This window comes from uncultured Aquimarina sp. (assembly GCF_947492405.1).
Classification (GTDB): domain Bacteria; phylum Bacteroidota; class Bacteroidia; order Flavobacteriales; family Flavobacteriaceae; genus Aquimarina.
Window position 1 is genome coordinate 634388 of sequence record NZ_CANLMP010000002.1, and the last position, 115343, is coordinate 749730.

Below are 115343 nucleotides of genomic sequence, written 5' to 3' on the forward strand. Positions count from 1 at the left end.
CACTATATCTAAAAGTTCAAAAAAGGGTATACTTATGTACTAAACGCTGATTATTAACAGATAAAAAGAGATATTCCTATTAAAACCATCTTGTTTTTAAGAAAAGAATTTTGATGCGTATTCTGAAGGTGTTTGATCAAAATGTTTTTTGAAGCATTTTGTGAAATATTTTGGGTTTCGAAAGCCAACTTTGTAACAAACTTCCGAAATATTTATCTGACCTAATTCTAATAATTGAGATGCTCTTTTCATTCTTATAGAGTGGATAAATTCATTAGGTGTTAAATTTGTCCATCCTTTAATCTTAGAAAACAACATAGTTCTACTTACTCCTAGTTCCGAGCTGAAGTATGGAATATCAAAAGACGTGTTACTGATATTATCTTCTACAATTTTTACTGCTTTTTTTAATAACTCTTCGTCAACAGAAGTTACTGTTATATCTGATGATTTAAAGTCATTAGATGAGAACTTTTCCTTTTGTTTTTGTATTGAAGAAAGTAAGTTTTTTATGGTCAATAAAAATTCTTTTACATTAAATGGTTTATTAATATAGGCATCTGCTCCTGACTCCAAACCATCAAACTTATATATTAATGAAGTTCTAGAAGTCAACAAAATAAAAGGAATATGACTTGTCCTTATATCATTCTTAATTTTAGCGCATAGTTCGGTACCTTCCATTTTTGGCATAATCACATCGCTTATAATTAGATCCGGTATCTTCTGCAATGCCTTTTTGAAAGCAACCTGTCCGTTCTCTGCTTTAATAACCTGATAATAATCCTTAAGCATGTCACTAATAAAGTTCCTTAACTCATCATTATCCTCAGCGATTAGAATTAATGGTTTCTGATCCTCCTTGTCAACCATTTCTACATCTAGATTTTTACTTTTTCTAACTGCAGAAATTTGGTTTTTATACTGACTGATATCATCACTTATTTTAAAATCCTTTATGATATCGGACTCATTAAGATGTTCCTTTCCTGTTTTCAATTTTACTCTAAAAATTGTTCCTTTATCTATATTAGTATCGACAACTTCAATAACACCTTTATGCAGATCAACAGCCTTCTTTGCTATAGATAAACCAATACCACTTGCTTGATTAAACTGTTTTTGATAGTCTTTATCTCCAGCTACTTCATAAAAACGATCAAACACTTTATCTACAAACTCTTTATCAATACCTTTTCCATTATCCTGTATTTCTACTATTGCATCTTTTCCTTTCTGAAAAATTCTAATATTAATTTCCCCTCCTTCCGAAGTATATTTAAATGCATTAGAAATTAGGTTGTAGAATACTCTTTCTAATTTATATCTGTCAAAATATACTTCAATAATTTCCGAAGAAGCTTCGAATGTATAGGTGTAAGATCCTGCTTTGGCAAATTCGTTAAAGGACAGATAAATTTCCTTTAAATATTTAACCAAATTACCTTCTGCAACTTCCAGCTTGGAATGCTTATTTTCAAACTTTCTAAAATCCAGCAATTGATTAATCAATTTCAGTAATTGATCGGCATTACGTTCTATAACAAGTAAACGCTTATACATCTTATTACTTCCCTGATAATTTTCTATCAGTTGTTGTAAAGGTGCTATGATTAAAGCGAGTGGTGTTCTAAACTCGTGGGAAATATTAGTAAAAAATTCTAACTTAGAACGATTCATTTCTTCTTTCCTAATATTTTCCAGATGCTCTAAATCTAATTCATGCTTCAGTTTCGTTTTTGCTTTATTAATTTGGTTTAATCCAAACAATGCTAAAACTATGATTAACACGTATCCAGCAAAGGCTATTGGACTTTTCCAAGGAGCTGGCTTCAATGATATTTTTAGTTGTGTTGGTTCATCATTCCAAATATTATCGTTATTTGCTCCTTTTACTTCAAAAGTATAATTCCCTGGTTTTTGTATGGCATAATTGACTTCTGTATTTTTTGTATACTGCCATTGATCATCTAACCCAACTAATCGATATGCATATTGATTGTTTGATGGGTTTATAAAATTAGGCATAGCAAAACTAATCCCAAAAGAAGCCTGATCATGCAACAAGGTTAATTTATTAGTATATGAAATGCTCTTTTTTAATACTTTCTCATTTCCATATGTATCAATTTTCTTTCCCTGAACATTAAAATCTGTTAAAACTACCGGTGGTACAAAAGTGTTCTTTTTTATCTGATTAGGATTCAAAAAAGAGACACCAGATGGACCACCAAAATAGAGATCTCCATTCTTAGCTTTTAAGCACGAATTATTATTAAATTCATTACTTATCAGTCCATCTGTTTGATTATAAAGAATTGAAGTTTTTTTATCAGGGTTATATGCCACAATACCCTTGTTCGAACTTATCCATATAACATCGTCATCATATTCTACAATACTAAAAACTGTACTAATTTTTGTACCTACTACATTAAGTTCTAATTTATTAAACTTATTATCATCAAACTTATACATCCCATTTGCTTTGGTCCCAACGTAGAGCTTTCCTCTTTTGTCTTCGTATATGCTTAAAATATCATCTCCTGACAATTGTTCTTCATTGAAAAAGAAACGTTTTACTGTAATTATTTCTTCATTATTTAACTTATCCTTTTCTATATAATTAAGACCATTTTGAGTACCAATCCATACATTAGAATTTTTATCAACAAGTAAAACTCTAATTCGATCATTAGAAAGTGATTTTTTATTTATATCATTATGATCTATAAACCTGAAATTCTTATTTATTAGGTTATATTGAATAAGGCCTTTCCCAAAAGTGCCCAAATACATAAAATGTCCGGATTTTTTAATCGTATATACTCCGATATCTTTAAGAAGTACTCTTAAATCCTTACTTAACAAATTAGTTACAAACTTCTTAGAATTTATATCATACAAAGCTACTCCAGCATTATACGTTCCTATCCAAAGTTTGTGGTCATCAAGAAATAATGATTTTATGCTAAGACTAGGAAGTTTATCATCTGCAATTTTTTGAATATCAACAGATTGGTTTTTCTTTAAATCTAATATACTAATCCCTTTGCCTTCGGTACCAAAATAGATTTTGCCAGAATCATCCTGTAAAATACTACTAACTACTCCATATTCAATATCTTCATTATTATTCTTTCTAAGAGATATAAAGTTCGAATTAGATTCATCCCAAATATTGATTCCTCCGTAATAGGTTCCGAGCCAAGTTGACCCTTTCTTATCAATAAAAATTGTTTTGATCGAATTCCGGCTAAGACTTTTTAAGTTATTTTGTTGATGTTTAATAGAAATAATAGAGTCATCATTATTTTTTATACAAAGTCCATCATAGGTTGCAATCCATAACACTCCCCTATTATCTATTGATAAACTTCTAACATCTTTATTGATTGTTTGATTTTTACTAGTCCTTTTTACATTCTTAAAAGAACCAGAGGTTAGATCGTAATAATTAAGACCTCCATATTTAGTTCCAATCCATAATCTATTTTCATCATCCTCAACAATAGCCTGGATATAGGAATCACTTAAGTTATTTGATCTTTGGCCACTATAAAATCTTGCAAAACTAAAATTGTTTTCACTCCTTTTTTTTAGCTTATTCAAACCGTTTGCAGTTCCTATCCAAACATCGTTTCTCTTGTCTTCATATATACTTAAAATATAGTTATTAGAGAGGCTTGAAGCATCAGTAGGGTCATTTTTAATAGTAATAAACGAATCGGATTCTCTATCATATATCATAAGACCATTAGAAGAACCGAACCAAAGCTCTCCATTATCTAGCATTTTAATTGACCAGATTGTATTATCTGAAATACTTCCTTTTTTACTAGAATGAAAATATGATTTAAACACATTGAGCTTAGGGTCATACCTGTTTAAACCATTATATGTACCGATCCAAATAAAACCTTCTTGATCTTCCTGTATGGATAAAATATCATTGTTACTGATTGAAGTAGAATCATTAAGCACGGTTCTATATACCGTAAAATTATCTCCGTCATATTTATTTAATCCATCTCTAGTTCCAATCCACATGCGTCCTAATCGATCCTGATGAATAGCAATTACGGAACTTTGGGATAATCCATCTGAGGTAAACAGATGTAAAAATTTATTGTAAAAATTATCTTGAGCGATAGATATGACAGAAATAAAAAATAAAAGTAACGCGTATATATATTTCATCAATTCCCTTAAAATTTTTCCTTAATAACGTTAAGCTCTCCAAAATATTAAAAAAATGTTAATAACTTAACATTATCTCAATTCTTTAATCAACTAGTTTTTCTAATCATCCAGTCTTTTCGAAAGTTGATAATTGTACAATGAAGGTATAAATTCCATTGCTACATTAGTAAAACTAGTATAGACCTTAGGGTTATAATCAATTTCTATTTTTTTGTTACCCCAAACTCCAATTACCCTAGCATTTGGACCATTATTCATTCCATCTAATTTTATAAGTCCTTCTGACTCAAGCTTGCTTAGAAAATTCACTTTTATATTCCAAAAAGTACTATATGATCCATGAGAAGGTTTCCAATATCCAGCTCCTCCTCCAGCAAAAAGAGGATATGACTTATTTTTTTGAGGATCCAAATGCACTGTTATTCTTTCAAACAGATTTTGATGATTAACTCCAGAATGTTGATCAAGAATAGGGTTTTTAAAAACTTCACAATTGCTATAGACATTTTTTGTAGAAAATGTATTAAAACTTAATGGATGCATGGTGTCATTATAAACAGATAAGTTTTTTACTAAAACATTATGAACACCTCCAACTTGCACTGTATAATGTCCTTTTTTATCACCTTTAGTTACAATATTCTCAATAGTAACGTTTGCTATTGCCTCTGTTAATATTCCGCTATCAGCATTTTCTACAACTATATTTTGAACCCAACTGTTAAAGATTCTTGTCAAGTAAATACCATTATATCCTTGTTCTACATGGTGAGCAATCCGATTAGAAAAAGGAAATGTTATTTTGAAATTTTGAATCCCGACTTCTTCCAGATGATCCCATTTTATAATTCTTACATTATATTCAGGAATGACATTTAACAATAGAGGGGATTTAATTGTAACTGAATTTTTAGAAACTTTTTCAATTTTGATCTGCTGTCGAACTAGTGGTAGATCAGGATAATTCCAATGATGAGATCCAATTTTTAAATCTGTATCTCCGTACAATTCATTAAGTATTGTTCCCTCTTCTCCTTTTTTATTAAACCATTGCATTTCTACAACATCACCAGACTTAAGGTCTACATTTTTATCAATTTCAAAAGTAAGCGCTCCACGATTTGCAGTATCAACAGTTGCCAAAACCTCTGGTAAAACATCATATTTTTTAAGATAAGATTTTACTCTAGCACCTGGAGTTCTTGTCCATAACATACCACCAGACCACGAATACTGAGAAAAAGGAAGAAAAATGTTATTTTCTTTCTCTTTTTGAATTTTATCAAGTTTTACCAAATACTCTCTAAGCTCTTTTAAATCTTCAGGATCTCTTAAGTACATCATAGGTCTAGGACAAAAAATCTCTGTCCCTTTCTTTCCTACTCCACAACCATTAAGAATGATATTACTCCGTTCGAAATACAATATTTCGCTTAAAATTATCCTCCCAGGTGGCAATTGAATCAATACTGCTTCCTTTAATTCGTGTGCTTTTTTAAAGATTTTCAATAATGCTTTAGAGTCGTCTTTTCCATCATTTGCTTCTACTCCAAAATCCGTAGCGTATAGTGTCGTTATATTTTTAGGCACTTTGATCTCTTTTTCTCCAAATTGATAACCTGCATAACTATAATCCGGAATAAAAACATCTTTATTATTTACTAAGTCCAGTAGTTCCTGTTCATCCTGAGCAGAAATTTTAGCAAATAATAATAGGGATAGTAACCAAAAAACCAAATTCAGATTATTCGTATTACTTTCCTGCATTATAAATTATTGTTTGATAATCTGATAAACAGATGAGTTATATGAACCAGAAGTTGTCAGAATATATAAGGTTCTATCGAGATAGCTAATGTCAATTTCTTTATCATTATTAGATATTAATAATTCATCCTGAAGATCACACGGTGTAGCGCCGTAAGATTCTTCAATAAGTTGATATGTATTATCCGTTCGATCAGCCGTAAACAATGTAACCACATCTTGTGTGCTAATGCTAAATGGTAATAGTATATTAGGTAAAAATATTCTTAGGGGTATATTACCAATCATTACAATAAATTTTGAAATAGACTACTTCAAAACTATTAAAACTTCTACTATCAGTAGTTCAGTTTAAGGGTGTCAATTGTTCAAATAATTAAAAAAACTCTTAAAATTTCATCTTTATCTTATTATTCTTTCCTAATACTAATCATATAATCAAACTTTTAATAAAAATCGTTTTTCGCTAACAAAAACCATAAAAAACTAATAATCAGATTCTTGTACTTTTTTATCCTATTTTCTGTATGATCCTTTTACAAAAATTGATTTGTAATTGTCATAAAAGCTTCAAATTTGAGATAGTTGAATATTTTTCTCTTTTCTATATGAATAATAAAGTAATAGTACTTACAGGTGGCGGTGGTGTTTTAGGTAAAACGATGGCATTGGCCTTAGCTAAAAAAGGCGCTAAACTAGCGATTCTAGACTTGAGAAAAGATGCTGCTGAAGAAGTGGTAAAAGAAATTAAAGTACAAGGAGGAGTTGCAATTGGTGTTGCTGCAGATGTACTTAGTAAGACATCCTTATTAAAAGCGCGAACTGAAATCAACGCCAAACTAGGTAGTTGTGATATTTTAATTAATGGCGCCGGAGGTAATCATCCTAAAGGAACTACATCCAATACTCACTTAGTTTTAGAAGATCTTGAAAATAAACAAAATGACTTTAAAACATTCTTTGATTTAGATTCAGAAGGAATTCAATTTGTTTTCAACCTTAATTTTATTGGAACATTATTACCTACCCAGGTATTTGCTAAAGACATGGTCGGTAAAAACGGTTGTTGCATTCTTAATATTTCTTCGATGAATGCTTTTACACCTTTGACCAAAATACCAGCTTATAGTGGCGCAAAAGCGGCTATATCAAACTTTACGCAATGGCTTGCCGTACATTTTGCAAAAGTAGGTATTAGAGTAAACGCATTAGCACCCGGTTTTTTTCTAACAGACCAAAACAGATCGCTACTAACAGACTCCGAAGGAAATCCAACACAGAGAGGAAAAACAATTATAGAGCAAACACCAATGGGTAGATATGGAGAACCCGAAGATCTTATTGGAACAACAGAGTGGCTGTGCGGAGAAGGTTCCAAATTTGTAACAGGCATTGTGGTGCCAATTGATGGAGGTTTTAGCGCATTTAGTGGTGTTTAAAATACATAAATATGAATTTAGAACAAACATGGCGATGGTATGGACCCAATGATCCGGTTTCATTATCAGATATAAAACAAGCCGGAGCGACTGGTATTGTATCCGCATTACATCATATTCCTAATGGAGAAATCTGGACTATTGAAGAAATATTAAAAAGAAAGAACCTCATAGAAGCATCTGGACTCAATTGGTCGGTTGTAGAAAGTGTACCCATACACGAGAATATCAAAACCAAGTCTGGAAAATATCAAGAGTACATAGAAAACTATAAAACTACTATCAAAAACTTAAGCGCTTGTAAAATCCATATCATCTGCTATAATTTCATGCCCGTTTTAGATTGGACCAGAACCAATTTGGAATACGAAGTATCTGACGGATCAACCGCATTACGATTTGATGCTACAGAATTTGCCGTTTTTGATTTATTACTACTTAAAAGACCAGGAGCAGAAAAAGAATATACAGATACACAAATAAAGGCAGCAAAGACTTTAGAAAAACAAATGTCTGACGCTCAAAAGAAGCTACTGGTTAACAATATCATCGCAGGCTTACCTGGCGCAGAAGAAGGTTATTCTTTAGAAGACTTTAATGCTATTTTGGATACATATAAAAATATTGGAGCTAAAGAACTAAAGGAGAATTTATATTCATTTTTAAAAGAAATCATTCCAATTGCCGAAGAATCAGGAGTACTCATGTGTATCCATCCTGATGATCCACCATATCCAATTCTAGGTTTACCAAGAGTAGTAAGTACCGAACAAGATATTATGGATTTATATAACGCAGTGGACTCTCCTAATAATGGACTTACGTTTTGTACAGGATCTTTTGGATTACGTAAGGACAATAATTTACCTGCAATGATCGAACGCCTGGGAAGTCGAATACATTTCATACATCTAAGAAGTACGAAGAGAGATGACAAAGGTAATTTTTATGAAGCTAATCATTTGGAAGGAGATGTTGATATGTATGAAGTGATGAAAGCTTTAATCAATGAACAAAACAAAAGACATAAAGCGGATAGATCTGACTTAAATATCCCAATGCGACCAGATCATGGTCACAAAATGTTAGACGATCAACTTAAAAAAACAAATCCAGGATATTCAGCTATCGGAAGGCTTCGAGGTTTAGCTGAACTTAGAGGTTTAGAATTAGGAATTAGAAAATCAATAAGATAAAGAAATTAAAATATAAAATTATGGCTACTGCTTACGAATCCAGATATGCATCCCATCCTAAAGCTGTTAAAGCTATGGATACGACAGAATTAAGAGATGAATTTTTAATTGAAAACATCATGCAATTGGGGCAAATCAATCTAACATATTCTCATTATGACAGATATATTGCGGGGTCTGCAGTACCGAAAGACACCTTAAAACTAGAACCGATTGACCCTTTAAAAGCAGAATATTTTTTGGAACGAAGAGAGCTTGGAATCATTAATGTTGGTGGGAAAGGAGAAGTTGTCGTGGACGGAACTTCTTATGACCTGGAATATAAAGAAGCCTTATACGTAGGAAAAGGAAATAAAGATGTATTGTTTAAAAGTCAGAGCGAATCCAACCCTGCTAAATTTTATATCAACTCCGCACCAGCGCACCATAGCTATCCAACAGTAAAAGTAACAAAAGAAAAAGCTAATAAAATAGAGTTAGGATCCTTAGAAACGTCCAATCATAGAACCGTATTACAATTGATTGTTGGTGGCATTGTAGAAACCTGTCAATTACAAATGGGGATGACTGAATTAAAAAAAGGCAGCGTTTGGAACACAATGCCTGCGCATTCTCACGATAGAAGGATGGAGGTGTATTTCTATTTTGAAGTTCCTAACGAGCAATCTGTTTGCCATTTTATGGGACAAACTCACGAAACCAGACATATCTGGATGCAAAATGAACAAGCAGTAATTTCTCCACCATGGTCTATTCATTCAGGCTCAGGAACTTCTAATTATACCTTTATCTGGGGAATGGCAGGAGAAAATCTGGATTATGGAGATATGGATACATGTGAAATAACGGCTCTTAAATAAATACACCTATGTCATCATTATCTTTATTTGATTTAAAAGGTAAAAACGCACTAATAACGGGTGCAACTCACGGTTTAGGAATGGCCATGGCGAAAGGATTAGGACTTGCTGGGGCTACTATCATTGTAAATGGTAATTCTTCTCAAGAAAAAATCGACAGTGCGGTTGAGACTTATAAAAATCTTGGAATACAAGCCAAAGGCTATAAATTCGACGTAACCAATGAAACAGAAGTAATACAAGCTGTAAAGCAAATTGAGGAGGAACTTGGAGCCATCGACATCTTAATTAATAATGCTGGAATTATCAAACGTGTTCCGCTAGAAGAAATGGAAGTCACTGACTTCAAAAAAGTGATTGATGTAGATCTGGTAAGCCCTTTTATAGTTTCCAAACATGTGGTAAAAGGAATGATCAAACGAAAATCAGGAAAGATTATAAACATCTGTTCTATGATGAGTGAACTGGGTCGAAATACAGTCGGTGCCTATGCTGCTGCCAAAGGAGGACTAAAAATGCTTACTCAGAATATGGCAACCGAGTGGGCAAAGCATCATATACAAGTCAATGGTATTGGTCCTGGATATTTTGCAACAGAACAAACTGCTCCCATCCGTGTGGATGGACATCCTTTTAATGATTTTATCATTAATCGCACACCTGCCGCAAAGTGGGGAGATCCCAATGACCTGGCCGGTGCAGCTATATTTTTAGCATCCAAAGCCAGTGACTTTGTAAATGGTCATATTCTCTATGTGGATGGAGGTATTCTAGCTACTATCGGTAAACCCGCAAATGAAACGTAATGAAACATTTATTTATTCTTATCTCCGCATTTATCTTGATTGCTTCAAGTTGTAAAAAAACTGAAAAACATACCGTAGAAACAAAATACATCAGCTTTAAAAACACTTTAGATATTAACCGGGTAGATGAAAGCATTATACTAACCAGAGATAAAATAATATCTATACTTGATAGCATTCCTAATAATAGAGTTCCTATACTAAAGGATTCATCAGGAAAAATAATTCCTTTTCAACTTGATGATCTAGAAAAAAATGGTAGTTGGGATGAGTTTAGCCTGGTTCTTGACTTTACACCAAATCAAACACTCAAGTTAGAATTAACCACTATTCCTACAGAAAGCATTCCCTCTTTTACACCAAGAACAAATATTAGATTCGGAATTGGAACAAATAAATCAAATGTAAAAGAAGTATTAGAACAAAAGCGTATAGGAGATCCCAGAGCTAATGACAGTATTTTCTACCAAATGGAAGGACCTGCATGGGAGAATGATAAAGTAGGTTTTAGATTTTATTTTGATCCACGTAATGGTATAGATATTTTTGGTAAAACTACTTCAGAACTAATCCTTGACAGAGTTGGTCTGGGAGAAGCAAATTATCATGAATTAGATGATTGGGGGATGGATATTCTAAAAGTAGGAAATTCATTAGGTGCAGGAGCATTAGCTATAAAATATAAAGATTCGCTTATAAGAATCACAGGAAAAGATCAAGCTGAATTCAAAGTCATTACTGAAGGACCAATACGATCCGTTTTTGAAATAATGTATAAGAATTCGAAAATTGGAGATCAAACAATAGATATTGTTCATAGAATTACAATCTGCAAAGGGCAATGGGGATATCAAAGTGACGTTTTTTTTAGCGGTGTTACGGATGACATGAAATTAGTAAGTGGTATTGTCAATCTCAAACCTAACAAACCGTATTCAAAAACTTTAAAAAACTATTACACCTTAGAAACCTTTGGTCCTCAATCAGAGAATAATGATGCGCTAGGAATGGCAATCATTGTCTCAAAAGAAAATTTTATAAATAAAGGCGAAGCTCCACAGGAAAAAGAAGATATCATACAAACGTATTACACGGTTATGAATGCTTCAAATAAAAAACCTACCACCTTTTATTTTCTTTCGGGATGGGAACAATCTGATGAGCAGTTTAAAACGTATACCGGGTTTGAAAAAATGATTAACAATATGACCGAAAGACTATCAAATCCAATACTGATTCAATAACATGAAGAAAAGAGTTGTCACTTTAGGCGAAGTACTAATGCGTCTCACTACTGCATCTAATGAGCGTTTCGAGCAATCGGATTCGTATGCTGTGCATTTTGGTGGAGCAGAAGCCAATGTTGCCATCTCTTTAGCACAGTGGAACATTTCTGCTGCTCATATCACTTCATTTCCTTACAATCCTATCGGAAAAGCAGCATTTAATTATTTAAAAAAAAATGGCGTAGACACTAAGTATACCAAGTTTGATGATGGAAGAATGGGACTTTATTTTCTAGAAAATGGAGTGATGCAACGATCTTCAAAAATAATTTATGATCGTTATGATTCTTCTTTTTCTAAATTAGATCCTACTCTTTTTAACTGGGACAACATTCTAAAAAATGCAGATTGGTTTCATTGGACTGGCATTACTCCTGCAATTTCAGAATCTGCTGCTCAAATATGTTTGGAAGCTCTAACCGTAGCTCAAAAGCTGGGAATTACCGTAAGCGGTGATATTAACTACCGAAGAAACCTCTGGCAGTATGGGAAATCACCTTTAGAAATAATGCCCAATCTTATAAATAAAAGTAATGTTATTGTAGGTGGATTAACGGATTTCGAAAATTGTTTAGGTATTTCAGCTAATAATTTTGAAGAAGGATGTAAAAAAGTACAACAAAGATATCCTACGGTACATACTATATCCAATACGCATAGAGAAATTATATCTGCCACTTATAATAAACTGTCCGGAGTATTATGGACTAATGAAGAACTCAAAGTGTCGAAAGTCTATGATATGGAAAATATAGTGGATCGAATCGGTGGTGGCGATGCTTTTATGGCAGGGTTAATTTATGGACTACTGCATAAAAATGATCAAGATGTAATAGAGTTTGCTGTCGCTTCATCCGTCCTGAAACATAGCATTCTTGGTGATGCAAATTTGGTTTCTTTAGAAGAAGTAGCGCAGTTGTTACAAGGTGATAACATAGGAAGATTATTGCGATAAATGAAATACTCAAAAGAACATATAATTGGAGTGATGGAAAATACAGGGCTGATTCCTGTTTTTAACCATTCAGATATTAGCATAGCAAAAGAAGTATTAGATGCTTCCTATCAAGCAGGTATTCGAGTATTTGAATTTACCAATAGAGGTGAAAAAGCATTGGACGTATTTACCGAATTATATAAATATGCTTCTACATATGATGATTTGATTCTGGGTATCGGAACTATTTTTACTGAAACTCAGGTCCAACAATTTCTTGATGCTGGAGCAGGTTTTATAGTTTCTCCCGCCTTGATTCCTGAAGTTGCTGATTATTGTAACAAAAAAGAAATACTATGGATTCCTGGCTGTGCTACTATCACTGAAGTATATACCGCTCATCAACTAGGAGCACAACTTATTAAAGCTTTTCCTGGTAATGTTCTTGGACCCAATTTTATAAAAGCTGTCAAAACCGTGTTGCCACAGATAAAAATAATGCCTACAGGAGGTGTAGAACCAACTTTAGAAAATCTTAAACTTTGGTTTAATTCGGGTGTTAGTTGTGTTGGAATGGGATCACAGCTTTTTAATAAAAATGACATTAAAAATAAAAACTTTTTAAAACTAACAGAAGATATCAAAGAGTCCCTACAACATATTCAAAAAGTGAAAAACACATAAAACTATGAGGATCAGGATACTATTATTACTTTTTATAGGATTACTTGTATTAGGATCTTGTTCTACAGAAAAGGAAACTAAAATACTCAGACTTGCACATACCTTGGACACTAAACATCCAGTGCATAAGGCGATGATCATTTTAGGAGAAAAACTTGAAAAAAAATCTAATGGTACCCTAAAAGTGAAATTGTATCCAAGTGGTCAATTAGGCGCAGAGCGCGAATGTCTGGAATTACTGCAAATAGGAAGTCTTGACATCACCAAAGTTTCTGCTGCCGTATTAGAAAATTTTATTACTGAATACAAAGTTTTCAGTATCCCATATTTATTTAGAGACAGACAACATGCATTTCAAGTATTTGATGGTACTATCGGAGATGATATGCTTACCAAGGGGGACAAGTATCGATTAAGAGGGCTTACTTTTTATGACGCGGGAAGCCGTAGTTTTTATACTAAAGAAAAATCAATAAATACTCCTGAAGATCTGAAGGGCCTTAAAATTAGAGTCCAAAAGAGTAATATGGCGGTAGCTATGGTCAATTCTTTAGGAGGTTCCCCTACTCCAATTTCATGGGGTGAATTGTATACCGCGCTGCAACAAGGTGTTGTAGATGGGGCAGAAAACAATCTTCCCAGCTTTTATACTTCCAAACATTATGAAATATGTAAATATTTTAGTTTGGATCAACACACTTCTGTGCCAGATGTTCTATTAATTGGTTTAGACACTTGGGAACGGTTATCTAAACAAGAGCAGATTTGGTTAAAAGAAGCTGCTAAAGAATCTACTATCGAGCAACGCAGATTATGGGCTGATTCTGAAAAAGAATCTTTGGATGCTATAACTGCATCAGGAGTTGAAATTATAACACCTGATAAAGTTTTGTTTGAAAAACAAACGGAAAGCATTAAAACGATGTTCCGAGATCAACCAGAAATGCTATCACTGATTAAGAATATCAAAAACACGAATCAATGAGAAAAATAATTGATACATTTTTAGAAAAAGTGCTGATTCTGATATTTTCTATAATGTTGTTTAGTGTCATATGGCAAGTGTTTTCGAGATTTTTATTAAAATCTCCAAGCACAATTACAGATGAAGTTTCTAGCTTTTCTCTAATATGGTTAGGTCTTCTGGGAGCAGCATATGCAACTGGAAAACACTTACATCTCGCAATAGATTTAATTCCAAGTCATATTGTAGCAAAAAAGCAACAACTATATGATGGAATTGTTCACGGGGCTGTATTGATTTTCGGTTTTTTAGTAATGGTAATTGGTGGTACGAGACTTTGTTGGCTTACGTTTGTATTTCAACAAAAATCGGCAACACTAGAGATTCCTTTAGGATTTATTTATTTGGTAATACCTATCAGTGGGCTATTGGTTTGTTACTACTCCATCGAAATTCTAATTCGAAAAAAAAGATTTTAAAATATGTTTTATGAATTATACTGAAGTTTTAATCCTGACCCTTAGTTTTTTGGTATTACTTTCCATACGTGTTCCTGTTGCTTACGCTATTGGACTTTCCGGATTGTTTACACTCATGGTAGCTATGCCATTTATGCCTTCAGTAACGACATTGGCACAGCGTATGGCAACATCTTTAGATAGTTTTACACTTTCTGCTATTCCCTTTTTTATTCTGGCCGGTCAGATTATGAATAAAGGAGGGATTGCTGTACGACTCATAAATTTTGCAAAAGCTATCGTAGGACCTCTTCCTGGTGGTTTAGCTTTTGTAAACATATTTGCTTGCATGCTTTTTGGTGCGATATCCGGTTCTGCAGTTGCTGCAGCCTCAGCAATTGGAGGGTTTATGAATCCAATGATGGAAAAAGAAGGATACGACAAATCTTTTAGTGCTGCCGTGAATATTACCAGCTCTACAACTGGATTATTAATTCCTCCGAGCAATGTCTTGATTATATATTCTCTAGCAAGTGGTGGGGTTTCTATTGCAGCTCTATTTGTAGCAGGATATATCCCTGGATTACTTATTGGACTTGCTTTAATGCTGGTTGCGGGTGTTTATTCAATAATAAAAAAGTATTCTACAGAAAAACTTGTGAGCTTTAAGGAGTTTTTTAAAAGGTTTTTAGACGCATTACCTAGCTTATTATTATTAGTTGTAGTTATTGGAGGAATCGTAGCGGGAATTTTCACAGCCACCGAAGCTTCTGCTATTGCCGTAATCTACACTTTTGTATTAGCAATGGTGTATAAAGAAATTTCTTTTAAAAATATTGCATCCATACTTTTGGAAACGGTAAAAACATCATCAATTGTACTACTATTAATTGCTACCTCTATTGCTATGTCTTGGGTGATGTCTTATGAAAACATTCCTCAAGAAATTAGCAATGCTCTACTTTCTGTAAGCGAAAATCCAATAGTAATCCTGATTCTTATCAATCTGATTTTATTATTTGTTGGCGTCTTTATGGATATGACTCCTGCGATATTGATCTTTACACCCATATTTTTACCTATAGTTACGGATTTAGGAATGAACCCTATTCATTTTGGTATTGTAATGATCCTGAATCTTTGTATAGGATTGTGTACGCCTCCCGTAGGTTCTGTGCTTTTTGTAGGATGTAGTGTTGCAGAATTAAGTATTCAAAAAGTAATCAGACCCTTAATGCCATTATTTTTAATTATGATTCTGGTGCTGGTTTTAATTACGTATATCCCAGAACTAAGTTTATCGCTACCTAAATTGTTTGATCTATAATAAACATTAGATAATAAAAGTACATTTTCATATTAAGAGATTTTCTATTTACAATTATTGCTGTTAAGTTTTAAGATACAATCAAAGTATAAAAATGATGACACTATTGTCAATATGAGCTTGTCAAATACACTTTGATTATTCAAAAATGTAAACTTTGACAAGCTCAATTGGACAACTTATACTTTTAGTGGACTTATGTTATTACATTAATTAGTCTTGACTATTTTATAGATCATTGGTTCTAAACGACGATTATTAATATCAATAATTCGCACCATATAGATTCCATTAGATAATTCACTAAAATCAATTTCGGTTTCATTCTCGCCCAATGATTTGCTAATTTTTATAGCACCCAAAAGGTCATACACCTTTACAATTTTAGGAAAATCACCTGATACAATGCGCACTATATCTTTTACCGGGTTAGGATACAATTTCGGTCTATTTAACTTATTGTCTGGCTTCTTATTTTCAAGATAATCTATGATCAACTTTGGAGCTCCCGTAGTTTGGTTTTCTTTGGATCCGAAAGCAAAATCATTCCCTCCGCTCATTTCCAAAATAAGGCTTAGCTTATTACTAGAGGCTTTAGATAGATCCACAGGAATCCGTATCGTTGCACCTATAAAATAATCACCTGACATAGATCCGATTATCTGTGATTTTGCAGCAGGTCTGTTTTGAGTAGAAAGATTAGTCTCTGTCCAACCATTATGTGTTGCTTCGCTTACAAGTACTTCTCCATTTCCGGCATCTCCAAATACTTGAAATTCTAAGGTAGCATTAGTGATCTCTCCATTAATGTCCGAAGTATCAAACATTAAATATCCGGTACGTCTTCCACTTTCTAAACGTACCATAGCGTTATTAAATCGTGTACTATTATCCAGATAAGCATCGTGAATAGCAGAAAGGGATGTCGTTCTTTCTATACGCGCAGGTTTTGTAATTTCCATTCTATCAAAATTGAATAAATATGTAGCTCCTCCGCTATATACTAATCGCAATGTTTGATTTCCTTCAGAAAGTGATATAGAAGTTGAATATGGTTGATACGAATGCCAATTCCCGTTACCTGGTATTTGTATCGATCCTTTCAATGAGTTATTAGCATAAATCTCTATTGTACCTCCACTTGTATTACTTGAAGCATATGCAGTAACATCATATGTGCTTGTTTCCTCAACATCAATCTGATACTCTGTGTAATTGCTATTAAGAATGAATCCTAAGTTTTGACCTCCTCCAGGTGTATTTTCAGTTCGCACACTTCCTGATATATCAGTAAATGCTTCTGCTTCAAAATTTCCTGGAATAGTAATACCGTTAGCTACTGCACTAATATTTAGCGTAAAACTTTTTGAGGCTTCACAACCGTTAACATCTATATTGGTTGCTGTATAAGTCCCTGCTTGATTTAATTGTAGGTTGGACAACAACAACCCTCTTTCGTTATACGTAAAATTATTAGGTCCCGTCCATGACCATCCATTTGAAGTAGAGCCAAACTCTTCGGATTGTGGTCCAAACCAAACCGTATCGCCTTCATTGGCATTCGCTACATCTGTAGATTGCCAACCGGCATTGTTTATATTTATATATGGAATAACATTACACGTCAAATTAATTACTGTAATTATTTTTGTTTCGGTAGTACTGGTTCCATTTGAAGATGTTGCCACTGCCTTTAATTCATAGGTTCCAGCTGCTAAATTTAATAAGTCGGTATCATTAGCACCAGGGTTTGCGGTTCCCCATTCGTAAGGCGCTGCATTTTCTTGTCGTACCAATGCATTATTAAGATATAGTCTAATGTTAGCAACACTTCCACTGGTAACGGAAACTACTACACCTACATTGTCACCCGCTTCTAACTGTGTATTAGTAGGACTCGTAAATGCAATATCTGGCGTATTATCACAAGGATCATCGGATGCATTCGGACCATGAATATAATCTATCCAAGTATGCCTTGGGGCAGATGCATCCGGTGGGAAATCCAATCGAATTTTAGTAATTGTTTTTCCCATCCAGGTATTGAGATTACTCATGTCAAATACAAGTTCTTCGAAGACGTTTGTGGTCTGTGGAGCAACAGTTACGGATCGATTCGCCGCAAAACCAGGTTGGTCTGTAGTTGCCCAGAACAGTTGGAAAGTACCAGCAGCTTCTGATTTTGTTCTAATCCTTAATTGTGGCACTTGACTACCATTAAACTTTAATCCACTTCTTATCACATATGGATCATTAGAGTTATCCGCTCTTAACAGCCAGTGTTGATCACTGCTGGTGTTATCTGCCGCAATATTGACTTTCTGAAAACTTTCTGAGGTTCTATTAAACCCAAAATTTAAATCAGAGGCGTTGTTAGGATTACCACAATTATCTGTTTCGACTATATCTGGCCTTCCATCTCCGTCGCTATCAAGAGCAGTGACACCATCAAGATCATTGGTAGTACAAGGAAGAGAAGTGGGCTGAAAGCTCCCATTATTATCCCAATTAAAGAAAATATTAGATCTATCATCTCCTCCTAAATTTCTTAATTTAAGATATACATCACCGTTCCCAGCAATGAAATAGGCATTATCAGTTGCATTTTCTACCGCCGCAATAGAATTTAGACGTGGTAAATTAAAATTATGACCTCTTGCTCTAAAATTACCTAGTTTTCCTAAACCTTTAAAAACTACAAATCCTAAATCACCCGCATCTCCTCTATTCCATATCAGATGGATACTTTTGTTAGATGGAGCTCGGTCTAGATAATATGTATATCTAAAACCTTCATTAACAATAGTAGGGAATTTATATGTTCCTGAAGAGGCACTTCCTGATTCGTAGAAACAAACGTCTTCTGTTCCAGGTTTAGAGCGAACAACAGATATTCGAGTTCCACTAGAATTAATCCCTGCAAGCCATAATCCTGCAAAGTAATAATCAGATCGTGCAGCATTTCTCCATGAAGGATGTCTGTATTCGTGTCCATCTCTAAGAAATGCAATATCTCTAATTAGTGTGGTATGTGCTTTACCAGTTAATCCTCCATCATAGTCTTTGAAGAACTGTCCCACTTTTCTAGCACGAGTATTATCTGTATTTGGTAACGGGAAAAATCTAAATGGAAATGATTCAGAAAATCCTTTTGTGGTTCCACGAAATGTAGGATTAAAATTCTCTGTGGCTCCTCCTCCAGTAATTTGTTTAATCATTTCTGCATTAGATCGGTTCCATCCCTCGAAATGACAATCAATATGTCTTCCTGGCCCATCATAAAACCTAAAGAATTCTCTTACTCCATTAAACACTCCTAAATCAGTATCAACATTAAACAGGCTATTTTCTATAGTTAGATCTCCAGCGAGCATAGAAACTGTTTTATTATCACTAAAAGCACAATTATAAAAAACAGTGTTTTCATTAGTACCACCAACTCCTAATCCACTATATAATGCTTGATCATTTCCATACAACAGACCATCTTTAATCAATTGTCTTGTATTTACATCCCATCCAAAGTTCTTTTTTAAAGAATGATTAGGATTTAACCTGTCAAAAACGTCCCAACCTGTCATACAGGTATGAGCCACAAAACCATCAAACCTTCCTAAAGGTTCCTTTGAAGGATTCAAACCTTGATAATATGCTAGGTTGCCAGAATCGAACATAGGTCTTTCAGGAAATGCGAACCAAAATCCTGTTCCTTCAGTACCAGCAGCTATATTGTTTTCAAAGTAATTATTCGGATTCGTAATCCAATAAGAAGCAGGAGTTCTGTTTTGAGGTTCATTGGCTTCGTTATCTGATGGTGTTAGTTGTTCTCCTGGTTTCGGTCTTCTTGTTACAAAAACTACATTATTCTTAATGGTATTAAATCTTTCTGCACCATCCTCTAAAAAGATTCCGTGACCTATTTGATCATAAGCAAATATACCATCTACAGTTACATAATCCGTACCGTGAATAGTAACAGCTCTATTAAATGATTTATGTACACTACTATTTTTAAAATAACTTCCTTGCGCTTTATCTTCGTTTAAATGCCAATGAAACGGGTATCTTCCTAAAACTCCTTTCTGTCCCATTTTATATAATTCTACATTTTCCGCATGAGCGATAGAATTCTTCATAAGCATAATATGGCCTCCAAATCCAGTTTGTTCGTTATTACCGTCCATTTTACCCTGAATTTTAATATAGTGTGATAACAACCCAACTTCGCCTTGGATATTTACATTCCAGGTTTTTCCATCTCTGTCTCTGGTATATGTTTTAGATCCTCCGATATGTTTAAATTTAAGAGGCGAAGCTAACGTGAGTGTCCTTCTATTTCCACTAATAGCAGTTATTTCTGCTTCATCTACATCGTTCCAAGCTTTTGATTGAGAACTTGCCAATCCTGTCGCAGTTAACGCAATCTTATCTCCTACTTCCCAATCTACTGCTTCTTTTAGAGTGATCTGTGTAGCACCCGCATTTGCTGTTGTCACAAGATTGGTCCAGCTCATTCTTTTCTTTCCGTGCATTTCTAAACGTCCGCCACCCATAACCATAATGGCTTTATAAGATGCAGGTGCGTTATTAATTTTAGCACCTGTTAGTGTGATCTGACAGCTAATACCATTCGCATTTTTCTCTGCGTGATACGGTTGGTTTTCGGTTCCTATTTCCATATAACCACCATTGGCTATCATAATACTTCGAGCTTCTAAATCGATCCAAGCTCCTCCAGGTTGCCAATTTACAGCACTTAGTTTTCCTTGTACCGTTATATTTCTTGCTCTACAGGTTCCCACCATTTTTAGGTCTATTCCGGGCGGAACGACCACATCATCATTTGTTTTTGGTAAGATACCATTGGGCCAAGTCGATGGGCTATTCCATAAACCAGAACTAACAGGCCTAATCGTAGCCAAGCTAGCAGGAGGTGCACAATCATAGGAAGAAGTCACTTTGATAGGTGGAACTTTATTATTAGCAAAAAGACTACTAATAAAAAAAGTGAAAAATATAAGCACTACCATAGTTGCAAAAGTGTTTCGTTTTGCTATGCGCTTCATTAAAATTATTGGAATTGTTAGTTTTTTCATGATTTGTTGAGTTTACGTTGGTTTGATTTTAAGGTTTATAGTAATACCATTTCTAAAATGAAATAATGGTATGAAATTGTCTATTTTGGACTCTGATATTTATTCATCTTTAAATTACACAACAGGTCGATTCGTTCTACGAAAAATTCATAAAAGGAATACACTGCGCACTAAAGCACATTAAATATTAAAGATCTAAGGGAAGAAATATTTTTTCTATATTAAGCGAATACTATTGCTTAATTATCTAATACAATGTTTTAAAACAAATCTTATTTTACCATGTACAATAAGCCATACATATTGTCTCAATAATATTTGTTTAACACATTATAATCTTCATAAAAGAAATGTCTGGATCTTCTTATTATGATGACTTAACAATATTAACGAAATTATCAATTTAGTTTATATTAAATCAATCTATAAAAAACATAAAATATTGATTATCAAATTTTTAAATTTATTTTTTCAATATTTTTTATAGATCTATATAGAATACTTCTGTGATGTTTTGATTGAAAAGCAATATTATTTTCATCAAAATTGAATAAAATTTAATACTACATTTAAAATGGTACATTCCCTCTTTTAAAATTTAAAAACCAGGACACTCAATTCATTAAAATATCCTGGTTATTATTAAGTCAGTTTATTTTTTAACAAACAACAGTGATTCTTTAAATCTGACTGCTTTTATTAACAATATGTATGATCCGGATGGCAATTCTGAAACATCCATAATTTCTGTTTCATTTTTGGTACTCATTTCTTTTACAACTCGTCCATCAAGACTCACTATTTGCAGCGTTTTTGGTTCCGAAGACATCTTTGAAACCGTCAATAAAGATCCAAAAACTGGATTAGGATATGCTTTGATCTGTACCAAATCGCTTTCTGGTCTTTGACGATTACAATTCGGTGCTGTAGCAGAGTTACTAAAGTAAATTGTAGCATCTTTTGTCTTAGAAACCAACACTAAATTATCACCATCTCTTGCTATCCAATATGATCCATCTAGTCCTTCAAATCCTGTATTATTAAGCGTAACTTCTGGTCGTGTATTCTGCAATTGAAAGCTCATCGTATCCTTGAAATCTACATACCAATCAGGTGATCCATTATTCGTGTTAATAGCAAATTGATATAATCCATTACTCTGAGGAACCCAATTGATGGTAAATTTTCTGAAATTCCCTAATTTAGGTCCATCATTTCCCAAAATGTGTACATTATTATAAACAAGCTTATCCATAGCGCCTAGACCACTATTTATTGGTGTTCCAAACCCACAATTATTACCACCTCCGGTATCTTGATTTCTAACGGTTAATACAAAGATTGTTTGCTTTGTAGCTCCGTCATTATCTGTCGCTACTGCCTTAAATGTGTACGTTCCAGCAGAACGTCCATTTACCTCTTGTGGGTTGGGAGAAGTATCATGACCCCATTCGTACGGGGTTCTGTTCTCTTGGCGAATTAAAGTATTATTTATATATAGTTTTACATTAGCAATACTTCCATCTGGGTCTGAAGCGTTTACCAACACTGTAAGGTCATATCCTTCATTGACCGTTAAATTATTTGAAGGTGATGAAAATGAAACATTAGGAGCTTGATTACTGCTTGTACCATTAACTGTTACAATAATAGACGTACTCGATTTTGCTCCGTCATTATCGGTTGCCTCAGCCTTTAGTGTATGCTGACCAACAGATAATCCTAAAAGCTCAGCAGAATTATTTCCTTGTCCCCAAGTATAGGGGACATTCACTTCTTTGCGAAGTAAATTACCATCTACATATAATTTTACATCGCTTATTGATCCATCACTATCAGATGCGTTTACAGTTACTTCAAAACTCTCATATCCCTGTTGAACAGAAGTATTTCCAGAAGGAGAGGCAAAAGAAACTGAAGGACGTACATTTTCGCTAGAACCTCCACCTAATCTATCTGCTAATTGTTTTTCATATAGACTTCTGGGGTTTAATTGAGTCCCTCTAGACTCTACATATGCTAAAGGCTCTGTAGCAAATGAACCATCATTGGTAATCTGTCCTTTACACCCAATGGCCCAGTTTCTATGATCTCCTGGAGGATCGTGCATAACAAATCTTGTGGTAGTAGTACAATTCCAAAACATTGTTTGCGCACCTGCCCATCCATGACCTGAACCAGAATTTCTTCGGTTTTCCGCTGCAAAAGCTTTAGTTCCTTTTACTTGATCAAATAAAATACCTGTTGCCCATCTATGATGAGGTCCCGTAGTACTCTTTTGATTCTCAGACGTACAATTAACAAATGCATTTGGTCCAGCCACTTTAGAACCAGTTACAAAATCATGACGACCTCTTCTAGCCAGACAATTTTTAAATAATATTTGTTCACCATCGCAGTTAAAAGAATATTTTCTTCCTCCACTAGTTCTAGATTTGGGGTCAATCATTTTACTATTTAGCACAGAAATTTTACTACTTGACTTCTCTACATTCACACAAGAATATGCGAAATAAAATGAATTAATATTTCTTGCCCAAGCGTTTTCTGTATTTCTAAAAGTGATAGCATCCCACGCGTGATTTTCATCTTCATTAGAAGAAAAAACAGATTCTAGACGCATTTTTTCAATTCCTACATTTTCAATTCTTCCATTCCAGTTATATTCATATATAAATCCTTCAGCATGTCTTGGGTCAATAGGATCCACAACTGGAGCATCAAATGTAATTTTATTACCGTTAACCGAAGTTACTTCTCGCTTATATTTAATTGTATAATCTCCGGGTGTCCAGTTAGTATCTCCATTACCAGTACTGCTCAGATTATGCATTTTTAATAATCTAATCCAATCTTGATTTGGTTTTCGCTCAAGAAAAATACGATCTCCTCTTCTAAAACTATGTCCCGATTGAACAGTAACCGTTCTCGCACCGATTGGTACGTATCCAGATGTAATTCTTTTCTTTGTACTAGATATAGCACTCGCTCTTCCTGAACCTTGAAAAACAATAAAATCTGCTTTATTATTTCTTGTGGTAGCGATTAGTTTAGTTCCGTCTCCTTCTCCTCTAAGTACCACACCACTTTTGGTTATTTTCAGTTCTTTACTAATTCGATATGTTCCTGTTTTTAAAAGTAAAGCTCCTCTAAAACCATTTTCTAATGATTTTGCTTCTACCTCTTTAATAGCATTCTGAATATGATTCCAATTGTCTCCACTTCTTGGTGAAATCGTTTTTACGACTCTGACATTGGGAATTGATTTCTCACCGTGATAGTATCCCACATAACTAAAATCCGGAATTCGATTTCCTTTATTATCTTTTTGGTAGGTTAATTTTCCTTCAGCGTCGTATCCAAGAAGATTGGATGTTTGCGCGAATGTCATCGATGAACCTAAAAGAAAAAGACAGAAAAGATAAGGGGTTATAAGTGACTTTAAATGTTTCATTGTGTGTAGATTTATATAAAGTTTTATGCAAGCTTATTATTAAAACCAGGATGTTTTGGATTCATAAAACATCCTGGTCCAAGTTGAGTCAATGTTAATTTTTAACAAACAACAGTGATTCTTTAAATCTGACTGCTTTTATTAACAATATGTATGATCCGGATGGCAATTCTGAAACATCCATAATTTCTGTTTCATTTTTGGTACTCATTTCTTTTACAACTCGTCCATCAAGACTCACTATTTGCAGCGTTTTTGGTTCCGAAGACATCTTTGAAACTGTCAATGAAGATCCAAAAACTGGATTAGGATATGCTTTGATCTGTACCAAATCGTTTTCTGGTCTTTGACGATTACAATTCGGTACTGTAGCAGAATTACTAAAGTAAATTGTAGCATCTTTTGTCTTAGAAACCAACACTAAATTATCACCATCTCTTGCTATCCAATATGATCCATCTAATCCTTCAAAGCCTGTACTATTTAAGGTTACTTCTGGTTGTGCATTTTGTAACTGAAAAGTCATAGTATCTTTAAAATCTACATACCAGTCTGGAGATCCGTTATTGGTATTAATAGCAAATTGATACAATCCATTGTTCTGTGGGACCCAATTAATTGTGAACTTTCTAAAATTACCTAATTTAGGTCCTTCGTTTCCTAACACATGTACGTTATTATAAGTGACTTTATCCATAGCAGTTAGACCACTATTTATTGGAGTTTCAAAAGAACAAGAAGACCCTCCATCCGTATCAGCATTTTGAACTGTTAGTGTGATCGAAGTTTCAGATTTATTTCCTTCATTATCCGTAGCTTCTGCCTTAATTGTATAGATTCCGGCTGGACGTCCATTAAGTTCATTTGGATTAGGAGATCCATCATGACCCCATTCGTATGGAGTAATATTTTCCTGACGGATTAAAGTATTATTGATATATAATTTCACATTAGCTACTGATCCATCGGGATCCGAAGCATTTACAACCACTGTAAGATCATATCCTTCATCCACGGTAAGATCACCAGAAGGATTAGAGAATGAGACTTGTGGTGCTTGATTACCGGTTTCTTCCTTAATGATTACTGTTCTAGATACTTCTGTAGAAAGCCCTTCTTGTTCGCTTTCAAAAGCTCTAGCTCCAACTGTATACGTTCCTGCAACAGTTGGCGTCCAAGACACTTCATAAGGCGCAGTTTGATCTTGTTTAAAAAATGATCCATTAATTTTAAAATTTACTTTTTCAATACTTCCCTCAGCATCTGAAGCATTGGCACTTAAGGAAATGGTTTCCCCAAGTGTATATTCCTGATTGTTTTGAGAAGGATTTGTTAAAGAAACTTGTGGTGCTTGATTACTATTTACTCCAGTTACTGTTAATGTAAATGTTTTACTTGTTTTTGCTCCATCATTATCTGTTGCCTCAGCTCTAACCGTATGAGTCCCCAAAGAAAGATTTAAAAGCTCGTCTGCATTATCGCCCATCCCCCATTCATATGGAGCTATGCTTTCCTGACGAATTAAGTTTCCATCTACATATAATTTTACATAACTGATGGTACCATCACTATCTGAAGCATTTACAGTTACTTCAAAATTGGTATATCCTTCTTCAACAGAAGTATTCCCTGATGGATTTGCAAAGGATACTGTTGGAGCTTCATTTTCGCCAGGATCAGTGTCATTTTCAGTCACTAATATCACCCAATCCTGACCACTGTTGTTGGGAGCATTTCCAAGAGATCTATTTCCTCCTCCATTAACACTTGTTACAGAACCATTCCTTAGATTACCTCCATTACGTGGATCATACCATTTAACGGTAAACTGACCGCTTTGTCCATTTAAATTAAGATTTGTTGATCCTCCATTTTTTAGATATACCACATAGGCTTCTCCTTGTTTTGCGTAACAATAGTCATTATTGTTAGAAGACAAAGAATTGTTATTTCTCATTTGTGTTAAAGGAAGATCGGTTATATCAAAAAATCGAATTGCATGACGACCATAGTCCCACCATTTATCTCTACTTCTAAAATTCTGCAAAGAAAGATCAGAATCAGCATGCCCATATCCAAAATACCATTCATTACCCCATCCACCGGCAAGTAGTGTACCCCACATGGCATTTTTTCTACCATCGGTATGAGAATTTCCAGCGTCATTATCCGGACGAATTGCATGCTGAGCATCACCTGGTTCATCACAGGCTACAGCCCATTTTTTTCCGGCATTTCTAGAATTATCCACCCATTCTTTTACCCAACCAAAAACATTACTAAAATTGGCCTTATTGGTTTGTAAAGAAAGCCCAGTAAGGTTCGAAGTATTTCCTAGCAAATCATCCGGAAGAAAAGAAGGTGCATTATGAATAACTATATGATGACGATATGGGTCGTTATTCCAAAAATAACGGGTCATAGCTCTTCTCTGCGCAGTACTTTGATTGGTACTGCCAAAAGTTCCATTTTCTTCACCCAGGTTCCAATTTAATGCCAAATTATGTCCAAATCTGGCGATTAGTTCACGATAATATAATTTACGTTGTGTTCCTACATTACCATTATCTAGTAACATTTCGTTTTCAGTTTCTTGCGTTTTAAAATGTGCAAAAATTCCGTTATGCTGCATATGCTCTATAACAATAGCCCATTGCGCCATTTTAGAAACATCCATTCGCGTTCGTTGGTTACTACCTATATAAGGGTATACATTCTCATCATCTCCGTTGATATTCATAGTAAGGAACGACATGGCATTTAGCCCTTCACTAGCAATATAATTTACTGCTCCAATCAATCCTTTTCCTTTACCACTCTTCCAGGTAGGGTCACCAGAATCCCAATCCCCTATATGAGGTGCATAATTCTTTCTTCTATTACCTGCATTAGGTGTATTATCAAAATCGCTATATGCTAATAAATTTTCTGGCGAATCAGATCCTTGTTTGATCATATACTTACCTGTCTCTGCAAATTTCAAATAATGTTCTCCTACATACTGTAAACGTCCTTTTGCCCTAAAATCTCTACCGGATTTATCTGAAGCACTAATATTGAATGATCCAGTTTCTCCATTCATAAAACCTGCAGCATTCCCTGCATTCGTTCCATCATTTACGGCTACATTGCTTCCTTTTCTAAAAGAAACCGAATAATTCCAAGTTCCTGTTTTATCAGGAGCAAAATGAGCTCTCCATTTATTACCACTGCTTGCAGAAGTTTGAGCTGCGTTTCCGTCAGCTGCATAATAGCCGGGAACAACATAAGATGGGGAACCACTTTGATGCGTAAAAGTGACATTCAATCTATAGTTCAAAAATGGATTATCTCCAGCGGATTCTGAAGTATTAGGTCCATTAAAAGTTAATGTTATCTTATGCCATTTTTTTCGCTCGCCCGTAATTGATGCATTACCAGTATTACCTCCGCCATCATTATCATCACAGGTAGTTTCTTGTAAAGACAAATTTGTAGCATTTACACTGGTACGATTTAGTGTAACTCTATCTACAATATGATGTTTTGAACGACCTGATATTAGCATTGTATATATGCCAGGTGAATCAAACTCTACGAAAACATCGTGAGGATCATTATCACTTGTTTTTGTGGTCCAGGTCCAATTAGTAGTTCCAGTAGAATATACTTTGAGATATCCTTCTCCACTTGCTCCTTCTGGATTAGGTGTTTTTCCGGATCCTTTAGGATATACCCTTTCACTACCTTTTTGTCCATAAAATTCACTGGCATCGGGAAATTTTAACCAAGTATCATTAGCTTCTGTAGCACTATCTCCTTCACCTACTTTAGATCTCCAAAGGAACTTATACCGTCCTGCAGAATTGATCTTGATCTTTGTATTGATCACTCCATTACCAGGATCATTAAAGTGGTCAGGACCTGTCCATTCCAGATAACCTCCTCCGGTAAATCCCGAAATTGCGCTCTTTTTTTGCCAATTCCCTGAAGCGGATAAGTTTTCTGCTTCAATAACAACCAGTCCATTTTTCTCTTCGTATGTAGCATCACAATTATCACCTCCACCAGAAGAACCTGTTACAGTAAAACTTTTGGTATCTTCATCCGTAGCACCATCATTATCGGTAACAACTACTTTAACCGTATAACTTCCTGCTTGGACATTTGATATTTGATGAGGTGTATAGTTCGTTCCATCCGTATCTACCAAATTTCCGTTTACGAAAACCTGATGTTTTGTTATCGTTCCATCAGCATCATTAGCATTAATGTTTACTGATATGTTTGCTCCTACCGAGTAGGTGTTATTAATTCCTGTTATTGATACATTAGGAGAATTGTTATAAGTTTCATTTATCGTTTTCTCTCCTGCTATACTGGAACCAGCATACAGAAATAATAGGTTAGCTACAAGGAATACTGTGATTCTACTTGCGTTTTTAAAGTGATTTTTCATGATTGTTTTAAGAGTATTTTGAGGTTAATAAATTATTGTTTGGTAAAAAGCATTGATTTTCTAGATTTTAAGCTTTTAATAATCAGGACATAAGTGCCTGTTGGTAATTCAGATACATTCAATTGTGTATTATTTGTTTGTTCTTCCTTATGAATTATTATCTTCCCTAATATATCTACTACTTCAATTGATGAAAGTCCATTATTCATTCCTGAAATATTTAGTACATTATCATTGACAGGGTTTGGGAATACAACAATTTGAGAATCATCAGGAATTTCAGAAGTATTACTCCTATCACTACAAGTAGGAGTTGAAGATGAATTATTAAAGTATAAAGAGAAGTCTTTTGTTTTAGAAACTAATACAAAGTTATTCCCGTCTCTTGTAACCCAATAAGATCCATCCAGTCCTTCGAAACCTGTATTATTTAGTGTTACTTCTGGTTTTGCATTGTTAAGTTGAAAGGTCATGGTATTTTTAAAATCCACATACCAATCAGGAACTCCGTTATTCGTGTTAAATGCGAATTGATACAATCCATTATTTGCTGGCACCCAATTAATAGTAAACTTGCGGAAATTACCAAGCTTAGGCCCATCTGTCCCTAATACATGAACATTGTTATAAGAGACTTTGTCCATTGCAGTAAGTCCATTATTGACAGGCGTGCCAAAAGAACAATTGCTACCTCCATCAGTGTCGGTACTTTGAACGGTTAAAGTAAATGTTGTCTCTCCTTTTTTGCCTTCGTTATCTGTAGCAATTGCTTTAACTGTATAAGTTCCTGCAGAGCGCCCGTTTACTTCTTGAGGATTCGGAGAACCGTCATGTCCCCACTCATAAGGAGCTACGTTTTCCTGACGGATCAAACCGTTGTTAATATATAATCTCACATTAGAAATACTTCCATCTGGATCTGAAGCATTGGCTTTAATCACAAGATCGTACCCTTCCTGTACTGTAATATTACTCGATGGAGTAGCAAAAGAAACGTTAGGTGATTGATTACCAATTTCTTCTCTGAGAATTACTGTTCTTGTTACTTCTGTAGAAAGCCCTTCTTTATCAAAAGCTCTGGCTCCTATTGTATATGTTCCCGCAACTGTAGGATTCCAGGTAACACTAAAAGGTCTATCTTGATCTTGTTTGAAAAAAGAACCATTTACTTTAAAATTGACATAATCTAAATTTCCATCAGGATCAGATGCATTTGCACTTAAAGTAATCGTTTCACCTAAAGTAAACTCTTGATTATCCTGAGAAGGATTGGTTAATGAAACTGTCGGTGCTTTATTATCTTCATTTCTAATTCCTAAATCAATTATCTGAAGATACAATGGTTGCTTATCCCCAGATTTCTTTTCCATCAAGTAGTAATAAAGTTTTCCTTCATTGATATAGGGAACACCAAATCTGAATTTCTTTCCATTTGTTGGAGCGTATATTCTACTAAAATTGTTTTTACCTCCATCTGCTTTTTCTACATAAACACGATTATTATTAATACCAATGATATAAATATTATTGTTGTATGTATACAATTGATCACCTCCCGAAAAATTTGTTGAAGTAATAAAACTTGAACTACCTGCTGGCTTGTACGTATGTACATTTTTGGTTACATTATTTTTAGTATCTCTAACTTTACCAATAATATGGACATCTCCTCTATCTGTTACAGTCCAATCAAAACCTTGTACCATAAAAACTTCATCTTTACCAGTTGCAGAAACCAAATTTCCGGGTTCATAAACTTTCAATAAGTCAGCGTTAGCAAATGGGATGTTAATTGCTCTTCCTAAATGATCTTTCCATTTACTTTTACCACTTTGGTCATTAGAATAACCATAGTAAAATCCATTCTGATACAAGTATTTATCGTTATTGTTTGCACTCCTTCTTTGAAACCCAACTCTAAGTTTACCATTTACATATTTCATGCTCCCATATAGTCCCCAATTAAATTGTTGACCATTATTTTTAGCATTTAATTTATTAAATTGGGTAAGTCTATCCCACTTTGAAGTAGCTGCATTGTATTTGCTAAATACGTATGCGCCATTATTATGACCTCCTCTTCTCATATACATGAATAAATCTCCACCATCATTTAGGAAAAACTTAGGATACGTAAGACTTTGAAATTGCTCAGGATCCGGAGTGCCATTTAGACTGACATGGGTATAGTCATTAGTTCCATCTGGAATAAACAAATTCAGTTTAAAATCTGAATCTGAAACAGTAGCCGCATTCTTTTTAGAGTGTGCATATCGAAAGTAATCATTCTTGGAAAACCCTGTATTCTTATATGCATGCATGTCATAAAGCATATGGATAGTTCCATTCTTAGGACTAATGCCAACAGCTATGGTGTTATGAGATTCTCCTATCCACCATTTACCGTTTAGTCCTGTATGAGTATGAGGAAATTCAATAGTTTTAATGACACCTGTACTAGTATTATATCTAGACAACATCACATGCCTATTATATTTACCTCCTTTATACCAAGTCATAAAAACAAATTGTTTATACTTCTTAATACAATCTCCATGGGCTGATATCCTATTTCCAAAAAAATAATCATATCCCGACCCATTGTTTGGAGCATTTCGATCTACTTTTTTTCCATCAAAAAACAGACCTATATCGGTAATCTTTGTTTCTTTTTCTAATTGAACTTGTCCTATACTATAATAATTAGCGAATAAAAAACATATTAAATAGGCAAAGACTATTTTGAATCTATTGGAACTTATAAAACAATTCATGATTATTTTAAGAATATTTTGAGTTTAAATTTTAATATCTAGCCATCAGTTTTTGACAGCTTAAAAATTTGATACAATTTTATTACATCAATATGATCTTTATTTCGAACTACGATATAGAATACATAGATTGATAATTTGAAGATCAACCTATGTATCTTTGACTAGTTTGGTGGGCGTACCTATTCCTTTTATTTAATAAATAAAAAGGATTGTTTTGAGTTCTTACTTCTACTAATCAGCAAATATGGTCCGGACGGAAGTTCTGAGACATCCATAGTTTCTGATGTATTTTTTGAATTTAATTCTTTAATCACTCGTCCTTGAAGGTCAACGATCTGCAACACCTTTGTTTTAGAAGATAATCCTCTGATATGCATCACATTATCTTTTACTGGATTAGGGTATACCAGCATTTTTTCTTCAATATTTTCAATACCAGAAGATCTATTACATCCTGGAGCAGAAGATGAATTATTAAAGTATAAAGAGAAGTTTTTTGTTTTAGAAACTAATACAAAGTTATTACCATCTCTTGTAACCCAATAAGAACCATCTAATCCTTCGAAACCGGTATTGTTTAATGTAACCTCTGGTTGTGCATTTTTAAGCTGATAGGTCATGGTGCTTTTGAAGTCTACATACCAATCAGGAGCCCCGTTATTCGTATTAAATGCAAATTGATACAATCCATTATTTGCTGGTACCCAATTAATAGTGAACTTACGGAAGTTCCCTAATTTAGGACCATTGGCACCTAACACATGAACGTTGGAATATGCGACTTTATCCATTGCTGCAAGACCACTGTTTATGGGTGTTCCAAATGAACAATTATTGTCACCATCTCCATCGCCTCCATTATCATCGTCTCCTTGTACGGTTAGTATAAAAGTTGCTTCTCCTTTTTTACCTTCATTATCGGTAGCAACTGCTTTTACTGTATACTCTCCTACAGAACGTCCATTTACTTCATTTGGATTTGGAGAACCATCGTGACCCCACTCATAAGGAATTACATTCTCCTGACGCACAAGACTATTATTGATGTATAATTTTACATTAGAAATACTTCCATCTGAATCGGAAGCATTAGCAACTACTGTAAGATCATATCCTTCCTGAACGGTTATATTACTGGATGGGGAAGCAAAAGAAACAGTTGGAGCCTGGTTATTCGCTTGTTCTTTAATAATTACTGTTCTTGTTACTTCTGTAGAAAGTCCTTCTTGCCCGTCTTCAAAAGCTCTGGCGCCAATTGTATAAGTTCCTGCTTGGGTAGGTGTCCAGGTAACACTATAAGGTGCTGTAGCATCTCCATTATAGTATCCTCCGTTTACTTTGAAATTAACTCGGTTTACATCCCCATCAGGATCTGACGCATTTGCTCTTAGTGTAATCGTTTCGCCTAGGGTAAACTGTTGATTGTTTTCTGAGGGATTTGTTAAAGCTACCGTTGGTGGTTTATTAGAATCGGAAGAAGTTCCTGAAGGAGTTGCTGCTGCTAAAGTTGTAGCAACCTTCATTTCGTCATAATAGGTGGTAACATCAAATTTGCATGAATTTGCATTATACGACCCCCATTTTGGATATACAACACTTCCATCAAATGTCTTATGATATGCTCTCTTTCTATCAGAAGATAGCTTTACTTTATAATCCTGGAATCCAGAATTGGTTAATGTTTGTTTCACTCCATTATACCAGAATTCTACATATCCTACATCTTTATTTCTAGACAATTTTACTTTTATTACAAAACTCACCCAAGTATTTTCTGGAATAGATTTATTCCATAGAGTGGTTTTCCGTCTACCAATAGATCCGTTGCAAGAATTCCAGGATGGATAACAAGGACCCCAAGCACTGAGACTCAGTTTCCCATTTCCGTATCCCATATTAAGTGGATAGTTTTGAGTATTGTTTTGATTGCCTGCATCGGTTTTCCATTGCCATACAGCAATTCCATTAGTAATATTGGGAGTTGAATTTATTTTCCATCGCCATCCATAGTATAGTACATCTCCATCCTTAGGCACATGATTATTAACTGTACCTGTTGTTCTGGCAAACTCACCTCTCTTTTGTCCTTTGGGCTTACGAATTCTCCATACTTTTCCGTATTCTGAATCGTTCGTAGTTGTAGCTGTAGATGAATTGTTAGATTGGTTATTACAGTAATCACCTGCATTCCCGGAATCAAATCTTCTGAAGCTTGATTTAACATTTTTATTAGGGTCTCCGTACCAAAGAACTTGGCTATGTGCATAAACCCCTGCTAATAGAAATATTACCAGAAAAATAATATTTCTAATTTCATAGTTTTTCATGATTCATGGTGTTATTATTATACATAGGCTAATCTTTTCATTGATTAACCTATGTATAACAAGGTTAGATTGTGGGCATATACGAATCCTTATTTCACAAACAACAAGGATTGTTTAGAGTTCTTACTTCTACTAATCAGAAGATATGGGCCTGAAGGAAGTTCGGAAATATCCATAGTTTCGGATGTATTTTCTGAATTCAACTCTTTAATCACTCTTCCTTGAAGATCTACAATTTGAAGTACTTTGTACTTAGTAGACAATCCACTAACGTAAATAACATCTCCTTTGGCAGGATTAGGATATACTAACATTTTATCTTCAATTTCTTCAAAACCTGATGATCGATTACATCCCGGTACTGAAGAAGAATTACTAAAGTATAGCGTGAAATCTTTGGTTTTAGAAACTAACACAAAATTAGCTCCATCTCTGGTTACCCAATAAGATCCATCCAGCCCTTCAAAACCTGTATTACTAAGTGTTACCTCAGGGTTTGCATTTTTCAGTTGAAAGGTCATGGTATTTTTAAAGTCTACATACCAATCTGGAGATCCATTATTCGTATTAATCGCAAATTGATACAACCCATTATTAGCAGGTACCCAATTAATAGTAAACTTTCGGAAATTTCCTAGTTTAGGACCATCATCTCCTAGAACATGAACATTGGAAAAAGAAATCTTATCCATAGCACTTAAACCATTATTCACTGGAGTGCCAAATGAGCAACTATTGTCTCCACCTCCAGTGTTGGTACCTTGAACAGTTAATGTAAAAGTTGTCTCAGCTGTTTTACCTTGATTATCTGTAGCAACTGCTTTTACCGTATATACACCTGCAGAACGTCCGTTTACTTCCTGCGGATTAGGGGAACCATCATGTCCCCACTCGTAAGGAGCAACGTTTTCTTGACGAATCAGGCTATTATTGATATATAATTTTACATTAGAAACACTTCCATCAGAATCCGAAGCATTAGCTCGTATTACTATGTCGTATCCTTCTTGTACCGTAATATTACCGGAAGGAGAGGCAAAAGAAACGTTTGGAGCCTGGTTACTTGTTTGTTCTTGAATAATTACCGTTCTGGAAACTTCTGTAGAAAGTCCTTCTTGTCCTTTTTCAAAAGCTCTCGCTCCGATTGTATACGTCCCTGCTGTTGTCGGTGTCCAAGAATTTGTATATGGAGCAGTATAATCTTGACCATAATATCCACCATTCAATTTGAAGTTAACACGATCTACATCTCCATCAGGATCAGACGCATTTGCTCTTAATGTAATCGTTTCTCCTAAAGTAAAAACTTGATTATTTTGTGATGGATTCGTTAATGAAACTGTTGGTGGTTTATTATCTTCTCCTCCAGGAGGATTGCCACATCCTGTCCATACTTTAAAATCATCGAAAAAAGTATATTCTGTTCTTGGTGAATGCCAAACAGGATCTGTTCTACTTCCCCCACGATATGTATTCATAATCAAGGCATTAATTTTTAAGTTACTTTTTCCTGAATTACGAATTTTGGCATTATTATCACGATATGTTTCCTCTCCATCAATCCACATAATCACTTTTCCGTTTCTTTGTCCTGGGGTGTTCATTTTGATATATTGACGGATGGTATACCATCTATCATCCTTCAGATCAGAATAAATTCTTTTTCCATCTCCGCAATCTCCATTTTGTCTAGGTTGTCCATTTGTCTTTTCGGCAAAGTAACTATAAAGAATAAGATAGGGTTTTGTTGTTTGCGCTCTATTTCTTCTCCACATTAGCCTTGCAGACCATCCATTTGTATTGTATTTACATCCAGATGGAATGGTTCCACGACCAGTACTTTCACTATTAACACCGCTTGTCGAACCTCCTAAACCAGGCAATTTACCACCTGTAGCCCAGAAAAAATTATCGTCAAATTTCACCTTGTATTCTAAATAAGCTTCATCTACAGCATCAAAATAAGGATCAAAGAGAAAACCACCTGATCTTCCTGATGCATCGTTCTTTAAGTACTGTGCTCGCAAAGTTCCGTTGACAATTCTCGTCTCCTGTGGAGTATTTTCTATCAAATTACTTGGAGCACCAGGACCTTCTACTCCTCTGTAAGTAGATGCAGTCCAAGGCTTTACTTTGTTGTTAAAATCACTTTTTATATCAGCAATAGAATATCTTCTGTTATTCCAATTATTAAAATCTACATCGATTATAGAATTACATTGAGCAAAAGTTCGTTGATTGTTAAAAAGGAGTGAAATTACTATCAGAAGTGATAACGTAAAAACATTCCTATTCCGTTTATAAATAACCTTTTCTTTCATGATTGTAAAATTTCTGATTAGTTAATAAGTTAAGTTTGTATGATTAAATTTTTACCAGTTTATACCTTTTAGATCCACCTTTAAAAGACCTCAATTCAATAAAATAAAGTCCTGCATTTAAAGATTCCACGTTAATAGAGGTTGAATTTTCTTTTCCCAGTTTTATAGATTTAACTATCTGACTATTCACACTATAAATCACTATTTCATGAACAGATGCGTCTATCCCATTCATAAAAATGGAATTATTAGCAGGATTTGGATAGTATGAAAATGAATCTACTTTAGTTAATCCTGTACTTGATCGGTTCGCACAAGAAGGAGCCTGATTATCATTACTGAAGTATAATGTGAATCCTTCAGTTTTTGATACCATTACAAAACTATCTCCATCTCTAGTTATCCAATAAGAACCATCTAATCCAGATATTCCTGAATTGCTAATCGTTACCGAAGGATTTGATTGTCCAAGTGTATGCGTTAGTTTATTTTTTAGATCTACGTAATAAGAAGGAACCCCATTATTAGTGTTTATTGCAAATTGGTATAATCCGCTGTTAGCTGCATTCCAGTTAATGGTAAACTTTCTGAAATTACTCATTGAGGGACCATTAGATCCTAACACGTGAACTTCTGTAAAAGAAGTCTTTTCAATATGAGATATACTATTAGATATTGGTGTATTAAAAGAGCAACCACTTCCTGTATCTCCATCATCATCATCATTTAAAATTACAACTGTCCTAGAAACCTCTCTGGATAATCCTTCTTGATCTTTTTCAAAAGCTCGGGCAGCAATTACATACGTTCCAGCTTCGGTAGGAGTCCAAGATGCACTGTATGGACTTGAGGCATCTGATCTATAATATGCTCCATCAATTTTGAAATTTACTCGATCAATATCACTATCAGGGTCTGATGCATTTGCTCTCAGCGTAATTGTTTCGCCAAGGCTATAAGTTTCATTATCTATTGCTGGTGATGTTAACTCAACTATTGGAGCTTCGTTTTCGTCTTCTCCATCTCCGCCACCATTTCCTCCTGAATCTCCTATTCTAGTTGTAGAAACCTTAAAATCATCAAAGTAAGCCTCTAGATCTTTGGTGGGTTGAAAAGTCTCATCGCTACCTCCAAAAAAGGTAGACAAATAAATAATATTAAGATGAATATCTCCTTCATCTGCCTGACGATAATCACCATTATCTGTAATATTTATAGCCAAATCTCCATTTAACCAACCTCTCATAATCCCATCGTTCTGTCCGGGCGTATTTAACTTATTATACATTTCAACATGGTTCCATTGTCCTTTTTTAAACTTCACTTGATCAGGCTGAGGTTCTCCATTAGGTTCTTCATAAGGATCTGTTAAGCTCCAATTAATAGATGCATGCCATCCATCCCAAGTAGGTTCCGTATTATAATGCACATAAAACTCAATAAGTCCGTCGTACCTCCACATCAATCGTAGAGACATATTCCTTTCTGAAGTTTGATATGCTAAGCCCGGTAATTTACCACCCGCTCGAAATTCAAAATCTTCAGGAAAATAAACCCAATAACTGATGTATAATTCGTCATATTCCCCTTCTACATCAAAAGGAACTTTAGTATGCATTCCACTTTGTCCGGTTTTCACTTGACCTTTAGGATATTTAACATCTAGTACCTTACCTCGGTTCTCAAAATCAGAAATATGCACTCTTCCCTCATCTGCACCTTTGCAGAATGAAACATTTAAAGCTTCTTTAATTTGATCTCTATTATATTGACCAGAAGATAAATGATCAAAATCATTTTGATATACGTAGTTATCCTGAGCAAATAAAAATGAGGAAACACCTAGTAAAACAATTGTAAAACAATTTCTTATGTATTTGTAATTCATTGTGTGTGTATTTGAATTATTAGAATAATCATCAAGTAGTTTATGCAACTACTTGATGATTATATTGGCTAAGACAAATTATTGCTTAGTAAACAATATCGATTTTCTGAATTTTAGTCCTTTTATGATTAGGACATACATGCCTGACTTAAGATTAGAAACATCCAAACCTGTTTCTGTATTTTCAATAAATTTCTGAAGCACAACTTTTCCTTGCATATCTGCAACTTCTAATGTTGATTTTTCCTGAGCAATACCTATTACATTTAAGATATCATCACTTACAGGATTGGGGAACAGTTTAACGGTTGATAATTTATCCTGATCTACAGGCTCTTTATTATCGTTACAATTAGGAGAAGTCGCAGAATTACTGAAATAGATCGTAAAACCTCCATTCTTAGATATCATAACAAAATTGGCTCCATCCTTTGCAACCCAATAAGATCCGTCCAAACCGTTAAATCCTGAGTTATTAATTGTTACTTCTGGATTACTAGTATTAAACTTAGTAGTACTAAAAGGTCTTAGATCAACGTAATAATTAGGAACGCCGTTATTGGTATTCATTGCAAATTGATATAACCCATTGTATTGTGGATTCCAATTAATACTGAATTTTCTAAAATTGCTTAAAGAAGGACCTCCGTTTCCTAAAACATGAACTTCAGAATAAGAAACACTGTCAAATGCTGGTAATGCACTATTAAGCGGCGCGCCAAAGGAGCAGTCATTACCGCCACCTGTATTTTCGCTTTTTACAGTAAGTGTAAAAGTAGTTTCTGCTGTAGTTCCTTCATTATCTGTAACTACTGCTCTAAACACATGATCACCAACTGCTAAACCAGTTGTCTCTCCTGGATTAGGTGATGTGTTATGACCCCATTCGTAAGGATCAAATCTTTCTTGTCTTATAAAACTACCATCAATATAAAGTTTTACATTATCTATAGTCCCATCACTATCAGAGGCATTTACTTTAACATAAAGACTACTATATCCTTCATCGACGGTTAAATTACCAGAAGGGGCTGCAAAGGATACTACAGGTGTGTTACCTCCTCCGGTATCACTAGATACAGAAACATTTACATTACTAGAAGTTGTAGTCGCTCCATCATTATCTGTTGCCTTAACGGTTAAATTGTAATTACCAGCTTGGGCATTGTTAATTGTGAAAGAATAAGGAGCATTAGTATCTTCTCCTAATTTCGAGCTTCCTCTAAAAAACTCCACTTTGGTTATCGATCCGTCTGGATCACTGGCACTAGCATTAATCTGAATATTTGCTCCTACATCAAAATTAGCACCGTTAGAAGGGGAAGTAATACTTGCAGAAGGATTTTGGTTTCCTCCTCCTGAGCAAGGTACAATATTCCAGCTTGGACATGATTCTGTTACAAAATTTGTTGTGCCATCGCTTATTGGAAAATCTGGTGAATTCGGATTACGGGTATTATTCCATACATGAATTTCTGATGGATCTCCTTGTTTTTTTCGGGCAGTTGGGATTTCGTTTGCTCTACTACCTAAATTAAAAGTATTATCAAAAATCGCATTTCTAAAACCGGTATTAAATCCTGTTCCTCGATCTAAGAAGTCAACTCCTGCATTAAGAATATTAGATCCATCTCGATTAAAAGTATTATTATAAACAAAACCATACGCTCCTTTTAGGTCAATAAAAGCGTCAGCACTATTTTCTCCAGATAATCCCTGAGCAGAGAAAGTACAATTTCGAATAATTGTGTTTTCTGTTCCTTCTTTTACATCTACTCCTTCAGCTGTTACATTAGGACCAACTATACAACCCTCTATCGTGTTATTATCACATCTAGGATTGTATTTATTATCAAAAATATTACCTGCTTGTCCAGCACTTTCGTGCTGTCCTTTATCCGATCCTACATATAAACCTTCTCCGATACCGGGTTTTTTAATTCCTACGTTGTATACTTTACAATTTTTCACCAAATTGTTACTGGATCCATCTCTTAAGTGAATTCCTTCTTCTCCTAACTCACGAACCACAACATTATCTATAACACCGTTATTAGCATTATCAAGAACAAGCCCTTTAGAGCCTTCTTCTAATATTAGATCTTTAAGTATCCAATAATCCCCCAAAATAAACATTACATATCCATCATAATCTCCATTTGTTCCTTTAAGAATTGGAGGGTTCGAAGGGTTTTGTGCTCTAATTGTGATTGGTTTTGATGCGGTACCGTTTTTATCCGATCCAAATCTAGTTGCCTTGTTACCAAAATTGAATTTATCAGTAGCGGTATATGTTCCGGGAGCTACTATAATTTCGTCTCCAGGTTGTGCGTTTTGCATTGCGTTTCTAATACAATCTACAGAATTACAGTTGATTGTTCCACTTGGTCCATCGGGATCACTATCATCCTCTGACCAGTTTTTAATAAGGCCTTTTATATAGTCACCCGTTGGTGTTAACTGATCATTTTTCAATCCATTAATTCCTTTTCCTAATTCTACTACAGAAGATCTTTCTGCTCTAGTAGGGTCATTATTACTAGGCTTGTCACTAACTGACCAATTAACATGGCTGATATTATTGTCTTTAAAAAATTGCATCCACCTTTCTGTTTCCGGAATTTCTAAAGCTCCATCACCACTAGCATCTACTGCTCCCCATTCTGTAACAAATAACGCTATACCATTATTCATTGCCGTTGTTGCTTTTTGTCTTAAACCATTTCTATGTGTTCCTGAATAAAAATGCAATGTGTATGCTGTGTTATTATCATTTATAGGATTGTTAGAAGCAATGTCGACATCCTGAGACCAAGTTGGAGAACCTACTATAATTAGGTTATCTGGATCTTCAGATCTAATAGCTGCAATTACAGTTTCTGAGTAATTTTTTACTGTTGACCAAGATTGATTTATAGGTTCATTGTAGATCTCGTAGATCACATTTGGTTGATTTCCATAGATAGAAGCCATTTCTTTAAAGAAATCTGCAGCTTCAGAGGTATAATCTTCCGCTTCATGGGTGTGCCAATCAATAATTACATAGATTCCTTGATCAATAGCGGCATCAATTATTTTTCTGATTTTATTTTTTTGCAAATTAGGGCTGTCGATATAACCAGTTCCTCCGTCCCAGTTTTCTTTAACACCCATTGCTGCTCGTATTATGGAGCTATTCCAATTACTTACTAGATGCTCAACCGTTTCAGAATCATAAAAATCCGATGTATCTCCTGCATTACTCCAAAAAAGACTGTTTCCAGCAAGGCTCACTTCTTGATTATTCTTATCAACAATCCTATTCCCCTGCACTTTCAATCGTCCGTGTTTTTGGACGACAGTTTGGGCGGTCCCACTCGCCCAAATAAATAATACCATGGCTAACCAAAATAGTTGATTAGCTGAAAAATGTTTCTTGTGTGTGTAGTACATTTTCATAATTAAGTTTAATTGTGTGTTATTTTATTATTTTTAAATCAAATGATGTATACAACCTAAATAGCAATAGCTATATAAATTTCTATACATAATATTTACCCAAAGAAGATATAGGCTAACTGTTAGTAGCTGATAATTGACAAGCCATATCGAGATTAACTCAAAGAAGTTTTATACTCCTTAGGTTAAACTAACATATTCAAGCTGGTCTATAACCATTACTTACGAGCCAGAAATTCTTCTGGTACGATCCAATATTTAAAAAATGATATATCTAAATTCCGGAAGGGTGGGAGATAGAATTTAGAAATCGATATTTACTACTTGCTTTTTTTGTTTAATACAGATATTTGGTTTCTGGAGCTATTAAAATTCATAGGTTCGTTTTAATTTTTACTTAATATTTAATTTCCCAATTTCTGATTAAAGCCTTTATTTTGTTCTCCATTTTTTAATGAAGAAATATGCAAATCTTGTTATTTTACGTCCGAAAAGGGTAGTGATTCAGACGACTTTTTACTAACTAGTTTTATTTGTTTTTAGTATATCATACGTTTATAATATTTTAATTTTAGATGATATCCAAACCGTTTTACTTATTCTACTACGATCAAAGAGACTTAACCTACCTTGAAAAGGTTAACGCTATTCGTACTATTGTTTGAACAAAAAAATTCACAGTATCAAGATGCGTGTCACCTAAAGTAAAAGTATTATGATTTAGTTAATGTAATATTATAAACAAATAAGATTCCTATAATACACTTTTAGGGGTAAATAAATACAACAAACTGTTATTCAGATAATTAAAAAGTTAATAAAAATTAAAAAAAAAGGTATTTACGCACAGATTTTACACGGATAACATATCGATCTATCAAAAACACCTTGACACTATTAGTCAATAAATTCAGTAAAATAAAATCTATGTATCCACATCCAAAATTTGGATTAAATAATAATCTTCAAATTTTGAATTCATTAAATGTATTAAGGATTATAACTATCTAATGATTAAAACCCTTCACCTCCTTTATATGTAAGAATAAAACCATTGGTATTATTAAAAGGAGTATCACTGCCAAAAGCGGTATAACTATATGCAAAACGCCAATTTTTTAAAAAATAGAGTCCTACTAATCCATTAAATGATGAACTACTTCGATAACCAGCTCCAACCTCTATTCTATTTTTATAATTTGCGGATACATTAAAATCAAACTGAGCAGGTGCATCTTCTTCAAACTTAACTAACATACTTGGCTGTATTCTTATTTCTTCAAATCTATTGAGGTATAATCTATAACCTCCATATAAATAGTACGGTGTTTGAATATTTACATTTTGATCAGATGCGATATTATCAGAAAACAAATTTTGAACCGAAAATCCAACATAGAGTTTATCATGATTATACAAAACTCCAAAACCAAAGGTTGGAACGGTTACATTTACATCATTTTCAAAATTTGGGTCGCCTTGTATATTTAATCTTGTTAGATCTTCATTAAAAAATAGTACTCCTGTAGTAAGACCAAACGATAATACATTTGGATTATAATTCCACCATCTTGCTCGATTGTAATTCTCATCTAACAATATTTTATATGCATATGATGCAAAAAGAGTTGTTGCCGATGTTACTCCAATTTGATCGCTTATAAAACCTCCACTAATCCCAACATTATTATCAAAAACACTTGTGTTAAGAATTCCGGAGAAGGTTCTCGGACTTCCTTCGAATTCATTTAGATAACCAAAATTACTTATACTTACTTCTGTTTCTGGAGAGTATCCTGAATGAGCAGGATTAATTAATACTTGATTATAGTAATAATCAGCAAAAACCGGTGTTTGTTGAGCTTGTATAGAACTACTATTTAGTGACAAAATTAGTATTGTCAATATTAGATATATATTTTTAGTCATAAGATTATCGTTTTAAAACTAAAAAGCCTTTTAGTTTCTTTAGGGAATTACTTTCGGAGATATTAATAGCAAAGAAATAAGTGCCTTCTGGTAATTGACCTCCTCCTAGATTGGTCAAACGGTTAGCATCTCCTCTGAAAACTCTTGATGTATTATTGTAACCAGAAATTTCGAACACCATATCTCCCCAACGATTGTAAATTGATACGGTATTTTCGGGATAGTTTTCTATACCATCGATTTCCCAAAACTCATTTATTCCATCTCCATCAGGAGAAAACCCATATTTAGTATCATCATCTATTACAATTATTGGATTTTCAGTAGTAAAACTTTCTTCAGGACATCCAATAGCATCTCCAACTGTATTGTATGGAATAATAGTTACAAAAATCTCAGTATTCTCTGCTAAATCACTTGGCAAATTAAAAGTAGTAACATTACCAACATCCTGATTATTGATAATATCGCTTCCACCAGAACTTGTTCCAACTGTTAATCGATATCCTGTAGCATCAGAAATTGAATTCCAAGTTAAATCTGTATCTACCGTAATATTAGTAGCTCCATTTAATGGAATCGATAAGGTAGTACAACCCGGAATAGTAGCTACTATTTCGGTAGTAAAACTCTCTTCTGAACATCCAGTAGCATCTCCAACTGTATTGTACGGAATAATGGTTACAAAAATCTCAGTATTCTCTGCTAAATCAGTTGGCAAATCAAAAGTAGTAACATTGCCAACATCCTGATTATTGATAATATCGCTTCCACCAGAACTTGTACCAACTGTTAATCGATATCCTGTAGCATCAGAAATTGAATTCCAACTTAAATCTGTATCTACTGCAATATTAGTAGCACCATTTAATGGAATTGATAAGGTAGTACAACCCGGAATAGTAGCTACTATTTCGGTAGTAAAACTCTCTTCTGAACATCCAGTAGCATCACCAACGGCATTGTACGGAACAATGGTTACAAAAATCTCAGTATTCTCTGGCAAATCAGTTGGCAAATCAAAAGTAGTAACATTGCCAACATCTTGATCATTGATAATATCGCTTCCACCAGAACTTGTTCCAACCGTTAATCGATATCCTGTAGCATCAGAAATTGTATTCCAAGTTAAATCTGTATCTACTGCAATATTAGTAGCTCCATTTAATGGAATCAATAAGGTAGTACAACTTGGAATCGTTGCAACAGTTTCGGTAGTAAAACTCTCTTCTGAACATCCAGTAGCATCACCAACGGCATTGTAAGGAACAATGGTTACAAAAATCTCAGTATTCTCTGGCAAATCAGTTGGCAAATCAAAAGTAGTAACATTGCCAACATCTTGATCATTGATAATATCGCTTCCACCAGAACTTGTTCCAACCGTTAATCGATATCCTGTAGCATCAGAAACTGTATTCCAAGTTAAATCTGTATCTACTGCAATATTAGTAGCTCCATTTAATGGAATCAATAAGGCAGTACAACCCGGAATAGTAGCTATAGTTTCTGTAGTAAAACTCTCTTCTGTACATCCAGTAGCATCACCAACGGCATTGTACGGAATAATGGTAACAAAAACCTCAGTATTCTCTGGCAGGTCACTTGGTAAATCAAAAGTGGTCACATTGCCAACATCCTGATTATTGATAATATCGCTTCCACCAGAACTTGTACCAACTGTTAATCGATATCCTGTAGCATCAGAAATTGAATTCCAACTTAAATCTGTTCCTATAGAGATATCAGTAGTTCCATCCAAAGGGATAGATAAAGTGGTACAACTTGGAATCGTCGCTATAGTTTCTGTAGTAAAGCTCTCTTCTGAACATCCAGTAGCATCTCCAAAACTGTTATAAGGAATAATAGTAACGAATATCTCTGTTCCTTCTGGTAAATCAGTTGGTAAATCAAAAGTAGTTACATTACCTACATCTTGATCATTTATGATATCTAAACCGCTAGAACTTGTACCAACCGTTAATCGATATCCATCGGAGTTGAAACTACTATTCCAAGTTATGTTAGTTCCTATAGCTACATTTAAATCTCCATTTAAAGGAGTTAAAAGTGTAGTACAAGCTGGTGGATCGTTTAAAGTGGAATCGCCTGTTCTAAAACTTTCTTCCATACATACAACAGCATCTCCAACATCATTATAAGGTATTATTGTCACATAAAATGTTCTGTTCTCAATAAGATCTGTAGGGAAATCATATATCGTCACATCTCCCACATCTATACTATTGGCTATTTCGATACCTCCTTGAGTAATACCCACTGAAACCAAATAACCAGTTGCTCCATCGACACTATTCCAACTTAAATTTGTATCTATCGCTACATTAGTTGCTCCATTCAAAGGATCCGAAATCGTAGTACAAGAAGGCACAACAGGAATCAACTCTGTAGTAAAACTTTCTTCTGAACATCCAATTGCATTTCCTTCTTCGTTATATGGAGTTATAGTAACAAAGATTTCGGTATCTTCTGGTAAATCATTTGTCAAATCATATGTGATAACATTTCCAACATCTTCATTATTTAAAATATCATTTCCACCTGTAGACGTACCTATAGTTAAAAAATAACCATCAGCATTGGCAATTGCTTCCCAAGAAACATCTGTACCTATAACAACATCACTAGTTCCATCCAAAGGAGCTACCAATATTGTACAATCTGGCACCGTAGCAGGATTTGTTGAAAGAGAAAATGTTTCGGCAACACAACCTGTGGCAATACCTTCGTCATTTCTAGGCTCTATAAGAACTGTTACGCTAGTAGAACCGACAAGTTCATTCGCCGCAAATTCATAAGATTCTGTTGTAACAGTTGCATTAATTATGGTTCCACTTGGTTGAAGCGTAATCGTAAGCACATATTCAGTTGCATATAGAACTGGTTCCCAAACAAGGTTTGTATTTATTGGCACATCTACATCGCCGTTTTCAGGTGATGTTAGCTGTGTACATACTGGTATCGGACAATCTCGAATATCATCTGTAAAAATCCATCCATAGGTATCAATCATGGATTGTCTTTCATCTATACTATCACAATAAAGCAATGATTCCGCACCTAAATTAATTCCTGAAGTTAGTGCTTGTTCTGACCAAGCAATTAATGTACTATCATAATTTTCTCTTGTTAGTGCAGTATTATCCAACATATCTAGCATATTGTTAACGCTACTTATATTCCAATCACCAAGAAACTGATCAAAAGCAGCTGCATTTTCAAACATAGATTGCATACTAACACTACCTATATTCCACATATTCATTTCCTGATTATAACTACTGGCATTTCTAAACATATAATCCATATTCTCAACTCCACTAACTCTCCAACTATTTAATAATTGATTGAAAGAACTAGCTCCATCAAACATATATGCCATCGTATTCACTCCTCTTACATTCCAACTGCCAATAGTTTCATTAAAAGAGGTTGCACCCTGAAACATTCCTTCCATTGTAGTTACGGAGGCAACATTCCAAGAATCCATTGCTTGGTTATAAGATGTAGCGTTTCTAAACATTTCTTCCATAGTAGTTACGAAAGAGACATTCCATGTATCTATATTTTGATTAAATGCAGTAGCACCACTAAACATTTCTTGCATATTTTGAACCTCTCCTGTATTCCAATCGTCAATTGGTTCATTAAATACAATTGCATCCTTGAACATAGAATCCATATTTGTTACTACTGCTACATCCCAAGGATTCAAATTCTGATTAAAAGCTGAAGCTCCTTCAAACATCGAAGGCATAAGTGTTACAGAACTCACATTCCAATTATCCAAAGGTTGATTGAATGCATTAGCTCTTCTAAACATAGAAGTCATGTTCGCCACAGCACTTACATTCCAAGCATTTAATGGTTGATTGAATGCTTGGGCATTTTGGAAAGTAGAAACCATACTTACTACAGAGTTCACGTCCCAATTATTAAGTGGTTGATTAAATGCTATAGCATCCTCAAACATAGACTGCATAGTAATTACATTAGTCACATTCCAAGAATTTATATCTTGATTAAATACAGAAGCTTCATGAAACATTTCCGACATATCCGTAACATTTCCAACATCCCAATTATCTAACGGCTGATCGAACCTAGGACAATATGCAAACATTTCTCTCATATCAGTAACATTGCTTACATCCCAATTGCTTAAAGAAGCATTAAATTCCATGTCCAGGAAAAAACCATTAAACATTTCTGCCATATTGGTTACACTACTAACATCCCAAGCATTTAAGGATTGATCAAAAACCAATGCTCTTTTAAACATTGCAATCATATTAGTTACATTACTAACATCCCACGAATCCATAGGAGAATTATAAAGTCGAGCACCTTCAAACATTGACGCCATATTTGTTACGGACGAAACATCCCAACCATTAATATTTTGAGTAAAACTACTTGCGGATCTAAACATACTTGACATAAGCTCTACATTAGATGTATTCCAAGTATCCAAAGGTTGATTAAAACTACTCGCAGCAGAAAACATTCTAGACATATCGATAACATTATCTACAACCCAATTGTCTAATGGTTGATTAAAAGCAGTTGTACGATTAAAAAGACCACTCATGTCAGTTACATTACTCACATCCCAATCATTAATATTTGCATTAAATAAAACAGCCCCATCAAACATCTCGTTCATACTTGTCACCTGTGATAAATTAGGTATGTCGGTTGCATTGTAAATCATATTCTCACAATCATTACAGGCCTTTTCCATAGATAAGTATTCGAATGTTCCCCATCGATCAATAGAAAGTACTTTTTCGCCATCTCCAAAAACTCCAAAATAAGGATTAGGGAACTCTCCAATAATAGCTACATTATATATTCCAGGAACATCATAAGTATGGATAATATCAGAAGTTACATTATTATCATATTCTCCATCTCCCCAATCTATGTTTATATTATAGGTGAAATCATTATTTGTTTCTACTTCAAATTGATTTATGGGTGTTGTAGCAAAACCATCTATTCGGGTATCAATCTGTATTCTATATGCATCAGGGTTATTTTGCCAAGAGGATACTACAGAAAAACTTATTTCATCACAGTTTTCTGCAGGTCCTTCAGCATTATAGGGAACTACGGTGATGTATACAACATCTCCATCCAGAAATTCATTGGTAAATGTGATACGAGTAACATTTCCGACATCTTCATTGTCATAAATTACTTGTGTAGCACCACCGTTTTCTCTTCGTAAACTTACTAGATAACCCGTTGCTTGCGGTGCAGCGTTCCATACAATATCAGAATTTGCCGGCACTCCTGTTGCTCCATCTAAAGGAGAGATCATTTCAGTACAAAAAACATTAGTACAATTAACAATATCACCCGTAATAGTCCAGTTAAAATTATCTATTAGTTCTTGTCTAGCAATTCTACCATCACAATAGCGAATGTTTAAGGCTCCCAAAGAAACATTTGATTGTACTGTCTGAGATGACCATCCTATCAAGATATTATCATAATTTTCTTGAGACAAACCAGAAGTAGACAACATATTCACCATTTGCGTAACAGCTGTAATATTCCAGGAAGCTAAGTTTCGATCAAATATTTGGGCTCCACTAAACATTTGACTCATATTCACTACGTTTTCAGTATTCCAATTTGTAATATCCTGATTAAAATTAATTGCTCCACTAAACATTCCCGATGTATTCGTGACACTTGATACATCCCAATTGTTTAAAGGTTGATCATAAACTGCATTACTTGTAAACATCGCAGACATATTTACAACATTAGACATATCCCAATCATTAATATTTTGATTAAATGCAGACCAACCAAACATACCTGAAACATTAACAACAGCGGATGTATTCCATTGATCCAAGGGCTGATTAAATGGTGTAGTAAAAGAAGTATTCCCACCAAACATTCTAGACATAGAAGTTACAGAACTCACATCCCAATCATTTAATGGAAGATTAAATAACGCTCTATTAAACATTAAATTCATAGAAGTAACCGCACTTACATCCCATTGATCTAATGGTAAATTAAAAACAGTCAAGAAGAACATAGTATCCATATTAGTTACAGAAGATACATCCCAATTATTAATAGGTTGACTAAAATTACGATTAGTAGAAAACATTGATGACATATCTGTGACAGCAGAAACATTCCAATTATCTAAAGGTTGGTTAAAATTAGCACATGAGAACATCCCAGACATATCTGTAACATTATCCACTATCCAATTATTAATATTTTGATTAAATGAATTAGCGTTATCAAACATCTGAGACATATTGGTAACATTAGAAACATTCCAATTATTCAGAGGATTATTATATGCACTGGCATCAAGAAACATTCTAGACATATCGGTAACATTTGACACATCCCAATTATTGATATTTTGATTGAAACGTTCTGCATCATCAAACATACCTTGCATGTTGGTTACAGTTGCTGTATTCCAATTATCTAAAGGTTCATTAAACAATTCTGCATCCCGAAAAGTTTCGGACATATCCGTTACATTTATTACATTCCAATTATCTAAAGGCCTATTAAATATTTCTGCATCATAAAACATTCCCGAGATATCTGTAATTGTACCTACATCCCAATTATTAACAATACCGTTAAACGAAAGACATCCCTTAAACATATTTTTAAGACTCGTTACCCTCGATAAATCTGGAGAATCTATAGCATCAAAATTTAAGTTCTCACACCCGTGAAATGCATCTTCCATTGTTTGCCATTCTATAATCCCCCATTCCAGAATTTCTATGATCTTTCGTCTATCTCCAGAATTGTTAAAATAGATGGATGGAAAATCACCACTTATTTTCACAGTATAAGTTCCCGGTGTTGCATAGGTATGGGTCATATCTCCTGTTACACCTGTATCCGTTGATCCATCACCCCAATCTACAGTATAATTGTACGTATACGCTGGATTTGTAGGGATTGTAATTTCATTATTGGCAGAAATCCCTGACTGTGTTGTATCCCATATCGATGTAAACTCTCCAACGAAACTAGAAAACGCTACTTCTTCATTAACATGTTTGACAGAAAGCCCATAACAAGTGTTGCCTATTAATAGATTAACTATAACTAAATATAATATAGCATGTAGGTGTACTTTTTTTATCATACGTAAAAACATAAGGGTCTATTTACCTAATTTATTATTCTGAAAAGACTATGGTTTTTAGAGAATATGGTTTTTAATCGAAACAAAACTAGGAACACTTAGTCTTCAGGTCAACCCTGAAAACCGTGGTTTTTCATTTCGTCTTTCTCAAAACTATAGATAAATGTTAGTGGAGACGTTTCAAATTATAATTTGAAACCTATAAATTGTATTTTAAGCACTCTTTTTTCTATACTCGGAGGGAGTAAGACCTACTAAATTTTTGAATGCTCTATTAAAAGAAGTTTTACTTTTAAAACCGGCTTCATACCCTATAGCCACGATTTTATATTCTTCATAACTTGGATTTTTCATTAATTTTTTAAATCTCCTTTTAATTCATACGCTTTTGCGAGATATTCATGGACGTGCATTTCTAGTTCCAGGAATTGGTTATTTTTCGCAATTTCTTGGGCAATTGCGAGCATATGAATTGCTTCTGGAAGTTTATTAAGCCTTATATATGACACTCCAATGTGTAAATGCGAATCAGCTTTACTTTCTATTGATTCTTTTTCTGTTATTAATTTTAAAGCTTGTTCTGCATTTTGTATGGCTTCCTGGTATTTTTCTAACTTCACATACGAATCTGCAATGTTATTTAGTGCAGTTATTTTTAGATCATTTCTGGAAAGTTCTGTAGCAAAACTATCTACTTTCTGACTATACATTAAAGACTTTTCATATTTCTTTTGATGCATAGCCGTAATACCCAAAGCATTATATGAAGCAATCAATACGCGCTCAGGGTTTTCATGTCTTTTAGCTAGTCTAATTACCCTCTTGAAGGTTTGTGAAGCTTTATCATATTGTCCTAGGTTATTGTATATATTACCCAAATTGGCCAAAATAATAATTCTTATTTTAGAATCCTCAGGTAGTTCTTTTGCTATATCTAATGCAGTAAGATATTTTTTAAGAGACTCGTCATATACATCTATATTACTATAATAAATACCTTGTCCAACAATAGCTAAAACTTCTTCTTCTAGTAGATTGTATTGTTTCGCTAATAACTGCAAAGAATCTACATATTTCTTGTATAATTCAAAATCCCCTTTTCTATATGTAGTTTCTGATATCTTTTGTAGCTCCTTTACTTTTTTGATTCCAATAGAATCAATATGATAAGTCTGTGATTGTATCATATTATGAAAAAACATAATAGATATAAAAAAAAGTATTGAACGCTTAAACATCGGAGCTATTTATAATGCAAATTTAATGTAATATAATAAACTAGTTTAAAAAGCATATTTCCAATAGTCCTTGTTTTTAAAAAACAAAGTAGTATTAGGTAAGTTTTATTAATAGAAAGAATAAGAATAACCAATTAATGATTATCCCAACTTCTCTGAGATGAACTATTTGAGATGATAACCAATTACCGTCATAGACATTGATGGGTTGAAGGTGTTGAAGAATTTGTATTCAATCACAATGAAGTCACCTTTGCTAACATAGAACATACTTGTGTTATTTATAGGAAACACTTCAATTTCACTACGTTCATAAAAGACGCTCCGCTTCGTAAATTAATATATGAAAAACTAACCACAAACCCACCAAACTCTATCAATTTTATATTATAAAACCTATTAATGAAAGTCCATCTAAACTTAGTGTATAACAGTATTGGATTACCAAGAATATTTAGTAAAGACTTTTGATGACTACAATTAAAAAAACAATTTAAAAATGGAATTTCTAAATCACTCAATAACCTTAAGAAACATTTTGAATCAGAAAGTCGAATTGTGAACTCATAAAAAAATCTATTTCTGGTCACACTTTATCTTTCCTGTTGTATCACTAATATAAACCATTTAGTGATTATATATGAACAATCTTAAAAGAGGGATATCCTATTCCTTCAATAGAAATATTGGGACAGTCGATAGAACGATTAGAACAATTGTAGGTATAGCCGCTTTCATAGGAGCTTTTTACTTCTATTCAAGCAACCTATTATTCACAATACTCCTAGGCGTATTAGCATTTGCCCAATTCGGAACGGTGTTTTCAGCAAGATGCATTATTTGCTATTTCACAAAACAATGTACAATACCATCTAGTGAAAAGAAGAAGCTTGAAGCAAAAGGAATTAAATATGAACAAATAAATTAAAAACTATGAGTAAAAAGAAAATTGAAACGTCACATCTTGTTAATGCACCAGTCGAAAAAGTCTGGGCAAATATTAGCAAAGCATCAGGAGTACATGAATGGCTTCCGATGATTGAAACTTGTAGCTTAGAAGGACAAGGTGAAGGAGCTAAAAGAGTTTGCACCACAGAAAACGGAGTTCTCAATGAGACTATTCTAAAAATAGATCACGAGAATAAAACTTTTCAATATGCGATTGATGAACAAACACTGTTTCCAATAAGTGATATCGTCGGAACAATGTCTGTAAGAAATGATAACGGAAAAACCATTTTAGATTGGAATCTTGATTTCTCTTTGGAAGATGAGAATATCTTCTCGATGATTGAACAAGCTATCGCAGGAATGTATGCTGCCGGTGCAGCAGGATTAGAAAAAACATCAAATTAAGAAAAATGAAAGCGACACTATTTGTAGTATTCGTATTAGTCAATTTAAACTTAAATGCCCAAGAGATGAACCATAGAGCCGAACAGAAGAAAATGGTGAAAACCTTTATTTCTGATTATAATAGCTATGAGATGGATATTGAAGCTGCTGGCCTTGCCACAATTAAAGATGCAAAGTTAGTTATGGAAGGAGAACTTTATATTGCATACGCTTATGTTTCCGGTAATGAAAATCGGAATGGTAAGATGACCTTACTTTTAACGGATGAAGATAGATTGAAAGGGAATTGGAAGACAAACGCAGATAATGGAAATAGCTACAATGGCTCTTTGTACTTTACGTTTAGCGAAAATGGAGAAGCATCGGGTCATTACAAATATGGAGGGACAGATTATAAAATCACTATCTTGAAAAAGAAGTAAATAGTAGATGAAAAAGCCATTTAACATAGAAAATTATTCAGATTCCGATGATTTAGAATTAATCAAGGAAGCTTTAAATGGCGACCACAAAAGCTTGAATAAACTTATTGTTGACCACCAACAATACATCTTCAATATTGCTTTAAAGATGATTAATGGCATTGCCGATGCAGAAGATGTCACTCAAGAAGTTTTAATCAAATTAGTCACAAACCTCTCTAAATATGATAGTACCAAGGCGAGGTTTAGAACTTGGTTGTACCGTATTACATTCAATCATATTCTAAATGTAAAAAAACAGAAATATGAAATGATGGTAACGAGTTTCGATAATTTCTTTGACTTTATAGACAGTGCTCCAGAGCTTGAGTTAAGTGAAAAAGAAGAAAAGGAAATGCAGGCGCTCGTAGAAGAAAGTAAAATTTCCTGTATGGCTGGTATGATAATGTGCCTAGATAGAGAACAACGACTCACATACATTGTTGGCGAATTGTTTGAGATAGACCATAATCTGGCCGGTGAAATATTTGAAATTTCACCTAGCACTTTTAGAAAACGTCTATCACGAGCGAGAAAGAATCTGTATGATTGGATGAATAACAGATGTGGTCTTGTCAATAAAGATAACCCATGTCGTTGTTCAAAAAAAACAAAAGGGTTTATAGAAAAAGGTTGGGTTACAGAAGATTTAAAGTGGAATTCGGATTATAAAAAGAAGATTTTCGAGTTATCTGAAGAAAAAGTTGATATCGTTTTATTGGAACGCGATGACGTCTATGCAAAAATCCATAGAGACCATCCTTTTAAAAATCACAATAAATCAGGTCTAGCTTTAGAAGCTATCTTACAGAGTAAGATTATCAATTCTACTTTTAAACTTGATAATTGAATAATTAATCATATCTTTGTTGTATATACAATATAAAATTATGGAGTTTTCACCATCAGAGTGTATAAGTGCACGAATAGGTATATTACAACGCAAGATAAATACGATTTACAGAACGTATCTATCACCATTGAATATTTCTGAAAGCCAGTCATCTATTCTATTGGTCATCAATAAAAGTACTGAAATAGGTCAATCGGAGATTGCTTCGATACTAAATTTGGAAAGGTCTTCTCTATCAAGAAATATGGTACGACTTGAAAAAAATGGATGGATTGAGAAAAACGCGAGTTATCATCCTATCTGGAGTCTTTCAAATAACGGTAGAAAATTTATGAAAACATTATTACCTGCTTGGGAAAATGCAATGAAAGAAGTAGATGGAATAATTGGCAACAAAGGATGGGAATCTTTCGGAACGTTTGAAAAAACAATGTCCTAATTTTTTAATTTAATGTTGTATATACAACACGAAGCTATATTTATATGAAAACTGAAATATTAATTACCGGAGTTACTGGAAAAACAGGTGGACACGCAGCAAAACAATTGCTAGAAAAAGGAATCGCTATTCGAGTGCTTTCTCGAAAGCGTAGTACAATCATTGACGAATTGGAAAAAGCAGGGGCAGAAATTGCCATAGGCGATATGCTCGATATTGCTTCACTTGAAATAGCATTCAAGGGCATTAAAAAAGTATATTTCACCTATCCTTTTGTGCCAGGGCTTTTAGAGGCCTCCGCTAATATGTCAACTGTTGCAAAGCAAGAAGGCGTTTCTCTTTTTGTGAATATGTCCCAAATCATTACAAGAAAGGGACACGATAGCCCTTCTACGAGACAACATTGGCTAGCCGAACAATTTTTAGATTGGGCAGGTATAGGCGCTGTGCACTTACGACCTGGGTTATTCTTTGAAAACCTATTGGTCATAGCCGCACATACTATCGCTACAGAAGGCAACATCTATCTCCCTTGGGACGAAGGCAAACACGCAGGTGTGTCGGCCTCAGATATTGCCAAGGTAATCGTGGGCATCCTAACAGATGACAAACCCAACAAGCATATAGGTGAAAAATATGTGATTACTGGTCCTACCTCTAGAACAATGGCAGAAATAGCAACTATTATTTCAGGTATTATAGACAAAGAAGTCAAATACGTTCCAATAACGGATGAACAATGGATTGAAGGAATAAAGCAATTACCTGCGGTATTTAATAATCCACAATTTTTAGGTCATGCACCTGCACTATCAGAAGACATCAGAGATCAAAAGTTTGATGAAGTAACTGAGGTAGTTCAGCAAATAGGTAAAACACAACCTATCACCTTGGAAGAATTTGTAATGAATCACAAAGACTTCTTTACAAATCCAGAATATTCAATGCTACTATTACAATCATTATAATGAGAAAATTATTGATAATAGTAATTATACTCTCCACTTCGTTTACCTATGTTCATGCACAAGAAAATGAAGAACAGAAAAAGCAATCTGCTTTTTCTATAGAGACGAATACCACGCCTTGGTTATTTGGCGGTTATGCTTTAGGCATAAACTATAAACCCGAGGCACTAAAACATTGGGGGTTTTTAGTTGGCATAGCTGGTAATGCAGATTTCTCTCCTTTTATAGTAGATGTGTTTAAACCACAAAACAGAAATAAAGGTATCGATTGGGAGGTGTCACAAGCCTATGTGGTGGCGATTGACTATTACTTAAAAGAAAATACCAACGAAGGCATTTACATAGGTCTTTTTAATTTTATTTTTGAAAACGAACTTAATAAAAATGGTAAACAAGCCGAATTTACTTCACACACCGTTCTGGCAAGAACTGGCTATCGGTGGTATCCCGGAAAACAAAATCAATTTTATCTAAACCCTTGGGGAGGCATAGGAACGGAATATAAATTGAATGGAGAGCAAACGGTATCAAACACTGAATGGGAAACATCAGGGTTTGCTTATTTCATATCACTTAATGCTGGGTTTACATTTTGAAAAAAAGAATTATAACATATGGGTTACGTTTTCTAATTGCACTAACGATCCCGTTAGTTCTTGTTTTTCTACTCAACCTTTTTTGGGTAGTAGATATTCGCCCAGATGTTATTAAGGACGGCATTACTAATGAGATGGAAAGTAAAGGCAGACAAATACTTCAAGAAATGGGTATTGCCCACGGCAAATTATATTGGAAAAACACAAAAACGTGGACCGTACACTACAATGCAAAATGGGAAATTCCTGTGGCTTGGATAGCCAATCATTGGCCTAGTAACCAGCAAAACGTAAAATTTGATGCTATAACAAATTCGTTTGACAGTAGGGCAACCCTATTGGACGGAACACATAAAAATGAAGTTTGGGGCATTCAGTCTTGGCGAACCTACAAGCAGATACCTGAAGGAGAATTTAGGTTTGAAACAAACTCTAATTTAGCATTTGGAAATCCTACGGTTCACTATTTTATCGAGCTTCCCTTTCGCGCAAGCAACGCTCCAATTGTTACATATGCAGGAACAGCTACAAAGTACGGAAAGGATTATGAACTCGTTTTTATTACGTGGGTAAATTCTAATCCAAATAAAAATTCAGACCAATATTTACTTTACATAAATAAACATACTAAAAGACTAGATTTTGCTGAATATATGGTCAGAGAGCAATTCAATTTTTTGAACAGTACCGTAACCTTTGAGGACTACACAGACGTAGATGGAATTCTTTTTCCATCTCGCTTTTACAATCAAGTCCCTTATATGAAATTTCTAACCTTCCACGATGGTCTGTTTACGGATTGGAATATAGATAGCATAGCATCTGATGAATTAAGACCTAATGAAAAATTAGAAATTATTAAAGATGAGAAATTATAAAAGAAAACTAAGAAAAACGGCCTTTATACTTATGGCAACTGCTATGGTAATGTTACCTCTAAGCTGTAAAACAGTCGATTTACGAACAGATACTATAATGGAAGCTTCTTCGACAGAAAAAGAAATCCAAGTAAAAAAAGGCTACCAATTTCTTGAAGCCGCCTGGAAAGCTCAGGGAATGGATAAGCTTGAAAGTCATAAAAACTACGAATTTACCGGCTTGGAGTCTTGGCGCTCTATGATGGGTAAAATGGCAAACCCTTGGAGAGTAAATAACGTGAACCTTACATTCAGATATGCAATAAACACATTTGATGGTAGAGTTGAAATAGCCTCAGGAAAAGATGCAGGAGAATTCTTTGGACTTCAATCGTGGGAATATTATGAAGGCAATAAAGCCACACCTGCCAATTTTGATTTAAAAAAGGATAAAAAGCGAGCATTTGCAGTTCCTACTTTTCATTATTTCATGGAATTACCCAATAGATTGATGCAAGCTCCAATAAAAGAATATGCGGGTTCTGACACCATATTAGGTCAAGAATATGAAATGGTCATCGTTACTTGGGGAGATGATAGCGAACCCACTAAGGAACACGACCAATATCTAGTTTACATCAATAAGGACACCAAATTAATAGAAATTGTATCCTACTCCGCTCACGAAGGATATTTACCTGGTAAACATTCTCTGTTTGGCAGTATACGCTATAGTGACTTTAAAAATATTGAAGGAATATTAATTCCGATGAAACACGAGAGCATATTCGGCAATATCAAGAAAGAGAAAAAACCAATTCATACACTCCAAATAAACTCTTTTGAGTTTGATAAGGTTAACCAAAAAATATTATACCCAAATCCAAATTTAAAAAAGGTTGGAAACAATAAAATAAATACCGATGAATAACCCTAAAATTTTAGTGATTGGAGCGACTGGATTAGTCGGTTCACAAATAACAAAAATACTAGCCGATAAAGGTCACGATGTCACCGCAATGATTCGAAAAGAAGGTAGCAGAATATCTGGAGCTCCTCAAACGCTAAAATATGTGTTAGGCGATTTAAAAGACCGCAACTCCTTGGATAATGCCGTTAGTGGAATGGACATCGTAATATCAACGGCCAATGGTATTATTCCGCCCAAAGGGAATGACATTGCCACGACCATTAATGAATTTGGAACTAACAATCTTATTAAAGCTTGTGAACAAGCTGGAGTAAAAAGATTTGCACAATCATCCGCACCAGAACTTTCCATCGGCCATCAAGTACCAGAGATTGCAGGAAAACGCATATTAGAGAATAGACTAAAACAGTCAACTATGGAATCGCGAATCGTTCGTAATCCAGCATTTTACGATGTATGGCTTGTTATGGGAGGATTTAAACAGGCAGAAAACAAAGACCCGCATTCTACAACCTTACGAAGTTTCGGTTTTATGCAAACCTGGAAAAAAGCGGTCGGTAATTTCGTAAAAAACCACCGCCTATTTATTGCACTTGGCGGTGCTAAACACGGTTCGGTATTTATAGCAACTATAGACGTAGCGCATATGATTGCGGCTGCAGCTTTGAAGGATGGAGAAAAATATATGGTTATAGAATCTGGCGGACCTGAATGGCTAAGTTGGGGAGAAGTTGCTAATCAGATTTCAAACAAAATGAATAAGAAAAAAGTACGCGTTATTAATCTTCCTGCAGGTGCAGCTCGTTTTTTTCAGTTGGTAATGTATCCGTTCTCAAAATCGGCAGCTAATGTGATGGCACTTACTAGAATGGTGGCAACATACTAGCCTAAATGGGATTCTAAACCTGTTGTGGAATATCTGGATTTACCACCGCAGCAAACCTTAAAAGACTATTTAGACATTCACGTAAAAGATTAATATGTTAGAAAACACCACCTTTCTATCCTTTGGCTTTGTAGCGTTAGTATTGTTGGTAATGCTATGGTTGAATAGCGCTATCAAAATAGGCAGACTACAAATAACAGCAATGTTAGCTTGGACTATCTTGTTAAGTGTTTTGGCACTCCAAGGCTTTTTTATCCCTAATGATAAGCTTCCACCGAAACTTATTTTTGCGATGGGGCCACCACTTATATTCTCTATCATCTTTCCATTTACTAAAAAAGGTAAAAAGATGATTGCCTCTATAAATATGGAGCGGTTAACTTTAATACATTCTATTAGAATTATAGTTGAACTGGTTTTTCTATATCAACTGGCCGAACTGACATTAGTTTCAGACATAGTGACATTTCACGGACGCAATTTTGATGTCATACCTGGTTTAACCGCTATCATAGTGTGGTGGTTATTTTTTAAAAAGAAAAAGTTATCAAAAAAAGGACTGCTCTTATGGAACATAATATCATTACCTGTGCTACTATTTACCATATCTCAAGCTATTCTATCGGCTCCATTACCCTTTCAGCAATTTGACTTTGAACAACCGACGATAGCTATATTTTATTTCCCATTTATTTTACTACCTGGCTTTGTTGCGCCCACCGTAATATTTTGTCATATCGCATTTTTTCACAAATACAGATCACTACAAGAATGGAAGACTATGAAGAAATAGACTGTTTCATAAAAGAGAAATCGTTGAATTTATTAAAGACATTAGACTCAAATGCAAAACCGTTATGGGGAATTATATCACCTATACATATGGTAGAAAATCTTGCATATGGCTTTGACATGTCGGTACATAATTTCATAGCAAAGAAGATTGACAAAGAAGTTGAGCAAAACAAAGCCTTCGTAAAGGAGAAGGGTTTTCCAATCTCAAAACGAAAACGAATTGCTTCTGATTTAAAACCCACTGTTAATGAAAATCTTAATGATGCAATAATAGAATTGGATGCTTTAATTCGTGAGTTTTACGATGTTTTAGGAGAAATGGATGATGCATTTAAAACTAGTCATTTCTATTTTGGGCAACTCAACTTTGATGAATGACGTGTTCTACATTTTAGACATTTACAACATCATTTACAGCAATTTGAACTTATTCCTTTACCCAAGGAAAAATCAGAATGGCAATGGCCGCATTCATAAAATAATTAATCTGAGATATGACTAAAGACTATTACATTAGGGAAGCTAAACCCAAGGAATACGACCCTTGAAGTATAGGTTCGAAATGCATAGCATTCACGATTTCTTAAAACGATAGAAATCAATGAGTAATCCTATTGAGCTTACAAATTGACCTGTGATGTAATGGTAGCATACAAGACTTTGACTCTTGGTGTAAAGGTTCGAATCCTTTCAGGTCATCAATATGGTGTCTCTAGCCTGCCTGAGGCAGACAGGCTTATTTGGTAAAGCATCTCACTGTGAAGAATGAGAAGAACAGGGTTCGAGTCACGGAGTACACCTGAAAAGGAATAGTAGCAAAGTTGGTCATTGCTTCAGATTGAAGTTTTGAAGATATAAATTCGAATCCTATTTGTCCACAAAAAAATACAAAATTATTGAGACCGGAAATAGTACATTTTTGTTTGAACAATAAGGAGAGCATTAAATGAAAAAATTACTGTCATCAATTAGCTAAGTTAAAGCAGTAAATATATCTCCTAGAATTACACTAAACTTAGATTGACTATTTAATTATGGATAAAAGATAATTCTAAACAATCTAAATTTTTTCTTTTAAAAAAATTAAAATTCGTAGTAACAATTTGTAATTTTTGAAACTAGTATTTATAATCGTTCATAAACCTAAAATTTAAAAGAAGAAAAAGATTATGAGTTTTAGGGACTTATCAATAACAGATTAATATCAATATTTTATAAATTTGTCAGGCTAAATAATTCAACTATGATTAAAAAATTACAATTATCTATTTTAAGTTTAATTTTTTGCAGTATTTACATCAATGCCCAAATAAGCTTTGAAAGTCATGTTATAATGGATAAAAATCATGAAACCTTTGGAGCAACATCGGTTTTTTCGGCAGATTTAGATGGTGACGGGGATATGGATTTACTTTCATCCTCTTGGGCGGATGATAAAATTGCATGGTATGAAAACACAAACGGAACAGGTACTTTTGGTTATCAAAAAATTATATCCAACACTGCTGAACAAGCTGACTTTGTCTACGCATCAGATATAGATAACGATGGAGATAATGATGTTTTTGCTTCATATTTAGGTAAAGTTGTTTGGTATGAAAATTTAGACGGTCTAGGAAATTTCTCAACAGAAGTTAAAATTCATAGGTCTGCCGTATTGGGATCAGATATACATATTCAGACTTCTGATCTTGATGGAGATAATGATCTTGATATTATCATTAAAACAGAAGCTAATATAATATTGTATGAGAATATTGATGGTATGGGAAATTTGGGTTCTTCAAATATTTTAACCTTATCCGGAGTAAGTGCTAAAGGACCTGGATCTATCTATACAATAGATCTTGATAATGATAATGATATCGATATTCTATCTGCATCTTCGGATGATAATAAAATAGCTTGGTATGAAAATTTGGATGGGTTAGGTAATTTTGGTATTCAGAATATTATTTCTGTTGACGATTTGATTGGAGCTTACAGTATTCAAGCAGGTGATCTAGATGGTGATGGAGACATCGATATTATAGCTGGAGGGGATCAAGGTACTGTTTGGTTAGAAAATCTTGATGGGCAAGGGACATTTGGAGAGATTACCGGCATATTATATAATGGAAACCGAAATGGAGTAAGATCTATTTATGTGGAGGACATTGATGATGATGGAGACTTAGATATAGTATCCGCTTCTGAAAATAAGAATCAAATAGCCTGGCATGAAAATATTGATGGGCAAGCGGTTGTTTTTGATTCACATATCTTAAATAGTTTGGCTGAGAGAGCTAATTCAGTACACGTAGCAGATATAGATAATAACGGACAAGTTGACATAGCATATGCATCCGTTGGTAACAATCAAGTTTCATGGTATAAACAGCTAGAAGATCCTGGAGTTTTTGAGGAGCAATATATTACACCTACGGTTCCGAATTCCGCTATTTCTTCGATAGATGTGGATAATGATGGTGACCTGGATGTTTTGTCTTTTCTTAGAGGAAAAATAGCATGGTTCGAAAATATAGATGGACAAGGGAAAAAATTTGGATTAAATCAAATTAAAGTGAATACTTCTGCAGGAGAATTCATTAATTCAGATTTAGATAATGATGGTGATTTAGATTTACTTTTTAAAGCAAATGGAAGCATTGGTTGGTACGAAAATACTGGAAATGGAAATTTTATTGAAAGATTCATTCAAAACACCTCTCTTAGATCAATATATCCAAACGACTGGGACAATGATGGTGATATTGATATTTTATTAAGTAGACAGCAGAGTATAGATCTACTAGAAAATGATGGAGCGGGAAATTTCAGTGCTTTCATTAATCTTGTCACCCAAACTGGTCCATTAAATATTGGGTTTACTGAATTTATTATTTCTGATCTAAATAAAGATGGAAAAAATGACATTATTACATCACTGGACAATAATCTTATTTGGTACCCAAATGATGGTAATGGGAATCTTTTGTCAGAATCATTAATAGCTGAAGGAGTCAATAAAATAACCGCTATTTCCGTCAATGATCTTGATAGTGATAACGACTTAGATATTGTATACTCTTCTGAAAATGATGACACAATTGCTTGGTATAGAAATCTAGATGGGGAAGGTAATTTTGGTAATCAAATCTTACTTAGTGATTCTATTATTAATGTACATACAGTTCATACAAGAGATATTGACAATGACGGTGATATAGATATTCTTTCTGCTGATCCAATAGAGGACACTTTAATTTTATTTGAAAATATTGATGGAGTTGGAAACTTTAGCGATGTTCAAACAATAGCCACAAATCTGGATTTTGGTGTAGAAGTTTATACAGCAGACATCGATAATGATGGTGATTATGATATTTTATCTAAATCTTCACGGGACGGTAAGCTAGTATTTCATAGAAATTCTTTGATTGATAATAGTCTATCTTATAATGAATTTAATGAAATATCAGAATTTCTAATCTATCCGAATCCAACATCATCTTCTATAATTATCAATGGAAATAAAAATATTGAAAGCGTCTCCATTTATGATATAAATGGTAAATTTTTAAAGAATATAAATAATAAAAGCTCAGTATTAAATGTAGATTTAAAAAATTTATCAAAAGGTATTTATATATTAGAAATACGATCAAATAGCTCAAAACAGATAGAAAGGTTTATTAAAAATTAAGTCTTTCGGTACGTAATTATTATTTTTTTTGATATTAAAAAGCATCTTTGAAAGTTAAAAAATCAAAAACAAGTTGATTTACTACCTTAAATAAAACAGGATTAAAACCCAACCCGAAACCAACATCTTTCAGATTCCTATCATTATCTTTTAAAAGAACAAGGTAATGCCTCGAACAAAAAGAAAAAAGGTAAGCACGGTTTCCCAAATCAACAAACGAGCCAAACAAATCCGTAAAAAAGGAGAAAAATGGACCAATGCAATCAAAAGAGCGTCCAAAGAATTAAAATCGAGCAAGCGTACTCTTGGAGCTACTTCAAAAAATCACCCTTACATCATCAGTGGATTAGATGGTTTAAAAGGATCTACTAACGTTATTCCTATTCCGGAGATTAGCATCACTTTTTTACGAAAAAGGAAGATTACTGGTAAAATAGGTTCCGCAAAAGATGTAGCTGCGACTGTATCCAAATTTTACACAAAAAATACTATCGAAGTTAGAGAACAATTCTTCGTTTTGTATATAGACAATAGCAACAAAGTGCTAGGATATCATACACATTCTGTTGGTGGTATCAAAGGAAGTGTTGTAGATATCCGGATTCTATTTTCTGTTGCTTTGAAAAGTTTGGCAACAAGTATTATTATTGCTCACAATCATCCATCTGGAGCTTTAAAACCTAGTACTTCGGATTCGGATAACTTCTAAGATTAAAAGAAGAACTGGAGAATTACTAGACATACAATTGTTGGATCATATCATTCTTACCAAAGAGAGCTTCTATTCATTTGCTGAAGAAGGAAAATTATGAGATTAGAACCAATAAAGAACCAACCGGAAATTAGTTAATCTAAATCTGATAGTATTGTCTAACGAAAAAGGAAGAGCCGAAATGAGTACGGGCATTTTTATGCTTAATGGCATTCCTTATATGTCAAAAGACGATTATTATATCAAAAAAGTGCTATTTGGATTAATCCGAAAATATGGTTGTTTCCATTTTACTCCCAAAAGATTTCAGGAAAAAATGCTATTATACGAATACGACTCCGAAACGAAGACCTGGAGTAGTTATAACAAATCTTAATGACTGTATGGCTAATGATACTAATTAAGCGAAATTAAAGTCTTTTAAAATGGTGGTTTTATTAAACTTTTGTTTAGAAACCAGTGAATAAAACCTGTCAGGTTCAATAAAGCGGTTCATTTTATAAGTTTACCAAACAACACTTAAATGAACTCAAATTGTTAGGATATGTATATGTAAGTATCTTGTCTTAGAAATGTAATTTGAAGACCTCTATTTTTGTGAAAAAATCAGCATATAAATAATGTATATTACAATAAACACATAAAAAGTTGAGGGAAAAAGTAGTTTTTTTGACTTTGTTTTACTAATTTAGGAACAACGTAAAAATTATAAATCACCCCATATTCCGAAGAATTCTTCGGAATATGGGGTTTTGTTTTAGAGAGAAAAAAATAATATCCTAAGCTTATGAAAAAAATCATTTTTGTCATTCTATTAACTATAACTAAAATAAGTTTTAGTCAGAACTGTAATGAATTAAATGGATCTGAATCTGATTTTTGTTGGGTAAAAACTTTTCTTATAAACTCACCAATTATAGATAAGTTAGACAATAAATTTTTAAATTACAATTACGGTGTAAATAATTACTACCCTAAAGGGAGTTACGTTCCCTGGGGAGGGTATTACATGCCACTTTTAAATGGCGGAATTGCGACAAGATGGCAAATTTCTGACACTTATCATCCAAAAAGTAACTCACTTCTAACTTGGGATGAAGTAAAAAAAATGAGTCAAGATGAAATCTCAAAACTATCTCCAAGTGAAAAAATGGATATTTATATGGGGAACAAAGATTTTGCAATTACCAAAAATGAATTGACTAGAAGAGGACCTGAACGAAGTAATGTCGAGAGTTGGGAAGGCTTTTGTAATGGTATTAGATTAGCTGGTGCAATGTTACCTGAACCAAAGCATAGTGTTACAGTAAAAAGTAAATCTCCTGATAATATATTTATAAGATTTGATAAGGCTGATTTAAAAGCTCTAGGAGGCGCCGTATATTATTATACTGAATATTATGCGTCATTAGGAGAAAACAATAAGCGCAAACCAGATGCAGGTCAATTCGACATTTTGCTAAGATATATGCTAGGGTATAACAAAAGGCCCTTTTTTATGGACATCAAAAAAGGCGAAGAAAAATGGAACGAAACAATTGTAGGATATGAACGAAAAATAATAAAAGAAGAAAACCATCAGGAAAACACTAATAAAACAATCACTATTAGGACCGTTCTCTATTTGCTCGGAGAAATTGGATTTGATGAAATGAATTCGTACACAAGTACCGAAATTGAGAATAAAAAATATGTAGGTAAATGGGTATACAATTATACCTTAGAAGTGAATGGAAACGATGAAATTATAGAAGGTGATTGGAAAAAAGACTCTGAGACAACAAACCTTTTTTCGGCATACTTTCCCGACTATGTATGGTTTGGAGGAGGCAAAGGATTAGATGAATTGTATTTAGAAAATAGATATGATAATAATCCATTACTTCCATTTTTTGAAGTACAAAATTTGTTCTTTTTATCTATAAAATAACTATTGCTAACAAAGTTGTGTATAACTAAATCGCGGTTTTAAATTATATAAGAAGATAGACATAAAACAAAAGTTTGTGAATAGAAATTAGCTACTAGTTATAAAAAATGTCGTTAAAATGAAGTTCAAATAAACAATTATTAAAAACATATCATATAAAATGTCAACGCACTTTAAATTATAAATAGAGTTTTAAGATTTTCTTCAAAAACAATTAATCATGAGAAAAGTATTTATCATTATAGCCCTACTATTACAAGTTTCTTTAACATTTGCGCAAAATGGTGTTATATGTAGGGCCGAAAGAGTAGCCGATACTGACGAACTATATAAAAAGGCAGACAATTTAATCGGTAGAAATACATCAACAGTAAATAAAACTGAAATCTACATCGACATTAAAAAAGTTAATTCAGAAGAGTTTATATATCTGCACTCCAATTATATCTCTGAAGGTTTCTCTCACCCAACCAAAATATTTTATAGTTTGGACGAAATCTTAAGGAGTAATCTGACAATGCAGGAGCTTTTACAAAATCTTGTATATACAAGGCGAATCAGTTGGATAGAATCAGAAGCTTTGCAAAATGCTTCAAAAAACATCAAATATTTTGCTTCTGAAAAATTTCTCTTAAGTGAATATCCTAAATTACTAAATTTTAAGACTACTAAAAATTTAATTGTTATAAATGATAGAGGAGCTAAAATTTTTAATGGACCACGAAAAATTAAACTCAAAAAAAACATTAAAGGATTAGACAAATCAAGTCGGTCAGAACTCGAAAAGCACTTAAAGCATCTAGGTTTTGACAAAAAAAGTTTCGAAAAAAAGTTAATCAATTATGCTAGTGTAAACGGAATAGATTCAAATGGATTTAACAAATTAATTTTTCGTATTAAATCGGATTATGAAAAGGGGGTTTTCTATTCTTCAAAAGGGAAGGTTTTTAATACAAAAAAAATTAAAGATGCTAATGGTAGATTAATAAGAGTATTTATTTTAGAACCTAATCTTTATGTTAAATTCTCTAATAAAAATTCAATTGATTTCATAAAAAAAAGGTTGAATAGTAGGAAATACCTTCAAGAAGAAGTAGAAATAATCTCATTAGTAAAAGACAATGCGACTAATAAAGTATTAAAACAAAACTTTCCACAAAATCACACCACTTTTGATTTACTCTCTTTACGAAATCTAGTTAAAAAATTAAAAACTAATAAGAAAAAATCCGTAATTGTCTTGGGGCATATAGAGGGTGAAAAATTTGTTACATCCTTAGGTAATGGAAGGTCATTTACTATAGGTTTAGAAGATTTGAAAAAACTGGGAGATGACCTTGATGTTAATATCTTTCCTATGGGTTGTAATTCAGGATTAAGTCAAAACATTACTGGAATTGGAAACAAATTTAACTCCATCGATGCACTTAACAGACTTAAACCTGCTGTAGAAAAAAACTCATCAATCATGGATATGCTAAAAGATTTGGCTGGAAATGATTTTAAGATAATAATTGATGATATACCTTTTCAAAATAGAGGTTACTTAGAAGCTAAATTACATAGAGAAAACAGAGAAGCTGGTGTTGCTGTTATTGCTGGGATAGGAATTACGGGGTTAGTTGTTTATGCCTTATCGGAAAATGAAGACCAAGACAAGTAAAGCCAAATAATAAATAGATAAAAAAATGGGACAGATTAAAGTTAATCAACATGCACCAATTAATGAAATTGTTGGACTTTTAAATGCATATAGTCAATCTGAATTATCTTCCATTCAAGAAGAATTTCCTGAATATGAAAAGTTTTTAAAACCTGGGATTATAATGGGAGAAGATGAGGCAAGTGAAGATGAAATCAAGGAATTAAAAATTCGGACTAAAGTGTGTAAAACAGGCTTAAATCTTATCATACAAAAGTCAGCAGAATTTCTTCCAAAAGTAAAATCTCGTTTAAAACTTTTAAATAGCGTTCAGTTTATAAGTCAAATAGTTATCGCAATAACGGGAGCTTCGATCATGGTTTTCCTTCAAGAAAAACATGGTGAATCAGTAAAAATTATTATTGGCTGCCTAACTCTAATTGCTGCGATTCTAACATTATATGTCCAACACAAATCTGGAACAATCGGTTTAGGTGAAAATAGCTTGTCTAAAATATTTAATGACCTAACCGACTCTAAATTAACAGCAGAACATTATTTACAAGAATTAAAGATTATTGAAGAACTGAATTTCTCTTCATCTGTAGAAGAAGTTTCGCAAATCATAAAAAAGTCGAACGATATCAGTTCAGATATGAAGAAAATCATAGAAAAAAATTAAGCCATGAATATAAAATACATTTTATATATAGTCTTTGCACTTCCTTTTATAAGTTGCACAAGCAAAGAAGAAGCAAAAACACAGGAGTTTATACAACATGCTCATAATCTAAATATTGAAGAGATTAAAAATATAAGTACGGAGGACACTAGGTTTTACATAAAAATGGCAATAGAATCTGTGATGAATCTCGGCGATGAAGAATCAAAAAAACAGTTAAAACATATGGCATCAACTCTTGAATGTTCAGGGGAGGACAATATGCGCAAATGTAAGTATCTTGATATAAATGGAAATGAAAAGTTTTTTGAAATACAGTTAATTAAAAAATATAATCATCAGGGGTTAGAGCAATTTCTCATTGATATCGACAAAAAGTACTTCTTAGGCGAATAGTTGAGAAAACATTCTATAAATTAAGCTGTATGTACACTATTTTTAATGAAGTAAGTTCAATAAAACGATGAAAATAGATAAAGAAAGGGAAGAATTACAAAGAGAATTCGAAACTGCACAGCAATGGTTGAATGAAAATGGTAAATTAAGTTGTGAAACCATCAGTATAAATGAGAAAAATTACACAAAAGCTACATATACATGTGATGAATTTGTAGACGAAGTCAATCATGAAGATAGTATTATGGCTGTTATTAATTTATATATTAAAGTTCAATAAACTAATGAAAATTGCTGTTCTCGCTTGGGGCTCGTTAATATGGAACCCTCAAACATTAAAGATAAATAAAGATTGGAATGAAGATGGACCAATGCTACCAATTGAGTTTGCAAGAATTTCAAATAATGGAAGGCTAACATTGGTTATTAAACCTAATTCAAAAGCTGTTCAAGTTCTATGGACATTAATGGATTTAGATAATTTAGAAGAGGCAAGGATTAATTTACAAAAAAGAGAAGAAACACCCTCAGTTGAAAGAATTGGATTTGTGAGTTTAATTAATAGTACCAAGTCCAGTAAATATGAAGGAATCTCAGAAGTAATTACTAAATGGGCAATGGAAAAGAAACTTGATGCTGTAATTTGGACAGATTTGGGAGTGAAATTTAAGGATAAATTGAACAAGGAATTCAATCCCAATAATGTACTGAATTACCTTAAAAATCTACCTAGTGATAAAAAAGTGAAAGCAAAGGAATATATTATTAAAGCTCCAAAGCAAATAAGGACTGAAATTAGAGAAGTTATTGAAAAAGAATTAGTGTGGAAAAAATAAATCAGCTTAGTAGTGGTTCATTACAAGATAACACCTTGCTCTGCAATGGAAAATACTTATAACAACAGAATAAAAGTTCAATAAAACGATTGATTTGGTCAACATAACAAAATATAAGAGACATAAAAATGGATTTGGATTATATTCATTAGTACATACAGTGAGCAAAACATCTGAAGAATCTGAATCATTTGTATCTGATCAATGCTCCTGGGAGTCATTGATCAAAGAATATCCAAATAGGATCCAAGGTAAATTTGATTTGGTGTGGAAAACAATGGTAATTCAAGGATTAAATTATGGATTGTCCAAAATTCACCATAATGAATGTATTGAGATCGTTTTGAAAGATATCCAAGGACATGTTATGCATTCAAATAACTACTCAATGTTTGCAGCAGGTATTCTTGCAGCTTTTGCTGAGTTAAAAGTGAAAGTTGATGATCAGGATTTAGAAAATTTGTATGAGTTTGTTGGAAGTTCTAAAGGGGAAGGTTTAGATGCGATTCCAAACGTAAGTGAACTTGTTTTTAAAACATATAGAATATAAAAGATCAAATAGACGATGAGTGACTTCAATCCAATGGTGAAAAAATGGTTAATGGAAAACGAAAGATTTTTTAACTATAGATCACTTGAAAGAGAAATAAAGTCTCCTAAAGGAATTATTCAAAAATGGGTTAAATATGATTTTAAAATTCCTCAAAAATGGATTAATGAATTATATCATTTAATTAACAAAATCACAAACTAAAGTCTAAATATAACGATGGAGAATAACAATAATAATATTCCAAAAAGATCTTGGTTTAAAAAAGGACCAGGTATAACGGAGATACTGGTAACCGCTCTAATAGCCTACCTAGGTTTTATAGGAATACAATTGATTAGTATCAAAACAGAAATGTCTACTCTTATTGCTAATACTGGATTTAATAAAGAAAATATAGATGAGATTGGAAGCTTAATTCCTGAATACAGAAATAATTTTGCATTGAAACAATATAAGAAAGATATTGGCGCTGCATTTATTGTTTATCAAGCCAGTCACACCAAGGACAGTCAGTTGGCAATGAAAATGGATCTTGCAGACTTTAAGCAAGGTAGTATAACAAAATATAGGGTAAAAATGGATAGTTCAAAAGCTAGACTTTTTCTTATGGCCGCAAATGGAGTTTTTAAAGGTAGTGAAGAAGTGTCTTTTTCAAAGATGGAGCAATATGCAGAAATTGTAAAGGATTACAAAAAAATACCTTCTTATGTATTAACTGATAAAAGCTATCTAACAAATGAAATTTCCACAGAACTTTTATGGCTACTAGAAAATAAGGCTGACAGTATCGGATTTGTGAAAGTAGATTCTTCTTATACCAGCTGGTCTAAATTGGTTGATATAGTTCGAGAAAATAAAAAAGCTAACTAAAGTTCAATAATACGATGAAGAATATCGCTTTTTTAATATTATTTTTTCTGTCATTTTCAATAATTGGCTGTAATCAAGAGGAGTTAAAAAGATTACAATCTGAACTTGATGACATTGGATCTGAGCTAGAAAATTGTCAATACGAATTGGAAGAAGCTAATGATAAACTTTCAAGTATTGGAGAGTATAGCTCAGAAATGGAAAGCGAAATAAATGATCTAAGAAGTGAAATAGATGATTTTAGTTGGGAAGATTGGCAATCAAATGTTTGGGACGTTGAAAGCAAACTAAATGACGTGGAAAAAGTGTTTGAAGAGTTAAAGAATGAATTATGAAGTTAAATTAAACGATAGAATTAGGTAACTATATTTCGAGTATTAAGCATATATAGTTACTAGTAATCATATAACGTTACATGCAATCGAAAAAAATGTACAGTTATCAAATAAAATTTATAGCATTAGAAGACACAATTGGATTTGAATTAAAATCGCCCAATGAAAACGAAGTCGAAGAATTTGTTTACGATATTATATCAATATTTGCTACAGTAGACGAAAATGACAGACCATTAATTATCTCGTTACAAAACAACTCGCTTGAAAACAAAGTAGAGATAAGCAATTTCGTGTCTAAATACTGTGAAAAACTACCACAATTAAATGCTTTAAAAGCTTTTTTCAACAAACTAAAAGATGACGACTCTTTCTTTTTCCTTCCAAATATTAAAATGGAACTTGCAGAAAGCACTAAATTAAGAGATTACCTGCGAGCATTAAAAGAAGGATTAGATTTTGAAGAACTTAATAGTCAAACGACAGAACTATTCGGAGATTTAATGGATAACTATACTTTAGGAGGTGTTGGCGATAAAAGAGTAGAAATAGGAGAAAAAAATAAATTACACAGAACTTGCAGATTTTGTGATAGGAAAAGTGATTTAACCACATTTGACAGCAAAGCTCATGCGATATCCGAAGCGCTTGGTAACAAGACAATTGTACTATATGAAGAATGTGATGAATGTAATAAGAGATTTAGTGAAACTATTGAATCTGATATAGTTCAATACTTATCCCTTTTTAGAACAATATATGATGTAAAAGGAAAAAATAGAGGAAAAGGAAAAGGTGGTTCTAAAAAATTTAAAGGAAAAAACTTCGATTTAAAAAATAACGGAAATGTTGAATTGTCGTTTCAAAGTGAAGATGATAGACCTATTAAAAATGATGAGGATTACAATATAAAATTAGAAGCAGAGCAACCAATTATATCTCAAAATATATACAAAGCTCTGTGTAAATATTACCTTTCAATAATTGACAAAAAACATTTGAAACATTTCAAAAAAACTATTGATTGGATAAATGGTAAAATAGAAATTGATAGATTACCAAAAATTGCAGAAATGACTTCATATCATTCTTTTGCTATGCAGCCCAAATTAACTTACTTTTTACGAAAAACAGAAGACAAAGAGATTCCATTTGCTATAGGAGAATTCTATTTCACTTGTAAAATATTTGCTTTCATAATTCCTTTATGCAGCCAAGATGATAAAAACTTTTTAGAAGAAATTGAATATAAAAACTTTTGGAAAACATTTCGACATTTTGATAAAACTAAAGGTTGGGTTTTTAACGACTTCTCGAATAACAATAAGAGAGATTTTACCATAAATTTGAATTTTGAATTAAAAGGAAAAAAAGCCAGCAAGTAACAATGGCTCCTGTGTAAAAGTCCTTTTCTAAGTCATAGTATAAAAATACGATGAGAAATAAAATAAGTACGGATTTAATACCGTATAAAAACGATGTCCATCATAGTAAAGATAATTGGCCTTCTCCTGAAGCTTATATAATGTGTATTGCAAAGGAGTTTTTGGATAATCATAATCACCATGGCTTTTTAGACTTATATTTTGATAGTGAGGAACAAGTGTTTTTTGTTTATGATAAAACTTCCGAAGAATTATTACAAGAAGATATTACCAATATTATGAGAAAATTAGATGAATATATTGAAAATTTAAAAGTTTAGATAAACGATAGATATTGCAATCTTGTAGGAAGTACTTAATTACTACGTAAAAAGGTTGCGTACAAGCATGATATTTTTGTTTTAAAGATTTAAAAACCTATCGTATGGATCAAAAAATAAAGAAAAATATCAGAATTATAGCAGAGAAAAATAACTGCACTATTTTATATAATTCTAATTCTTTAACCATCATTGATTCGATGAACTCAATTCAGATAGCCCAGAACAACAAATATGAATTTGATCTGGTGTATAATATTATTAAAGACATTATACAGATAAAAGTTCCTATTGAAGAAATTTATGACGTTTTATTGGAATTGTTGCGGAGAATTGATCTAAATAAAATAAAACTAAAAACGGGGGTGTTAATACAGCTTATAGATTGGATAAAAGAAGAGGGGGTGTCCGCTAAAGATAATTTGGAGAAGCTGAAAATGGATTTAAAAATTAAATCAATTGAGTACAGGCATTTAGGTGGTAATAGAATAGAAGCAGAATATTATAAAGGCTTACTTATATTGTCAGATGATCTTTGCTGGAATAAATCCAATATAATTGAAATTAAAGTTCAATAAAACGATTCGTTAAATCTATTTTAATATTAAATTTCTTTTGATAAAAACATATTTTATATAACTCAATTTTAATACTTTATGTTAATACATGGGGATTGCTTAGTTTCGTTGATATAAATATTAAACTGATACTATAAATATGGATCAAAAAACTAAAGAAGCTATAGAAAATAGTCTGAATAAAAAGCGTAAAGATGATTTGTCAATTATATTAGAAGATCTTAAAAGATTTCCAGATTTTATGTCAGACGAGGATATAGCAACTTACCAAAATAAATTAGGTTATAAAATCTACAATTCTAGGTTAGAATATATTAGAACTTTTAGTGAAGAAACCCCATTGAAGGGACTAAAAGAAATACCTAAAGATGATATGAATTTATTCATTAATATTTGGGCAATGCAAACAAAGATTAACCTAGAATATGAAGATAAATACAATTCTGAAGTCAAAAATTTATGGAATAATAAAGTTCAATAAAACGATCTCTATAGAATTATGATACAAATAAAATTTAATTGCGTAAAATGACTGCGTAGTTTGAAAATAAATTTGTCAAAAAAACATGAAACTAATTCAAGAAGGCGCTTTTATATCAGAAATATTTTTCCACGCTGATATTGTATCACATGCTTATGAGCGTTTAAAAAAATCGGCAGTAGCATCTGATTATATTGGAGTATGGTCAGCTATTCAATCTATTTTAATTTCGACAAGTAACATTTCCAAAATTCTCTGGCCACAAAGTAAATATGCAGAAAGAGGTAAAGAACTTAGGAAGCTCCTGAAAGTTGATTCTAATTGTGTTTTGAAAAGCAGGAAGTTCAGAAATAAATTTGAACACTATGATGAATTGATAAGTGATTTTTTTGAGGACAAAAATATCGACTCTTATACTGATTTTGCTATGAATCCATCCTTACGTTCATTAGGAATGGAATCTTGTCATAGAGGATATAACTCTTACAATAATACTATTGTTATTCATGGAGAAATTCTAGAATTAGATAGCATAATAGACAATGCAAAAGAAATAAAACTTAAGTGTAAAAGCTTATTCATTTAAATAGGGTAAAAAATATTAAACCCACTAACAAAATTAAAAGTTCAAACTTATTCTATTAGTAAATCTTTGCTTTATCTATCTAGATAATATTATTTTTGATTTCAATTTTAAACTTATTAATTATGTCTAGAAATATATTTTATTTCTTTTTTATCACAATCATAGTTTCTGGATGTAGTGAAAATTTTAAATTTTACACAAAAGTGATAAATGACGTTAATTCCAAATATAAATTTAATACTATAGAATCAGACTATGACGACCTCTCCGCTTCGTTTTATTTTATAGATGTAGCACACGATAATTTATCAATGAATGAAATGCAGTCTCTTGCCATTAACATTAATGAGTATATTATCAATAAATATCCTAAAATTGATAGTTTAAAATTCAGGAATTATATCTTTTCTGGTGCTGGAGGTTTTGAAGTAGCAGAATTTACCATAGACCAAAATAAAAAATTAGTTAAGTCGAACAGAATGTTGGATTAAATATATGCTCAATATTTTTTTCTTGTTCGAATTTACTTAGTCATATATTAAACCAATTTTATTATTATCTAATATTGGAAATAAATAAAAGAGATGGAAAATTATTACGATAGAAATATTTTTCTTTTTCAATATTCGATAAATCTCTTTTTTTTCAATGTATTCCTCCATTGGTTCAAAACAAACCAGGGGTTTCCTTTATTTAGTCAAACAAACTCAGTAATAGCAAGGGTTAACATTCTTTATTAAAAATATTTCATTCCTACTCTATTTTATCAAAATGTTGAAACTATGTTGAAACCAGCAGCAAATTAAACTATTCACACAGAAGACAAGAAACGATCAAAAACAAAATAATCCTTTGAAAATCAAAGAGTTATTTATATTGTACTCAAGGCGGGAATCGAACCCGCACGTCTTGCGACATTGGATTTTGAATCCAACGTGTCTACCAATTCCACCACTTGAGCTTTCATAAGTAAATCGGACGGCAAAATTAAAAAAATAATTGATCACATCCATTAAATAAGTAATAAAATAAGGGTAAGAGTAGAAATAAATTTTTAAATTTGCACCTTGTTTTTAGAAAATAAGTTTTAACTCATTACAAAACAACAATTTACCTTATGCCTAATTCAATTACAGAAGCAAAATTTTTTGCGTGTAACCAAAGTACAGAACTAGCAGAAAAGATAGTATCCGCGTATGGGGCAAAATTAGGTAATGTAATTACATCAACATATAGTGATGGCGAGTTTCAACCTTCTTTTGAAGAGTCTGTAAGAGGATCTAGAGTCTTTATAATTGGATCAACACATCCTAGTTCTGACCATTTAATGGAAATGTTATTAATGTTGGATGCAGCAAAAAGAGCTTCAGCAAGACATATTACGGCAGTATTACCATATTACGGATGGGCACGTCAAGACAGAAAAGATAAACCAAGAGTTCCCATTGCAGCAAAATTAATTGCAAAAATGCTGGAAACTGCAGGCGCAACAAGAATCATAACTATGGATTTGCATGCAGATCAGATTCAAGGGTTTTTCGAGAAACCTGTAGATCACTTATTTGCATCCACTATATTTTTACCATACTTACAATCGCTAAACCTGGACGATCTTACTATAGCTTCTCCGGATATGGGTGGTTCTAAAAGAGCATATGCATATTCTAAAGCGTTACAAAGTGATGTAGTAATCTGCTATAAGCAACGTGCTAAAGCCAATGTAATTTCTCATATGGAATTGATTGGAGATGTAACAGGTAAAAATGTTGTACTAGTAGATGATATGGTAGATACTGCAGGAACACTAACTAAGGCTGCAGACCTAATGATAGAAAGAGGCGCAAAAAGTGTAAGAGCAATTTGTACACATCCTATTCTTTCTGGAAACGCTTACGAAAAATTAAAAAACTCTAAACTAGAAGAATTAATCGTTACTGATTCTATTCCTCTAAAACAAGAAAGTGAAAAAATTAGAGTGATTACTTGTGCAAATTTATTTGCAGATGTTATGAATAGAGTTCATAACAATAAGTCTATCAGCTCTAAGTTTATAATGTAAATTAATAACTATTAATATATTTTAAAATGAAGTCATTAACAATCAATGCATCTCAAAGAGAAAGCGTAGGCAAGAAAGCGACAAAAGCCTTACGTAATGCTGGACAGGTACCTTGTGTTATTTACGGTGGAGACACTATTGTACACTTTGCAGCACCAGAAATTGCTTTCAAAAATTTAGTGTACACTCCAGACGTTCATACCGTGGTAATAGCGTTGGATAATGGTACAAAGATAAATGCTATCCTACAGGATATTCAATTTCACCCTGTAACTGATAGAATCTTACACATCGATTTTATTCAGATTTTTGATGACAAACCGATCACCATTGCTCTTCCTTTCAAAACAACAGGAAATTCTAAAGGTGTTCGTAATGGTGGTGTTTTACGTTTTAACCTAAGACGTATTACTGTAAAAGGATTAGCTTCTAAATTACCAGACCTGATCGAAGGAGATATTACCAACCTAAAAATAGGAAACAAATTATATGTTACGGATGTAGCTAGTGAGGATTTTACAATTCTACACCCAGAAAACACGGTAATTTGTATGGTGAAAACTTCTCGTACTGCTGTTGAAGATGATGATGATGAAGAAGAAACTGAAGGAGAAGCACCAGCTGCAGAAGCACCAGCTGCTGAGGCTTAATCTTTTCTGTATAAAGAAAACAATCAAAAAGCATTCTGATTTTATTTTCAGAGTGCTTTTTTTATTTTTACAAGGATTTTGGGATGGCGTTCCCTCCGTTTCACTTCGGTCGGGCTATTCACTGTATCTTTTCTAATTGGCACCCTTCGACTACGCTCAGGGTACAAATTTAAAAAGGATGCCGCTACTATCCCTAACGCAAAACCAATACATATATGCTTTCTATTTTCAGAAAATGGTTTTCAAAAAAAGATGAAAAGGAAGAAACTCAAGAAGAACTTATGAAAAAATTTCTTGTTGTAGGTCTTGGTAACATAGGACCTAAATACCACAATACACGTCATAATATAGGATTTAGAATCCTGGATGCATTGGCAAAAGAAGAAAGCCTGTCTTTCGAAACCGAAAAATTAGGAGACCTCACGACTTACAAATACAAAGGACGTACGATATTATTACTAAAACCAAACACCTATATGAATCTCAGCGGAAAAGCTGTTAGATATTGGTTAACAAAAGAAAAAGTTCCTCTCGAAAATCTTTTGATCATTACCGACGATATCAATCTATCTTTTGGCACTATTAGACTAAAAGCAAAAGGTAGTGCAGGTGGACATAATGGACTAAAGGATATCGAAGCTCAACTAAATACCTCCAAATACTGCAGATTTAGGTTTGGTGTTGGAGCAGAATTTAGTAAAGGCAGACAGGTTGATTACGTTTTAGGAGAATGGGATTCTGAAGAAGAAGCTACTATGCCGGAACGATTAGACAAAGGAATTGCACTGATCAAATCTTTTGCAACTGCAGGATTAGCGAATACTATGAATACCTTTAACGGAAAATAAGTAGTAGATCTCACAACATTTCATTAATTTTATAGCTAACAATTTTTAATACATAACCAACGTATTAAGAGTCAAATAAACCTAGATTACAATAAATGGTTTTACAAAAATCAGTCTTCTTGAAACGAAATACACCTATCGCATCGACATTAATTACAGTGTATAGTAATGAATTCCTTCTGACAATCGAAAATAAATAAAGACGAAGGATGAAACGCTATACAGATGCCAAAACATATGATAATCAAACACCATCGGTTGTTACCATTGGAACTTTTGATGGAGTTCATATTGGACATAAAAAAATAATCGAAAGATTGGTCGAAGCCGCAAAACGAAACAATCTGGAGTCCGTAATTCTCACCTTTTTTCCTCATCCTAGAATGGTTTTGCAAAAGGATACAAATATCAAGCTGATTAATACTATCGAAGAACGAATACAGATATTAGAAAAAACAGGATTAGATAGTTTAGTAATCCATCCTTTTACCAAAGAATTCTCTCGCCTTTCGGCCAAGGAATATGTAGAGGAAATGTTAGTTAACAGATTAAATCTACGTCACGTAATTATTGGCTATGACCACCGTTTCGGACGTAATCGTAATTCTAATATTACTGATCTAGCTTCTTTTGGTATTCAGAATGATTTTACGGTAGAAGAAATCTCAAAACAAGACATAGACGATGTAGCTGTTAGTTCTACTAAAATTCGTGAAGCATTACTTGATGGAGATATTATAAAAGCTAACAGGTATTTGGGGTATAATTTTATGCTTACAGGAAAAATAATAAAAGGAAAAGAACTAGGGCGCAAATTAGAATACCCAACTGCAAACCTACATATTGAAGAAGATTATAAACTCATTCCAAAAAAAGGAGTATACGTGGTAAAATCTCAAATCAATAATAAAACATATTTTGGGATGATGAATATTGGTAATAATCCAACTGTAAATGGAACACATCAAACCATCGAAACTCATTTCTTTGACGCTTCATTTAACTTATATGAAAAAAAGATTCAAATCGAGATGCTCATACGGATTAGAGATGAGAAAAAATTTGACTCTATAGAAGCTTTAAAAAATGCCATGCAGGAGGATGAAGATTTTTCTAGAGATTATATAAATTCTATGGTATGATCAATCGTTGGTTGTTTACACAAATAGATAATAGTGCTTTAATTATATTTAGAGTTTTTTTTGGGTTTCTCATTACAGCAGAATCCTTTGGGGCTATTCTTACTGGCTGGGTTAGAAGGACTCTTGTAGAGCCTCAATTTACTTTTAATTTTATTGGTTTAGATTTCCTGCAACCGCTCCCTGGCAATGGCATGTATTACTATTTTGCTTTGATGGGTATTTTCGGAATATTTATTATGATTGGTTTTAAATATAGATGGAGCATGATTGCCTATACAATGTTATGGGCTGGTGTTTACTATATGCAAAAATCATCCTACAACAATCATTATTACCTATTACTTTTACTTTGTATTCTTATGAGCTCATTACCTGCTGGAAATTATTTTTCTGTGGATGTAAAGAAAAACCCAGCGCTTAAGAGAATATCCATGCCCAGGTGGTGTGTCCTTTTTATTATTATCCAATTATGGATTGTATACACCTACGCATCTGTGGCTAAATTATATCCCGATTGGTTAGATTATACCGTAGCTAAAAATTTAATGCTTTCCCGAGCAAATTATCCGATTGTTGGAGAATTATTACAACAACATTGGTCACATGTAAGTATTACTTATTTTGGAATTTTATTCGATCTGCTAATCATCCCGTTATTACTATGGAGAAGAACCCGTCTCACTGCTTTTATTATAAGTATCTTTTTCCACTTATTTAACTCTATTGTATTTCAGATAGGGATATTTCCATACTTATCATTAGCGTTTACTGTGTTTTTCTTTTCCAAAGAACGTATGCATCGCATGTTTATGCCAAAAAAAGAGTTTTATACAACAAATGAGTTGATCATTCCTTCTTACCGGAAATTTTTGATCCCAGCATTGACAATTTGGTTCGTGATTCAACTTGCTTTACCAATCCGTCATTGGTTTATCCCTGGTGATGTCTTATGGACAGAAGAAGGGCACAAACTAAGCTGGAGGATGATGCTTCGTGGGAGATCAGGGTTTACTAATTTTTATGTTGAGGATAAGGACAACCCAGGAAAAAGACAGAAAACCGACAAGAATCAATACCTCTCCAAGAAACAACGTCGTTTAGTAAATACCAAACCTGATGCTATATGGCAATTCGCTCAATTTCTTAAAGAAGAACAACTAAAAGAAGGAAGAAATATAGCAGTATACGTTCGTAGTAATGTATCTGTTAATGGTAAAAAATCAAAAGTTTTAATTGATCCTGATACAGATTTAGCAAGTGTAGGATGGAATTATTTCACAACCAATCCTTGGGTAATTAAGTATGATGAAGAATAGACTCCTTTACATATGTATCATACTTATTTCATTTTCTATAAATGCTCAGGAAAAGAAAGACTGGTACTCTGCTTTTGGTGAAACTCCGGCCTTGGTAGATTCATATCTTTATAATGAATTAAAAAATGCTGAAGATTTTCAAGAAAGGGCAAAACTAATCGATACGATTTCATCCATTCATATTCAAACAGGAATTACAGATTCTATAATATATTATGGGAACCTTCTTCGAGATGAAATAATATCGCAAAAAGAATTGCTTTTAAATCGTAATTTCTATCTATCTAAAGCTTATCACATTCTCGGAAAAGGAAAATTGGAGAAAGGACTTTATGATGATGCGATGAAACATCATCTCGATGGTATTGAAATATCCCCTATTGAGGAGATGGAAAAAATGCATAATCTGCATCAGATTGCATTAGGAGTTGTATACCTTCATCAAATAGAAGTCGAAACTGCACTATCAATATTCGAAACCTGTATAAAGAATACCCAAGATAAAGAAGTATTACTTTTAGCAAAAAAATATAAAGCGGACATACTATTATTTCAAGAAAAAATTGAAGAAGCTAAAGAAAACTATAAGGAAGCTCAAAAACTTCTTCTTACTCAAAAAAACATTAAAATTGGTTTAGACATTACAATAAGACTAGGCAGAATTGAAGTTTTGGAAAACAAACTGGAACAGGGCCTAGAACATTTTATATCCGCAAAAGATCAAGCATTAAAACATCACTATTACGACCTTTATATAGACGCAGTACTTAGAGTTGGCATTATATATTATAGACAAGGACATTTAGAAGCTGCAGAAATGATATTATCTACAGCCTACGCAAACACAGTACAATGGAACAAGCTCGAACTACAACGGGATGTAATCATGGTGCTTAGGAATATAAAAGTCGCAGAGAAAGATTATGAGAATGCCTATAATCTTATGACCCAATACCTCTCTATTTCTAACCAAATTCTAGATAATCAGAATAAAGTTATAGCAAAAGAAATGGAAGCTAAATATCAAACGCTACAAAAAGAAAAAGAGATATTATCGCTTAAAGAAGAACAACTACTTAAAGAAAGTGAAATTAAAAGACAACGAACAATCAAAAAAGCTTTTTTGATTGGTTTTCTAATTATATTAATTCCAGTAACTGCCCTGTTATTTTTATACTTCCAGAAATTAAAAACACAAATAGCATTAAACAAATCTCAAAAAGAGGTGAATTCTCAAAAAGTGTATGGATTGATGAAAGATCAGGAACTCAATCTCGTGAAAGCAACTATGGATGGGCAGAATAAAGAACGTAAACGTCTGGCAAGAGAATTACACGATAGTATTGGAGGTAATTTAGCTAGTATTAAACTACAACTTTCTTCTAATACAAGTAGTAATGAAAATATGCAGACAAAAATATTAAATCAAATAGACGAAACATACCATCAAGTGCGCGATTTATCTCACAACCTTGCTTCAAAAAAGTTTCAAAATAATGGAATTTCAACATTAATAAAAGAATATGTAAATAATATTGAACAAGGCAGTACTCAAAAAATTTCTTTCAATCCTCATCCCGAAGAAAAAATTAATGAGATAGAAAACCCTTTAAAGGAGGAACTTTTCAAAATCATTCAGGAATTATTAACGAATACTTTAAAACATGCCAAAGCGAATCAAATAGATATCTATCTAAATCAATATCAGACTATACTGCAGCTTATGTTTGAGGATAATGGTATCGGTTTTAATTCCGAAAAAATAGCTGAAGGTATTGGTTTTAAGAACATCAAAAACCGCCTTCACTCCTTATCAGGTAACATGGTTATAGATTCTGCTGTAGATAGAGGTACAGTAATTAATATAGAGATTCCAGTATCATAAGACTCCACTTAATAAGTATAAACCAATCCAGTCATATTAAAAAATAAGGACTGTGATAGAATAAAATATTATTTTCTTAACCACGTATCAGGATCTAAATAAAACATTTTACGATTTCCTTGTATAGCGTCTTTATCACGCAACCACCAATATGGAAAAGGTGTTGTAATAGAATAATGCAGATGTGGAGGTTTACCTACCGCATTCCCAGTATTACCAACGGTTCCTAATTTGGTTCCTGATGCAACGGGTTGAAAAGGAAAAGCATCTATTTCATCCAGATGCGCATAATAATGAAATCGCCATTTAGGTCCCAAAACCATAACGGTCTTCCCTCCTTTTCCTCCTTCATAGGTATACATTACAATTCCATAAGTAGACGAGATAACATCAGTGCCTTTTTTTTCAAAAATATCAATACCTTTATGTGTAACAGAACTACCCCAGGGATATGCCCAAAAGGAATGATCATCCCAATCTCTAATAGTTGCTCCTTGTACAGGAATAATCATTTTTTGAGGCAGTAAAAACCCTAAACCGATAACTAATATCGGTATTAATGTAAATCTTCGAGTTCTTTTATTTCTGTATAAAGAACCCATTAAGATTAAAAGCGAAGCTAAAAAACGACGTGTAGTACTGGTAATCATATACTAAATATACGATATATGCTCCTATCTTTTGAAGCTAATAAAACTAGAAGAAAAACGAGGTTCCTTTTCAGGAAACCTCGTTAACAATTAATTTACAACAAACAGTTTCCCATAAAACAGCGAACTGGACACCATTGATTTGTGGTATGAGAATTACCTCCTGTACACCAGTAGATATTTCCATTTCCCTTAATTTGATGTTGTTCAGATTTGCTTAACGCTCTACCGAAATCTAAAATTGATTTTTTCATGAGTAAAATAATTTAAAAACTGTTGAATTAATATTCAGGGCAACACATTCCATTTTGAACCCTACCAAGGCATCTACCACCTGGAAAAGGAGATCCATTAGATGTTCCAGCAGCGGTATATGAGCAAACTTCTCCTCTAGAATCAACCCATTCTACAACATAATTACTAGTACATCCGCAAGCCTCAAAACGTCCTAGCTTCCCCCCTGAAATTTCTTTCTGTTCAGATTTGCTAATTACTTTCCCTAAGTTTAACAATGATTTTTTCATAAGTAATAATTTAATAAATGATTAAGTCCTTGAACATTTTACGACACTCAAGGTTTGTGTCCATTCCAACACCCTAAAACTTGATTTATTACCCCGTATTACTGCATCTTATTTTAAAAAAATACAGATCTACATACTATCAATGCAAGAATTGAAAAACATAACAGGGAATTTTTACTTTTTTTTCAAATTCTTTTTTTGATTACTTTTAGAACCTCTATAAAACATTAGAGGTTTCCATAGAAAATACTGGAACAATCAACACAAAAACCTGAAAGGAAATCGCTATCTAAATGAGTGACCAGAAGTTAAAAAAGATAATGGAAGAAGCTATTCAAGGAAATGAATTAGCTTTTGATTATTTCCTTCAAGATGTATTCAAAAAATTGAAACCACAACTCTTATCTCTAACCAACTCTGAATCTGAAGTTCAAGATATTTTTATAGTTTCTATGCAAAAGTTTTGGGAACGATTTGTTGTAAACCAGGAACAAACACCTAAAAACAGTACTGCATATATATATACTATGTGCAAAAATGCCTGGTTGATCTCTAAACGCAATGGCTGGAATTCTTTTGCATTAAAAGATGATCTGTACCAGTTAAGGGATAAAGAACAGGTAACTAATCAGAATACACAAGATGCTATTAAAGATTTGGAACAAGAATGGTTACAAAAAAGAGCCTTATCAGAAGCATTAGAAGGTTTATCTCCTAAATGCAAGACACTCATGGAATCAGAAATAGATCCCGAAATAAAATTAAAAGATTTACAACGACAATTAGGGTTTCAGAACTATCAATCTTTGGTACAAGCGAAATACAATTGTAAAAAAAGACTTATTAAAAAGGTTTATGAGATATTTGACCAGTTAATAACATATAAGTAAGATGGAAGAAAGAGAAAGCAAAGACATATTACTTATTGTGAGATATTTTGATCTTGATCTTTCTGAAGAAGAAATGGTCGAATTCGATAAAAGAATCGCACAAGAGCCTGCTTTTAGACATAAAGTAAAAAAGTACTCCAAAAGCAAAAATCTTGTCAATCAATCTTTTAAAAATAAAAAACAAGAACGACGAATTAATAAATGGAAGGAACTAATTTCCGACAAACAATCCCCTTCTAAATCTTATCAAACTTTAAAATGGATCAAAGGAATTGCAGCTATCCTTATCGTTCTAATTTCCACTTGGTACTATATACATCAAACTACTTATGTTAATTTAGAAAAACTAACTGATTATGCCTGGGAGAAAAAAGTAGGTTTTGATAATTACCTCGTAAGAAATAACAACACAGAGACTTCTAAAAAAATAATCCTCGAAGCTTATAAATCTTTTGAAAAAGAGGAATATGACCTAACAATTAGTATGCTTAAAAAATATAATTCTTCGCTGCTCTATTATGAAGACGCATTACTTATACGGGCATTATCAAATCATAAAACCGGTCGTACTACTATTGCGTTGCAAACATTGGATTCATTAATTAATCTACCGTCAAAACGACTTCATAAAGAAGCATTATGGTATAAAGGTCTTATCTATCTAGATATAAAAGATCTGGAGACAGCAAAAAAATACCTTGAAATCCCTAATGACAAAAATTCTGAAATACAATTAAAAGAAGCCTTGAACTAACTTTTTCTTAAAAAACAATAGTATTACTATACCGCATAAACCAATAATAAAATATATCATCCTATTGGATACGGCGGGAGCATCAATTTCTAAAGGTGAATTATCTCCTAGCACATAAAATCCTCCCCAATATAGTGGATGATTTGTAAATACATCTGCGGTTTTTATATATTGAATTTTCGCTTGTTGCAGTGCTCTGGCTTTATCCATTCCTTTATTAAGATTCTGATAAAATCCTTTCATAATATAAGGTGTAGTTTTATCTGGAACTTCCCAGCTAGTTAACAAAAGACTCTTAGTACCTGCATACTGAAACGCCGTCCCTAAACTAAGAATACCTTCGCCTTTGGCTATTTTACCTACTCCTGTATTGCAGGCAGTAAGTACAGTTAAATCAGACGGAATATCTAAGGCATACAACTCATGACTGTATAACAAGTTATCTTCTACTGAATCTTCAACTTTAGTAAAATAAATCTTAGAATTTCCTGGATTTTTATTATCTACTTCTCCATGTAAAGCTAAATGTAGTATACTATATTGATTGGCGTTTTTCTTAAAATTTGCTTCTATAGCCTCTGAACCGAAAAAATAATTTCCTTTTACAATATTTGATATCGCTTTTATTTCATCACGTGTTCCTGGTAAATCTTCTTTAGAGTTTCTAAATTTTTCTAAATCTAATACATCCCCTTCTTCGATTGCATCTTTATTAGAAAAAGAAAATGCGAGACACTCTTTACGGAGTTGATTTTCTATTGCACTTCGATTTACAGAACGAAATAAAACATTTGCAGAATTAGCATAACTTATAGCAAATTCTTGAAGTAAATATGGCAATTCACTCATCTCATCTTTGTTTACATCAATAGTTAACATAAGATCAAAATTAAGGTACCATAGGGATTCATCTGGAACGATAATTAAGTATTCTCCTTTAAAATTCTTTCTTATGGGACTAATAAGTTCATTATATAGCTGTACTCCTCCCTTTATATACTCATCTGTATTTTTAAGAGTAATACTTTTTCTGAAGTTCTCTATTTTTTTATCTAGCTCTGCAATAGATAATTCTTCTACTATGGCAGTATGCTTAGTAATCACAAAAGCATATACGGTATTTTGCTCGACAAAATATTCTAAGAAAGTCGTATTTTCGTTCAATCTGCTTTGTATTTCTTCAATAGAGACTACTTCACTTTCATACTTCAATCTATAATACTTAGGATAGTCTTTTTCTAAAATCGTTTTTAACGAATCTTGTTTTCTAGAAATATCGAGCATTTCATTTTCTACCGTGGAAATATTTGTATCAGAACTACTATTTTCTGTTTCCTGTTGAGATAATTTAGATGTAGCATCTGCCTTCGCTATTCTCAGGTTTTTTTCTAACACGAGTAATTCTTTAGGCAAATTAGAATATCCTTTAGCATTTGCTTCATTCAATAAATCCTTTAAAAAACCCGCTTTACTTTTTTCAGAATAATTAAAAGCGCTACTGATGGATTCGTTTGTATCTGGATCCAATAATAACTGTGTAGAGATATTCCCAAAAAAAACATTCTTAGCATCTCGTGCGAATGTCATTTTGTCCTCCTTATTATATTGAGTACGTCTAATCATTTCTATCAATCGACTAGCTTTTTCGTAGGTAGCCGCGCTTTCTTTAAGCATCTGCAAATTATTTCCCTTCTTATGTAGCAAGTTTAGCACAAATGCTTTCCGTTCTAGAGATGTCAGTAATCTTGTTGGGCTTAAAAACATATCAAACTCTCCATGCTGTATTCCATCAATATTGTCAGTCCGTTTATTCGCTACAATTGCCTTTTCCAAATAACCTAATGCTTTATTATACTGTTTTCCTGATATTTCGAAAGTAGCTATAAGGTTATAGGATTCGACTACATAAAAACTATGTTCTCCAAAAGTCTTTAACCGAATACCCAGCCCTTTATTCGCATATTCGAATGCTGCTTTGTGCTGGTCGATTTCGTGATATAGCTCAGCTAAATATGTATAAAAATAAGCTGTTCTAACATTGTTTTCACCATAAGCTTTGCGTGCCAAAACAAGTGCTTTTTTAATATACACTACGCCTTCCTCACCTCTTATCAATAAGCCTTTAAGACTATAAGGTAAGGCAAGGTTAGGAAAATCTTCACCAAAAGCTTGTAAGCATATTTTTATAGTTTTATCTAAATGAAATAATGATTTTTCTTTGTTTTTTTGAGCATAATAGATATTTGCGATATTATAATGCATACGTACCTGATCAGGATGATCCGCTCCCAATTGTAATTCACTTAAGTGAAGAGATTTTATATAATACTCCAGCGCTCTGTTTTGTTCATTATTATAACTATACATCAACCCTATATTATTATATAAATCAACAAAATAAAAATTATCCTGTTTATAGACCTTATTAGCAATAATTAATGCTTTTTCAAGATATAATAAGGTGTCATCATATAATCCTTGTTCGTAAAAAACATTGCCTATTTGTCGATAAATTTCGGATATCTCAATAGTTTCTTCTATAGCAGCTTTTCTTCTAATCGCTAGTGCTTTTTCAAAATATTTTAATGCTTCTTCATATGATCCTTTATTAGTATGAACCGTTCCCAAATTAAAATAAGAGATCGCAAAATCAAGATGATCCTTTGCTAGGTTTTCTGATCGTAGCTGAAAAGCCTTATTATAATAATCTTGAGCAATTGCAAAATCAGAACCGCTAACTCTATGGTAAGCACCCAAATTATCCAAGGCCGCAGCTTTCACCTTAGCATTATCAGGTATTTTGGTTTCACTAATTGCCAATGCTTTTTCTGCATGGTATAATGTCTTTTTTAAATTGAAAGTACTAAGATAATTTTCTGATATTTTATTATGACTCTCCGCTAATTGAACCCAAGATCTAGTTTTCTCATATATCGATATTGCTTTTTGAAAAGACACAATCGATTCTTTAAAATTTCTATAATACAATAATGAATCGCCTTTTTTATAATATACGCCTGCCGCAATTGTATCCTTGGGTATTTGCGAATATCCGCTTTTACAGATCAGACAAATAATTGCCAAAAGAGTCCAGCGGAAAGCCTGAGAGGGTTTGAGTGTCATGTGTGAGTTTTAAGAAGTCGAGTAAATGTAATTAAAATTACAAATCCAGTTACGTTATTTTATTATTTTAAAGCTTTCAAAACCCACACTTTTCTTTAAATTTGCTGCTTTAACGCGAAAAGGGATAGCAGCGGCATCCTTTTTTAATCCGTGCTCTGAGCGAAGTCGAAGAGTAGGGATTAAAAAAGATATAGCGGATAGCCTGACCACGAGGAAACGAGTGGAATCGCCCAAAACAAAAACCATGTTACTTGTACAACAAATTATAGCAAACAAAGAGGAGTATATTAAAGCGTTGGCTAAAAGAAATTTTGACGCTGCTCCTATTCTGGATAAAGTAATTCATCTAGATGAAGAAAGACGTACTACTCAGGCAAAACTTGATAATACGCTTGCTGATTCTAATAAATTATCCAAAGAAATCGGAATGCTATTTAAAAATGGGGAAGCTAAAAAAGCTACCATTTTAAAAGAAAAAACAAGTCAACTTAAGGAAAGTTCTAAAGATTTATCGAACAGGTTATCTAGTATTCAGGATGAATTAACAAATCTATTATATACAATTCCTAATGTTCCTCATGCATCTGTTCCTAACGGACAAAGTGAAGAAGATAATGAAGAAGTGTTTAGAGAAGGTGATATCCCTGTTTTGGAAGATGGCGCTCTACCTCATTGGGAATTAGCAAAAAAATACGACATCATTGATTTTGAACTTGGTGTAAAAATTACAGGAGCGGGATTCCCTGTTTATAAAGGTAAAGGAGCTAGATTACAACGTGCGCTAATCAGTTATTTTCTAGATAAAAATACAGAAGCTGGTTATAAAGAGTATCAGGTTCCACATCTGGTAAATGAAGCTTCTGGTTATGGTACCGGACAATTGCCGGATAAAGAAGGACAGATGTATCATGTAACCGCTGATGATCTTTACCTAATTCCAACAGCAGAAGTGCCTGTTACTAATATGTTTAGAGATGATTTAGTAAATGCAAACGACCTCCCTATTTGCTGTACAGGATACACACCTTGTTTTAGAAGAGAAGCAGGTTCTTATGGAGCTCACGTGCGTGGATTGAATCGGCTACATCAATTTGACAAAGTAGAAATTGTACGTATCGAAAAACCAGAAAACTCATATGCAGCATTGGATGGAATGGTAGATCACGTAAAAGAGATTCTTAAAGAATTAAAATTACCATATCGCATCTTACGACTTTGTGGAGGAGATATCGGATTTACCGCTGCCCTAACCTATGATTTTGAAGTGTTTTCTACAGCGCAGGATCGTTGGTTAGAAATAAGCTCTGTATCTAATTTCGAATCCTATCAAGCTAATCGATTAAAATTGAGATTTAAAGACACTAATAGTAAAAATCAATTGGCGCATACTCTTAATGGAAGTTCATTAGCATTACCAAGAGTATTAGCAGGTATTTTAGAAAACTATCAAACATCTAAAGGCATAAAAATCCCAGATGTTTTAGTTCCTTACTGTGGATTCGAATACATTGATTAACCGCTTAGCTATTGAGTTTTTGTGAGATGAGAATCTTAAAATTAATTATTGATTAAAGTATTAGTTTTTTACATTAACACTTAATTCAGATATTTTATCTGTTTTGTGCAGTGAATTTCTGTATAGAAATTGACCCTCAATCCAGGCTAAAAAGAAAATTTTATACTTATATTTTTCTTAAAACTAATCTCTGTAACACTCTAACACCCCAATACTCAGTAACTATTTGTTATATTTACAAAAAAACTTGCAGTATGCGCTTTATTTTATTTTATATAGCCTTATTTTTTGCTATCCCTATGTTTGGTCAATCCGAACAACTGGCGAAGAATTATATGCAGCAAGGTAAATACGAAAAAGCACTTTCTGTATATCAGAAATTATATAATAAAAACTCCAATCGCACCAATTATATTTTAGGGTTAGTAGAATCATACCAACAACTAGAGCAATTCGATAAGGCGGAAAAAATCCTACAAAAACAAATTGAAAAAAAGCCCAACAATGCACAACTACTTGTTGAATTAGGACATCATTACGAGGTTCAGGAAAATACTGTAAAAGCAAAAACATATTATGATAAAGCCATAAAAAAATTTAATAATAACAATGTAAATGCTGCGTACTCTCTTGCCCAAAGTTTCGAAAAATATAATCTCCTCGATCAGGCAGCCTTAATCTATGAAAAAGGAATGGCTTCCAATCCTGGTGCTAATTTTAATGTTCAACTTGCTAAGATATACGGTGAGCAAGGTAAGTTAGAAAAGATGTTTGATAGCTATCTTTCGCTACTTCAGCTGCAACCTAACTATAAGAATATTGTTCAGAGAAACTTTAATCAGTATATAACGGATGATCCATTAAACGAAGCGAATACCATCTTCAGAAAATTACTAATAAAAAAACTACAACAAAATCCAGATATCATTTATAATGAAATGCTTAGCTGGCTTTTTGTACAGCAAAAAGATTTCAAAAAAGCTTTTGTTCAAGAAAAAGCTATCTATAAGCGCAAAGATGAGGGACTACAAGGTATTATTGGATTAGCGCGAATTGCTATAGGAGCTAAAGATATAAAGTCTGCAACACAGATTTTAGATTACATTCTTGAAGCACCTGCTGGAAATGATATGAAACTAACCGCTCATAAAATTATTCTGAAAGCCAAAACTGACCTTGCTGAAAAAAAAGAATATAAAGCGATTAATCAACAATATAATGCAATTTTCGAGACATATGGGAAATCCAGAGAAACTATCGGATTACAAATTGATTATGCACACTTTCTAGCCTTTAATCAAGACAGAAAACAGGAAGCTGCTGATTTTCTTAAACGACTATTAGATGAAGAAAAGCTTTCCAGATTTCAATCTTCTCGTGCTAAAATGAAGATCGCAGACATTCTTGTTTTAGATCAAAAGTTTAACCAAGCGCTTATTTATTATACTCAAGTACAGAACGCTTTAAAAAATAATTTTTTAGCTCAGGACGCAAGATTCAAAGTAGCAAAAACAAGTTATTACAAAGGTGATTTTGCCTGGGCACAAACGCAATTAGATGTATTAAAATCATCTACCTCGCAATTAATTGCCAATGATGCAATGGAACTGAGTCTAATCATAAGTGACAATTCATTAGAAGATTCTACGCAAACTGCATTAAAGATTTTTGCAAAAGGTGATTTATTAGCTTTTCAGAATAAAAATCAAGAAGCTATTGCCAAATATGAAGAAATACTAGTTAATCATAAAGGTGAAAAAATTGAAGATGAAACATTTCTAAGGCAAGCAAAATTGTTCGAAAAGGAAGAACAGTTCGAAAAAGCAAAAGTAAACTACTTAAAGATTATAGAATTCTACCCTGATGATATCCTTGTTGATGATGCATATTATTGGCTTGCAGAATTATATGTAAATGTACTAAGAGAACCAGAAAAGGCTAAAGAATTATACGAGAAGCTAATCTTTAATCATGCGGATAGTATTTATTTTGTAGATGCCAGGAAAAAATATCGAACCTTACGAGGTGATGCTATTAATTAGTTGTTAGTTGTTAGTTGTTAGTTGTTAGTTGTTAGTTGTTAGTTGTTAGTTGTTAGTTGTTAGTTGTTAGTTGTGCAACCTACATTTCTATTAATATATTGTAAATGTGAGGAAATACTTCCAAAAAAACATTCTGTAATAACAACGTCAATATTTCCTAAACATAAGTAGTTCAATCCTATCAATGCTATGGGATGATTACCGTTATAATTTCGTTTCTTTGTATTTTACTTAACGATAAACAATACACTATAAATGTACATTTATAACGTTACTATCAACATAGAAGAAACCAAACATGAAGAATGGTTGGACTGGATGAAAAATGAACATATTCCGGATATGCTTGCTACAGGAAAATTCAGCAAAGCCTTAATGAGTAAAGTTCTAGTAGAAGAAGAAATGGGAGGGCTTACTTATTCCGTCCAATATACTACAGATACTAAAATGACGCTGGAAAAATATTACGCTGAAGATGCTGAGCGTCTTCGAGCTAAAACGAATAGATTTGCAGGTCATTTTGTTGCTTTTAGAACAGAATTAGAAATTATTAGCGAACAATGAAACAATATCGACCAACATTTCTGTATGCAATTAAGATTTTTGGTCTCATAGTTGGTGCTGGTTTTTCTATTTTCATAGTTAGTATATTTCTAGATATTGTTGCTTTTTTTGTTGAAAGTTCATTTTTTGAAAAAGTAATATTTATACTCCTTATTATCGCCTTTGTTTTTGCTGCAATTTTAATCATACGCTCTAATAAACCAACGATTAGTTTCTATAACGATTATATGATTATAGGTCGTCAAGAAGTTACTTACGATCTTATCAAAAATTTCTATCCAGCTAAAGGAGGTTCTGAACCCTATATTGTGACTAAAGATGATTATAAAATTGATCTTGAAATTTCATGGTTTAGAAAAAAGGATCGTGCTGAAATAGAAAAAATTATTTTAGAAAAAATCCAATCACCCACAAAACAATCATAGGATGTCTTCCAAATTCAAAAAAAACAAAGCCCAATCCTTAAACTATAAAGGGCACCAAGAAAAGACTGCTGTCCGTGCAAAAAAACATTTAGGCCAGCATTTTTTAAAAGATGAAGACATTGCAAAAAAAATTGGGGATACCCTAACCTTAAACAACTATACCAATGTAATCGAGATTGGTCCAGGTATGGGAGTACTTACCAAATACATCCTCCAAAAAGATGTTGACCTAATTGCTATGGATTTAGATACCGAATCTATCGAGTATCTCAATACCAATTTTCCATTAGAACATCCCGAAATCAGGAACGGTAAAGGAGCATTTCAGGTAATCGAAGCGGACTTCTTAAAATATGATCTTGATACATTATTTGACAATGAACCATTCGCAATTACCGGTAATTTTCCGTACAATATTTCATCTCAAATTGTTTTTAAAACCTTAGAAAAACGTCATAGGATTCCTGAATTTACAGGAATGTTTCAAAAAGAAGTTGCCCAACGAATTTGCGAAACATCTGGGAGTAAAACCTACGGTATATTATCTGTATTAACTCAGGCATTTTATGATGCCGAATATCTATTCACTGTTCCTCCATCTGTTTTTAACCCACCTCCTAAAGTAGATAGTGGTGTATTACGCTTAATTAGAAAACCAATACAGGAACTACCTTGTGATGAAAAACTCTTTTACAAAGTAGTAAAAACTGCTTTTGGACAACGAAGAAAAACATTAAGAAACAGCCTAAAAACTTTCCAATTAATTGATGAAATTAAGGAGATGGACATGCTAAGCAAAAGACCAGAACAATTAAATGTTGATCAGTTTATAGAATTAACATTACTTATTGAAAAATCAGTAAATTAATTTCATTTAACACCTATCTAAACTGCAATTGATTTCTTTGGTTATCTTTGTGAGCATTTGTAAAGAAATCCATAAACAACTATTTTATGTCATTCGAGATTTCCAATGAGCTTATCGAACAAGTGAAGCACCTCATCAATGATGAAGGTGATACTCATTTGCAAGAAATGCTTAAAGAAATCCACTTTGCCGATTTTGCAGAAATAATCGAAGAGCTCAACCTTTATCAAGCTACCTACCTAATTAAATTGTTTGATAGTGAGAAAACTTCTGAAGCTCTTATGGAGTTAGAAGAAGATTTTAGAGAACGTATTCTGGACAACCTATCTGTAAAAGAAATTGCAGAAGAGTTAGAAGAAATGGATACTGATGATGCCGCTGATATTATTGCAGAACTACCCGAAGATCGTGCTGAAGAAGTAATTGCGGAGATAGAAGACGAAAAACATGCCGAAGATATAAAAGAGTTACTCTTGTATGAAGAGGATACTGCTGGAGGATTAATGGCTAAAGAGCTGGTTAAGGTAAAAGAAACATGGACAGTTGCAGGATGTGTGCGAGAAATGCGACGTCAAGCAGAAAATGTTACCCGAGTCCACTCTATCTACGTTATAGATAAAGAAGGAAAGTTAAAAGGAAGATTATCTCTAAAAGATTTACTAACCGCCTCAGCAAAAACACACATTAGCGAAGTTTATATCCCTAAAGTTGACTATGTAAATGTAGATACCGAAGGCGAAGAAGTTGCTAGAATTATGCAGAAGTATGATCTGGAAGCCATCCCAGTTGTAGATCACGAAACTGTTTTGGTGGGTCGTATTACGATTGATGACATGGTAGATTTCATAAAGGAAGAAGCCGAAAAAGATTATCAGATGGCAGCAGGTATTTCTCAGGATGTAGAGGCTGATGATAATGTTTGGGAGCTTACAAGAGCACGTTTACCTTGGTTAATATTAGGATTGTTTGGAGGATTAGGCAGTGTATTTATTATGCAAGATTTTGAGGATGTTATGACGAACCCAAGAATACGTGATTTATTTTTCTACACACCTCTTATCGCTGCGATGGCAGGTAACGTGGGTGTTCAATCATCAGCAATTATTGTACAGGGGTTAGCTAATGACAATGTAAAAGGTAGTCTTTGGAATCGATTACTAAAAGAAATCGGCCTTAGCCTTATAAACGGAGCTGCTCTAGCACTACTGGTAATATTATTTGGGATCGTTATGGGGTATGAAATTTCATTTAGCTTAACGATTGCTGCGGCTCTTATGAGTGTTATTATAGTAGCCGCACTAATTGGCACCTTTGTCCCCATAATACTTGATAAAAGAGGAATCGATCCCGCCATTGCAACCGGGCCTTTTATCACAACAAGTAATGACATTTTTGGTATTTTCTTATTTTTCTATATCGCAAAATTAATTCTTGGTTTTTAATATTTTTATAGACTCATTCAGAGTATCTTATTCAAAAAAGTTATAACATTACTTATATAATGAACTCTAAAATATTCGAATCACATATTATAGTTCCTAATTCGGCAATAGATGATATGAATCATGTGAATAATGTGATGTATCTACAATGGATACAGGATATTGCCAAACAGCACTGGGAATCTAAAACAAGTCAAGAAATAAGAAACACCTATGTTTGGGTAGTATTAAATCATTATATAGAATATCATAATCCTGCTCTTGAACATGATGAATTAACCCTGCAAACATGGATTGATCATCATCACGGAGCCAAAAGCGAACGACATACAAAGATTATAAATACTGCTACCCAAAAAGTAATTGTTACTGCTAAAACCATGTGGTGTTTACTATTTAAAGAAACGTTAAGACCCACCAGAATCAATAAAGAAATAAGTACCTTGTTTTCATAATTTTAAGTTGAAAATATGGAAGCAATTAACATTAATGATAAACTTTCAAAATTTGATAAACACTGGCATCCACATCGAATAGCAACAGTGGATGATAATCAAGTATATTTAGCAAAAGTAAGTGGTGATTTTGTATGGCATAAGCATGATCATGAAGATGAACTTTTTCAAGTAGTAAAAGGTACGCTTTATATGAAATTTAGAGATAAAACCGTAAAGGTGGAAGCTGGTGAAATTATAGTAGTGCCTAAAGGAGTAGAACACTGTCCTACCACAAAAAACAATGAAGAAGTACATCTTCTTTTATTCGAAAAAGCAAGTACCAAACATACAGGAGAGACAACATCGGACCGTACCGTTTCTCAATATATTGATATTTAATAATTTTTGAAACCTCCTTCATATTAGAAACGATAGGGTATCAAAGTTAGTTAGACTTTTCTATAATAAGATAAACATATGTTATGAGTCTGAATAGAAGAACTTTTATAAAAAATACAGGTTTATTATTGGGAAGCAGTCTGCTTCCCTACTCCAATTTATTAGCTAATTCAAGTCAGAAACAATTAGGTGTCTGTCTAGTTGCATTAGGCAATTACAGCACTACTGTCCTTGCGCCCGCATTACAATTAACAAAACATTGTAGATTAACAGGCATAGTTACTGGAACACCTTCTAAAATACCTGTCTGGCAGAAAAAATATGATATTCCAGATAAAAACGTATACAGCTATGATACGATGGATCGTATTGCCAATAATCCAGATATTGACGTGTTATATATTGTATTACCAACGGGTTTGCATGCCAAATATGCCATCAAAGCGGCAAATACAGGAAAACATGTCTGGTGTGAAAAACCTATGGCAAAAACTGAAGAAGAATGCCTTTCTATTATTAGAGCTTGTCATAAAAATAAGGTAAAACTTTCTATAGGATATAGAATGCAACATGAACCTAATACTCAACAAATCATAAAATGGGCTACAACCAAACCCTACGGAGATATTAAAACAGTTTATGCTGAGATAGGTTATAACGTAAGAAACCCTGCAAAAAGTTGGAGATTGGATGCACAATTAGGTGGAGGAACTATGTATGATTTAGGTGTATATGCTTTAAATGCTGCACGATATGCTACAGGAGAAGAGCCTATATCTGTTGTAGCAGAACAAATGACTACCAGACCTAAAATATTTACCGAAACTGATGAGACTACTCATTTTACATTAGAATTTCCATCAGGAGCAATTGCTCACGGAAAAACCAGTGTAGGGCACGATATGCATAGACTTCGAGTAGATAGCACTAATGGATGGTATCAATTACAACCTTTTTCTATGTATGCTGGTGTACAAGGAGAAACTAGTGATGGAAAACTACTCAATACTTATATAGAAAATCAACAAGCTAAACAAATGGATGATGATGCATTATCTATACTTAACGACACCAATATCCTGGTTCCTGGCGAAGAAGGAATGAAAGATATTAGAATTGTAGAGGCTATTTATAATTCTGCTAAAAGTAAACGTAAAATCAATTTGATATAGGTATAGGTCGTTATACTACGAATTATATTTCGTAATATGTTGTTCTGGACTAAAAGGAATCCTATTTTTCTATTTCACCAAACTATAGCTCATCCTTACAGGAACGTACAGATTCGTAAAAAAGGCGATAATCCGTGCTTGTTACTACATCTCCCTTAGTACTTAGGACAACTGTACCTTTTTTTGCTATTTCACTATATGGAACTTGTTTTTTTGCATATCCTTTATAAACAAATTCAAAATAGCTGTCTGCCTTCATTTTACTAGGATTAATTAAAAAATCATATAATCCATCTTCGTCAGTGTAGGCTTTCATACACGTATTTTCATCAACCACTAGTTTTACAGCAACGTATTGGATTGTCTTTTTTCTCTTACCTAAAACTTTACCTGTGAGCAATTCATCCTCTGTAATGTTTTCAATATCTTCATTTCCACTCAGGGTATCGCTTTTTTGCTGAGACTTGCAAGAAGCAAGAAGGGTAATAATAAATAATGATAGTAATATTGATCTCATAGTGTCTTAATTTTGGGTTTTATTAAAATAATTCAATAAGGTTTAATCCTATTTCTCGATCAATTTACAAAATAAAACTACTCGTTTCACATAAGTGTTGTAGTGTTTTTTTATAATACCAAATAGGAAGGTTTATACTTTATAGTAAAACTTGAACTAAATATATAAAAAACCACCCAATTACTTGAGTGGTTTTGTCTTGCAACCTCATGTATCTACGACCCCTTAACTTCGTAGCACTGATTTTCTTGCAAAAAAATAAAGGGTTCTGTCTATTCGTTTTTCATTAATCTAATGGTCTTGTAGGTAGTTCCCATAGCGATTTTTACAAAATATACCCCATTTGGTAACTCCTGAATAGATATAGATTGACCAGCATCTACCTTTTTTATAAGTAAACCACGTCCATTAACATCATAGACGGATAGTTCTGCTTTTCCTGAAAACCCTGAAACCTGAAACTGTTGTTTCGCTGGATTAGGATAGAGTGTAAAACGATCTTGCTCATTTTCTTCAATACTTAATACATTACCTACACTGATAGTAAATGTTACATTTTCTTCATTCGAATTAGTATCAGTAGTAGTGAGGGTAATAATATGATCTCCTGCACCTAATAAAGTTCCTGCGACCGGATTTTGAGTAATCGTCGAAGTCAAAGCAGTTCTATTCGTATCACAATTATCTGTAACAACCACTCCACCGGTAAAATCAGGCAACGTATACATATCTCCAGTATCGAAAGTAACATTCATATCTGTAGGCACTGTAGTCGTATCAAATTCGGGTCCTATGCTATCAACAACAGTAACTATAGCCATACACATATCACTATTTCCATTGGTATCAGTAACCATTAAGACAACAGTATTGTCTCCAATATTGGCACAATCAAAATCCGTAATATCTATAGCTAACGATGCAATCCCAGATAGATCTGTAGAACCATTATCCACCATTGCAGCAGTAATAGTTGTATTTCCAGTGTTATCTAACTGTACAGTTATGTTTTGACATACTACAGTTGGATTAGTAGTATCTACAACATTTACAGTTCTGATTACTTCTACAGCCGTGTTACCTGAAGTATCAGTAGCATTATAAAGAATTGTATAACTACCCACTGCATCTACAAAATCTGAAATATCAATTATTACATTAGTCCCATCATCTGTGGTAGCGCCTAATTCAGTATAACCAGTTCCTAATTCTATGGTTTGTGGATTATCTCCTACTAGCGTAATAATCGGTGCAGTCGTATCTACTACATTTACGGTTCTGGTAACTTCTACAGCAACGTTATTTGATGCATCTGTAGCATTGTATCGGATCGTATAACTACCAACTGCATCTACAAAATCTGAAATATCAATTATTACATTGCTTCCATCATCTGTCGTAGCTCCTAACTCGGTATACCCAGAACCTAATTCTATTACTTGCGGATTATCTCCTACTAGCATAATAATCGGTGCAGTTGTATCTACTACATTTACGGTTCTGGTAACTTCTACAGCAGCGTTATTTGATGCATCTGTAGCATTGTATCGGATCGTATAACTACCTACTGCATCTACAAAATCCGAAATATCAATCACAACATTGGTTCCATCATCTACAGTAGCTCCTAATTCAGTGTATCCAGCTCCCAATTCAATCTCTTGTGGATTCGCTCCTGTTAAGGTAATTACTGGCGCTGTAGTATCAACCACATTTACAGTTCTCGTGACTTCTGTAGCAACATTGCTAAAAATATCAGTAGCATTATATATTATCATATAGCTACCTACTGCATCTACAAAATCAGAAGCATCAATCACTACATTGGTTCCATCATCTGTTATTGCACCCGGCTCTGTATAGCCTGCCCCAAGTTCTACAGTTTGTGGATCCTCTCCTAGTAGTGTAATGACTGGAGCGGTAGTATCTATTACATCGACAAGTCGGATTGCTTCTACAGCAATATTTCCAAAAGCATCTGTAGCAGTATAGCGGATTATATAAGTACCTATATCATCTACAAAATCAGTAGCATCAATCACCACAGTACTACCATCATCAGTCGTAGCACCTAATTCTGTATATCCTGCTCCCAATTCAATGGTCTGTGGATTATCTCCAACCAAAGTAATCACAGGTGCCGTTGTATCAACCACATTTACAGTTCTAGTAACCTCTACTGCAGCGTTATTTGATACATCTGTAGCATTGTATCGAATCGTATAACTACCTACTGCATCTTCAAAATCCGAAATATCAATCACAACATTACTTCCATCATCTGCAGTAGCTCCTAACTCGGTATACCCAGAACCTAATTCTATTACTTGTGGATTATCGCCTAGTAAAGTAATTACTGGTGCTGTGGTATCGATAACGTTTACCGTTCTGGTAACTTCTAAAGCAGCGTTATTTGATGCATCTGTAGCATTGTATCGGATCGTATAACTACCTACTACATCTTCAAAATCCGAAATATCAATCACAACATTACTTCCATCATCTGCGGTAGCTCCTAATTCTACATATCCTGATCCTAGTTCTATCTCCTGCGGATTCGCTCCTGTTAAGGTAATTACTGGTGCAACACAATCTTCGTTAAAACTAGCTATATCATCTTTTTCCCAGCTACTTAAATATGAAGCAGTAGGATCGTCTACTTGAATACATGTTAAATTCGGATTGTAAAGAACAAAGAAATCTGTAATTAGGTTGTTATTTCCATTTCTTACATTAAGAGACTCCAACAAGTTTTGGTGAGCAGAAAGTTCTTCTAATTGTGTACAAGAACTAAGATCTAAAGAAGTTAGACCGTTTTTACCAACATTTAACTTTTTTAAGTTCGGGTTATTATCTACCAATAAATTTGTGATAGCATTAGAACGCAAATTCACTTCTTCTAAAGCTGGATGCCCCGTAAAATCTAAAGAAATAAAATCGTTTTCCGCCGCATCCAAGATTCTCAAATTGGTATTATAACTAACATCTAAGGTTGTTAAATCATTAAAATCAACGTTCAATGATGCAATAGCAACAAAAGCTTCGATTCCCGTTAAATCTGTAATATCAAGGCTACTTACATCTAAATCAATTACGTTATTTATTTTTTCAGTATAAACCTGATTATCATTAGCAACACCATTACCTAAACTTGCAGCATCTCCAACAGCAACTATATTTCCATCTGCATCATGCGTCTCCAGGTAATTTTCAAAATTAGCATCTGCGATATAGGTTACATCACAATATAATGCAAAACTAGCTGTAGCGTCTTTTTGCCAAATATCTGGATATAACTGAACTACCTTATCAGCTTTAATACATGTTAAATCAGGATTCCCTTGTGCATCAAACCACGTGAAATTATCGTTATTTCCATTTGCAACATTCAACGAGGTTAATTGATTATTGGCAATTCTTAATTGAATAATATTTGGATATGCAGAGATATCTAATTCTGTAAAATTATTATCATTAACATTCAATAATCTTAATAATGGATTATTAGAAATAGCTACTGAGTTAATACCCGTATTGGAGATACTAAGTGTATTTAAACTACTAAGCATAGAAACATCTACAGGTCCTAAATTAGCATTGCCATCTATATATATATTTTCTAGTAACAGATTATTACTTAAGTCTAAACTTGTTAGATTATTATTCGCTAAAGTAACTGTAGTTAACTTCGTATTTTTACTTAAATCAATACTTGTTAAATTCGTATTGTTACGACATGCTAGGAACCACATATCTCTAAAATCCTCGATACCTGTCATGTCTGCAACTAAGCCATTATGAAGATTAAATCCTATAGAAACTTCAACTAATGCTGTATATACATAATCATCTATGGCTCCGTTTCCATAACCATTATTTTCTAAAAATGTCTCAAAAGCATCATCTGGCACATAAGTTAGTCTACAAAATTCTGCATAATTAGCAGTAGCATCTTTTAACCAACCTGCTACAACTGGAGCAGATGGATCATCAACCTCAATACAGGTCAAACTTGGATTGCCGGTAACATCTACATTATCTAAATCTGCATTGTTTCCACTTCTTAAATTCAAGCCTGCAAGTAATGCATTTTTACAAGATAAGTTATCGAGAGTGTTCTGTTTCACTAAATCTAAATATGTAAGTGGTGTACTATCACATTCTAATCTACTTAGGTCAACATTGTTACTTAAGTCTATCTCTGAAATACTAGTAGTATTAAATGATAAATATCGAAGCTCTGAAAGATGAGCAACATCTAGGTTACTCAATGGATTAAGACCACATTCTAAATTTTCTAACAATGAATTGTTTTGAATATTTAATACTGTGATATTGGTATTCTCACAGTATAAAGAGACTAGATTGGTTTGACCACTTACGTCTATCGTACCTAATCCATTATTAGTAACCGTTAAGCTTGTCAAATCATTATTACTAACATTTATAGTAGTTAGATCATTATCTGCTAGGTTTAAAAACTTTAACCCAGTATTGGTAGAGACATCTATAGTAGTAAGACTATTATTTGGTGCTTCTAAACCTCTTAATACGATTAATCCTGCTATGTTAATACTTGTGATCCCTGTATTGCCAACATTTATAGTTTCTAATAGCAGATTGTTCGTTAAATCTAAATCGGTATTCGTTAGTGGATTATCATCGATCCAAAAACGAATTAAATTTGTGAAATCTTCAATTCCTGTAAAATCTTCAATTCCTTCATTTCTTGGAGTTAACAATTGAATTGCTTCAATTTTTCCAGTAGGTACTAAATTATCATCAATAATTCCATTTCCTAAGCTATTGGCACTTCCTAAAGCAACAGTTCCTCCAAATTCGTTATGAGTTTCTAAATACGCTTCAAAATTAGCATCAGGAATCGTTGTAAAACGGCAGTACTCGGCAAAACTTGCAGTAGCATCCTTTTCCCAACTTGTTAGATACCCAGCCGTTGGATCATCTACTTCGATACAAGTTAAATTAGGGCAACCCGTTACCCTAAATTCGGTAAAGTTGTTATTATTGCCATTTCTGACATTCAACTCTTCTACTTCATTAATATCTCTTGCACTAAATTCTACCAAGTTGGTATTCTTACTAATATCAATTGACGTAATATTAGTTTCATCCATATTTAACTCTTGTAAGTTTGTTAAATGACTTACATCAAAAGATGTAAACGGATTTCCACCTAGAATTAAATCTTCAAGTAATATATTATTTTCCGTATTTAATGTAGTAAATTGATTTAAGGAAGCTGAGACTCTAGTTAAATTTACATTAGCACTAATATCAATACTACTTAAGGTGGTTTCATGAATTCCTAAATCTTCTAATAACAAATTATTACTTACATCTAACCCTATTAAGTTATTTGTAGAAATAAATAAATCTTTAAGAGCCGTATTTGTTGAAAGATTGATGTTCGTAAGATTATTTCGTGAAACATCTATTCTTTCCAAAAGAGTCAATCCTGTAATATCAATGCTGGTTAATCCCATGTCAGAAGCATCAATTCTTTTCAGACTTGTGTTATTAGTAAAGTCTAAACTTGTATTTATTACATTACCAAAACACACTACAAACTCTAAAGAAGCAAAAGCCTCAATTCCTGTAAAGTCTGTAATTCCTTGAAAATTCAAAAATAGGTTTATTACATTTTCAATATGAGCAGTTTTTACATAATCGTCATTGGCTATTCCATTACCCATACTTGTTGGATCTCCAACCGAAACGAATCCTCCTGCAGCGGTATGGGTTTCTAAATAATTTTCAAAATTATCATCAGGCACATAAGTCCAATTACAATCATCACTAAAACTAGTCGTAGCATCTTTTTCCCAGTTGCTACTACTCAAATAACTAGCTGTAGGATCATCAACTTGTATACATACTAAATTTGGATTTCCAATAGCATAAACTTCCATACCACTATTATTATTTCCATTTTTAAAGTTTAATGAAGTGAGTTGACCATTTTGACATTCTACATATTCAATATCTGGACTTGTGCTAAAATCTAAAGCACTAATTGCAGTATTGTTTGTATAAAGCTCTACTAGGTTAGTTTGATTCGTAATATCTAAAACAGATAATGCTGTGTTACTCACATCAATATCTTCGAGATTAGTATTATTAGTAATATCTAACATTATAAGTGTAGGAGTATCTTCTATAGAAAAACTATCTAGATTCGTAAGTAAACCTATATCAATGGCTGTAAATTGATTCCCTCCACATCGTAATGTTTCTATTAGCGTATTATTTGATACATCTAGAGTGGATAGTGAATTATCATTTACATATAAACTCTTTAAATTAATATTGCTTGAAAGGTCTAAGGTACTTATCGAATTTTCTCTTATTCTAAAATCGATTAATGCAGTATTTGCACTTATATCCACGCTACTAAAATTGTTTAGGTCTAGATTTAGTCTTTCTAAGGCAACATTAGAACTCACATCAATAGTGCTAAGGTTATTATCCCTTAGTTCTAAATTTTTTAGAGATGACAAACCGGTGATATTAATAGTATTCAACTCCATCCCGACAAAATCCGTTTCTTCTAATTTAGTATTTGAAGTGAGGTCCAAGCTTGATGTCTGATTTCCATTAATAATCAATCGCTCCAGATTCACAAAATCTTCTATTCCGGTAAAATCAGTAATTCCAAAATTAGAAAGGCTTAATCCAGCTAAGTTTTGTATTTTCTCAGTACCTACATAATCATCATCGGCAATACCATTTCCTAAACTTGTTGGGTCACCAACAGGAACTGTTCCTCCTATAGCATTATGGGTTTCTAAATAATCTTCAAAAATATCGTCTGGCACATAGGTTTCTGCACAAAATAATTTAAACTCAGTTTGTACATCTTTTCTGGTAAAATTAGTATCAGCATAAGTAACATCATCAACGGATACACAAGTCAATCCTGGGTTGTTACGAATATCAAAATCATTATTGTTAAAATTCGTATTATTCCCATTTCGAAGATTTAAATACGTAAGCTGATTAAATGCACAGGATACATCTTCAATAACTACATTCTTAGAAAGGTCTAAACTGGTAATCTGATTACTTTCTACAAACAATTCTACAAGCTTTACATTATTGCTAACATCTAGATTTGTCAACTCATTTTCGTATGCTTGCAGCTCTAGTAATTCCGGATTTTGAGAAAGGTCCAAACTCGTTAGATCATTATCCACACAATCTAAGTCTTCTAATAATGGATTTTGAGTTACATCCAAACTCCCTAAAGAATTACTATAACAAGATAGATTTTTTAATGCTGGATTGTTCGTTACATCTAAACTATTGATTTGATTATTACTACATCCTAAAGTTTCCAACATCGTATTCTGGGAAATATTTAGGTTTGTAATTTGGTTTCTTAGACAACTTACAAAAGTTAATGCTGTATTTTGCGATAAATCTAGGCTTGTAAGACTATTTCTTCCTATAGCTAGGGTTTGTAATGCTACATTCTGTGAAAGATCAATACTAGATAATGAATTATTAAAGCAGTTCAACGTTTGTAATGCTATAAAATCTTCAATACCTGTGGCATCAGTGATGGTTAATCCCGAAATATCTAATTCTATAACACTTTCTATTCTTGAAGTGTACACGGTATTATCATTAGCAATACCATTTCCCATACTTGCAGCATAACCTACTGAAACGACATTTCCATCAGCATCATGGGTTTCTAAATAATTTTCGAAGTTATCATCAGGAACATTAGTCTCTCTACAATCTGAACGAAATTCTACATTATTATCCACATCCCAGGTATTCAAATAGGATGCTGTAGGATCATCTACTTCAATACAACTAAATTGATTTAGTCTTGCTTCAAAAAAAGTCACATTAGCGTTATTACCATTTTTCATGTTTAGACTATTCAAGTCACTTTCATTAGCTGAAAAACTGGTCAATGCAGTATTATTAGAAAGATCTAAATAAAACCCTGATGCACTATCAATAGCAAGTGTTTCTAATAACAAATTTTGACGAACATCTAAATTAAACAAGCCATTGCCGTTGGCGTTAAGGTACTTTAAGTTTGTTAAAAGACGAACATCGATTCTGTAAAGTTGCCCATTGTTTGCTATATTCAAAATCTCTAAAGTTGGGTATAAGGAAACATCTAATGAGCTGATATTATTATTACTAATATCTAACTCTTTAATTACATTATTACTTCCTAGGTTTAAAGTGGTACTATTTGCATCATTGTAGATCAACTTTTCTATTTTCAAGTTGCTCGATAAATTCAATACTGCAAAAAACAGATCATGTATATATAGTTCTTTTAATTCTGGAAGTTGAGAAAAATCAAATTCATTAAAGTTATTATCCGAGCAATCTAAGATTTCAAGCGATTCAAATGCTTCTAAACCATCCAACTCATCAATGCTATTACTTGAAATATTTAAAAAAGTAACATCTTTGATTCTAGAAGTGAACACTTTTCCGTCATCTAGGATTCCATTACCCATACTATTTGAGCTTCCAACAGCAACTACATTACCATTAGCATCATGGTTTTCTAAATGATATTCAAAATTTTCATCAACAATATTAGTTTCACTACAATCTAATTGGAAAAAAGCAGTATTATCTTTTTGCCATGTGCTTAAATAACTCGCGTTAGGATCATCCACTTGAATACAAGTAAACTGATTAAATCTAGCATCGAAAAAACTGATATTAACATTATTACCATTTTGGATATTTAAACTATTTAAATCGCTACTGTTAGCTGATAAACTTGTTAATGCTGTATTACTAGAAAGATCTAAATGAAAGCCAGACATAAAATTAATGGTTAGCGTTTCTAACAATACATTACTTGACAAATCCAAACTTCCTAAATTCGTATTACTACAGTTCAGGTTAATTAGACTGATTAGCGGACTAAAATCAGTAATATTTAGAGTATAGTTCGTATCACAATTTAAATTAGTCAGGTTAAATAAATTAGTTACATCAAGACCTGTTAAGTTATTATTACTCAAGTCTATTTTTTCTAAAGTTGAAACGCTACCCAGGTTTAATGAAGTGGTACCATTGGTTGAAATATTTAATTCTTTCAACTTAACGTTAGTGCTTACATCAATTGTTGTGTTGCTATTATCAGAACAATCTAAAGTTTCTAGGTTTACGTTGGCAGAAATATTGATATTACTCATTCCATTTGTAGCACAATACAATTCTTTTAAAGCAATATTATTTGATAGGTCAAAGTTACCTACTCCATTATTCGAAAAATCTAGAACTTCTAATGCAGTAAAATCTTCGATTCCCGTGATATCAGCAATCATTTGAGAAGAAATATCTAAGGAGGTAACTGTCACTAATCTAGAAGTAGTAACTAGGTTATCACCCGAAATTCCATTTCCCAAACTTGCAGCATCACCAACTGCTACTATATTTCCATTTGCGTCATGGGTTTCCAAATAATTTTCAAAATTATTATCGGGCACGGATGTTTCTTGTGCTTTGGTGATATAATTAAACAGTACTATAAAAACTAGGGGTAGTAGTCTTATTTTCATTTCTAGATGTTTTAAAAAATGTTGAGGCAAATAACTGATTTCATTTTTGAAATTCATTAGTATTGACCCGGACAAAAACCGGACAACTTACTATTTATCATATTAAATAATTGATTTTCAATTATTTAAATTATTACTCGAATTAAAAATTGCTTTTTTAGATTATCTAATAATTAGTTATTCTATAACCATACGTTTGGTATCCACTTTGTGATTCTCTACATACAATGTGTAATAGTAAATTCCAGAAGCAAGACCATCACTATTAATATCTAATTCTGCATCTCCTCTATCAGATAATTCAATAGTTGATATCACTTTACCACTTCCGTCACTAAATACCATTGATCCTTTATCCACTCCTATAGGTAAATAGTATTTGATCGAAGAAGTTCCATTAAAAGGATTAGGGATATTTTGAAATAATTTAGGAGTTCTTGAAGCATCAGCAGGCAAATCCTCCACACCAAGTGGCTGACATGAACAGTCTTCCAATGCTTGAACACGTGCCAATATATCTGCCATCTGTGTTTGTAAACTAGCCACCTCATTTTGAGCTACACTTAGATCAGATTGTAAAGTTGAAACCAGCGGTGCCAAATCTACAGAAACAGAAGCTCCATTTTCTATCTCTATAGTAAGATCATTGCCTACTAGGGTTGCTGATGTAAGATTTTGTGCATCTGTATTTACATAGGAAGATAGATCAACTGTATTTCCATTACTAATACTAAGCGCATTGCTGTTCAACTGCAAGGTTTGGTTATCTGTTCCAGATCCATCTTGTAAATCAGACAAATCAATAGTATTTGCGCTTCCCGAAATGCTTAATACGGTTCCATTCAAAGAAAGTGCCTGTGCATCGGTGTTATCCAGATATCCAGATAAATCAACACTAGTCGCATCATTTGATAAACTCAAGGTATTGTTTGACAGCTCTAAATCTTGGTCATCCGTATTATCTAAATATCCTGATAAATCCACTGTAGATGAATTTCCTGAAATACTCAACGTATTTGTTGATAATGAAATTGATTGTGTATCGGTATTATCTAAATAACTCGATAAATCTACTGTAGTTCCATCGTTTGTTAAACTCAATATATTTCCAGACAAATCTAAATCCTGATTATCTGTATTGTCTAAATAATTAGAAAGATCAACAGTCGAAGCATTACCAGAAATGCTTAAGGTATTGGTAGCTAAAGATATGCTCTGTGCATCTGTATTATCTAAATAACTCGATAAATCTACTGTAGTTCCATCGTTTGTTAAGCTCAATATATTTCCAGATAAATCTAAATCCTGATTATCCGTATTGTCTAAGTATCTTAATAAAGACACGGTTTTTGAACTCTCTCCATCACTTTCTAAAGATAAGTTTAATGTATTACCTACCAATGTAAACGTATCCACCCTTTGATCATCCGTATTATCCAAATATCCAGAAAGATCTACCGTTGAAGCATTTCCAGAAATACTTAAGGTATTAGTAGCTAATGAAATTGCCTGTTCATCAGTATTATCCAAATATGTAGATAAATCAACATGGGTAGCATCATTGGATAAACTCAAGATATTATCAGACAGTTCTAAATCTTGATTATCCGTATTATCCAAATAACCTGATAAATCCACTGTAGAAACATTACCTGTAATACTTAGCGTATTGGTAGACAATGAAATTGCCTGTGCATCGGTATTATCCATATATCCGGATAAATCTACATTTTTAGTATCCTCTGCATCATCTTGTATAGACAATTGTAAGTTATTTCCATCAAGTTGAAAAACATCAATGATTTGATTGTCAGTATCCGTATCAATATCTTGAGTAGAATTTATCCAGTCCGTACCATTCCATACAAAAATAGAAGTTAAATCAGTATCATAAACCATCAATCCAGCATCTATAGGTGTAAGTGCATTACCACTAGCAGCAGACGTTTCCATCGCAGTACGTTGTACTGTGGTTACTCTATTGATCAAAAAACCTTTATCTGTATCAGCCAATTCTAAAGAAGCATTTTGATTTGCAGATACGGTGCCAATACCTACACTCATTCTATTTGTACTTGTATTGCCGCCTAAAGCCATAGTATTTGCAGTTGTTACATCCACGTCATATCCTATCGCTGCTGCATATGGTTTAGAAGTACTACTTTGAGAACCTATAGTTATTGATCCAGTATTTCCTGTGGCACTTGCTTGATTACCTATAACCACCTGATCATTTCCAAACACAGATATTTCTGCTCCAATAAAAACATTTCTATGATTTATGGTATTTGCTAAGTTTCCATTATCTATAAAATCAGCTTTCCATCCCATACCTACGTTGTCTGAACCTTCTCTATTCGTCCCTCCGGTTAATGCTCCTACATAAGTATTTCTATTGGCATTAGTTGAAGATCTAGTACGATTATTATCAAAACCTGCAGCATATCCTAAAAACGTATTACCATCACCAAATTCATTATTAGATCCAGAACCATATCCTAAAAAAGTATTCGCAAAACCATCTTCATTATCGGCTCCGGCTCCAGAACCAATAAAAGTATTAGCCTCTCCAGTTGTATTGTCTTCTCCAACCGCATTTGAGTAGACATCAAAATAGTATGTCACTCCATCACCTAAAGAACTAGGCACGGAATTATTTCCTTCTCCTCCAACAAAAGTATTACCTCTTGCCGTGGTATTTTCTACTCCAGCTCTACTCCCCACAAAACAGTTATCAGAACCTGTGGTTAGATTATATCCTGCATCTTCCCCTATAATCACATTATCACCACCAGTTGTTAATGAATACCCTGCTTGTTCACCAATAATTACACTATCAAATCCGCTAGTTAAGGACAATCCTGCCTCAGCACCAATAACTACGTTATCAGTTCCAGATGCAGTACGTGCTACAAATTTACCGATGTATACATTATCAACACCGGATGTGATTTGATCTCCTGCAAAAGCACCAATAATAATATTATCCGTATTAGAGCTTGTCTGATTCAAATTATAAGCAGCACCTGCCATTGGACCAATAAATATATTATAACTAGCTCTATCTACAGAAGCTCCGGCTCCAGAACCTAAAAAAAGATTCCAATCTCCAGTAGTCAAAGAAGAACCTGGTGCAAAAGTTTGCGTTCCATCATATGGAGCAGGAGTATTAGTGGTTGTAGATTCAGTAGGAGTTACTGTACCTCCCGCCACATAGTTTTGCGTTTGGGCTTTTAGAATTAAGCAATTTCCAACAAATAAAGTGAATACTAGTACGTGTAGTTTTCTTATCATATAAGGGGCTTTTAAAAAAGTTGTAGCAAATAAATCAATTTGTTTTAAAAATTGAATTAAAAAACACCGGACAAAAACCGGACATTTTCAATAAACAACTGTTTTACAAATCATTAAAACAATAAAGCTCTAAAAAATCTATTGATTATTTACAGCTGCAATAATACATGTTTTAAGATTTCTTTAAGAATTTTAACAGTGACAAAAAGTGGCAAAACTAATAAATACAAGATTCTACCGGTAAAAAAAGCGAATTTTACAAGAATTGCATTAGGATGCTTCTAAATACTCCAAAATAGATGCACCTTTGGGAGCATTAATTTTTTTACGAAGACGAGAACGGCTTCTTGTAACACTATCCTGAGAAATGGCTAACATATTAGCAATCTCATTAGTGCTTAAATCCAGTTTTTCCATGGCTAACAAACGTTCTTCAGATTTTGTAAGATCATAGCTTTTCTTTTTTAAATCAGAAAAGAAGGCAGGATAGACCATTGTAAATTTATGTTTGAACGTATACCAATCATCCGGAGTAAGAATTCTAATAGTTGACAAATCCTGAAGTTTTTGTGCATTTTGTTTTTCACCCAATTCATTTTTTAATTCTTCCAACTCCTTTGTCAATGCTTCTTGTACTTTACTTTTATTTAGTAACTGTGCGGTAAACTCTTTTAATTCCTTTTTACTTTGAGCAATTTTATCAGATAGCATTTCTCTTTTACGTTTTCCACTTTGCCAGATATAATAACTAATTGCTCCAGCGATAATAATGATAGCCAATAATGCAACCCATAATACCCTTTGTTTTCCTTCTTCAATTTGTTTATCCTTTTCCAGAATCTCAATTTCTGTCTTTTTCTTAAAGATTTCAGTATCTTTTCGTTCCGTCTCAAAAAGGGATTGATAGTATAAAAATGTATTTGTTTTTATTTCAGAATTGCGCTTTTCTTTTGCTTCTACGTATTGTGATAAATGTGTATATGCATTTTTATAATCTCGTTGAATTGCGAAGACTTCTGCTATTTTTTTTTCTGCCTTTGTATTTAAGTTGACATCACCAACATTTTCTTTTTTTGCCAATAATTTCTCTAATTGAGATTGTGCTTTTGCATATTCTTTTGTTTTTAGGTAGTAATCGGCACTCCCCAATAGCAAAGAGGTTTCATTATATTCTGGAGCACTACTTGACAATCGATATTTTTCTGCTTCTTCCAAATGAAACTTTGCTTTTTCTAAATCTTCTTTATGCAGATAGTAATCAATATATAACTTATGTGGCTGTATCATTAACTCACTTTTATCCGCATCATCAGGAAGTGCTTTTAAACTTGTCTTTAATGAATCTGTATATTTTTTACATATTTCGTATTCTTTTTTGTAGCAATAGTCACTGGCCAATTGAGCATACGCATAAGAAATTGCAAAAGCATTTTTTATACTTTTAGCATGCGTAAGTACTTTTTCTCTTTCGGCAATAGATTTGTCACGAAAACCATTTCTTCCGTATAGTCCTGCTAACTCATTTATGGTATAATTAGCGTATTGAGCATCTCCCAAAACATCATATAACTCGTATGCTTTTTCAAAACTTTGCACTGCTTTGGTAAAATCTCTTTGATTTGTATATACTTGGCCTGCAAAATAGTAGGCATCTGCTGCAAAAATCGAATCTCCAGATTTCATAAAGAATGTTGCTGAAGTATTATAATCAGTGACTGCTTTTTCTAGTTGTTCTAAATTAAAGTAAGCAGCTCCTCTTTTTAATAACAAATGAGCTTCAGATTTTTTGGTGGTGAATCTAGATTTTTCTTCTAATAACTCTTCAACTACATAAATAGTAGAATCTGGTTGGTTATTAGTAATATACTTCTGAGCTATAAATCGGGTTTTTGAAGCTGCCATATCATAATCATCCATCTTTTTTGCCAAGGTAATAACCCGATCTAAATACGTGTACTGATCCGGATGATTGGCTCGTATCATCGCATCACTTAAAGTATCCAAAATTGCCAGTCGTATTTGATCAGAAGATACTTCTTTTAATCTTATCTGTAGACTATCGATTTTAGTTTGCGAAAAAACAGGAAATGAAATACATAAAAATAAAAATACTAAGGGGATATTTTTTTTCATGGTTAAGGGGTATTTGTACAAAAAAAGTTAAAAAATAATAGTAATCCTCATTTTTACGGTAACAAAAAGTGGTAAAATCAATAAATAGATCCTTTTGACCGTAAAACAAGAGCGTTTTATAAGGATTGTATAAACTGCTCTAGTTCTTCTTTGGCAGAAAGCCCTATTTTTTTACGAATACGATAACGAACCGATTTAATCGCATCTTGAGAAGAGTTACGAATTGTCATGATCTCTTTGATCGATAAATTTAATCGTAGTAATGCACATATCTCACGTTCAGTTTTCGTAAGCTCAGGATATAACTTTAAAAGTTTGGTTTCAAATCCTTGGTTCACTTCACTTATTTTATGTTGTACACTGGTGAGTTTACCTTCAGTGTTTATTTGGGATTTTAATTCTTTGGTCAAAGATATTAATGAGGCTTTCAGTTCTTCAGGTTTTTTTTCTGTTAATTCCTTTTTCAACTGATCTAATAATTCCTCTTTAAAATTCAATCGCATCGTATTATCAGCTACCAATCGTTTGATTTCTTCTTCTTTGACTACAATTTTTTGATCTAGTAATTCTTTTTGAGCCTTTTCTTTTTCCAGTTTTTCTGCGATAATGCTTGCTTTACTTTTATAATTACGGCGGACTAAAAAGGTAATTACTAATGTTGCTATGACAGATATAATAAAAAGCACTAAATAGAGCCATTTTTTTGAAGATTCAGCTTTTGCCAATAACGATACTTCTCTTTTTTCTTGGACAAATATCAAACTATCTGCTAGTTTTTCACGGTTGAACTTATAATTTAGTTCCAGAGCCTGGATTTTTTTTACGTTTTCAACATTATAAATCGAATCGGAATGTCTGTTAAACGTACGATAATTGTCATATGCTTCTTTGTAATCTCCTATCTGAGCGTATAGATAACTTTTTCTAAGATATGCTTTTGCTATACGTGGTCTAAATTTTTCTCTAATTGCTATGTGTAATGAGGAATCGGCATACTTAAGAGATTTATCATATTCTTTGATTTTTTTGTAAATATTAGAAACATTGTAATACGCCGTACATAAAGAATATACTTTTTCAATTTTTTTAGCATAATCAATATTCTCAAATCCTAACCTAAGCGCTTCTTTAATATCTCCTTGTTCCCTATACAAAACCCCTAAGTTATTATTCACTCTCTGCACATCATCTGTACTATTAATCGTTAGAAATAACAATTTTGCACGATTATAACAAATCATAGCAGAATCTAATTGTTCAGTTTGTCGATACGAAACTCCCATCATATTATAACCAGCCGCAATACCATGTGTATCTTTAAGAGATTCTTTAATTTCTATGGACTTTTTGTATAGTGTAATTGCTTTGGCATGTGCTTTTTGATATCGATACATCATACCCATATTATGATATACGTCGGAGAGATGCCAAATATCCTTTTCTGATTCATAGATTTCTTTGGCTTTCAGATAAAAGTCAAGAGCTTCAGGATACATCCCTTCTCTGCGGTTAATTACGCCTTTTACTACGTACGCTTTAGCTAATTGTTGTTGATTTGGTTTTTTATTTCCTGAATATATTATTTCCAGCGCCTCATCAACGAGTTGTTCCGTTAAACTAAAGTCTCTATCATATTGCAGTTCTGCCAATGCTAGTAATGCATTTATTTTTATGGAGTCTGTCTCAGCTAGTTTAACTTCTTTTTGCAAACGGACTAAGGTAGAATCTGCTTCCTGAGCAAAGGAGAATAAAGGCAAGAAGAGAATAAGGGAGATTAAATAATAATTCATGGTACACAAACTTACTAATAAAGTTTTGAAAACATTCTTAAACACTACAAATTGGAAATTTCATCTACGTTTAACTAAAGTAGCATTTTAAAAACCAAAAAACACGTATAAATACTATGTTTTTTGCTGGTGTAAATTTTATAATTTTAAGGTACTAAACAATTAGTTTCAAAATCCAAAAACTATGGCTACTG

At 33.2% G+C, this 115343-nt stretch carries 82 protein-coding genes, 3 tRNA genes and 1 pseudogene (1 of these 86 cut by a window edge); 61 read left to right on the plus strand and 25 right to left on the minus strand.

Annotated elements, in window-relative coordinates; genetic code table 11:
* Positions 1 to 96: 96 nt before the first annotated feature.
* The 3 genes from Q0829_RS09070 to Q0829_RS09080 form a co-directional block, all read right to left on the minus strand.
* Complete coding sequence (locus Q0829_RS09070; RefSeq protein WP_298541851.1) at positions 97 to 4200, minus strand: two-component regulator propeller domain-containing protein; 4104 nt, start codon at positions 4198 to 4200, stop codon at positions 97 to 99.
* A gap of 102 nt (positions 4201 to 4302) precedes the next feature.
* Positions 4303 to 5970 (minus strand): hypothetical protein, encoded by a 1668-nt coding sequence (locus Q0829_RS09075; RefSeq protein ID WP_298541852.1) that lies wholly within the window; start codon positions 5968 to 5970, stop codon positions 4303 to 4305.
* Between the two features lie 6 nt (positions 5971 to 5976).
* Positions 5977 to 6258: a hypothetical protein gene (locus tag Q0829_RS09080; protein WP_298541853.1), complete on the minus strand. Its 282-nt coding sequence runs from the start codon at positions 6256 to 6258 to the stop codon at positions 5977 to 5979.
* Between the two features lie 320 nt (positions 6259 to 6578).
* On the opposite strand from Q0829_RS09080, the gene Q0829_RS09085 reads away from it, so the two are divergent.
* The 10 genes from Q0829_RS09085 to Q0829_RS09130 are packed head-to-tail and all read left to right on the plus strand — an operon-like array spanning position 6579 to position 15927.
* Positions 6579 to 7409, plus strand: a complete 831-nt coding sequence (locus Q0829_RS09085; protein WP_298541854.1) for an SDR family oxidoreductase — start codon at positions 6579 to 6581, stop codon at positions 7407 to 7409.
* 11 nt (positions 7410 to 7420) lie between these two features.
* On the plus strand, positions 7421 to 8605 hold the full coding sequence (gene uxuA, locus Q0829_RS09090) for a mannonate dehydratase (protein ID WP_298541855.1): 1185 nt from the start codon (positions 7421 to 7423) through the stop codon (positions 8603 to 8605).
* 20 nt (positions 8606 to 8625) lie between these two features.
* Positions 8626 to 9465, plus strand: coding sequence for a 5-dehydro-4-deoxy-D-glucuronate isomerase (gene kduI / locus Q0829_RS09095; protein ID WP_298541856.1), 840 nt, complete (start codon positions 8626 to 8628; stop codon positions 9463 to 9465).
* Positions 9466 to 9473: 8 nt separating this feature from the next.
* On the plus strand, positions 9474 to 10271 hold the full coding sequence (locus tag Q0829_RS09100) for a gluconate 5-dehydrogenase (protein WP_298541857.1): 798 nt from the start codon (positions 9474 to 9476) through the stop codon (positions 10269 to 10271).
* On the plus strand, positions 10271 to 11515 hold the full coding sequence (locus Q0829_RS09105) for a DUF4861 domain-containing protein (RefSeq protein ID WP_298541858.1): 1245 nt from the start codon (positions 10271 to 10273) through the stop codon (positions 11513 to 11515). Before Q0829_RS09100 ends, Q0829_RS09105 begins: the two co-directional genes overlap by 1 nt.
* A gap of 1 nt (position 11516) precedes the next feature.
* On the plus strand, positions 11517 to 12512 hold the full coding sequence (locus Q0829_RS09110) for a sugar kinase (protein WP_298541859.1): 996 nt from the start codon (positions 11517 to 11519) through the stop codon (positions 12510 to 12512).
* Complete coding sequence (locus Q0829_RS09115; protein ID WP_298541860.1) at positions 12513 to 13178, plus strand: bifunctional 4-hydroxy-2-oxoglutarate aldolase/2-dehydro-3-deoxy-phosphogluconate aldolase; 666 nt, start codon at positions 12513 to 12515, stop codon at positions 13176 to 13178. It begins immediately after the preceding gene.
* A 4-nt stretch (positions 13179 to 13182) separates the two neighbouring features.
* A complete protein-coding gene (locus tag Q0829_RS09120) occupies positions 13183 to 14163 on the plus strand; it encodes a TRAP transporter substrate-binding protein (RefSeq protein WP_298541861.1) in 981 nt (326 codons plus the stop codon).
* Positions 14160 to 14621: a TRAP transporter small permease gene (locus Q0829_RS09125; RefSeq protein ID WP_298541862.1), complete on the plus strand. Its 462-nt coding sequence runs from the start codon at positions 14160 to 14162 to the stop codon at positions 14619 to 14621. The genes Q0829_RS09120 and Q0829_RS09125 overlap by 4 nt, the downstream gene beginning before the upstream one ends.
* A 10-nt stretch (positions 14622 to 14631) precedes the next feature.
* The gene (locus Q0829_RS09130; RefSeq protein ID WP_298541863.1) at positions 14632 to 15927 is read left to right on the plus strand and encodes a TRAP transporter large permease; all 1296 of its coding nucleotides are present in this window, start codon (positions 14632 to 14634) and stop codon (positions 15925 to 15927) included.
* A gap of 209 nt (positions 15928 to 16136) precedes the next feature.
* On the opposite strand, the gene Q0829_RS09135 is transcribed toward Q0829_RS09130, so the two are convergent.
* The 12 genes from Q0829_RS09135 to Q0829_RS09190 all read right to left on the minus strand — a co-directional run bounded on the left by Q0829_RS09135 (position 16137) and on the right by Q0829_RS09190 (position 51956).
* Positions 16137 to 21023 (minus strand): carbohydrate-binding protein, encoded by a 4887-nt coding sequence (locus tag Q0829_RS09135; protein WP_298541864.1) that lies wholly within the window; start codon positions 21021 to 21023, stop codon positions 16137 to 16139.
* A 652-nt stretch (positions 21024 to 21675) separates the two neighbouring features.
* Complete coding sequence (locus Q0829_RS09140; protein WP_298541865.1) at positions 21676 to 24477, minus strand: Ig-like domain-containing protein; 2802 nt, start codon at positions 24475 to 24477, stop codon at positions 21676 to 21678.
* 94 nt (positions 24478 to 24571) lie between these two features.
* Positions 24572 to 28915, minus strand: a complete 4344-nt coding sequence (locus Q0829_RS09145) for an Ig-like domain-containing protein (RefSeq protein WP_298541866.1) — start codon at positions 28913 to 28915, stop codon at positions 24572 to 24574.
* Positions 28916 to 28947: 32 nt separating this feature from the next.
* A complete protein-coding gene (locus tag Q0829_RS09150; protein ID WP_298541867.1) occupies positions 28948 to 31689 on the minus strand; it encodes an Ig-like domain-containing protein in 2742 nt (913 codons plus the stop codon).
* Between the two features lie 191 nt (positions 31690 to 31880).
* Positions 31881 to 34019 (minus strand): Ig-like domain-containing protein, encoded by a 2139-nt coding sequence (locus Q0829_RS09155; protein ID WP_298541868.1) that lies wholly within the window; start codon positions 34017 to 34019, stop codon positions 31881 to 31883.
* Positions 34020 to 34108: 89 nt separating this feature from the next.
* Positions 34109 to 36340, minus strand: coding sequence for a polysaccharide lyase (locus tag Q0829_RS09160; RefSeq protein ID WP_298541869.1), 2232 nt, complete (start codon positions 36338 to 36340; stop codon positions 34109 to 34111).
* A 43-nt stretch (positions 36341 to 36383) separates the two neighbouring features.
* Positions 36384 to 38228 (minus strand): polysaccharide lyase, encoded by a 1845-nt coding sequence (locus Q0829_RS09165; RefSeq protein WP_298541870.1) that lies wholly within the window; start codon positions 38226 to 38228, stop codon positions 36384 to 36386.
* A 78-nt stretch (positions 38229 to 38306) separates the two neighbouring features.
* Positions 38307 to 41666: a cellulase family glycosylhydrolase gene (locus Q0829_RS09170; RefSeq protein WP_298541871.1), complete on the minus strand. Its 3360-nt coding sequence runs from the start codon at positions 41664 to 41666 to the stop codon at positions 38307 to 38309.
* 1014 nt (positions 41667 to 42680) lie between these two features.
* Positions 42681 to 43595 carry a PorP/SprF family type IX secretion system membrane protein gene (locus Q0829_RS09175; protein WP_298541872.1) on the minus strand — a complete coding sequence of 305 codons (915 nt, stop codon included), beginning with the start codon at positions 43593 to 43595 and terminating at the stop codon, positions 42681 to 42683.
* 4 nt (positions 43596 to 43599) lie between these two features.
* Positions 43600 to 50769, minus strand: coding sequence for a BspA family leucine-rich repeat surface protein (locus tag Q0829_RS09180; RefSeq protein ID WP_298541873.1), 7170 nt, complete (start codon positions 50767 to 50769; stop codon positions 43600 to 43602).
* Between the two features lie 213 nt (positions 50770 to 50982).
* On the minus strand, positions 50983 to 51123 hold the full coding sequence (locus tag Q0829_RS09185) for a helix-turn-helix domain-containing protein (RefSeq protein ID WP_298541874.1): 141 nt from the start codon (positions 51121 to 51123) through the stop codon (positions 50983 to 50985).
* Entirely contained in the window at positions 51123 to 51956 is an 834-nt protein-coding gene (locus Q0829_RS09190; RefSeq protein ID WP_298541875.1) for a tetratricopeptide repeat protein, read from the minus strand. The genes Q0829_RS09185 and Q0829_RS09190 overlap by 1 nt, the downstream gene beginning before the upstream one ends.
* 691 nt (positions 51957 to 52647) lie before the next feature.
* Between Q0829_RS09190 and Q0829_RS27610 the strand changes: the two genes are divergently transcribed.
* From Q0829_RS27610 to Q0829_RS09350, 33 genes and pseudogenes are all read left to right on the plus strand, one after another.
* The gene (locus Q0829_RS27610) at positions 52648 to 52935 is read left to right on the plus strand and encodes a DUF2892 domain-containing protein (protein WP_366142001.1); all 288 of its coding nucleotides are present in this window, start codon (positions 52648 to 52650) and stop codon (positions 52933 to 52935) included.
* A gap of 5 nt (positions 52936 to 52940) precedes the next feature.
* Positions 52941 to 53363, plus strand: coding sequence for an SRPBCC family protein (locus tag Q0829_RS09195; RefSeq protein ID WP_298541876.1), 423 nt, complete (start codon positions 52941 to 52943; stop codon positions 53361 to 53363).
* Positions 53364 to 53368: 5 nt separating this feature from the next.
* The gene (locus tag Q0829_RS09200; protein WP_298541877.1) at positions 53369 to 53785 is read left to right on the plus strand and encodes a hypothetical protein; all 417 of its coding nucleotides are present in this window, start codon (positions 53369 to 53371) and stop codon (positions 53783 to 53785) included.
* Positions 53786 to 53792: 7 nt separating this feature from the next.
* Entirely contained in the window at positions 53793 to 54674 is an 882-nt protein-coding gene (locus Q0829_RS09205) for an RNA polymerase sigma factor (RefSeq protein ID WP_298541878.1), read from the plus strand.
* A 40-nt stretch (positions 54675 to 54714) separates the two neighbouring features.
* Positions 54715 to 55116: a MarR family winged helix-turn-helix transcriptional regulator gene (locus Q0829_RS09210; RefSeq protein WP_298541879.1), complete on the plus strand. Its 402-nt coding sequence runs from the start codon at positions 54715 to 54717 to the stop codon at positions 55114 to 55116.
* 44 nt (positions 55117 to 55160) lie between these two features.
* On the plus strand, positions 55161 to 56084 hold the full coding sequence (locus Q0829_RS09215) for an NmrA family NAD(P)-binding protein (protein ID WP_298541880.1): 924 nt from the start codon (positions 55161 to 55163) through the stop codon (positions 56082 to 56084).
* The gene (locus tag Q0829_RS09220) at positions 56084 to 56680 is read left to right on the plus strand and encodes a hypothetical protein (RefSeq protein WP_298541881.1); all 597 of its coding nucleotides are present in this window, start codon (positions 56084 to 56086) and stop codon (positions 56678 to 56680) included. Before Q0829_RS09215 ends, Q0829_RS09220 begins: the two co-directional genes overlap by 1 nt.
* Positions 56677 to 57558 carry a hypothetical protein gene (locus tag Q0829_RS09225; protein ID WP_298541882.1) on the plus strand — a complete coding sequence of 294 codons (882 nt, stop codon included), beginning with the start codon at positions 56677 to 56679 and terminating at the stop codon, positions 57556 to 57558. Before Q0829_RS09220 ends, Q0829_RS09225 begins: the two co-directional genes overlap by 4 nt.
* Entirely contained in the window at positions 57545 to 58468 is a 924-nt protein-coding gene (locus Q0829_RS09230; RefSeq protein ID WP_298541883.1) for a hypothetical protein, read from the plus strand. Before Q0829_RS09225 ends, Q0829_RS09230 begins: the two co-directional genes overlap by 14 nt.
* Positions 58461 to 59354, plus strand: a complete 894-nt coding sequence (locus Q0829_RS09235; protein WP_298541884.1) for an NAD(P)H-binding protein — start codon at positions 58461 to 58463, stop codon at positions 59352 to 59354. The genes Q0829_RS09230 and Q0829_RS09235 overlap by 8 nt, the downstream gene beginning before the upstream one ends.
* A 94-nt stretch (positions 59355 to 59448) precedes the next feature.
* Positions 59449 to 60147 carry a hypothetical protein gene (locus Q0829_RS09240; protein ID WP_298541885.1) on the plus strand — a complete coding sequence of 233 codons (699 nt, stop codon included), beginning with the start codon at positions 59449 to 59451 and terminating at the stop codon, positions 60145 to 60147.
* A 23-nt stretch (positions 60148 to 60170) separates the two neighbouring features.
* Positions 60171 to 60527 carry a hypothetical protein gene (locus Q0829_RS09245; protein ID WP_298541886.1) on the plus strand — a complete coding sequence of 119 codons (357 nt, stop codon included), beginning with the start codon at positions 60171 to 60173 and terminating at the stop codon, positions 60525 to 60527.
* A gap of 250 nt (positions 60528 to 60777) precedes the next feature.
* Positions 60778 to 60848 (plus strand) — tRNA-Gln (locus Q0829_RS09250).
* Between the two features lie 107 nt (positions 60849 to 60955).
* A tRNA-Phe gene (locus tag Q0829_RS09255) sits at positions 60956 to 61027 on the plus strand.
* A gap of 455 nt (positions 61028 to 61482) precedes the next feature.
* Positions 61483 to 63834 (plus strand): T9SS type A sorting domain-containing protein, encoded by a 2352-nt coding sequence (locus Q0829_RS09260; protein ID WP_298541887.1) that lies wholly within the window; start codon positions 61483 to 61485, stop codon positions 63832 to 63834.
* Positions 63835 to 64000: 166 nt separating this feature from the next.
* Positions 64001 to 64646: pseudogene (locus tag Q0829_RS09265) on the plus strand (JAB domain-containing protein).
* Between the two features lie 54 nt (positions 64647 to 64700).
* Entirely contained in the window at positions 64701 to 64922 is a 222-nt protein-coding gene (locus Q0829_RS09270) for a hypothetical protein (RefSeq protein ID WP_298541889.1), read from the plus strand.
* Positions 64923 to 65333: 411 nt separating this feature from the next.
* Positions 65334 to 66476 carry a hypothetical protein gene (locus tag Q0829_RS09275; RefSeq protein WP_298541890.1) on the plus strand — a complete coding sequence of 381 codons (1143 nt, stop codon included), beginning with the start codon at positions 65334 to 65336 and terminating at the stop codon, positions 66474 to 66476.
* A gap of 220 nt (positions 66477 to 66696) precedes the next feature.
* Entirely contained in the window at positions 66697 to 68139 is a 1443-nt protein-coding gene (locus Q0829_RS09280) for a hypothetical protein (protein WP_298541891.1), read from the plus strand.
* 25 nt (positions 68140 to 68164) lie between these two features.
* Entirely contained in the window at positions 68165 to 68800 is a 636-nt protein-coding gene (locus Q0829_RS09285; protein ID WP_298541892.1) for a hypothetical protein, read from the plus strand.
* Positions 68801 to 68803: 3 nt separating this feature from the next.
* Positions 68804 to 69196 (plus strand): hypothetical protein, encoded by a 393-nt coding sequence (locus Q0829_RS09290; RefSeq protein WP_298541893.1) that lies wholly within the window; start codon positions 68804 to 68806, stop codon positions 69194 to 69196.
* A gap of 67 nt (positions 69197 to 69263) precedes the next feature.
* Positions 69264 to 69476 carry a hypothetical protein gene (locus Q0829_RS09295; protein WP_298541894.1) on the plus strand — a complete coding sequence of 71 codons (213 nt, stop codon included), beginning with the start codon at positions 69264 to 69266 and terminating at the stop codon, positions 69474 to 69476.
* 4 nt (positions 69477 to 69480) lie between these two features.
* Positions 69481 to 70032 carry a hypothetical protein gene (locus Q0829_RS09300; RefSeq protein WP_298541895.1) on the plus strand — a complete coding sequence of 184 codons (552 nt, stop codon included), beginning with the start codon at positions 69481 to 69483 and terminating at the stop codon, positions 70030 to 70032.
* Positions 70033 to 70126: 94 nt separating this feature from the next.
* Positions 70127 to 70582 carry a hypothetical protein gene (locus Q0829_RS09305; protein WP_298541896.1) on the plus strand — a complete coding sequence of 152 codons (456 nt, stop codon included), beginning with the start codon at positions 70127 to 70129 and terminating at the stop codon, positions 70580 to 70582.
* A gap of 51 nt (positions 70583 to 70633) precedes the next feature.
* The gene (locus Q0829_RS09310) at positions 70634 to 70786 is read left to right on the plus strand and encodes a hypothetical protein (RefSeq protein ID WP_298541897.1); all 153 of its coding nucleotides are present in this window, start codon (positions 70634 to 70636) and stop codon (positions 70784 to 70786) included.
* 15 nt (positions 70787 to 70801) lie between these two features.
* Positions 70802 to 71455 carry a hypothetical protein gene (locus Q0829_RS09315; RefSeq protein WP_298541898.1) on the plus strand — a complete coding sequence of 218 codons (654 nt, stop codon included), beginning with the start codon at positions 70802 to 70804 and terminating at the stop codon, positions 71453 to 71455.
* 14 nt (positions 71456 to 71469) lie between these two features.
* Positions 71470 to 71790, plus strand: a complete 321-nt coding sequence (locus Q0829_RS09320) for a hypothetical protein (protein ID WP_298541899.1) — start codon at positions 71470 to 71472, stop codon at positions 71788 to 71790.
* Positions 71791 to 71885: 95 nt separating this feature from the next.
* Positions 71886 to 73175: an HNH endonuclease gene (locus Q0829_RS09325; RefSeq protein WP_298541900.1), complete on the plus strand. Its 1290-nt coding sequence runs from the start codon at positions 71886 to 71888 to the stop codon at positions 73173 to 73175.
* A gap of 50 nt (positions 73176 to 73225) precedes the next feature.
* Positions 73226 to 73495 carry a hypothetical protein gene (locus Q0829_RS09330; protein ID WP_298541901.1) on the plus strand — a complete coding sequence of 90 codons (270 nt, stop codon included), beginning with the start codon at positions 73226 to 73228 and terminating at the stop codon, positions 73493 to 73495.
* 104 nt (positions 73496 to 73599) lie between these two features.
* The gene (locus Q0829_RS09335) at positions 73600 to 74073 is read left to right on the plus strand and encodes a hypothetical protein (protein ID WP_298541902.1); all 474 of its coding nucleotides are present in this window, start codon (positions 73600 to 73602) and stop codon (positions 74071 to 74073) included.
* 139 nt (positions 74074 to 74212) lie between these two features.
* A complete protein-coding gene (locus Q0829_RS09340) occupies positions 74213 to 74554 on the plus strand; it encodes a hypothetical protein (RefSeq protein ID WP_298541903.1) in 342 nt (113 codons plus the stop codon).
* 85 nt (positions 74555 to 74639) lie between these two features.
* Complete coding sequence (locus tag Q0829_RS09345) at positions 74640 to 75140, plus strand: hypothetical protein (RefSeq protein WP_298541904.1); 501 nt, start codon at positions 74640 to 74642, stop codon at positions 75138 to 75140.
* A gap of 122 nt (positions 75141 to 75262) precedes the next feature.
* Positions 75263 to 75631 carry a hypothetical protein gene (locus Q0829_RS09350; protein ID WP_298541905.1) on the plus strand — a complete coding sequence of 123 codons (369 nt, stop codon included), beginning with the start codon at positions 75263 to 75265 and terminating at the stop codon, positions 75629 to 75631.
* A 388-nt stretch (positions 75632 to 76019) separates the two neighbouring features.
* Here Q0829_RS09350 and Q0829_RS09355 read toward each other — a convergent pair.
* Positions 76020 to 76101 (minus strand) — tRNA-Leu (locus Q0829_RS09355).
* A 156-nt stretch (positions 76102 to 76257) separates the two neighbouring features.
* On the opposite strand from Q0829_RS09355, the gene Q0829_RS09360 reads away from it, so the two are divergent.
* From Q0829_RS09360 to Q0829_RS09385, 6 genes are all read left to right on the plus strand, one after another.
* Positions 76258 to 77199 (plus strand): ribose-phosphate pyrophosphokinase, encoded by a 942-nt coding sequence (locus tag Q0829_RS09360; RefSeq protein WP_298541906.1) that lies wholly within the window; start codon positions 76258 to 76260, stop codon positions 77197 to 77199.
* Positions 77200 to 77225: 26 nt separating this feature from the next.
* A complete protein-coding gene (locus Q0829_RS09365) occupies positions 77226 to 77849 on the plus strand; it encodes a 50S ribosomal protein L25/general stress protein Ctc (protein ID WP_298541907.1) in 624 nt (207 codons plus the stop codon).
* Between the two features lie 215 nt (positions 77850 to 78064).
* Entirely contained in the window at positions 78065 to 78697 is a 633-nt protein-coding gene (gene pth, locus Q0829_RS09370; protein ID WP_298541908.1) for an aminoacyl-tRNA hydrolase, read from the plus strand.
* Between the two features lie 209 nt (positions 78698 to 78906).
* Positions 78907 to 79839: a bifunctional riboflavin kinase/FAD synthetase gene (locus Q0829_RS09375; RefSeq protein WP_298541909.1), complete on the plus strand. Its 933-nt coding sequence runs from the start codon at positions 78907 to 78909 to the stop codon at positions 79837 to 79839.
* Positions 79836 to 81155, plus strand: coding sequence for an HTTM domain-containing protein (locus Q0829_RS09380; protein WP_298541910.1), 1320 nt, complete (start codon positions 79836 to 79838; stop codon positions 81153 to 81155). The genes Q0829_RS09375 and Q0829_RS09380 overlap by 4 nt, the downstream gene beginning before the upstream one ends.
* Complete coding sequence (locus tag Q0829_RS09385; RefSeq protein WP_298541911.1) at positions 81145 to 83040, plus strand: histidine kinase; 1896 nt, start codon at positions 81145 to 81147, stop codon at positions 83038 to 83040. Before Q0829_RS09380 ends, Q0829_RS09385 begins: the two co-directional genes overlap by 11 nt.
* Before the next feature lie 68 nt (positions 83041 to 83108).
* Here the strand turns inward: Q0829_RS09385 and Q0829_RS09390 are convergent, their stop codons facing one another.
* From Q0829_RS09390 to Q0829_RS09400, 3 genes are all read right to left on the minus strand, one after another.
* Complete coding sequence (locus Q0829_RS09390) at positions 83109 to 83690, minus strand: M23 family metallopeptidase (protein ID WP_298541912.1); 582 nt, start codon at positions 83688 to 83690, stop codon at positions 83109 to 83111.
* Positions 83691 to 83785: 95 nt separating this feature from the next.
* Positions 83786 to 83944, minus strand: coding sequence for a hypothetical protein (locus Q0829_RS09395; protein ID WP_298541913.1), 159 nt, complete (start codon positions 83942 to 83944; stop codon positions 83786 to 83788).
* A gap of 27 nt (positions 83945 to 83971) precedes the next feature.
* The gene (locus tag Q0829_RS09400) at positions 83972 to 84214 is read right to left on the minus strand and encodes a hypothetical protein (protein ID WP_298541914.1); all 243 of its coding nucleotides are present in this window, start codon (positions 84212 to 84214) and stop codon (positions 83972 to 83974) included.
* A gap of 293 nt (positions 84215 to 84507) precedes the next feature.
* Here Q0829_RS09400 and Q0829_RS09405 point away from each other — a divergent pair, with 293 nt between their 5' ends.
* The gene (locus Q0829_RS09405; RefSeq protein ID WP_298541915.1) at positions 84508 to 85104 is read left to right on the plus strand and encodes a hypothetical protein; all 597 of its coding nucleotides are present in this window, start codon (positions 84508 to 84510) and stop codon (positions 85102 to 85104) included.
* A 1-nt stretch (position 85105) separates the two neighbouring features.
* Positions 85106 to 85858 carry a hypothetical protein gene (locus Q0829_RS09410; protein WP_298541916.1) on the plus strand — a complete coding sequence of 251 codons (753 nt, stop codon included), beginning with the start codon at positions 85106 to 85108 and terminating at the stop codon, positions 85856 to 85858.
* On the opposite strand, the gene Q0829_RS09415 is transcribed toward Q0829_RS09410, so the two are convergent.
* Positions 85838 to 88981 carry a CHAT domain-containing tetratricopeptide repeat protein gene (locus tag Q0829_RS09415; protein WP_298541917.1) on the minus strand — a complete coding sequence of 1048 codons (3144 nt, stop codon included), beginning with the start codon at positions 88979 to 88981 and terminating at the stop codon, positions 85838 to 85840. The two genes, Q0829_RS09410 and Q0829_RS09415, sit on opposite strands and share 21 nt — an antisense overlap.
* Positions 88982 to 89225: 244 nt before the next feature.
* Between Q0829_RS09415 and serS the strand changes: the two genes are divergently transcribed.
* From serS to Q0829_RS09460, 9 genes are all read left to right on the plus strand, one after another.
* On the plus strand, positions 89226 to 90497 hold the full coding sequence (serS, locus tag Q0829_RS09420) for a serine--tRNA ligase (RefSeq protein ID WP_298541918.1): 1272 nt from the start codon (positions 89226 to 89228) through the stop codon (positions 90495 to 90497).
* A gap of 254 nt (positions 90498 to 90751) precedes the next feature.
* Positions 90752 to 92539 (plus strand): tetratricopeptide repeat protein, encoded by a 1788-nt coding sequence (locus Q0829_RS09425; protein WP_298541919.1) that lies wholly within the window; start codon positions 90752 to 90754, stop codon positions 92537 to 92539.
* Positions 92540 to 92794: 255 nt separating this feature from the next.
* Positions 92795 to 93103 (plus strand): DUF4286 family protein, encoded by a 309-nt coding sequence (locus tag Q0829_RS09430; RefSeq protein WP_298541920.1) that lies wholly within the window; start codon positions 92795 to 92797, stop codon positions 93101 to 93103.
* A complete protein-coding gene (locus tag Q0829_RS09435; RefSeq protein ID WP_298541921.1) occupies positions 93100 to 93528 on the plus strand; it encodes a hypothetical protein in 429 nt (142 codons plus the stop codon). The genes Q0829_RS09430 and Q0829_RS09435 overlap by 4 nt, the downstream gene beginning before the upstream one ends.
* Position 93529: 1 nt before the next feature.
* Positions 93530 to 94396, plus strand: a complete 867-nt coding sequence (gene rsmA / locus Q0829_RS09440; protein ID WP_298541922.1) for a 16S rRNA (adenine(1518)-N(6)/adenine(1519)-N(6))-dimethyltransferase RsmA — start codon at positions 93530 to 93532, stop codon at positions 94394 to 94396.
* An 86-nt stretch (positions 94397 to 94482) separates the two neighbouring features.
* On the plus strand, positions 94483 to 95838 hold the full coding sequence (gene mgtE / locus Q0829_RS09445; RefSeq protein ID WP_298541923.1) for a magnesium transporter: 1356 nt from the start codon (positions 94483 to 94485) through the stop codon (positions 95836 to 95838).
* A gap of 59 nt (positions 95839 to 95897) precedes the next feature.
* Entirely contained in the window at positions 95898 to 96293 is a 396-nt protein-coding gene (locus tag Q0829_RS09450) for an acyl-CoA thioesterase (protein ID WP_366892974.1), read from the plus strand.
* A 15-nt stretch (positions 96294 to 96308) separates the two neighbouring features.
* Positions 96309 to 96674, plus strand: coding sequence for a cupin domain-containing protein (locus Q0829_RS09455; RefSeq protein WP_298541924.1), 366 nt, complete (start codon positions 96309 to 96311; stop codon positions 96672 to 96674).
* 83 nt (positions 96675 to 96757) lie between these two features.
* Entirely contained in the window at positions 96758 to 97846 is a 1089-nt protein-coding gene (locus Q0829_RS09460) for a Gfo/Idh/MocA family oxidoreductase (protein ID WP_298541925.1), read from the plus strand.
* Between the two features lie 82 nt (positions 97847 to 97928).
* Here the strand turns inward: Q0829_RS09460 and Q0829_RS09465 are convergent, their stop codons facing one another.
* The 5 genes from Q0829_RS09465 to Q0829_RS09485 all read right to left on the minus strand — a co-directional run bounded on the left by Q0829_RS09465 (position 97929) and on the right by Q0829_RS09485 (position 115149).
* Positions 97929 to 98363: a hypothetical protein gene (locus Q0829_RS09465; RefSeq protein WP_298541926.1), complete on the minus strand. Its 435-nt coding sequence runs from the start codon at positions 98361 to 98363 to the stop codon at positions 97929 to 97931.
* A 272-nt stretch (positions 98364 to 98635) separates the two neighbouring features.
* Positions 98636 to 107932 carry an immunoglobulin-like domain-containing protein gene (locus Q0829_RS09470; RefSeq protein ID WP_298541927.1) on the minus strand — a complete coding sequence of 3099 codons (9297 nt, stop codon included), beginning with the start codon at positions 107930 to 107932 and terminating at the stop codon, positions 98636 to 98638.
* 177 nt (positions 107933 to 108109) lie between these two features.
* Positions 108110 to 111226 carry a hypothetical protein gene (locus Q0829_RS09475; protein ID WP_298541928.1) on the minus strand — a complete coding sequence of 1039 codons (3117 nt, stop codon included), beginning with the start codon at positions 111224 to 111226 and terminating at the stop codon, positions 108110 to 108112.
* Positions 111227 to 111496: 270 nt separating this feature from the next.
* Positions 111497 to 113359: a tetratricopeptide repeat protein gene (locus Q0829_RS09480; protein ID WP_298541929.1), complete on the minus strand. Its 1863-nt coding sequence runs from the start codon at positions 113357 to 113359 to the stop codon at positions 111497 to 111499.
* A 116-nt stretch (positions 113360 to 113475) separates the two neighbouring features.
* A complete protein-coding gene (locus Q0829_RS09485; protein WP_298541930.1) occupies positions 113476 to 115149 on the minus strand; it encodes a tetratricopeptide repeat protein in 1674 nt (557 codons plus the stop codon).
* A gap of 184 nt (positions 115150 to 115333) precedes the next feature.
* On the opposite strand from Q0829_RS09485, the gene Q0829_RS09490 reads away from it, so the two are divergent.
* A protein-coding gene (locus Q0829_RS09490; protein ID WP_298541931.1) for a hypothetical protein crosses the window boundary here: on the plus strand, positions 115334 to 115343 show its start. 773 nt of this gene lie beyond the right edge of the window; the window shows 10 of its 783 coding nt (coding positions 1–10); the start codon lies at positions 115334 to 115336; its stop codon lies beyond the right edge, outside the window.

Excerpts from the sequence above, each read along its gene's own strand:
- Q0829_RS09070 (WP_298541851.1), bottom strand. The coding sequence starts at position 4,200 with ATGAAATATATATACGCGTTACTTTTATTTTTTATTTCTGTCATATCT.
- Q0829_RS09075 (WP_298541852.1), bottom strand. The coding sequence starts at position 5,970 with ATGCAGGAAAGTAATACGAATAATCTGAATTTGGTTTTTTGGTTACTA.
- Q0829_RS09080 (WP_298541853.1), bottom strand. The coding sequence starts at position 6,258 with ATGATTGGTAATATACCCCTAAGAATATTTTTACCTAATATACTATTA.
- Q0829_RS09085 (WP_298541854.1), top strand. The coding sequence starts at position 6,579 with ATGAATAATAAAGTAATAGTACTTACAGGTGGCGGTGGTGTTTTAGGT.
- uxuA (WP_298541855.1), top strand. The coding sequence starts at position 7,421 with ATGAATTTAGAACAAACATGGCGATGGTATGGACCCAATGATCCGGTT.
- kduI (WP_298541856.1), top strand. The coding sequence starts at position 8,626 with ATGGCTACTGCTTACGAATCCAGATATGCATCCCATCCTAAAGCTGTT.
- Q0829_RS09100 (WP_298541857.1), top strand. The coding sequence starts at position 9,474 with ATGTCATCATTATCTTTATTTGATTTAAAAGGTAAAAACGCACTAATA.
- Q0829_RS09105 (WP_298541858.1), top strand. The coding sequence starts at position 10,271 with ATGAAACATTTATTTATTCTTATCTCCGCATTTATCTTGATTGCTTCA.
- Q0829_RS09110 (WP_298541859.1), top strand. The coding sequence starts at position 11,517 with ATGAAGAAAAGAGTTGTCACTTTAGGCGAAGTACTAATGCGTCTCACT.
- Q0829_RS09115 (WP_298541860.1), top strand. The coding sequence starts at position 12,513 with ATGAAATACTCAAAAGAACATATAATTGGAGTGATGGAAAATACAGGG.
- Q0829_RS09120 (WP_298541861.1), top strand. The coding sequence starts at position 13,183 with ATGAGGATCAGGATACTATTATTACTTTTTATAGGATTACTTGTATTA.
- Q0829_RS09125 (WP_298541862.1), top strand. The coding sequence starts at position 14,160 with ATGAGAAAAATAATTGATACATTTTTAGAAAAAGTGCTGATTCTGATA.
- Q0829_RS09130 (WP_298541863.1), top strand. The coding sequence starts at position 14,632 with ATGAATTATACTGAAGTTTTAATCCTGACCCTTAGTTTTTTGGTATTA.
- Q0829_RS09135 (WP_298541864.1), bottom strand. The coding sequence starts at position 21,023 with ATGAAAAAACTAACAATTCCAATAATTTTAATGAAGCGCATAGCAAAA.
- Q0829_RS09140 (WP_298541865.1), bottom strand. The coding sequence starts at position 24,477 with ATGAAACATTTAAAGTCACTTATAACCCCTTATCTTTTCTGTCTTTTT.
- Q0829_RS09145 (WP_298541866.1), bottom strand. The coding sequence starts at position 28,915 with ATGAAAAATCACTTTAAAAACGCAAGTAGAATCACAGTATTCCTTGTA.
- Q0829_RS09150 (WP_298541867.1), bottom strand. The coding sequence starts at position 31,689 with ATGAATTGTTTTATAAGTTCCAATAGATTCAAAATAGTCTTTGCCTAT.
- Q0829_RS09155 (WP_298541868.1), bottom strand. The coding sequence starts at position 34,019 with ATGAAAAACTATGAAATTAGAAATATTATTTTTCTGGTAATATTTCTA.
- Q0829_RS09160 (WP_298541869.1), bottom strand. The coding sequence starts at position 36,340 with ATGAAAGAAAAGGTTATTTATAAACGGAATAGGAATGTTTTTACGTTA.
- Q0829_RS09165 (WP_298541870.1), bottom strand. The coding sequence starts at position 38,228 with ATGAATTACAAATACATAAGAAATTGTTTTACAATTGTTTTACTAGGT.
- Q0829_RS09170 (WP_298541871.1), bottom strand. The coding sequence starts at position 41,666 with ATGAAAATGTACTACACACACAAGAAACATTTTTCAGCTAATCAACTA.
- Q0829_RS09175 (WP_298541872.1), bottom strand. The coding sequence starts at position 43,595 with ATGACTAAAAATATATATCTAATATTGACAATACTAATTTTGTCACTA.
- Q0829_RS09180 (WP_298541873.1), bottom strand. The coding sequence starts at position 50,769 with ATGATAAAAAAAGTACACCTACATGCTATATTATATTTAGTTATAGTT.
- Q0829_RS09185 (WP_298541874.1), bottom strand. The coding sequence starts at position 51,123 with ATGAAAAATCCAAGTTATGAAGAATATAAAATCGTGGCTATAGGGTAT.
- Q0829_RS09190 (WP_298541875.1), bottom strand. The coding sequence starts at position 51,956 with ATGATACAATCACAGACTTATCATATTGATTCTATTGGAATCAAAAAA.
- Q0829_RS27610 (WP_366142001.1), top strand. The coding sequence starts at position 52,648 with ATGAACAATCTTAAAAGAGGGATATCCTATTCCTTCAATAGAAATATT.
- Q0829_RS09195 (WP_298541876.1), top strand. The coding sequence starts at position 52,941 with ATGAGTAAAAAGAAAATTGAAACGTCACATCTTGTTAATGCACCAGTC.
- Q0829_RS09200 (WP_298541877.1), top strand. The coding sequence starts at position 53,369 with ATGAAAGCGACACTATTTGTAGTATTCGTATTAGTCAATTTAAACTTA.
- Q0829_RS09205 (WP_298541878.1), top strand. The coding sequence starts at position 53,793 with ATGAAAAAGCCATTTAACATAGAAAATTATTCAGATTCCGATGATTTA.
- Q0829_RS09210 (WP_298541879.1), top strand. The coding sequence starts at position 54,715 with ATGGAGTTTTCACCATCAGAGTGTATAAGTGCACGAATAGGTATATTA.
- Q0829_RS09215 (WP_298541880.1), top strand. The coding sequence starts at position 55,161 with ATGAAAACTGAAATATTAATTACCGGAGTTACTGGAAAAACAGGTGGA.
- Q0829_RS09220 (WP_298541881.1), top strand. The coding sequence starts at position 56,084 with ATGAGAAAATTATTGATAATAGTAATTATACTCTCCACTTCGTTTACC.
- Q0829_RS09230 (WP_298541883.1), top strand. The coding sequence starts at position 57,545 with ATGAGAAATTATAAAAGAAAACTAAGAAAAACGGCCTTTATACTTATG.
- Q0829_RS09235 (WP_298541884.1), top strand. The coding sequence starts at position 58,461 with ATGAATAACCCTAAAATTTTAGTGATTGGAGCGACTGGATTAGTCGGT.
- Q0829_RS09240 (WP_298541885.1), top strand. The coding sequence starts at position 59,449 with ATGTTAGAAAACACCACCTTTCTATCCTTTGGCTTTGTAGCGTTAGTA.
- Q0829_RS09260 (WP_298541887.1), top strand. The coding sequence starts at position 61,483 with ATGGATAAAAATCATGAAACCTTTGGAGCAACATCGGTTTTTTCGGCA.
- Q0829_RS09275 (WP_298541890.1), top strand. The coding sequence starts at position 65,334 with ATGAAAAAAATCATTTTTGTCATTCTATTAACTATAACTAAAATAAGT.
- Q0829_RS09280 (WP_298541891.1), top strand. The coding sequence starts at position 66,697 with ATGAGAAAAGTATTTATCATTATAGCCCTACTATTACAAGTTTCTTTA.
- Q0829_RS09285 (WP_298541892.1), top strand. The coding sequence starts at position 68,165 with ATGGGACAGATTAAAGTTAATCAACATGCACCAATTAATGAAATTGTT.
- Q0829_RS09290 (WP_298541893.1), top strand. The coding sequence starts at position 68,804 with ATGAATATAAAATACATTTTATATATAGTCTTTGCACTTCCTTTTATA.
- Q0829_RS09295 (WP_298541894.1), top strand. The coding sequence starts at position 69,264 with ATGAAAATAGATAAAGAAAGGGAAGAATTACAAAGAGAATTCGAAACT.
- Q0829_RS09300 (WP_298541895.1), top strand. The coding sequence starts at position 69,481 with ATGAAAATTGCTGTTCTCGCTTGGGGCTCGTTAATATGGAACCCTCAA.
- Q0829_RS09310 (WP_298541897.1), top strand. The coding sequence starts at position 70,634 with ATGGAAAACGAAAGATTTTTTAACTATAGATCACTTGAAAGAGAAATA.
- Q0829_RS09315 (WP_298541898.1), top strand. The coding sequence starts at position 70,802 with ATGGAGAATAACAATAATAATATTCCAAAAAGATCTTGGTTTAAAAAA.
- Q0829_RS09320 (WP_298541899.1), top strand. The coding sequence starts at position 71,470 with ATGAAGAATATCGCTTTTTTAATATTATTTTTTCTGTCATTTTCAATA.
- Q0829_RS09325 (WP_298541900.1), top strand. The coding sequence starts at position 71,886 with ATGTACAGTTATCAAATAAAATTTATAGCATTAGAAGACACAATTGGA.
- Q0829_RS09330 (WP_298541901.1), top strand. The coding sequence starts at position 73,226 with ATGAGAAATAAAATAAGTACGGATTTAATACCGTATAAAAACGATGTC.
- Q0829_RS09335 (WP_298541902.1), top strand. The coding sequence starts at position 73,600 with ATGGATCAAAAAATAAAGAAAAATATCAGAATTATAGCAGAGAAAAAT.
- Q0829_RS09340 (WP_298541903.1), top strand. The coding sequence starts at position 74,213 with ATGGATCAAAAAACTAAAGAAGCTATAGAAAATAGTCTGAATAAAAAG.
- Q0829_RS09345 (WP_298541904.1), top strand. The coding sequence starts at position 74,640 with ATGAAACTAATTCAAGAAGGCGCTTTTATATCAGAAATATTTTTCCAC.
- Q0829_RS09350 (WP_298541905.1), top strand. The coding sequence starts at position 75,263 with ATGTCTAGAAATATATTTTATTTCTTTTTTATCACAATCATAGTTTCT.
- Q0829_RS09360 (WP_298541906.1), top strand. The coding sequence starts at position 76,258 with ATGCCTAATTCAATTACAGAAGCAAAATTTTTTGCGTGTAACCAAAGT.
- Q0829_RS09365 (WP_298541907.1), top strand. The coding sequence starts at position 77,226 with ATGAAGTCATTAACAATCAATGCATCTCAAAGAGAAAGCGTAGGCAAG.
- pth (WP_298541908.1), top strand. The coding sequence starts at position 78,065 with ATGCTTTCTATTTTCAGAAAATGGTTTTCAAAAAAAGATGAAAAGGAA.
- Q0829_RS09375 (WP_298541909.1), top strand. The coding sequence starts at position 78,907 with ATGAAACGCTATACAGATGCCAAAACATATGATAATCAAACACCATCG.
- Q0829_RS09380 (WP_298541910.1), top strand. The coding sequence starts at position 79,836 with ATGATCAATCGTTGGTTGTTTACACAAATAGATAATAGTGCTTTAATT.
- Q0829_RS09385 (WP_298541911.1), top strand. The coding sequence starts at position 81,145 with ATGAAGAATAGACTCCTTTACATATGTATCATACTTATTTCATTTTCT.
- Q0829_RS09390 (WP_298541912.1), bottom strand. The coding sequence starts at position 83,690 with ATGATTACCAGTACTACACGTCGTTTTTTAGCTTCGCTTTTAATCTTA.
- Q0829_RS09395 (WP_298541913.1), bottom strand. The coding sequence starts at position 83,944 with ATGAAAAAATCAATTTTAGATTTCGGTAGAGCGTTAAGCAAATCTGAA.
- Q0829_RS09400 (WP_298541914.1), bottom strand. The coding sequence starts at position 84,214 with ATGAAAAAATCATTGTTAAACTTAGGGAAAGTAATTAGCAAATCTGAA.
- Q0829_RS09405 (WP_298541915.1), top strand. The coding sequence starts at position 84,508 with ATGAGTGACCAGAAGTTAAAAAAGATAATGGAAGAAGCTATTCAAGGA.
- Q0829_RS09410 (WP_298541916.1), top strand. The coding sequence starts at position 85,106 with ATGGAAGAAAGAGAAAGCAAAGACATATTACTTATTGTGAGATATTTT.
- Q0829_RS09415 (WP_298541917.1), bottom strand. The coding sequence starts at position 88,981 with ATGACACTCAAACCCTCTCAGGCTTTCCGCTGGACTCTTTTGGCAATT.
- serS (WP_298541918.1), top strand. The coding sequence starts at position 89,226 with ATGTTACTTGTACAACAAATTATAGCAAACAAAGAGGAGTATATTAAA.
- Q0829_RS09425 (WP_298541919.1), top strand. The coding sequence starts at position 90,752 with ATGCGCTTTATTTTATTTTATATAGCCTTATTTTTTGCTATCCCTATG.
- Q0829_RS09430 (WP_298541920.1), top strand. The coding sequence starts at position 92,795 with ATGTACATTTATAACGTTACTATCAACATAGAAGAAACCAAACATGAA.
- Q0829_RS09435 (WP_298541921.1), top strand. The coding sequence starts at position 93,100 with ATGAAACAATATCGACCAACATTTCTGTATGCAATTAAGATTTTTGGT.
- rsmA (WP_298541922.1), top strand. The coding sequence starts at position 93,530 with ATGTCTTCCAAATTCAAAAAAAACAAAGCCCAATCCTTAAACTATAAA.
- mgtE (WP_298541923.1), top strand. The coding sequence starts at position 94,483 with ATGTCATTCGAGATTTCCAATGAGCTTATCGAACAAGTGAAGCACCTC.
- Q0829_RS09450 (WP_366892974.1), top strand. The coding sequence starts at position 95,898 with ATGAACTCTAAAATATTCGAATCACATATTATAGTTCCTAATTCGGCA.
- Q0829_RS09455 (WP_298541924.1), top strand. The coding sequence starts at position 96,309 with ATGGAAGCAATTAACATTAATGATAAACTTTCAAAATTTGATAAACAC.
- Q0829_RS09460 (WP_298541925.1), top strand. The coding sequence starts at position 96,758 with ATGAGTCTGAATAGAAGAACTTTTATAAAAAATACAGGTTTATTATTG.
- Q0829_RS09465 (WP_298541926.1), bottom strand. The coding sequence starts at position 98,363 with ATGAGATCAATATTACTATCATTATTTATTATTACCCTTCTTGCTTCT.
- Q0829_RS09470 (WP_298541927.1), bottom strand. The coding sequence starts at position 107,932 with ATGAAAATAAGACTACTACCCCTAGTTTTTATAGTACTGTTTAATTAT.
- Q0829_RS09475 (WP_298541928.1), bottom strand. The coding sequence starts at position 111,226 with ATGATAAGAAAACTACACGTACTAGTATTCACTTTATTTGTTGGAAAT.
- Q0829_RS09480 (WP_298541929.1), bottom strand. The coding sequence starts at position 113,359 with ATGAAAAAAAATATCCCCTTAGTATTTTTATTTTTATGTATTTCATTT.
- Q0829_RS09485 (WP_298541930.1), bottom strand. The coding sequence starts at position 115,149 with ATGAATTATTATTTAATCTCCCTTATTCTCTTCTTGCCTTTATTCTCC.